Consider the following 115,343-nt stretch of genomic DNA (forward strand, 5'->3'; position numbering starts at 1 on the left):
CCGTCCTGGACCGCATGCGCCGCTTCGACGCCAAGGGCCGCACCAGCTAGAGCCACACCCAGCCAGGGCCCGACAGCCCGAGGTCCCGAAGCCCGCTCACCGACCCTTCCCAGGACACCCCATGTATCGCACCGCACTGCGCAACGTGCTGGCCCACAAGGGCCGACTGCTCATGACGGCGCTGGCCGTCATGCTCGGCACCGCCTTCGTGGCGGGCACCATGGTCTTCTCCGACACCTTCGGCAAGGCCATGCGGGACAGCAACTCCAAGAGCTACTCGGACGTCTCGGTCCAGGTGGTGGACCAGGCGGCCGGCTCCGGCGCGAGCGCCAAGCAGAAGAGCGAGAGCGGCTCCGCCGCGCTCACCGACGCCACCCTCCGGCAGCTGGCCGCCCTGCCGGGCACCGCCGGCGCGCGCGGCGTGGTGAGCGGCTTCACCGGCGTGGCCGACCGCAAGGGCAACCTGATCGGCCAGTTCTGGGCCGCCAAGGGCGCCAACTTCGCCCCCGGCCAGGACGGCAAGGACCCGCGCTACCCGATGGCCGAGGGCCAGGGCCCGAAGAACGCCAAGGAGATCGCGCTCGACCGCAGGACCGCCGACAAGGCGGGCTACAAGGTCGGCGACACCGTGCGGGTGGCCGCCAACGGCCCGGTGATCGAGGCGAAGCTCACCGGTGTCTTCACCACCGACGACCCGGTGGTGAACACCGGCGGCACGCTCACCCTGTTCGACAAGGCCACCGCCCAGCAGCTGCTCCTGGAGCCCGGCCGCTACAGCGGCGTCGTGCTCACCGCCAGGCCCGGCACCTCCGAGGACGCGTTGCTCGCCCAGGTCCGGCCCACGGTGCCGTCCGGCAGTCAGTTCGACGTCGAGACCGGTGCCAAGCTCAAGGCCGACGAGCAGAGCATGATCGCCAAGGGCACCGACAACATGCGCACGATGCTGCTGGTCTTCGCCGGCATCTCGCTCTTCGTCGGCATCTTCATCATCGCCAACACCTTCACCATGCTGGTCGCCCAGCGCACCAAGGAGCTCGCGCTGCTGCGGGCCGTCGGAGCCAGCCGCAAGCAGGTCACCCGCTCGGTGCTGGTCGAGGCCCTGGTGATCGGCACGGTCTCGGCGGTGGCCGGTCTGGCCGCGGGCGTCGGGATCGGCGCGGGGATGCAGTCCCTGATCGTCGGTCTGAACGAGAACATGCCGAGCGGCGCCCTGGTGATCAAGCCGCTGACCGTCGCGGTGACCCTCGTGGTCGGCGTCGTGGTGACGGTGCTGTCGGCGCTGCTGCCGGCCCTGCGTGCCGCCCGGATCGCCCCGGTGGCCGCGATGAGCAGCGGCGACCAGCCGGCCTCCCAGAAGAGCCTGATCGTCCGCAACACCATCGGCTCGCTGCTCGCCGCCGGCGGTCTGGCCCTGATCGGCTACGGCGCCTCCACCGGCAGCACCGACGGCCGGTTGCCGGTCGGCCTGGGCGCGTTCCTGGCCCTGATCGGCGTGTTCGTCCTGCTGCCGCTGCTCTCCCGCCCGGTGGTGGCCCTGATCGGCCCGCTGCTGCGCGGCCTCGGCGGGACACCCGGCAAGCTGGCCCAGCAGAACGCGGTGCGCAACCCGCGCCGGACGGCGGCCACCGCCGCGGCGCTCACCATCGGCCTGACCCTGGTCAGCGGCCTCACCGTGATCGGCGCCTCGGTGACCGACGTGGTGGACCGGGCCGTCACCAGCTCGATGAAGGCCGACTACATCGTCTCGACCGCCAACGGCATGACCCTCTCCGACCAGGTGCCCGCGCAGATCGCCAAGGCACCCGGGGTGGCGGCCTCCTCGCCGATGACCACCGCGTACTGGCAGCTCGACGGCACCGGCAGGTCGATCACCGGCCTGGACACGGCGACCTTCGACCAGCTGGTCGACATCGAGCTGACCAGCGGGTCCGCCGCCGCACTCGGCAAGGGCCAGCTGCTGGTGGACGAGGACGTCGCCAAGAAGTCCAACGTCACCACCGGCTCGACCATGGCCGTCTCCTACCCGGACGACTCCAAGGGGCAGCTCACCGTCGGCGGCGTGTACAAGACGGGCGGCATGCTCGGCCCGGCCCTGCTGGCCAACAGCGAGATCGCCAAGCACGACCCGAAGCCGTACGTCTCCGACGTCCTGGTCAAGGGCAAGGACGGCGCCACCGACACGCTCAAGCAGTCGCTCAAGGACGCCACCGGCGCCAACCCGGTGATCGAGGTGAAGTCCAGGCAGGACGTCCGCGACGGCTTCAGCCAGACCATCACCTTCGCGCTGAACCTGATGTACGGCCTGCTGGGCATGGCGGTCCTGATCGCGATCCTGGGCGTGATCAACACGCTGGCGATGTCGGTCTTCGAGCGCAAGCGCGAGATCGGGATGCTGCGGGCGATCGGCCTGGACCGCCGGGGCATCAAGCGGATGGTCCGTCTGGAGTCCGTGGTGATCTCGCTGTTCGGCGCCGGCATCGGCCTGGCCCTCGGGTGCTTCATCGCCTGGGCGATCAACGGCACCCTGAAGTCCAGCCTGGCCGGACTGACCACCGTCCTGCCATACGGCCAGCTGGCGCTGTTCCTGGCGCTCGCCGGATTGGTGGGCCTGGTGGCCGCGATCTGGCCGGCCCGCCGGGCGGCCGGGCTGGACATCCTGTCGAGCATCAAGACCGACTGACCCGGGACGCGCGGAGAGCCCCTGCCGGAGGATTCCGGCAGGGGCTCTCGTACTGCTGTACTCCGCCCGGTCACAGGGCCGGCTGAGCACCACGGAGGTCGTGGTCCGGCAACGCTGCCGGGCGGAGGGCCTCCGACTCATACCCCGGTGCTCCCACACCGGGGTCTCAGTCGCTTACTTGCTCGCGAGTTCCTTGTCGGCGGCCGGCTTGGCGGCCTCGACGGGCTTGGTGGGCGGGGTGACCTCCTGGATCGGAAGCTGCGGCTTCTCCATCTGGGAGAGGCCGACCATCTCGCGCTTCAGGAACATCGCGAGGGTCCAGTCGGTGAAGACGCGGACCTTGCGGTTGAAGGTCGGCACCATCGCGCCGTGGTACAGGCGGTGGAACCACCAGGCCGGACGGCCCTTCAGCTTGTACTTGCCGAAGAGGATCGCGACGCCCTTGTGCAGGCCGAGACCGGCGACCGCACCGAGGTTCTTGTGCTTGTACTCCTTCTGCGGGAAGCCGCGCATGCCGGAGATCACGTTGTCGCCGAGGACGACGGCCTGACGGCAGGCGTGCTGCGCGTTCGGCGGGCACCAGGCGCCCTCGCCGGAGGCGAGGTCCGGGACCTGGGCGTTGTCGCCGGCGGCCCAGACGTAGTCGAAGCCCTGGACCTGGAGGGTCGGCGCGGTGTCGACGTGGCCGCGCGGGCCCAGCGGCAGGCCGAACTCGGCCAGCACCGGGTTCGGCTTCACGCCGGCCGTCCACACGATGGTGGAGGCGTCCATCTCCATGCCGTTCTTCAGCACGACGTGGCCGTCGACGCAGGAGTCCATCGAGGTCTCGATGTAGACCTCGATGTTGCGCTCTTCGAGCTTCTCCTTGGTCCACAGACCGAGGTCCGGGCCCATCTCCGGGAGGATGCGGTTGGCGGCCTCGACCACGACGAAACGCATGTCGTCGCGGCTGACGGTCCGGTACAGCTTGGACGCGTCGCGCGCCATGTCCTCGATCTCGGCGATCGTCTCGATGCCGGCGAAGCCACCGCCGATGACGACGAAGGTCAGGGCCTTGCGGCGGACCTCCTCGTCCGTGGTGGACTCGGCCTTGTCGAGCTGGGCCATGACGTGGTTGCGGAGGCCGATGGCCTCCTCCACCGTCTTCATGCCGATGCCGTTCTCCGCCAGACCCGGGATCGGGAAGGTGCGGGAGACCGAGCCGGTCGCGACGACCAGGTACTCGAAGGGCAGCTCGTAGCTGTCGCCGGCCGCCGGCTGGATGGTGGCGACCTTGCGGGCGTGGTCGATGCCGGTGACGGACCCGGTCAGCACCTCCGCCTGCTTGAGGGCGCTGCGCAGCGGCGCGACGAGGTTGCGGGGCGCGACGTTGCCGCCGGCCGCCTCGGGGAGGAAGGGCAGGTACGTCATGTACGACCGCGGGTCCACGACCGTGACGGTCGCTTCGCCGTAGCGCATCTTCTTGAGGATGCGCATCGCGGCATACAGGCCGACGTAACCACCGCCGACAATGAGGATGCGAGGACGCTCCGTGGTGCTCATATCCGAAAGTATCCAGCACCGTCCGGAGCAGCCTTCGTGAGCCCGGTCACAAGCTCACGGACCCCCCGTGCTACACTGCGCGGCCACAAAACCGGCACCCACGCACACGCTCACAGCCCTTCGCGCCCCCTCGTGAACATACGCCGGAGTGCCACCCTGCTGAGCAGCAACGATCCGTACAGGGCCCGGGTTCCCGCGCGCGATTTTGATTTTCAAACCCCGAACGAGCCCTGACCTGCGATCCAGCGGGCCTCACCACCGAGAGGCCTTCGGTCCCACAATTCGGACGTAGCGGGCGAGCCGGTGCGACGAATGGCCGGGTCGTCATGTGAAGAAATTCACGAACCTTTTCGCACGGGCCCGGGCGCGCCCCGGCCCCGGCTCCCCGGAAGGGGCGCCGGGGCCGGTCGGGTAAGCCCTGCCGGGGGTCAGGAGGCGATACCCCAGGCGATGCCGTCCAGGATGTCGTGCTCGCTCACGACCACCTCGGCGGCACCGGTCCGCTCCATGATCTCCAGCAGCTCCAGCGCCCCGGCCGCGATCACGTCCACCCGGCCCGGGTGCATCGACGGGATGGCCGCGCGCTCGGCGTGGGTCGCGGCCAGCAGCTCGCGGGCGATCTCGGCGACCCGCTCCCGGCCGATGCGCGAGTGGTGGATCGCCGCCGAGTCGTAGTCCGGCAGGTCCTGGGCGATCGCGGACACCGTGGTGACCGTCCCGGCCAGGCCCACCAGGGTGGCCGCGCCGGTCAGCGGGACGACCTCCTCGGCCTTGTCCAACTCGGCCCGCACATGCGCCCGGGCCTCGGCGATCTGCTCCGCGGAGGGCAGCTCGGCGCCGCCGAAGTGCCGCTCGGTGAGCCGCACGCAACCGATGTCCACCGAGCGGGCCGCCTGCACCTCGTCCACGCCGAGCACGAACTCGGTCGAGCCGCCACCGAGGTCGAACACCAGGTAGGGGGCGGGGAACTGACCTCCGGTCAGCTCCTTGGTGGCGCCCAGGAAGGACAGTCGCGCCTCCTCCTCGCCGCTCACCACCTCGGGCTCGACGCCCAGGACGTCGCGCACGCCCTTGACGTACTCGTCGCTGTTCTCGGCGTCCCGGGAGGCGCTGGTGGCGACGAAGCGCACCCGCTCCGGGCCGACGCCGAAGCCGGAGATGATCTCCTGGTACTCCCGGCAGGCCGCGAAGGTGCGGGCCAGCGCGTCCGGGTGCAGCCGGCCGGTCTGGTCCACGCCCTGGCCCAGCCGGTTGACGATCATCCGGCGGTCGAGGTCGGTGATCTCCCCGGTCTCCGGGTCCAGGTCGGCGACCAGCAGCCGGATCGAGTTGGTGCCGCAGTCGATCGCGGCGACGCGGGTCATGGTCACTGCGACTCCTGCTGCCCGCCGGTGTCCTCGGCCGGCCCGTCCTCGGCCGGCTCCTGCGCAGCCCGCTTCTTGGCGGCGCGCTGGGCGGTCTTCTGCTGCTTGGCGGCGATCACGGCCTCGTGGTCCTGGTCCTTGGCGCGGTTGCGGGCGACCCGCTCACCGGCCGCCCGGACCTCCTCCGGGGAGACGCACGGGCCCTTGGCCCACCAGTCCTCCAGCATGCCGATCGCCTCGTCGCCGAGCGGGTTGACGCCCTCGCCGGCCGCCAGCGAGTGGCCGACCAGCACGTGCAGGCACTTCACCCGGTCCGGCATGCCGCCGGCGCTCGGGAAGCCCTCCAGCACCTCGATCGCGTCGCGCCGGGCGATGTAGTCCTCGTGCGCCTTCTGGTAGGCGGCGGCCAGCTCCGGGTCCTCGGCGAGCCGGGCGCTCTGGTCCTTCATGACGCCTTCCGCCTCCAGGGTGCCGATCAGCGAGGCGGCCTTGGGGCAGGTCAGGTAGTACAGCGTCGGGAACGGCGTGCCGTCCGGCAGGCGCGGAGCCGTCTCCACGACGTCCGGGTTGCCGCAGGGGCAGCGGTGCGCCACACCGCGCAGGCCGCGCGGCACCCGGCCGAGCTGGGCGGCGATGGCCGCGACGTCGGCGTCGGAGACGGCGGGGTGGTTCTCAGTGGTCATGGGGGGAGGTGTCTCCAACGGGGGACGGTGGGAGCGGAAGGGGGGTGCCGGGGGCCGGCGCGGCCGTGTCGGCGGCGTCGACCGAGTCCCAGATGCTGGTGTACCAGGGCTTGGCGGCCGTCGCCTGACCGGCGGCCACCCCGGTGGCGGGGGCGCCGGCGGCGGACGAGGAGGGCTTGGCGGAAGCCTGGCCGGCCGGGTCCACCGCGATGTACGGGGTCTCCCCCGGCACCGCGTAGTGCAGCCGGGCGCGCGCCTGCGCCTTGACGTACTCCGGGTCCTGCCAGCGGGCCCTGTCCCGGCGCAGCTGCTCGACCTGCTGGCGCACGCGGTCGGCCTTCGCCCGCTGGGCGGAGATCTCGGCGCGCTGGGAGATGATCTGCCGCGTCGGGTAGGCGAGGATCGCCACCAGCGAGCACAGCACCAGGACGAGGACGGTCGCCCGGCTCGTGAACCGAGGCCGGGCCGCCAAGCCCGGGATCCTCCAGCCTGCCATCTCCCGTATCCCCTCCTGGTCGCGACGGTGCCCCGCCGTCCACCCTACGGGGTGAACGGCGGGGCACCGGTCAGGCTGGCGCTGGCGCGGGTGCTCAGCCCTCGTGCTTGAAGCGCGGGAAGGCGCCGCGGCCGGCGTACTCGGCGGCGTCGTCGAGGATCTCCTCGATGCGCAGCAGCTGGTTGTACTTGGCGACGCGCTCGGAGCGGGCCGGGGCACCGGTCTTGATCTGGCCGCAGTTGGTGGCGACGGCCAGGTCGGCGATGGTGACGTCCTCGGTCTCGCCGGAGCGGTGCGACATCATGCAGCGGTAGCCGTTGCGCTGGGCGAGCTCGACGGCGTCCAGGGTCTCGGTCAGCGAGCCGATCTGGTTCACCTTCACCAGCAGCGCGTTGGCGGTGCCGGTCTCGATGCCCTTGGCCAGGCGGGCCGGGTTGGTGACGAACAGGTCGTCGCCGACCAGCTGGACCTTGTCGCCCAGCTTGACGGTCATGGCCTTCCAGCCCTCCCAGTCGGACTCGTCCAGCGGGTCCTCGATGGAGACCAGCGGGTAGGCGGCGACCAGCTCGGCGTAGTACTCGATGAGCTCGTTGGCCGTGAGGGCCTTGCCCTCGAACTGGTAGGCGCCGTCCTGGTAGAACTCGGAGGCGGCGACGTCCAGGGCCAGCGCGACGTCACGGCCGGGCACGTAGCCGGCCTTCTGGATGGCCTCGGTGATCAGGTCCAGGGCCTCGCGGTTGCTGTCCAGGTTCGGCGCGAAGCCGCCCTCGTCGCCCAGGCCGGTGGACAGGCCGCGCTCCTTCAGCACGCCCTTGAGGGTGTGGTAGACCTCGACGCCCCAGCGGACGGCCTCGGAGAAAGACTCCGCGCCGATCGGGGCGATCATGAACTCCTGGATGTCGACGTTGGAGTCCGCGTGCGAGCCGCCGTTGAGGATGTTCATCATCGGGACCGGCAGGACGTGCGCGTTCGGGCCGCCCAGGTAGCGGAACAGCGGCAGGTCGCTGGCCTCGGAGGCGGCGTGCGCGACGGCCAGCGAGACGCCGAGGATGGCGTTGGCGCCGAGCGAGGACTTGTCCGGGGTGGCGTCCAGGTCCAGCATGGCCTGGTCGATCAGGCGCTGCTCGGTGGCGTCGTAGCCGACCAGCTCCGGGCCGATCTGCTCGATGACGGCGAGGACGGCCTTCTCCACGCCCTTGCCGAAGTAGCGGTTCTTGTCGCCGTCGCGCAGCTCCAGGGCCTCGAAGGCACCGGTGGAGGCACCCGACGGGACAGCGGCACGACCCGTGCTGCCGTCGTCGAGGCCGACCTCGACCTCGACCGTGGGGTTGCCGCGGGAGTCGAGGATCTCACGGGCTACGACGACATCGATGGACGGCACGAGGCATCTCCTTGCGGAAGCAGGGTCCCGCTGACGGTGACGCTGTCGGCGGGACGATTGCGGAGTCGTTACGGACCAGAGCCTAACCGCCCGGGCTCTCCAGGCCACGTCGGCCTCGGTCCCGTCTCAGCGTGTGGCCCCACTACCCACCGGTAGTTCACCTGCTTGTCCCAGCTTGTCCCACCGGAGCGGGCGAATGCGGACGAAGGGGGCCGGTGGGACCGACCCCCCTCTGCGCACCCCGGGCACCGGACCGGTGCCGGTGCGGACGGGCTCAGCCGAGGTGCAGGACCTGGCCGGGCATGATCAGGTCCGGGTCACCGCCGACCGTGCCGCGGTTGCCGTCGTAGAGCGCGTGCCAGCCGCCGGACACGCCCTGGGCGGTGGCGATCGACGACAGGGTGTCGCCGGAGCGGACGGTGTAGTCGTGACCGGTCTGCGCGGCCGGGGCCGGCTGGGCGGCCTGCGGGGCCGCGTGCTTGGGGGCGTACTGCTGCGCCGACTGGTCGACGGGCTTCTCGGCCCGGTCGGGCGCGGCGTGCTTCGGGGCCTGCTTCTGGACGGGCTTCTCGACCGGCTTCTGCACCGGCTTCTCGGCCGGCTTCTGGGCCTGGCGCTTGGGCGTCTGCTGCTGCGGGGCGGACTGCGGCTTGGCGTCCGAGGAGGTGTCGACGGACGCCGGGGCGCCGCCCTTGGTCAGACCGGCCTTGACGGAGCAGACCGGCCAGGCGCCGGGGCCCTGCGCGGCGAGCACCTTCTCGGCGACCGAGATCTGCTGCGCCTTGCTGGCCTGGTTGGCCTGCGCCGCGTACGACGTGCCGCCGTACGCCTTCCACGTGCTGGAGGTGAACTGCAGGCCGCCGTAGTAGCCGTTGCCGGTGTTGATGCTCCAGTTGCCCCCGCTCTCGCACTGGGCGACGGAGTCCCAGGTGGAGACCGGGGCGGCGGAGGCGCCGGTGGCGGTGAGGAGCGGCATCGCGAGTCCGACGCCGGCCACACCGGCGACGGCGATGGCCTTCTCGGCCTGGGTGCGACGACGGTGACGGCCAGTTCCAACGAACAGCATGAAGAGGTCCCTCTCCGCACGCCTGCGAGGTGAGCTGTCGGGTTCGGACCGGGAGGTGGCCCGGCCGCCGTGCGCGGAAACGATTCCGCTCGGGCGGCTTCACCCCAAGCCGTCGAGGAACGGCAACAAACCTGGTTCCCCCGCCCCTGCCCAGGGTTCTGGTCGGTTTCCCGTGACGCGGCGGGCAGGATTCGGCGTTCCGCGCACGAGGTCCGCAGCTGCGAACTCCAGGGAGAGTAGACAGATCTTCAGACCGATCACAAGCTCATATCACAGATATCACACAGAAATTACGGCGCGTGTCCGATCGCCTACCAACGGCGCCACTATGTCCGCATTGATGGGCGTTCACGCCCCGTTGGAAGCCTGCCGGGCGACGTTCCGTCAGCACGTTTCCCGGCGTTTCGTCACCTCTTGTCAGTTCGCCGGGGGCGCGGAAGGAGCGTGCGGAGGCGTATGCGGGGAGCGGCTCTCCGGAGTGAATTCGACCGGGAGTTCCCGCAGGCCACGCATGATCAGACCGCCCCGCCAGCGCAGATTCTCCGGGCTTTCCGCGAGCTGCAGATCGGGCAGCCGGGAAAGCAGCGTGGCCAGGGCGGCGCGCCCCTCCAAACGGGCCAGCGGGGCACCGATGCAGTAGTGGATGCCGTGCCCGAACCCCAGGTGGGGATTGTCCGCCCGGGCCAGGTCCAGGGTGTTCTCGTCCGCGAACCGGTCCGGATCGCGGTCCGCGGCGGCCAGCACCACCAGCACCGGATCGCCGACCGGGATGTCCACCCCGCCGATGGTCACCGGCCGTGTCGCGAACCGCCAGGTCGCCAGCTCCACCGGCCCGTCGTAGCGCAGGAGTTCCTCGATGCCCGTCTCCAGCAGCGCGCTCTCCCCGCGCGCCACCGACTCCTGCAGCAGCCGGCGCTGGCCCGGGTTGCGCAGCAGCGCGTACGTCCCGTTGCCGATCAGGTTCACGGTCGTCTCGAAGCCCGCGAAGAGGAGGATGAAGGCCATCGCCGCGGCCTCGTTCTCGGTCAGGTGCTCACCGTGGTCGCTCGCGCGGATCAGGCCCGAGATCAGGTCGTCCCCGAGGTCCGCGCGCTTGCGGTGGATCAGCTCCAGCAGGTACGCCCGCATCCGCTTCACCGCCCGTCCCACGCCGCCGCGTTGGCTGCCGCCGTGTCCCGGTTTCGTGTGTCGCAGCATCATCCCGGCCCAGTCGCGGAAGTCGTCCTGGTCCTCGGCCGGCACGCCCAGCATGTCGCAGATCGCGTAGATGGGGAGCGGGAAGGCGAACTCGTGGATCAGGTCCGCCGAGCCGCGCTGCGCGAAGCCGTCGATCAGCCGGTCGGTGAGCTGCTGCACCCGCGGCTCGAACTCGGCCACCCGGCGTGGGGTGAACGCCTTCGACACCAGCCGGCGCAACCGGGTGTGGTCCGGCGGGTCGATGTTCAGCAGGTGCGTCATCAGGTCCGCCTGCCGCTCCCCCGGAATGCCCACCCGGCCGGTGCGGTGCGCCTGCTCGCTGTGGTGCGCCGGGTTCTTCGACAGCCGGGCGTCCGCGAGCGCCTGCCGGGCGTCCGCGTACCTGGTCACCAGCCAGGCCTCGACACCGCTCGGCAGCGTGGTGCGGTGCACCGGGGCGTGCTCGCGCAGCCAGGCGTAGGCGGGGTACGGATCGGCGGCGAACTCCCAGGTGAACAGCTGCGGAGCAGCGTCGGCGGGCTGGGCGGCGGCGGGCCGGGCGGGGTCGGCGGTCGGGGCGGCGGCGGGCCGGGCGGGGTCGGGCTGAGCTGGCATGGGTCGACCGTATCCGGTGGGTGCGCTCCCCCTCCGCCGGCGGCTCACGACCCCCGTGACAACGGCGCACGACGGGCGCGCCAACACTCCGTGGACGACCCGTGGACGGTCCGTGGACAGCTCTTGGACAGGTCTTGGCCGGACGGCGGGCGTGAGCCTGGTCACCTGAGGGGTAATCCCTGTTGCGGAGGGTCAGGTCGTGCCTACGATCCTCCGCAGTACGCGTGGGCGCCGGTGCGGTGTCGCCCACAGGGAGGAGCAGACCATGCGGGTCAGCGGGTCAGTCGTCGTCATCGCGGTACTGGACGGCGGGTCGGGCGCCGACCTCGCCCGCCGGTTCGCCGCGGCCGGCACCGTCGGAATGCTGATCGCCGACCAGCACGTCGGCATCGCCGAGGACCTCGCCGCCGAACTCGACCGGCCGGGCTGCCCCGTCGTCGGCGTCTCCGGCGACATCCGCCGCCCCAGCGACGTCGCCGCCCTCGTCGACACCGCGGAGAAGCACCTCGGGCCGATCGACCTGTTCGCCGTCGCCGGCCCGGACGGCGAGCGGATCGTCTCCCTCGCCGACCTGCCCGACCACCTCGACCTGGAACGACTCGCCGAACTCGTCTTCCTCGTCGGCGAGGCCATCGGCGAACTCGTCCCGCCGCAGCGGCGCCCCGTGGAGAGCACCGCCACGGCGGCCTGAGCGCCCTACTCCCCGTCCGGCTCCCCGCCGGGCTCCCCGTCCGGCTTGAGGCCCTCGGCCGCGCGCACCGCGTCCCGGTAACCGCGCGCGGCCGAGCGCAGCGCCGCGTCCACGTCCACCCCGGCGTCGTGCGCCCGCTGCGCCACCGCGAGCAGCAGTCGGCCCGCCGACTCCGCGGTCAGCTCGGCCGGCAGCTCGTACGGCTCGTCCGGCATCCCCGCGAAGCCGGACCGGCGCACCCGCGACACCAGCTTCGCCGCGTACGCCAGCGAGGGCAGCCCGGCCGGCACGCCGTCCAGCACCGACTCGCGGTCCGCCTTCTCCGCGGCCTTCAGCTGCTCCCAGTTCGCCTCCACCTCGGCGGCGCCGTCGGCCTCGACGTCCCCGAAGACGTGCGGGTGCCGGTACATCAGCTTCTCGACGATGTCCCCCGCCACGTCGTCGATCGAGAACGCCTCGGTCGGGTGCTCCTCGGCGATCCGGGAGTGGAAGAACACCTGGAGCAGCACGTCGCCCAGCTCCTCCCGGAGCGTCCCCCGGTCCCCCTCCTCGATCGCCTCGACCAGCTCGTACGCCTCCTCGACCAGGTACTTCACCAGGCTCTCGTGCGTCTGCTCGGCGTCCCACGGGCAACCGCCCGGCGAGCGGAGCCGGTCCATCACCGTCGCCAGGTCGAGCAGCCGCGCTCCCGGCAGGTCGTACGAACCCGGCAGCACCTCGATCTCCGGCACCTCACCGGCCCGCTCCACCGCGAGCCGCGCCAGCGCGTCCGTCAGCCCCGGATCCCCGTCCGGGCTGCCGAGCCACACCGTCGCCCCGGCCCCGGCGGGCTGCTCGGTCAGCAGCCGCGCCAACGCGGGCGCCGACCCGGCCGCCACCACCTCCACCACGACCCCGGCCTGCCGCACCGCCGCGACCTGCGGATGCCCCTCGTCCGCCACCAGCACCCGCCCGGCCGCCCGCAACGCCTCCCACGCCGGCCACGCCAGCAACCCGGGAGCCACCCGGTGGGTCGTGGTCAGCAGAATCAACTTGGCACCGGGAACATTCGTCGTCACACCCCCGAACCTACCCGCCCACCCCCACCCCCTGCGGCCCTCGTCCCACCCGCCCCACCACTCCCGGAGGCCCGGGGACGGCCGGGCCGACGCACCCCGCGCACCGGACCCGGGGCAGCCCTGCGGCCGGGCGACAGCGCCGAGCCCAGCGGCTCCCCGCTCCCAGGCGCACCGCCGGAAGCAGGGGCTCGGAACTGCGGCCGTCGGCTTTCCGGGGAGTGTCATGAATTCGGTGGACACCCTGATCAAGGGAGACACTGATGAGCTCGCTGGTGGATCACCAGATCGGGGCGGTTCCTGACGGATCGGTTTCGTCGGAGCCGGAAACGGCCGATGCCTTGGGCATGGGGCCGAGGAAGAATACTGGCGGATCGGATGTGGTTGCGTCGGTCGCCGAGCTGGCGGCTGAGCAGGCCAGGGCCGGCGGGATGCAGCTGCTCGGTGAGGGCGGGTTGCTCCAGCAGCTCACCCGGCACTTGCTCCAGGAAGCCCTGGAGGCCGAGATGGACGAGCACCTGGCCGGCACCGCGGAGCCCGGCCGTTCGTCCCGCAGGGGAGGCAACGCCCGCAACGGCTACCGGATGAAGACGGTGATGACCGAGGCCGGCCCGATCACCCTTGAGATCCCCCGGGATCGGGCCGGGACCTTCGAGCCGAAGGTCCTGCCCAGGCACGCACGCCGGACCGAGGGCCTGGACGCCCTCGTCGTGTCGCTGACCGCCAAGGGCCTGACCTCGGGCGAGATCGTCGCGCACCTGGCCGAGGTCTACGGCATGACCACCAGCAAGGAGACCGTCTCGACCATCACCGACCGGGTCCTGGACGGCATGGCCGACTGGCGCACGCGTCCCCTCGACCCGGTCTATCCGGTGCTGTTCGTGGACGCCGTGAACATCAAGGTCCGCGACGGACAGGTCGCCAACCGGCCCGTCTACGTGGTCCTGGGCGTGACCGCCGACGGCTACCGCGACATCCTGGGACTGTGGACCTCGGGCGGCGGCGAGGGCGCGAAGTACTGGCAGTCCGTCCTGACCGAGATCAAGAACCGCGGTGTGAAGGACTGCCTGATCCTGGTCTGCGACGGCCTGACCGGCCTGCCCGAGGCGGTCGCCCAGGTCTGGCCACAGACCGTGGTCCAGACCTGCATCGTCCACCTGCTGCGGAACTCGTTCCGTTACACGTCCAAGCGGGACTGGGCAGCCGTGGCCCGCGACCTCAAGCCCGTCTACACCGCACCGAACGAGGCCGCGGCGCTGGAGCGGTTCGCCGAGTTCACGGCCGCCTGGGAGGCGAACTACCCGGCGGTGGTGAAACTCTGGGAGAGAGCCTGGCCCGAGATGGTCCCCTTCCTCGCCTTCGACACCGAGATCCGGAAGATCATCTGCACCACCAACGCCATCGAGAGCCTCAACTCCCGCTACCGCAGGGCCGCCAGCGCCTGCGGCCACTTCCCCAACGAGCAGGCCGCACTCAAACGGCTCTACCTCGCAACCCTCGCCCTCGACCCCACCGGACGCGGCCGGCAACGCTGGAGCAACCGCTGGATGGGCGCTCTGAATGCCTTCGACATGGCCTTCGACGGCCGCCTGTCAGCCGGACGGGCGTAGGCCAACCGGCCCACACCCGAAAGGCAAGATCAACAGCTAGTCCAACCGGGTGTCGTACACCGGAATCCTGATAGTCCCGCTTTCCGATCCCGCCTTGCGGTGGGCTCCCGAAGACTGGCGCCGCACCGGCCCCGGGGGTGGGCGAGGCGAGGATTCCGCAGGACCTCGGCGGACACGATCGGCTTCGTGGGCGAGAGGTGCCCGACAGGGTGCGGGCCGCCGGCCGTCGTCACACGAGAAGTCGGACCCGCCGACTTCCTACGCGCGGCCGGCGGTGGGGGGCCAGGGGGTGGGGTGGGGGTTGAGGGTGGAGAGGGATTGGCGGAGGCGGCGGACGGCGGGGTGGTGGGGGCCGTCGCGGCGTTCGCGGTCGAGGAGGAGGGGGAGCAGCCATTGCCAGGCGTTCTGCGGGTCGCCGGTGGCCGCGAGGTGGAGGCCGATGCGTTCGCGCAGGTCGTAGGTCCGCTCGGGGTCGGTGTCGAGGCCGGATTCGAGGCGGGCGGTGTGGGCGGTGAGGAGGGCCTGGTACTCGGCGAGGGCCTCGGCGCCGTGGCCGAGGTGTTCGAGGCAGATGGCGGCGCGGTAGCGGTGGTCGAGGCCTTGGGGGCCGTGCGGGCCGCCGTCGGCGGTGGCGGCGAGACGGCGGTACTCGGGGAGGGCCTGCCGCGGGTGGCCCTCGTGGAGGAGGGTGCGGGCGTAGATGGTGCGGATGGTGCGCACCAGGGGTGCGGCGTCGCCGAGTTCGGCCTCGGCGCGGGGCAGCAGGCCGGCGGCGAGGCCGAGGACCTCGGTGTGACGGCCGACGTCCACGAGGTCGGAGAGACGGGCGCACTGGGCGCCCAGGTCGGGGAGCGACGGCGGCGGCGTGGCGGGAGCGGGCGGAACCACCGGAGCCGCCGGTGCGGAGTGTGCGGGGTGTGCGGGGTGTGCGGACGGGACGGGCGTGCGCAGGAAGGGGCGCGGCTCCGGTCGGACCGGCGGGGCCGGGGCGACGGCGGCGGGTTGCGGCTGGTGCGGGAACCGGTACGGCCGTACGGGGTCGGGCAGTGCCGGGTAGCGGGGCTGCGGGGTGCCCGCGGCCGGGGGCAGCAGCGGGAGCAGCCGCCCGTACACCGTCTGGGCGTCCGCGGGGCGGTCGGCGGGCTGCTTGGCGAGGAGGTCGAGGACGAGCCGCTCCAGTCCGTGCGGCACCTCGGGGCGCAACTCCCGTAGCGGGACGGGCGGTTCGTCGACGTGTCGGCGCAGGACGCCGAGCGCGGTGGGTGCCCGGAACGGCTCCTCGCCGGCGAGCATCTCGTGCAGCAGGCAACCCAGCGCGTAGAGGTCGCTGCGCGGGTCGGTGGTGGCGGCGAGGGCCTGTTCGGGGGCCATGTAGGAGGGGCTGCCGACGGGCACGCCGGTGAGGGTGAGGCGGGTGGCCTCGGTGTCGAGGGCGGTGGCGATACCGAGGTCGAGCAGGACGAGGCGACCGTCCTCGCGGACCATGACGTTGCTGGGCTTGAGGTCGCGGTGGACCACCGGAATGGCGTGGACGGCGGCCAGCGCGGTGCAGAGCTGGGCGGCGACGGCCACCGCGCGTTCGACGGGGAAGGGCGCGTCCTCGGCGATGAGGTCGGCCAGGCTGACGCCCGGGATGCGCTGCATGACGAGGTAGAGCTCGCCCTCGTCCTCGCCCGCGTCGAAGACGGTGACCAGTCCGGGGTGGTCGAGCGCGGCCGTGACCCGGCACTCGCGCAGGAACCGGCGGCGCAACTCGTCGCCGTGGCTGCCGCGTTCGCCGCCGGCGCCTCCGGTGCCTCCGGTGCGGCCGGTGCCGCCGGGGAGCAGGTGCTCGGGGCGGAGCAGCTTGACCGCGACCGGTCGGTGCAGGCGTTCGTCCTGGCCTGCCCAGACCTGGCCCATGCCGCCGTGGCCGATCTTCTCGGTGAGCCGGTAGCGACCGGCGATCAACCGGGTGGTGGTCACGGCTGGTCCTCGCGGGCCTGCCGACGCAGCAACTCGCCGAGTTCACGCAGGTCGTGGGCGGTCCCGGAGGCGGGGGTGGCGGGCGCGGAGGGAGCCGGGGACGCGGTCGGCGCGGTGGGCGCGGGACCGGCGGTCGGCGCGGGTACGCCGTACCCGGGCACGGTCGCCGCGTACGGCGGGGCCGGCGGGGAGCCGTACGGCGAGGGGTACTGCGAGGGGTACTGCGCAGCGGTCGGGGCCGCGTACGGTGCGGCCGCCTGCGGGGTGGGCCGACCGGACTCCCAGACCGCGCGGCGGTCCATCAGCAGGAAGTGCGCCGTGGGCACCAACCAGAGCACGATCAGGGTGGTCTGGCCGGTGGTGTCGGCGGTCGGGTCCTGGAGGCTGCCGGCGATCCCGGCGGAGACCATCATGGTCAGCAGCAGCGCGCAGAACACCACCGCGCCGACGATGTCGTACGCCCGCCTGCGCCGGACCGCCAGCACCAGCGAGGGGACGACCCCGAGCAGGCCGACCGTCAGCAGCGGGGCCAGCGCGCACGCGACCCGCACCGGCGTCCCGAACCGGCCGGGAATCGGTGGCCGGCCGGCGCCCGACCCCACCCCCGGCCCCACCCCCGCCGCAGGAACCGCGCCCGGCCCGTACGGCGTGCCGCCGGGCGGCGGTCCGAACTGCCCGGGGTACTGCCCTGACATGCGCGCTCCTGAGCTGGTGAGGACCGGTGGCGGTGCGAACGGTTCAGCACACCGTACCGCCCGGCCCGGTCCGCCCGGAGGCCTTCCGTCCGCTCGGTTCCGCATCGGTATCGCGCCGGTACCGCCCCGCTACCGGGCCGCCACCGGGCCGACGGCGGACTGCCGCTGAGCCCGCGTCACCTCACTCGGCCGGCGGCGCCAGGGTGCCCGTCGCCAGTGCGTCCGTCGCGCCCTGGACCAGGGTGCGCCCGAGGGCGGCGGCCTGGCCGAGGGCGGTGTCGAACGCGGCGAGGCGGGCGAAGGCGGCGCCGAGCCGCCGCTGGGCGGGGAGCGGGAGGCGGGGCAGCTCGACCCGGCGGATGTCGAGGCGGGCGGTGGTGGTGGCGTGGCTGGCGGCGCGCCGGGTGCCGGCGGTGGAGCGGAAGTGGCCGGCCAGGAACTCGGGGTCGAGGGCGCCCGGATCGGGCCGCAGCAGGTGGAGTTGGCGGCCGAGGGCGGCGCCGACCAGCGGGCCCTCGGTGGGGACGACGCGGGCGGTGCCGCCGCCGAGGGCGGGGACGAGGACGTCGCCGGGCCGGGTGCGGACGTCCCCGGCGGGGCCGGTTGCGGTGGCGAGGACGGCACTGGGCGCGGCGCCGGTGGCGAGGTCCTGGTCGGTGACGACGAGGGTGCCCCCCGCTGCCGTACCGGCCGCTCCCGTACCGGCCGTTCCCGACCCCACCGGGCGAGTGGCAGTGCCGCTGCCGGTGCCGGGTCCGGTGCCGGTGCCGGTGCCGGTGCCGGTGCCGGAGGAGTACACCTCCAGTGCGCCGCTGCGGACCAGTTCACCGATGGTGACCACACCGACGGACCCGGCACCGGACCCGGCACCGGGCTCGGCACCCGTCGCGGCACCCGCCTCCGCGCCCGGCTGCGGCAGCAGCGTGGCGGGGTCGGCCAAACCGGCCAGGAGTTCGGCCAACCGGCTGCCGACGTGGGAGAGTTCGGCCGCGCCGCCGAGCGGGGCGGCGGGCGGGACGTGCCGAGCCGGGGAGAGGTCGGTCTCGTCGTCGAGCAGGTCGATGGCGGCCACGGCCCGGTGGACTCCGGGGCGGTCGGCCGGAACCGGCAGGCCCTCGCGGGCGGCCAGGTCGAAGCCGCGCCAGGCGGCCAGGACGGTGCGGCGCAGCTCGGGCCAGTCGACCTTGTCCCGGCCGCCCTCGGCGGCGGGCGCCCCTGCGGCTCCGGTGGAGAGCGCCGCCCGGGCGGAGAGCGCCGCCCCGGCGTCGAGCAGCAGCACCTGGCGGAAGTCGTCCCCCGGCCGGGGCGCGCGCAGCACCCACAGGTGCAGCGGGACACCGTACGGCGGGGCGGCTCCGGCGGGCAGCGCGATGACGGCGCGCAGTGCGCCGGAGCGGAGCAGTTCGGCGCGGACGCGGCGGCCGGACCGGCGGGTGGCGACGGTCGGCGGCAGCAGGAGGGCGGCCAGGCCGCCGGGGCGGGTGTGGGCGAGGCAGTGCAGCACCCAGGCGAGTTCGGACTCGCCGCGCGGCGGCACGAGCCCGCCGGGCCAGCGGGTGTCGAACTGCAACTCGTCGTGGCCCCAGTCGCGTTCGTTGTACGGGGGCTGGCAGAGCACGGCCTCGAAGGTGTCGCCGGGGTAGCCGTCGGCCCGCAGGGCGTCGCCGGTGCGCAGTTCCAGCGGGAGCGGGCCGGGCTCGTCGGCGGGGGTGTGCAGGGCGAGCCGGAGCTGGGCAAGGACGGCGGCGACCGGGTCGGCGTCCTGGCCGTAGCGCCCGGTGGTCGGCGGGTGCGCGAGCAGGACGGCGCCGAGGCCGACGGCCGGGTCGAGCACGGTGGCGGGGACGCCGGCGACGGCGGCGAGCAGTTCGGCGGCCTCCGGCGGGGTGGGGCTGAGCTGCCGGGTGTTGGCCTCGGCGTGACGGGTGAGCAGTTGCTCGTACGCGCCGGCCGGGCCGGCGTCGGCGGCGAGCGCGGCGAGCCGTCGGGCGAGGTCCAGCTGGGTGCTGCCGAGCAGGGCGGGGAGGCCGAGGAGGCGGGCACCGTCCGGGCCGAAGGTGTGAACGGTGGTGTCGGCCACGGCCCGGGGCAGCGCGAGGGCGAGCCGGGTGTCGGGCTGGTCGGCGAGCTCGGCCCAGCGCCCGGGCGCCCGGTGCAGCAGCAGGAGCAGTGCGCCGGCCTCGACCAGCGGGGCGGCGGGGTGGCCGGCCGGGTCGCGGAGGGTGTCGACGAGCTGCCACACCTGCTCCAGCAGCGGGAGTTCGGCGATCTTGCCCTGGGCGCGCAGCCAGGAGTCCACGTCGGCGAGCGCGAAGGTCGGGCTGGCGTCGGTGCCGCCGACCGGGCGGGGGAAGTCGGGGTGACGGCGGCGCCAGTTGCTGACCGCGGCCCGGCCGACGCCGGCCAGTCGGGCGATCTCGACGGCGGTGACTTCGGGGCGGTCCGGCACGGGGGCCTCCTTCGGTGGGGCTGTGGCCACACGGCGCAGCACTGTGACCACACAGCATAGCGATGCGCCTCGTGATCCGAGTTCACATGTGAACAGAGCTCTTTTGTGAAATCTTGTTGACAGGGTTCACGGGCGAGTGGTGTGATTTCTCCGTCGCCACCGACCGGGGGCGATACAGGGAAGACCACCGATCACCGGGAGACACCCATGTCCGCGAACGCCCGCCGCACCGCTGTCCGCCGCTCCGCCACCCGCCGCACCGCCGCCCTGCTGCTGGGCGCCGCGCTGGTGACGCTCTCCGCGACGGCGTGCAACTCCACCGGCGGCTCCTCCGTCTCGACCGAGGCGAAGCAGACCGCGGCCGCCCCCGGCAACGGCACCGACGCCGCCAAGCCGGCCGAGAGCAAGCCGGCCGACACCGCCAAGGCCCCCGCCAAGGTCGGCGACACCATCGCGCTCAAGGGCAACGACCCGGCCGACACCGCCGACGTGACGCTGGTGAAGGTGGTCGACACCGCCGAGGGGGCGGACGAGTTCACCCACCCGGCCGACGGCAAGCGCTTCGTGGCGATCCAGTTCCGGATCAAGGCGAGCGGCAAGAAGGCCTACAGCGACGTCCCGGCCAACAGCGCCAAGGTGCTGGACGCCCAGGGCCAGGCCTTCGGCACGACGATCGCCGACACCAAGGCCGGCCCGAGCTTCCAGGTCCCCGCCAACATCGCCCCCGGTGAGAGCGCCCTCGGCTTCGTCACCTTCGAGGTGCCGAAGGACGCGAAGCTCGACAAGGCCCAGTTCGGCCTGGACAGCGGATTCGCCCCGCAGACCGGCCAGTGGAAGCTCGGCTGACGGCCCTGTTCACAACCGTCGGCCGCACAGTCGCAGCCCCACCACAGCCGCAGCCGCAGCCACACGGGTCGTCGCCCCGAGGGTTGCCGTCGCCGGGGTCACACGCAGAACGGCGGCCCCGGGCAGAGCCCGAGACCGCCGTGAGCCATCGCCCGACGGACGCTACTTCTTCGCCCCCGCCAGGTCGTCGAACATGGCCGACAGGAACTCCCGGCACCAACCCAGCAGTTCCCGGCCGACCAGCGGCTTGCCGCCGATCCGACCGGTGCTCGGTCGCGGCACCAGGAGCTGCTGGGCCGCCGCCTTGACCTGGCTGCGCGGGTAGAGCCGGTTCAGCCGCAGCTGCTGGGACTCCCGCAGCTCCACCGGCCCGAAGCGGACGTTGGAGCCCTGCAGGGTGATGTCCGAGATGCCGCACCGCCGGGCGTACAGCCGCAGCGCCGCGACCAGCAGCAGGTTCTCCACCGGCTCGGGCAGCTTGCCGTAGCGGTCCACGAGCTCGTCCCGGACCTGCTTGATGTCGTCCTCGGAGTTGACCGCCGCGATCGAGCGGTACGCCTGCAGCCGCAGCCGCTCGCCGGGCGCGTAGTCGTGCGGCACGTGTGCGTCGACCGGCAGCTCGATCTTCACCTCCAGCGGCTCCTCCTCCGGCTCGCCGCCGCCTGCCAGCGACTCGCGGAACTCGGCCACCGCCTCGCCGACCATCCGCATGTAGAGGTCGAAGCCGACGCCCGCGATGTGCCCGGACTGCTCGCCGCCGAGCAGGTTCCCGGCGCCGCGGATCTCCAGGTCCTTCATCGCGACGTACATGCCGGCGCCCATCTCGGTGTGCTGGGCGATGGTGGCCAGGCGCTCGTGTGCGGTCTCGGTGAGCGGCTTCTCCGGCGGGTACAGCATGTACGCGTAGCCGCGCTCGCGGCCACGCCCCACCCGGCCGCGCAGCTGGTGCAGCTGGGAGAGGCCGAAGGTGTCACCGCGCTCGACGATCAGGGTGTTGGCGTTGGAGATATCGATGCCGGACTCCACGATCGTGGTCGACACCAGGACGTCGAACTCCTTCTCCCAGAAGTCGACGACGACCTTCTCCAGCTGGGTCTCCCCCATCTGCCCGTGCGCGGTGGCGATCCGCGCCTCGGGCACCAGGTCCTTCAGGCGGGCGGCCGCCTTGTCGATCGACTCCACCCGGTTGTGGATGTAGAACACCTGGCCCTCGCGCAGGAGTTCACGCCGGATCGCGGCCGAGATCTGCTTCTCGTCGTACGGCCCGACGAAGGTCAGCACCGGGTGCCGCTCCTCCGGCGGGGTGGTGATGGTGGACATCTCGCGGATGCCGGTGACCGCCATCTCCAGGGTGCGCGGGATCGGGGTCGCGGACATGGTGAGCACGTCCACGTTGGCCCGCAGCTTCTTCAGCTGCTCCTTGTGCTCGACGCCGAAGCGCTGCTCCTCGTCGACGATGACCAGGCCGAGGTCCTTGAACCTGGTCTCGGAGGAGAACAGCCGGTGGGTACCGATGACGACGTCCACCGAGCCCTCGAACAGCCCCTCCAGGACGGCCTTGGCCTCGCTGTCGGTCTGGAAGCGGGACAGCGCCTTCACCGTCACCGGGAAGTTGGCGTACCGCTCGGCGAAGGTCGAGAAGTGCTGCTGCACCAGCAGCGTGGTCGGCACCAGCACCGCCACCTGCTTGCCGTCCTGCACCGCCTTGAACGCGGCCCGCACGGCGATCTCGGTCTTGCCGTAGCCGACGTCGCCGCAGATCAGCCGGTCCATCGGGACGGACTTCTCCATGTCGGACTTGACCTCGGCGATGGTGGTCAGCTGGTCCGGGGTCTCCGCGTACGGGAAGGCGTCCTCCAGCTCGCGCTGCCACGGGGTGTCCGGGCCGAAGGTGTGGCCGGGGGCGGCCATCCGCGCCGAGTACAGCTTGATCAGGTCGGCGGCGATCTCCTTGACCGCCTTCTTGGCCCGCTGCTTGGTCTTCGCCCAGTCCGCGCCGCCGAGCCGGTGCAGCGTCGGGGCCTCACCGCCGACGTACTTGGTGACCTGGTCGAGCTGGTCGGTCGGCACGAACAGCCGGTCGCCGGGGTGGCCGCGCTTGGCCGGGGCGTACTCCAGCACCAGGTACTCGCGGGTGGCGCCCTGGACGGTGCGCTGCACCATCTCGACGTACTTGCCGACACCGTGCGCCTCGTGGACGACGTAGTCGCCGGCGACGAGCGCCAGCGGGTCGATCGCGTTGCGGCGGCGCGAGGGCATCCGGCGCATGTCCTTGGTGGAGGACTTCTGGCCGGACAGGTCGGTCTCGGTGATGACCGTGAGCTTCAGCTGCTCGTCCACGAAGCCGTGTTCGATCGAGCCGCAGGACACGTGGACGACGTCCCGGGTGGGCGCCTCGGCGAGGTCGGCGACGAGGCGGGCCGGGATGCCCTCGTTGCCCAGCACCTCGGCGAGGCGGGAGGCGGGCCCGTGCCCCTCGGTCACCATGACGACCCGCCAGTCCGCGGCCAGCCGCTCCTTGGCGTCGGCGATCGCACGTGCGGTGTCGCCCCGGTAGGCCTCGACGGCGTGCATGCCGAGCGTCAGCGTGTTGGCGTCGAACTCCAGGATGCCGTCGACGGCCGACTCGCTGGTCGCGAACGGACTGACGGACCACCAGGGCAGCCCGATCTCGGCGGCGTGCTCGCGCACCTCGGCGAGCGAGCGCAGCGAGGCGGCGGAGACGTCGATCGTCTCCAGGTCGATCGGCCGGTCCCCGCCCGCCGCGGCCGCGACCCAGGAGGCGTGCAGGAACTCCTGACTGGTCGCCACCAGGTCGGCGGCCCGGGTGCGGACCCGCTCGGGGTCGCAGACCACCGCGACCGAGCCCAGCGGGAGCACGTCGACCAGCAGCTCCATGTCGTCCACCAGCACGGGTGCCAGCGACTCCATGCCCTCGACCGCGATGCCCTCGGCGATCTTGTCCAGGATCTCGGCCAGTCCGGGGTGCTCGGCGGACAGCTCGGCGGCCCGCGCCCGCACCTCGTCGGTGAGCAGCAGCTCACGGCAGGGCGGCGCCCACAGGCCGTGCTCGGCGATCTCCAGCGAGCGCTGGTCGGCGACCTTGAAGTACCGGATCTCCTCGACGTCGTCGCCCCAGAACTCCACCCGCAGGGGGTGTTCCTCGGTCGGCGGGAAGACGTCCAGGATGCCGCCACGGACGGCGAACTCGCCGCGCTTCTCGACCAGTTCGACGCGGGCGTAGGCGGCCGCGGCGAGCCGGCGGGCCACCTCCTCCAGGTCGTGCGACTCCCCCCGCCGGACGGCCACCGGCTCCAGCTCGGCCAGGCCCTTGACCTGCGGCTGCAGCACCGAGCGGACGGGGGCGACGATCACCTGCACCGGCCCGGCCGCCGGGTCCTCCGCATGCGGATGCACGATGCGGCGCAGCACGGCCAGCCGGCGGCCGACGGTGTCCGAGCGGGGCGACAGCCGCTCGTGCGGCAGCGTCTCCCAGGCGGGGAACTCGGCGACGGCGTCGGCGGGCAGCAGCGAGCGCAGCGAGGCGGCCAGGTCCTCGGCCTCCCGGCCGGTCGCGGTGACGGCGAGCACCGGACGGCCCCGCTCCCCGGCGGCCCGCCCAGCGAGCGCCCGGGCCAGTGCGGCGATGGCGAACGGCCGGGCGGCGGGCGGTCCGACCAGGTCCAGGTGGCGGCGTCCGCCGGCCGCGGCTCCGGTGGCGGTGGCCGCCTCGATCGCCTCGGCGAGCGCCGCGTCCCGCGCGACGACATCGAGCAGTCCGGTCAGGCTCATCTGGGGTCTCTTCTTCGTCCCGTGGCTGGAGCTGCCCCCGGGCGGCGAGGGCCCGCCAGGGCAACGCGAACGACCCGGCACGCCGAGCGGCCGGGGGTCTCCAGACTACGCCGCGGGAGGGACACGCACGCGGCGTACCGCCCCGGCGGGGACGAACCGCCGCCCGGCCCCCTCTCCTCCGGCCTGACCATGGCCCTCCTCCGGCCTGACCATGGCCCTCCTCCGGCCTGACCATGGCCCTCCTCCGGCCCGGCTGCGGCCCGCCTCTGGCAGGGACATGTCCGGGGACGAACCACCGGACGGAACACCGGACCGACCGGTGGACGAACCAGCCGGGCGCCGCGCCCCGGCGGTCACGGTCATCCGCCACGAACTGGACATACTCCGGTCACTGGCCGTCCATGGAGATCGCGCACCATGGTGAACGTGCCCGCCGCACCCAACCGTGGGGGATGGCTGTGGCGGCACTGTCGCACCCCCGATGGGGGTCGGAGGTGCGAGGCCGGGCGACCCTGGGTGGGGGCGCCCGCCCAAGCGCCGGGAACCGTGGCGCCCTTTCCTGGAGGGCGCCACGGGTCTCGGCCTACTTCGTTTCCCCGGCCGGCGTCCGGTCCGCCGCACCGGCCGGTCACCGACGCCGAACGACCGGCCGCAACGCGGAGGCCCTGACCGCCCGGGAGGCGGTCAGGGCCCGGGACGAGAAGCTCACCCGGCCGCTCGCGGGCGAGGCGACGCGAGGCAGGCGGCCGGGGTCGTGGCGCGCAGCCGCCGGAAGCCCGGCGAACCGTCAACGGCGCCGGTAGCTCACGGTGTTGGGGGTCGCGTAGCCGCTGCCGTCGTCCACGATGACGATCTTCGGGACGATCCGGGTCTCCTCCTCCGACTGCCGCGCGGCACCGGCACCGGCTCCGGCCTTCGCGGCCTTCCCCTCCGCACCGCCGTCCCCCTCGGCTCCCGCTTCGGCCGACGCGTCGACCGCCGCTCCAGCCGCCGCTTCGGACTGCGAGGCGGACTGTGAGTCCGGCGGTGAAGCGGGCTTCGGCGGGACCACGGCCGGCGTGACCGGACCGGTCACCACGGCCTCGGCGGACGCCTTGGCAGCACCTCCGCCGACCACCGGCGAGCGCAGCACCGCCGTCGCCGCCGCGCCCGTGGCCGCACCCGCGGCCCGCAGGGCGGTCGGCGCCTGCCCGGAGGCCGAGGCCTTCCGCAGGTTGGTCACCGGGATCTCCCCGGTGTCCGCCTCCGAGTCCACCGGCACGGCATCGGCGACCGCGTCCGTCGGAGCCGGAGCCGGAGCCGATGCCGGAGCCTTCGACGGCTCCGGAGCCACAGCCGCGACGGGGGCCGCCGGAGCCGCGGGACCCCCGGCCACGCCGGTCACCACCTCGGGCTCGATCTGGCCGACCGCCGCCCCGGTGAGCGAGGCCAACGTGGCCTTGATGTGGTCCAGGTGCTGCTGCACCGTGTCCAGCCGGGTGTCGAACTCGCGCTGCTCGCGCTCGCTCGCCGCGTTGACCTTCTCGGCCTCCCGGCGGGCCTGCTCGATCAGCTGGTCGGCCTTGGACTGGGCGTCCGTCTCCAGCTGCTTGATCCGGTTCAGCACGGTCTCCCGGTGCTGTTCCGCCTCCTTGACCCGGCGCTCGGCGGTCGCGGAGACCTCGGTCTCCTCGGCGTCGGCCTTGGCCTGGGCGGCGGCGAAGGTCTCGTCGGCCTTGCGGCGCCGGGCGGCCAGCTCGGCCTCGGCCTGCTCGCTGGCCTCGGCGGCGGCCACCCGCACCTTGGCGGCGTAGGCGGTGGCGGAGTCCCGGGCGGCGCGGCTCTCCCGGTCGGACTCCGAGCGGATGCCCTCGGCCTCGGCACGGGTGCGCTCGTCGGTGCGGCGGGCGGCCGCGTCGGCCTCGGTACGGGTGGTGGTGCCGTACTCCTTGGCCTCCCGGTCGAGCGTCTGCCCGGCCTCGTAGACCTCGTCGCGCAGGTCCTCGGCGAAGCGCTCCGCCTTCTCCCGGACGGCGCCCGCCTCGTTCCCGGCCATCACGGCCAGTCCGGCGGCCTGCTCGCTGAGCACCTGGTAGTCGGGCTCCGGAGCCTCCTCGGCGGCCCGGCGGATGTCTTCCAGCCGGGCCTCCATCTGCCGGATCCCGGCACCCAGGACGCTGAGCCGTTCCCACGACTCGTCGCGCTGTGCGGTGAGCGCGGCAAGTGCTCGCTCGACCTGCTCGGGCGCGTAGCCGCGCCGGGCCTGGGTGAAGCCGTACTGGGGGACGGCGTCGCTCATGGGCTCTTCCCCTCGTTCGCGGGCTGCGGAGCCCATGATCGGACGGAACGGCCGGATCCGGAACCGGTTCGGAGCCCGGGGCCGGATTCGGTCGTCGTGCGGACCGAAATACGTCGAGGACCGGACGAATAGACCCATCCTCTTGACCTATTTTGCGCAGATCGGGGCGAAACCCCAACGAGGCACAGCCACGGCGGCACGCCGGAGGGGCCGTCCCGGACACCGGAACGACCCCTCCCCACCTGCGAGGATCCGCGACGGTCCGCTACAGCAGACCGTCCCAGAACTGCTCCAGCAGCACGGCCCACCACGTGTCCGCGTTCTGCAGGGCCGCCGGGTCGATCGCGGCGAGCTGGGCCTGGAAGTCGGTCGTCCAGCGACCGGCCTGGTCCGGCGTCAGCCCGTACCGCAGCCGCCACATCCGGCCCAGCAGGGCCAGCGCGCGGACGAACTCCGGTACACCGCTGTTGACGAACCGGGGCGGCTGGCCGGTTCCATCGACGTCCACCGCGACCACGTTCGCGGTGCCGTACTGGACGCACAGCTGGCGGCCGTAGTCGTTGCCGAGCACCAGGTAGCCGCCGAAGTCCGGGCCGCCGGCCAGGCCGCGCTCGGCGGCCAGCTCGGCGAGCGTCGGGATCGGACGGCCCTCCTGCGCCTGCGCCCAGAAGAACGGCCCGAAGTCGCGCGGCAGCCCGGCCCACATCAGGGACTGGGACACCGGCTCGGGCACGCCCTGGCGGGAGACGGCACGCTGCTCGTAGCGGAACACGTTCTGCCCGAAGGCGGCGCCGACCTCCTGGGCCAGCTGCTGCGGCGGGAGCGGCGGCAGCGCCTGGACCGTCCCGGGCGTCGGCAGCGGGACCCGGAACGGGCGGACCCGCTGGGCACCGGAGGCCAGCTGGTGCAGCTCGTCCAGGTGGTCGAGCAGCTCGGCCATCCCCGCCTGCCGGGAGGCGTGGTCGCGGCCGTACGGGGCGGTGTGGGTGAGCCGGACGTTCGGCCAGGACGCGGCGATCATGCGGTTGCAGTAGCCGCCCGGCAGGTCACACGACTCCAGCTCGGTGTAGAGCTCCAGCACCTGCTCCGGCGGCACGTTGAGCCGGCGCAGGTCCTGGAGGATCTTCCACTCCGGGTGCGGGGTGCCGGGCTCGCTGCGGTGCAGCAGCTTCTGCTCCGAGCCGTCCGGGCCCCGGTAGCTGAGCGCGGCGAAGTAGCCCGGGCCGACCGCGGGCACCCCGGGGGGCACCGGCGCGGGCTGCGGCGAGCCGGTCACCGCCGCCGGGGGGACGACCCCGGCTGCGCCGCCCGCGTTCGGGTAGCCGTAGCCGGCCGCGGGCGCGACCGGGGCCGCCGGGCCGCCGGGCGGCGGCGGGACGGCGGGGCCGCCGGACGGCGGGGTGCCCGGGTCCGCCGGGCCGCCGCCCAGCAGTGCGGGGTCGATCGCGCTCGCCAGCTGGGTCGCCTCGTACGCCACCCCGGCCGAGGGCGTGCCACCGGCCGGGGTGCCCTGGGGCGCCGGGGCGCCGCCGCGCAGCCCCGCCGGGGGCGGGGGCGGCGGGGTCGAACCGGCCGTACGGCCACCGGGGGTGCCGGCGGGCGTGCCGGAACCGCCGGTGTGCTTCAGCTCGGCGGGCGGGGGCGGCGGCGGGGCAGAGTTGCCGCCGCGGCCCGGCGCGCCGGGAGCGACGCCCGCACCGGGCGCACCGGCGGGGCCGCCGCGCAGCGCGGCCGGCGGGGGCGGCGGCGGGGCCGAGCCCGGGGCGCGGCCGAGACCGCCCTGCGGCGCGCCGGCGGCGGGCGTCCCGGTGGCCGGGGCGCCGGGCAGGCCGGCGAGGCCGGGGGCTCCGCCGGGCGGAGCCAGCATGGTCGGCGCGTGCTCCACCGGCGCACCGGGCGGCACCGGCGCACCAGGCGGCACCGGCGCACCGGGCGGGGTGGCCGGGGCACCCGGCAGGCCGGCGAGACCGGGGGCTCCGCCGGGCGGAGCGAGCATGGTCGGCGCGTGCTCCACCGGCGCACCGGGCGGCACCGGCGCACCGGGCGGGGTGGCCGGGGCACCCGGCAGGCCCATCAGCCCGGGCATCGCGTCCGGCGGCGCGAGCAGCGTCGGCGCCGGCTCGGCGGCCGGGGCGGGTGCGGGTGCCGGCGGCTGGGCGGCGGACGGCGGGACCGGAGGCATGCCGTAGCCGCCGCTCGCCGGCGGCATCAGCATGGTCGCGGCCTCGGCGCCCGGTGCGGGCGCGTCGGGCAGGTCCGAGCCGGTGGTCCGCAGCCCGTCGGGCATCAGGACGGTCGCCGCCTCGGCGCCGACCGGCGGCGCCGGCGGTCCGGCGTGCGGTCCGGCGGGCGGTCCGGCGGGCGGTCCGACCGGGGCAGCGGGCGGCAGCAGCGGCGCGGCGGCCTGCGGCTGCGGCGCGACGACCGGCTCGTCGAAGCCCGGCGGCGGGGCGAGCATGGTCGGCGCGTCCCCGGCGGGCCGGTCGGAAACCGGCGGCTCGGTCAACACGGCGGGCGCGGGCGGCACCGCCGGAGCGAACGGATCCTCGACGGGCGCGGGCGCCGGAGCGGGCGCGGGAGCAGGCGCGGGCGCCGGAGCGGGCGCGGGAGCAGGCGCGGGCGCCGGAGCGGGCGCGGGCGCCGGAGCGCCGGCCTGCGGGGCGGCCGAACCGCCCGCCAGCCGCTCCGCCTCCGCGGCGATCGCCGCGGCCCCCGCCTCCTGCAGCCACTGCGGCGGGCTGAGCAGGAAGGACGTCGCCTCCACCGGCCCCGGCGCGGGCTTCGCCGCCCCCGCCGGGTTGGCCGCGACCGGCCGCCCGTAGATCTCCTCGTACTGCCGGACCACCTCGTTGACGGGCAGCGCCGGCCAGAGCGAACTGGCGCCCGTGTCCCGGGCGATCACCAGCCGTGCCTCACCCGAGCCGCCACCCGAACCGACCGAGCCGTCCGGCCCCACGGCCCCGGCCCCGTCCCCGGTCCCGTCCCCGGGCGGCATCGCCCAGCAGACGAAGCCCAGGTCGAACTCCCGGACCCGCACCTCACGCTGCCGCGAGCGCGGCACTCCGCCGTTGATCCACTCCTCGGCGAGCTCCTGCGCCTGCGCGTACGTCACCACGCCCGGTTCACCCCTGTCCGCATCCTCGTCGTCCCCCGTTCCACCGGCACCACCGCGACCACCGCGGCCACCGCGATCCCGCGCATCAGCCCACCGGGACGGCCCGGGCGAACCCGCCGTCCACCATCAGCTCCGCGACCGTCTCCAGCTCCGGCGGGCTGCCCGCCAACCGCAGCAGGAAGGCGTCGAAGTCCTCGCCACAGGGCAGCAGCAGTCGGGCGCAGCGGTCCTCCGGGGCCTCCGGGCCACCGGTGTCGCGGGCGTCGTCGTACAGGTGGAACCAGACCGAGCCGGTCCGCTCGCCGCGCACCTTGAGCGCGACGAGGCCGCCCTGCGCGTAGGCGATCGCCAGGTAGTCCTTGGTGAGGTGGTCGCGCAGGCACTTGTTGGCGTACACGACGTCCTGGGTGCCGTACTCCTCGGCCAGCGTCAGGAACGGCTGGTCGAGCAGCAGGCCGAGGTCGGTGTCCAGCGCCACGCCGACCGGGCCGCGGCCGCCGCCCAGCTTGAGGAAGGTGCGGTAGGCGCCGGGCAGCCGGTAGCCGAGGCGCTCCTCGGCGCGCTGCACCAGGTCCTCAGGGACGCCGATCGGGTCGCCGCCGTCCTTGGCCAGCGAGAAGTGGACTGCCCGGCGCTCCTGCAGCGGGCGGGTGCCGCGCCGGGTGTGGTCGGCGGCGGAGACGGCCAGGCCGCCGTGGTGCCGCAGCAGTGCCTTGACCTCGACCGGGACGAGCTCCATCCGCCGCCAGCCGGGGGCGGCGCGGCCGACCGCGTGGTGCCAGGTCCAGCCGGGCGGGGTGGCCACGGCCGTCTCCAGGTCGGCCCAGAGCGGGTGGCCCTGGGTGTAGAGCGCGGCGTTGGCCGAGACGTAGTCGGTCAGCCGCAGTTCGTCCACGCCGAAGCCCTCCGGCGGGTCCGCGACCTCGGCCGCGGCGGCGGCGTACGGGCCGAAGTCCGGGTAGCCGTACTCGTCCACGCTGACCCCGGCGGGGTGCCGCTCGGCACGGACCGGATCCGGGAACTGCACCACCTGACCTGCGTACGCCGCGTTCGGTGCGGCGGCGACGCCGGGCCGACCTGTCGTCATCTGGGAGCCCCCACTGGCTGCTGCAAATACTCGGTGCTTGCTGACACCAGCCTAGGGGGTCCCCTCAAGGCCCGGGCCCCCGCCTTTGGACAACCTCCGCCCCCGCGGCCCGGCCTGTCGCCGCCCGCCCGGCACCCGCGTCGGCCGCCCCTGCCGAGCCCCGGTGAGCCCTGGTGAGCGCCGGTGGGGTGCGGCCACGAGGCGGGCCGAGCAGTTCGTGGGCGTCCCGTCCGGCGACCGGGAACGGCCCGGAGCGGTGGCCGAGATGACGGAACGCGGGCTGCGGGGCGGGCGCCGCAGGCCGGGCCGACCCCGGCTCCCGACGTCCGGCCCCGGCACCCGGCCCCGACAGCCCGCCCCGACAGCCGTCCTCAACACCCGACACGGGCACCGGAGTCGGCCCCGCCGACAGCCGCCCGGACGAGCGGCCACGCCCACTCGGCTCGCCGCCGGACGGTACCGGCCGCCGCCCCGGCCGGTGACGGTTTCGGTAAATCGGCGGACAAGTCATGACGAGGGGGTGCGCCTTCGGCCAGCATCGGGTGACGCCCGCCCGGTCCGCCCGGTATCCGCCACCCCCGCACCCCGGTTGTACGGATGTCGGTGTCGTTTGACAGGCTTGCCCAGGACCGGCCGGGCCACTCCGGCCGACGGCCGGGCAACGAGGAGGAGGACGACGGATGACCACCGGTGAGCCGGCGGACCCGCCCGTGCTGCGCCACCACCGCGACAGCCTGCTGCCCGCCGTCGCCGCCGCGCTGTCGCTCAAGGGCGGCGAGGTGCACACCCTGGCGGGCGACAAGGACGACCGCCGCCCGGTCCTGCACCACCTGGTCACCGGCTTCCTGGACACCCTGCCGCTGGAGGCCCGCGAGCGGTTCACCGGCCGCTGCCCGGAGGCCGTCCTGCTCTCGCAGTACCTGACCGCGGTCGACGGCCGGCGCTCCAAGCGCGCGGCCCGCAAGCCGATGAGCCTGAACGAGGCCCGCAAGGCGCTCAAGGGCTCCCGGATGACGACCCTCCGGATCCGCGAGGAAGGCGATCCGCTGCACGGCACCCACGCCCCGCCGTGCCGCTCCTGCACGCCGATGCTGGAGCACTTCACCGTGCAGAGCGTCGCCGTCGGACCGCCCGTGCGCTGACCGGTCGAGCGCCGGTCCGGTCCGTCCCCCGTCCCCGAGCCCTGGAGGCCACCCTGAATCCGCCCAGCCCGCCCCCGCCGCCGCCGCCGGCCACCCTGTCCACCCCCGGCGGTGGAACCCCTGGCGGTGGAACCCCCGGCGACTCCGCCACCGGCACGCTCGGGCGGACCCGTCCGCGCTTCCCCGCCGACGTCGCCGCCGAGCTCAAGGCGGCCGGCTGGCACCCCGGCCGCTGGGAGATCCAGCAGGCCGAGGAGTGGGCCGACGCCCTGGTCGGGTACGGCGCGCCCAACGGCGTGGCGCACACGGTCTTCCCGGCGGCGGTGGAGGCCTGGGCCGAGTTCGGCGGCCTCGCCTTCGACCTGTCCGGCCCGGGCCGCCAGCTGGCCCGCACCCCGTTCCTGATCGACCCGCTGTGCGGCCTGCACCAGCCACGCACCCTGCTGGACCTCGGCCGGGCGCTGGGCACCCAGGTCGCGTCGCTCGGCGAGGAGGCGTACGGGCAGGCGCTGCTCGCCGTCGACGAGGAGGGCCGGGTCTACAGCCTGGACCACACCGGCGAGTGGTTCCTCGGCCACGGCATCGACCAGGCGATCACCGCGCTGGTGCTGGGCACCTCCCCGGAACGGCTGCGCACCGCCGACGACCGCTGAGCAGGGCCGGGAGCGGCGGCGGTCACCGCAGCCGCTCGGCCCGTACCGCCAGCCGGGAGGGCAGCACCGCCTCGACCCGGAACCCGCCGTCCGCCTCCGGCCCGGACGAGAAGGTGCCGCCGAGCGCGATCACCCGCTCCCGCATCCCGACCAGCCCGTTGCCCCCGCTGGGCAGTTGGGCCGCACCCCGCTCCCCGCCCGGGCAGGCGTTCACCACGCTCACCCGCACCCCGTTCGGTGCGTACGCCAGCAGGACGGACACCTGTGCGCCGCCCGCGTGCTTGTGCGCATTGGTCAGCCCCTCCTGGACGACCCGGTAGGCGGTCTGCTCGGCCTCGCCGGTGAACTCCTGCCGGCTGCCGCTGACCGTCAGCGTCACCGCCATCCCGGCCGCCCGGGACTGGTCCACCAGCCGCGGCAGCCCGGCCAGCGAGTCCGGCTCCGGCTGCCGCTCGTCGTCCATCCGCAGCACGCCGAGGATCTCGCGCAGCTCGTTCAGTGCCTGCCGGCCCACCTCGCCCATCAGCTTGGCGCTCTGCGCGGCCTTCTCCGGGTCCTTGACGGCGATCCGCTCCAGCGCCCCGGCGTGCACCACCATCAGCGACACCCGGTGCGCCACCACGTCGTGCATCTCCCGGGCGATCCGGGTGCGCTCCTCCAGCCGGGCCCGGCGGGCGCGCTCCTGCGCCTGCTCGGCCAGCAGGTCCAGCTCGGCCTCCAGGCCGTGCGCGCGGTCCTTGAGCGACTCGATCAGCCGCCGCCGCGCGCCCACGTACAGGCCGGTCACCACCGGGGGGACGGTCAGCCCGACCGCCACCAGCACCGCTATCAGGACCTGGCCCCACAGCGGCGGCGGCTCCGCGGCCGAGTCACCGGGGGTCAGCATCGACACCATCATCACGGCGACCGCCTCGGCGAAGGCCAGCCCGGACAGCGCCACCACCCGCCGGCGCCGCGAGGGCCACTCCCAGGTCTCCGCCAGCGTGTACAGCGCCACGACCAGCAGCAGGACGCCGAGCATCCCCGGCATCGCGAGCAGGGTGACCAGCACCGGGACGGCCGGCCAGCGCCGGCGCAGCACCAGCGAGCCGCCGGCCAGCGAGCCGAGCACCGCGACCCCGATCACGCCGGCGGTCGTCAGGTCCACCCGGGCGGACAGGAAGGCGATCGTGCTGACCGCGCACTCCAGGGCGGCGAGTACGGCCAGCCCGATGTCCAGGAAGGCGCTGCGCGGCCGCTTCCACCACCAGAACGACCGGTCCTGCGCGCGCTCCCCCGGCGACAAGCTCATGCCCGACAGACTATGCGGCAATCCCCACCCCTCCCCACCGGGATTGTCCGGCACACCTTCCGAGTCCGCCAAGTGGTCCAGACCACCGCTGCTTTTCGGCAGCTCTGTCCGCCATCCGGCCACCTCGCGGACAGCGAACGCCCCGACACCTATGCTGGTCGCGTCGGACAGCGCGGTCCGCACGCGTCACAACCGCCACACGCGTGTGGACCTGTGACGATGAGCCGTTGCCGAACCCCACCACCACAGGGAGCCAGCCGTGACCGCTCCGGTCCCCACCCCGGCGGACAGCCCCACCCCCGGCGTCGCAGCCGGCGCAGTCGCCGACAACTCAGCCCTGCGTGCGGACATCCGCCGCCTCGGCGACCTGCTCGGCGAGACGCTGGTCCGCCAGGAGGGCCCCCAGCTGCTGGGCCTGGTCGAACAGGTCCGTCTGCTCAGCCGCACCGACGGCGAGGCCACCGCCGAACTCCTCTCCGACATCGACCTGGACACCGCCGCCAAGCTGGTCCGGGCGTTCTCCACCTACTTCCACCTCGCCAACGTCACCGAGCAGGTGCACCGCGGCCGGGAGTTCGCCACCCGCCGCGCCCGGGAGGGCTCGCTGCTCGCGCAGACCGCCGACCAGCTCGCCGACGCCGACCCCAAGCACCTCGCGGACACCCTGGCCCACCTCGCGGTCCGCCCGGTCTTCACCGCGCACCCCACCGAGGCCGCCCGCCGCAGCGTCCTCAACAAGCTGCGCCGGGTCGGCGAACTCCTCGACCGCATCCACCGCGAGGAGCTCACCACCTCCGGCCTCGTCTCCACCGACCCGGCCACCACCCCTGACCGAGCCGCCGCACGGCGCACCTCCCGACAGCGCTCCGCCGACCGCCGCCTCGCCGAGGTCATCGACCTGCTCTGGCAGACCGACGAACTGCGCATCGCCCGGCCCGAGCCCACCGACGAGGCCCGCAACGCCGTCTACTACCTGGACGAGCTCTACCGCGAGGCCGTCCCCGAGGTCCTGGAGGAGCTGCAGGAGGAGCTCGCCCGGGTCGGCCTCAACCTGCCCGACGGCGTCCGCCCGCTCACCTTCGGCACCTGGATCGGCGGCGACCGCGACGGCAACCCCAACGTCACCCCGCAGGTCACCTGGGACGTCCTCAACCTCCAGCACGAGTACGGCATCAAGGACGCCCTGGCCGCCATCGACGACCTGCGCAACACCCTCTCCACCTCCGAGCGGCTGGCCGGCGCCTCCGTCGAACTGCTCGCCTCGCTCAACACCGACCTGCACCTGCTCCCCGAACTGAGCCCGCGCTACAAGCGGATGAACGCCGAGGAGCCCTACCGCCTCAAGGCCACCTGCATCCGGCTCAAGCTGGAGAACACCCGCGAGCGCCTGGCCGGCGGCACCCCGCACGTCGACGGCCGCGACTACCTCGGCACCCGCGAACTCGTCGCCGACCTGCGGCTGATCCAGGACTCGCTGCGCGCCCACCGCGGCGAGCTCATCGCCGACGGCCGCCTCGCCCGCGCCATCCGCACCATCGAGGCCTTCGGCCTCCAGCTCGCCACCATGGACGTGCGCGAGCACGCCGAGGCCCACCACCACGCCCTCGGCCAGCTCTTCGACCGCCTCGGCGAGGAGGCCTGGCGCTACGCCGACATGCCCCGCGAGTACCGGCAGAAGCTCCTCGCCAAGGAACTGCGCTCCCGCCGCCCGCTCGCCCCCACCCCGGCTCCCCTGGACGAGGCCGGCACCAAGACCCTCGGCGTCTTCAACACCATCCGCCAGGGCTTCGAGCGCTTCGGCGACGAGATCGTCGAGAGCTACATCATCTCGATGTGCCAGGGCGCCGACGACGTCTTCGCCGCCACCGTGCTGGCCCGCGAGGCCGGCCTGATCGACCTGCACGCCGGCATCGCCAAGATCGGCATCGTGCCGCTGCTGGAGACCACCGACGAGCTCCAGCAGGCCGACCGCATCCTCGACGAGATGCTCTCCGACCCCTCCTACCGCCTGCTCGTCTCGCTGCGCGGCGACGTCCAGGAGGTCATGCTCGGCTACTCGGACTCCTCCAAGTTCGGCGGCATCACCACCTCCCAGTGGGAGATCCACCGCGCCCAGCGCCGACTGCGCGACGTCGCCCACCGCTACGGCATCCGGCTGCGCCTCTTCCACGGCCGCGGCGGCACCGTCGGCCGCGGCGGCGGCCCCTCGCACGAGGCCATCCTGGCCCAGCCCTGGGGCACCCTGGAGGGCGAGATCAAGGTCACCGAGCAGGGCGAGGTCATCTCCGACAAGTACCTGCTCCCCTCGCTCGCCCGGGAGAACCTGGAGCTGACCCTCTCCGCCACCCTCGCCGCGTCCGCGCTGCACACCGCCCCGCGCCAGGCCCCCGAGGAGCTGGCCCGCTGGGACGCCGCGATGGACCGGGTCTCGGAGGCCGCCCACACCGCCTACCGCGGCCTGGTCGAGCAGGAGGACCTGCCGAAGTACTTCTTCGCCTCCACCCCGGTCGACCAGCTCGCCTCGCTGCACCTGGGCTCCCGCCCGTCCCGCCGCCCCGACTCCGGCGCGGGCCTGGACGGCCTGCGGGCCATCCCGTGGGTCTTCGGCTGGACCCAGTCCCGCCAGATCGTGCCCGGCTGGTACGGCGTCGGCTCCGGCCTCGCCGCCGCCCGCGCGGCCGGCCTGGGCGACGTGCTGGACGAGATGTACGGCGAGTGGCACTTCTTCCGCAACTTCCTGTCCAACGTCGCGATGACGCTGGCCAAGACCGACCTGCGGATCGCCCGCCACTACGTCGAGCAGCTGGTGCCCGGCGAACTGCGCCACGTCTTCGACCAGATCAAGGACGAGCACGCCCTCACCCTGCGCGAGGTCCTCCGGCTCACCGGCGAGAGCGAACTGCTGGAGCACAACCCGGTGCTGAAGCAGACCTTCGCCGTCCGCGACGCCTACCTCGACCCGATCTCCTACCTCCAGGTCGCGCTGCTGCGCCGCCAGCGCGAGGAGGTCTCGGCCGGCCGCAGCGACGACCCGCTGCGCGCCCGCGCGCTGCTGCTGACCGTCAACGGCATCGCCGCCGGCCTGCGCAACACCGGCTGACCCCGGGCACGGGGAAGGGGCCGACGGCACGTGTGCCGTCGGCCCCTTCGCGTCGCGCTAGCGCACCTCGACCACCAGGGCGCCGTACCTCGCCTTGATCCGTGCCGCGGCGGACTCCCACTGCGGGGTGTCGACCACCACGCCGGCACCGTCGCCGCCGGGCACCACGAACTGGATCTCCACCCCCTCGGACTGCCAGTACGCGCGGTCCGCCTCGATCCTGGCCACGAGGGCCTTCTGCTCGTCACGCGAAGCGACGGCATCGGCGAACCGCAGCCTCACCGACGGCCAGTCGGCCACCGCGGCCGTAGCGGCGGCGTCCAGGGCGCTGCCCGGAACGCGCATCACGTAGAGCGTGTTGGTCTGCGCGTCCTGGCAACTGCCGAAGTAGTGGTCCCGATAGCCCGCGTTCGCAAGCTTGTCGACGGCCACGCCGGCCCGCGCCAGGTCGAGGCGGCTCAGCTGCTCGGACGACAACGGGGACGGCGAACCCGAGGACGACGGCCGAGACGACGGGATCCCGGACGACGACACCCCGGACAACGGGATCCCCGACGACGACGTCCCCGACAACGGGATCCCGGACGACGACACCCCGGACAACGGGATCCCCGACGACGACGTCCCCGACAACGGGATCCCGGACGACGACGTCCCCGAGAACGGGATCCCGGACGACGACACCCCCGCCGGCGGCAGGGTGGGGTGTTCGTGCCAACCCGGGGTCCGCAGCGACGTCGGCCCGTTGCAGCCCAGGACCACGCCCACCTCGTTCCAGGCCGACAGCCCCGGTGTCGGGCTGGCCCCACCCGCGGGCAGCCGGTGCTCCACGTCTCCGCCGCCCCCGGCGCCGCCCAGCTGGGTCAGCGCCCCGACCCCGGCGGCCAGCACCACCACCGCGGCCGCCCCCCGCAGCGCGGTCTGCCGCCGCCTCCGCCGCCTCCCGGCCTCCCGCAGCCCGGCCGGCGGCGGGCTGCCGGACACCGACCCCGCCCGCGCGCCGAGCCGGACGACCAGTTCCTCCTCGAACCCGTCCGGGCGTTCAGCCGCCATGCCCCACCATCTCCCTCGCCGGTGCCAGCTCCTGCCGGAGCGTCTTCATCGCCCGCGCCAGATGCGTCTTCGCCGTGGCCTCCGAGCAACCGAGCTCCTGCGCGACCCGCGCCACCGGCAGGTCGACGTAGTAGCGCAGCACCACGACCGCCCGCTGCCGGGGCGGCAGTGCCCGCAGCGCCGCGGCCAGCTGTTCGTCGTGCTCGGCCACCGCGGCCCCCGGGGAGTCCGGCGGCACGGGTGTGAGCACCTCCCGCCGGGTCCGCCGCCAGCGCGAGACGTGGGCGCGGACCATCGTCGTCCGCACGTACCCCTCGGCCGCCGCCACGTCCCGGATCGCCGTCCGCTTCGGGTACACCCGGGCCAATGCGTCGTGCAGCAGGTCCCGGGCGTCGTGGACGTCCCCGGTGATCAGGTACGCCCCCCGCAGGAGGGCCTGGTACCGAGCCGCGACGAACTCGTCGAACGGATCGGCCCCCGAGCCCCCCGGGCGCATCGATTCGCGCTTCATACCCCCATGACGCCCCGCACGCCGGAAACGGATGACACCCCGGGGAGGGAAGGTACGACGAAGGGCCGGCACCCACCACCGTGGACACCGGCCCCTGAGGACTCGTGACTACTCCGCGGGCTCGCCCGCGCGCCTGCGCTTCAACCACAGCGCCGCTCCGCCGCCCGCGACCAGGAGGCCGCCGCCGACCGCCAACAGCCCCGCGTCGGGGCCCATCGACTCGCCGAGCACCGGCTGGGCCGCCGGCTCCGGGGCGATCAGCGGATCCGGCTCCGCCACCGGGTCGGCGTGCGCCAGCGCACCGCTCGACAGCAGCATTCCGGCCGCCCCCAGCGCACCGGCCGTTCCGACCCGCCGTCCGAACTGCTTCAGCCGGACCACCCGGATCCGCCGCAGTGGGCGGACCGGACCCAATCCCCGCATCGAGAACTCCCCAGGACTCGTTCGCGTACCCGGGCCGACGCTATCCGATCCCGCACAGGCTTCTCACACGGATTCAGGTTTGGCCGGTCAAGCGTTGTACGACTGTTGCGTACCCGGCGCGCCCTGTTGACGGACGTTCAGGAGTTGTACGTCCCCTGGGCACGCTCCAGTCCCTCGGACAGCAGCGCCTCCACCGCGTCGGCCGAGCGGTCCACGAACCACTCCAGCTCCTTGCGCTCGGTCGAGGAGAAGTCCTTCAGCACGAAGTCCGCGACCTCCATCCGGCCCGGCGGACGGCCGATCCCGCAGCGCACCCGGTGGTACTCGGGGCCCAGCGACTTGGTGATCGACTTCAGCCCGTTGTGGCCGTTGTCCCCGCCGCCCAGCTTCAGGCGCAGCGCCGCGTAGTCGACGTCCAGCTCGTCGTGGACCGCGATCAGCGCGGCGGCCGGCACCTTGTAGAAGTCGCGCAGCGCCGTCACCGGCCCGCCGGAGAGGTTCATGAAGGACATCGGCTTGGCCAGCACGACCCGCTTGCCCGCCAGCCGCCCCTCGGCCACCTGCGCCCGGCTCTTGTGCGCCTTGAACCTGGCACCCATCCGCTGCGCCAGCAGGTCCACCACCATGAACCCGATGTTGTGCCGGTTCCGGGCGTACTGCTCGCCCGGGTTGCCCAGCCCCACCACCAGCCAGGGGCCCTCGTACTCGTCCGCCATCGCGCTCTCACTCCTCGCCTTCACGCTCGACGCCATCATCCCCGGAGACACCGCGTCCCGGACACACCGCTGCCCCGGACGCTCCAGCGGGAGCGACCGGGGCAGCGGTCAAAGCTTCAGCGCGAGGCTCAGGCCTCGGCGCCCTCGGCCTCCTCGGCCTCCTCCTCGACCGGGGCGGCCTGGGCGGCGATGACCTGAAGCACGACGGCGTCGGCCTCGACGGCCAGGGTGACGCCGGCCGGCAGGACGATGTCCTTGGCGTGGATCGAGGCGCCGGCCTCCAGGCCCTCGACCGAGACGGTGACGGCCTCGGGCAGGTGGGTGGCCTCGGCCTCGATCGGCAGGGCCTGCAGGACGTGCTCCAGCAGGTTGCCGCCCGGGGCCAGCTCGCCCTCGGTGAGGACCGGGATCTCGACGGTGACCTTCTCGCCGCGCTTGACCAGCAGCAGGTCGACGTGCTCGATGGTGCGCTTGATGGCCTCGCGCTGGACGGCCTTCGGCAGGACGTACTCGTCCTTGCCCTCGATCGGGACGACCAGCAGGGCGTTCGGGGTCTTCAGGGCCATCATCAGGTCGTGGCCAGGCAGGTTCAGGTGAACCGGGGCGTGGCCGTGGCCGTAGACGACACCGGGGACGAAGCCGGCGCGGCGGGCGCGACGGGCGGCACCCTTGCCGAACTCGGTACGGGTCTCAGCGGCGATGCGGATCTCGGACACGACTGCACTCCTCGTGAAAAATGGCGCGGGGGTGCAGGCAACGCGAAAAACCGCCGGGACCACACCCTCAGTACGTTCGGGGGTCACTCGGCGGCAACGGCCTCTGCAGGTGACGGGATTCCGGCACCGGCAGCGCGTCGATCACGGAGCGGGCGCCCGTCGAGCAGGCACACGGCATCCCTCGCCGAGCAGTTTCACGAGTCTAACCGCACCCACCGCCTCCCGCGAAATCGGCGGCGGCCCCGGCCCACTGGGGACCGGGGCCGCCTGCGCGGGCTTCGTCAGTGCACGCCCTCGAAGAGGCTCGTGACCGAGCCCTCCTCGAACACCTCGCGGATCGCGGCGGCGATCGACGGGGCGATGGACAGCGTGGTGATCTTGTCCAGCTGGAGCTGCGCCGGGGTGGGCAGCGTGTTGGTGAACACGAACTCGCTGACCCGCGAGTTCTTCAGCCGGTCCGCGGCCGGGCCGGAGAGCACACCGTGGGTGGCCGCCACCAGGACGTCCGCGGCACCGTTCTCGAACAGCGCGTCGGCTGCGGCGCAGATGGTGCCGGCGGTGTCGATCATGTCGTCGACCAGCACGCAGACCCGGTCCTTGACGTCACCGACGACGTCGGCCGACAGGATGGTGTTGGCCTGGGTGATGTCGCGGCGCTTGTGGATGATCGCCAGCGGGGCGTCCAGGCGGTCGCACCACTGGTCGGCCACCTTCACACGGCCGGCGTCCGGGGAGACGACGGTCAGCTTGGAGCGGTCGACCTTCCCGCCGATGTAGTCCGCCAGCAGCGGCAGCGCGAACAGGTGGTCCACCGGGCCGTCGAAGAAGCCCTGGATCTGCGCGGTGTGCAGGTCCACGGCCATCAGCCGGTCGGCACCGGCCTGGCGCAGCAGGTCGGCGACCAGCCGGGCCGAGATGGGCTCGCGGCCCAGGTGCTTCTTGTCCTGGCGGGCGTAGCCGTAGAACGGCAGGATCGCGGTGATGCTCCTGGCGGAGGCCCGCTTCAGAGCGTCGATCATGATCAGCTGCTCCATGATCCACTGGTTGATGGGAGCCGTGTGGCTCTGCATCACGAAGCAGTCCGCACCACGGGCGGACTCCAGGAAGCGGACGTAGATCTCGCCGTTGGCGAAGTCCAGGGCCTTGGTGGGGACCAGCTCGGTCCCGAGCGCCGCGGCCACCTCCTTCGCCAGTTCCGGGTGGGCACGGCCGGAGAAGAGCTTGAGCTTCTTCTCACCCGACGTCGTGATCCCGCTCACTGCACCGTCTCCTCGCGTTTGCGGACGCTGAACCCTGACCGGTGCCGGGCAGGCGAGGCCCACGCGCGGTACGGGGTCGGGGAATTGTCGGTACGCCTGGACACGGGCGGTAAGCCCAGTGGCGCACGTATGTCCCCAAGGTTACGCGCCCGCGCAGAAACCGTCCGCCTCGGGACCGCCCCTCGGTCCCCGCCCGGCGCGTCAGGCCTCCGCGGCCCCGTCCGTCGCGGCCTTCGCGGCCTGCGCCGACACGGTCCCGGGGCGCTTGCGCTCGACCCAGCCCTCGATGTTGCGCTGGTGCGCGCGGTTCACGCCGAGCGCGCCCGGCGGGACGTCGCTGGTGATCACGGAACCCGCGCCGGTGTAGGCGCCGTCACCGATGGTCACCGGGGCGATGAACATGTTGTCCGAGCCGGTGCGGCAGTGCGCGCCGATGACGGTGCGGTGCTTGTTCACGCCGTCGTAGTTCACGGTGACCGAGGCCGCGCCGACGTTGGTGCCCTCGCCGATCGTGGCGTCGCCGATGTACGACAGGTGCGGCACCTTGGCGCCCTCGCCCAGCTCGGAGTTCTTGATCTCGACGTAGGTGCCGACCTTCGCCTTGCGGGCCAGCTTCGCCCCCGGCCGCAGGTAGGCGTACGGGCCGGCGACGGCCAGCTCGCCCACCTCGGCGCGGTCGGCCGTGGTGTTGCTCACACGGGCGCCGGCGCCGATCAGGGTGTCCTTCAGGGTGGAGTTCGGGCCGACCTCGCAGCCCTCGGCCAGGTGGGTGGCGCCCTGCAGCTGGGTGTTGGGCAGCACCACGGCGTCCGGCTCGTAGGTCACCTGGACGTCGAACCAGGTGGTCGCCGGGTCCACCACGGTGACGCCCGCGCGCATCGCCCGCTCCAGCAGGCGGTCGTTCAGCAGTCGGCGGGCCTGCGCCAGCTGGACCCGGTCGTTGATGCCCAGGATGTCCCGGTGGTCCTCGGCGACCACGGCGCCGACCCGGTGGCCCGCCTTGCGCAGGATCTCCAGGGTGTCGGTCAGGTACTCCTCGCCCTGCGAGTTGTCCGTGGTGAGCGCGGCCAGCGCCTCGGCCAGCAGCTTGGCGTCGAAGGCGAAGACGCCCGAGTTGATCTCGGCGATGGTGCGCTGGGTGTCGGTGGCGTCCCGCTCCTCGACGATCGAGGCGACCGTGCCGTCCTCGTCGCGCAGGATCCGGCCGTAGCCGAAGGGCTCGGGGACGACGGCGGTCAGCACGGTGACGCCGTTCTGCTGGGCGGTGTGCGCGTCCGCCAGGCGGCGCAGGGTCGCCCCGGTCAGCAGCGGCGAGTCGCCGGCGGTGACGATCACCGTGCCGTCCAGGACCACGCCGTCCGCGGCCAGCGCCTCCAGCGCCGTCCGCACCGCGTGCCCGGTGCCGTTCTGCTCCTCCTGCACCGCGGTCCGCACGGCCGGGTAGTGCTCCACCAGGTGCTCCTGGACCTGCTCGCGCTGGTGCCCCACGACCACCACGAGCTGCTCCGGCGCCAGTTCCCCGGCCGCCGCCACCGCGTGCCCCACCAGCGACCGTCCGCACACCGCGTGCAGCACCTTGGGCAGCTTGTTCGACTTCATCCGGGTCCCGCCACCGGCGGCGAGCACGACAACGGCGGCAAGCGAATTGGCACCCATGCGGGGAAGCTCCTCGGTAGGTTCACAGAGAGGGCAGAGCAGACCCGGCCGGGACCCAGGCCGGTCGCCATACGCAAAGTCCGCCGAGCAGCACCGACAATACCGGCGTGATGGGAGACGCCCGAACCAGAGGCGTGCAGAGGCTCCGCCGCTAGGATTCGAACCCAGACAAAGGCCTCCAAAGGGCCCTGTGCTGCCATTACACCACGGCGGACAGACGTGTCAGACCCTACCCGAGCGGACCCCACCCTGGGTATCGACTTGCACCGATCCGCGGCTCCGATTCGAGCTCCCCGACAGAACTCCCCGAGCCGCCGGTTCATCCATCCAGTCGGGTGAATTCACTCAAGCGCCGCGCGGCAGAGTGTTCCCCTGGACACGGAGCGCAACCTACGATGCCGTAAGTTACGCCGACGTAGGCTCCGCTTCTCTCCCGTTCCGGGACGCCGCAAAGGGACGCCCATGACCATCCAGGCAGGCGAGGCGCGCGCGGGGACCGCCGCGCGCAGCACTCCGACCCCCGATCCCGACACCGCAGCCACGCAGCTGTCCGCCACCCGTGGCGGGGAGAAGCAGGGCATGGCCGAGCGGGCCGCGCTCGGCCTGTTCATCCTCGTGCCGTTCGCCGCGCTGCTGGCCGCCGTACCGGTGGCCTGGGGCTGGGGGCTGGGGTGGACGGACGTCGCGGTCACCGTCTCCATGTACTTCCTCACCTGCCACGGCATCACCGTCGGCTACCACCGCTACTTCACCCACAGCGCGTTCAAGGCCGGCCGGCCGATGCGCCTCGCCCTGGCCATCGCCGGGAGCCTCGCGGTCGAGGGCCCGCTGGTGCGCTGGGTCGCCGACCATCGCAGGCACCACCGGTACAGCGACAAGGAAGGGGACCCGCATTCGCCCTGGCGCTACGGCGAGGGCGTCCCGGCGCTGCTGAAGGGCCTGTGGTGGGCGCACATGGGCTGGATGTTCGACGAGGAGCAGACCCCGCAGCTCAAGTACGCCCCGGACCTCGTCCGCGACCCGGCCATAAGGCGGATCTCCCGGCTGTTCTGGCTCTGGACCACGATCTCGCTGCTGCTGCCCCCGCTGGTCGGCGGTCTGGTGACGCTGACCTGGACGGGCGCACTGTCCGCCTTCTTCTGGGGTTCGCTGGTCCGGGTGGCGCTGCTGCACCACGTCACCTGGTCGATCAACTCGATCTGCCACGCCGTCGGCCGGCGCCCGTTCCGCTCCCGCGACCGCTCCGGCAACGTGTGGTGGCTCGCGGTCCTCTCCTGCGGCGAGTCCTGGCACAACCTGCACCACGCCGATCCGACCGCGGCCCGGCACGGGGTGCTCCGCGGGCAGATCGACTCCTCGGCCCGGCTGATCCGCTGGTTCGAGCTGGCCGGCTGGGTCCGGGACGTCCGCTGGCCGGACGCACAGCGGATCGCCGCCCGCCGCACCGCATGAGGCGGCGCTTCCAGCATGATGTAGGGGTGAACGGGAGCAGCGCAGACACCACAGGCGGTCACCACGGCTCGCGGACGGACGCGGCGCCCGCTTCGGCGCCCGCCCGTCCGCGGGCCGCTGCACCGGCGGGCGGGGCGGCCGGCGGGGCCGACGCCCCGGCCGCCCCGCGCCGCCGGGGCGGCCGGGTCCGGATGACCGGCAAGCAACGGCGCGAGCAGCTGCTGGAGATCGGCCGGACGGTCTTCGCCGAGCGCGGCTACGACGGCACCTCGGTGGAGGAGATCGCCGAGCGCGCCGGGGTGTCGAAGCCCGTCGTGTACGAGCACTTCGGCGGCAAGGAGGGCCTGTACGCGGTGGTGGTGGACCGCGAGATGCAGCTGCTGCTGGACATGGTGACCGGGGCACTGACCGGCGGGCACTCGCGCGAGCTGCTGGAACAGGCCGCCTTCGCCCTGATGGACTACATCGACACCTCGACGGACGGCTTCCGGATCCTGGTCCGGGACTCGCCGGTGGCCCAGTCGACCGGCACCTTCGCCTCGCTGATCAGCGACATCGCGACGCAGGTCGAGGACATCCTGGGCCTGGAGTTCAAGTCGCGCGGCTTCGACGCGCGGCTGGCCCCGATGTACTCGCAGATGCTGGTCGGCATGGTCGCGCTGACCGGCCAGTGGTGGCTGGAGGTCCGCAAGCCGGACAAGGCGACGGTGGCGGCGCACCTGGTGAACCTCGCCTGGCACGGCCTGGAGGGCCTGGAGCGGCACCCGAAGCTGGTCGGCGACCGCAGGGGCTGAGCCCCGGCTACCGCTTGACCCCCACCGCGAAGATCCGCCGGAACGGGAAGACCGTCCCGGACGGCCCGGCCGGGTAGGCCTCGCGCAGCAGCCGCCCGTACTCGGCGAGGAAGGCGGCCCGGTCGGCCGGATCGGCGAGCCGGGTCAGGACGGGGCGCAGCGCGGTGCCCTTGACCCACTCCAGGACCGGGTCCGGCCCGGGCAGCGCGGTGAGGTAGGTGGTCTCCCAGACGTCCGGGTGGCAGCCGGCCGCGGCGAGGGCGTCGAGGTAGCGCGCGGGCGGGTGGACGCCGGGTCGGACGGCGTCCTCGCCGAGCAGGGCGCGCCAGCGGGTGCTGCGGCGCAGGTCGGCGAGCAGGGTGTGGCTGGGGGCGTCGAAGTTGCCGGGGACCTGGAAGGCGACGACGCCGCCCGGGCGCAGGGCGGCGGCCCAGCGCGGGACGAGGTCGAGGTGGCCGTCCACCCAGTGCAGGGCGGCGTTGGAGACGACGAGGTCGGGCCGGGCCGGGGCCGGGTCGTAGTCGCGGGCGTCGGCGAGCAGGTAGTCGGCGTCGGGTTCGCCCTCGGTGCGGGCGGTGGCGAGCATCGGTGCGGAGTTGTCGACGCCGGTGATGCGGGCGTGCGGCCAGCGTTCGCGCAGGACGGCGGTGGAGTTGCCGGGGCCGCAGCCGATGTCGAGGATCGTCTCCTCGCCGGGGTGCGGAAGGACGGGGACGCGGGCGAGCAGGTCGCGCAGCGGGCGGGTGCGTTCGTCGGCGAAGCACAGGTACTGCGCCGGGTCCCAGACGGTGGTGCTCATGGTTCACCTCGCAGGTATCTCGACATCAAGATATCTCGACGAAGCCTCGCTGGCATATTTCTCGATGTCAAGAGACTTCACATCGACACATCCACCGATACACTGATCGTCATGGAGGACGAGGTCGACAGGCTGGTCGCAGCATGGCGCCGGGAGCGCCCCGACCTCGACGTGGAGCCGCTGGAGGTGCTCAGCCGGGTCAGCCGGCTCGCCCGGCACCTGGACCGCGCCCGCCGCACCGCCTTCGCCGAGCACGGCCTGGAGCCCTGGGAGTTCGACGTCCTGACCGCCCTGCGGCGGGCCGGCACCCCGTACCAGCTCTCCCCCGGCCAGCTGCTCACCCAGACCCTGGTCACCTCCGGCACCATGACCAACCGGATCGACCGGCTCACCGGCAAGGGCCTGGTCAAGCGGCTGCCCGACCCGGACGACCGGCGCGGCGTCCTGGTCCGGCTCACCGACGACGGCCGCGACCGCGCCGACCAGGCACTCGCCGGACTGCTCGCGCACGAACGCGAGCTCCTCGCCCAGCTCACCTCCGGCCAGCAGACCGAACTCGCCGCGCTGCTGCGGCTGCTGATCGCCCCGTTCGACAACATCCCGGGCTGAGCCGCGACCGGCCTACGCCCGCTCGACGGTCGCCGCCACGGACGGCGGCGGTACGGACGGCGGCGGTACGGACGGCGGCGGTACGGGCGGCGGCACGGCCGGCTCGGCGGGGCCGACCCCGGCCCGGCGGGCGACCGCGACGGCGGCCAGCGTGGAGTGCACCCCGAGCTTGCCGAGTACGTTCTGCATGTGCGTCCGGACGGTGTGCGGCGACAGGTAGAGCCGCTCCGCGACGGCCTGCCGGCCCAGACCCGCGACCATGCAGCGCAGGATCTGCTTCTCCCGCGGGGTGAGGGTGTCCACCAGCCGCTCGCTCTCGGTGCGGTCCCGCCGCGCGGTGGTGAGTTCGCGGATCACCCCGGTGAGCAGCGCGGGCGGCAGGTGCGTCTCGTCCCGCAGCACCCCCCGGACCACCGCGAGCAGCCGGGCCAGTGAACTCTCCTTGGCCACCCAGCCGGTGGCGCCCGCGTGCAGGGCGCGGGCGGCGCGGTGCGGGTCGTCGGCGGTGGCCAGCACGACGGCGCGCAGACCGGGGTGGGCGCGGCGGAGGCGGGCGAGCAGGGTGATGCCGTCGGGCGGCGAGGCGGTGGGTCTGAGCTGGTCCGCCCGGAGCGGGTCCGCCGCCGACCGGGCACCGCCGGGCGGTGCGCCCGGCACCGCGGACGACAGCGCGGGCGACAGCGGGGAGGGCGCCCCGGGTGGTACGGCCGACCGTCGTGGCGGCGGTACGGGCGGGGCCGCCCGGCGCCGCGCCTCCTCGGCGGGATCCGCACCGGGCCGTCGGCGGGCCGTCGGCGGAGCCGCCCCGGGCGGCCCGACCGCTCCGCCCCCGCCGGCCCCACCGCCTCCACCGGCCCCGAGATCGGCATCGATCAGCGCCACGTCGTAGGCCCGGCCCTCGGCGGCGGCGCGCTCCAGCGCCCGCTCGGCGGCGGCCGCACTGCCGGCCGCGCCCACCTCCACGTCGGGCTCGGCGGCGAGCGCCGCGGCCAGTGCTTCGGCGAAGATCCGGTGGTCGTCGACCACCAGGACGCGAATCCGCCCCATCGTCCCTCCCCCTGCTCAGACCGCCCGAGCCGGGGAGCGGGGACCGGCCCGGCGTCCGCGTTCCGGACCCGCCGTTCCGCCCGCCCACCGGTGGCCGGTGAGATCGAAAGGGCGCCGGCCCCCACCGGTACCGCACTCAGCGTACGGGGTCGGGAAACGCCCTCGTGGCGATTTGGTGAAGTTTCGTCAGAAGGTGCGTGAGCAGCCGGACTTGCGCCCCGGGCCGTGCCGCGCCACCGCCGCGGTCGCCGCTCCCGGACGTTCCGGGTGCGGAGACCGCGACAGCCGGCGGCCGTGCCCGGCCCGCCTACCGGCCGTTCTTCTCCAGGGTGAACTTCCAGGCGTCGGCGACGATGTCGTCCAGGTTCGGGCGGCGCGGGGTCCAGCCCAGCGCCTCGTGGGCGCGGGCGGCCGAGGCCACCAGCACCGCCGGGTCGCCGGCCCGGCGACCGGCGACCTGCACCGGGATCTCCCGGCCGGTGACGCGCTTGACCGACTCGATCACCTCGCGCACCGAGAAGCCGCTGCCGTTGCCCAGGTTGCAGATCAGGTGCTCGCCCGGCTTGGCGGCGGCCACCGCCAGCAGGTGGGCCTCGGCCAGGTCCGCGACGTGGATGTAGTCGCGGATGCAGGTGCCGTCCGGGGTCGGGTAGTCGTCGCCGTACACCGCGATGTGCGGGCGCTGCCCGAGCGCGGCCTGGAAGACCAGCGGAATCAGGTGCGACTCGGGGTCGTGCCGCTCGCCGTACGCACCGTACGCGCCGGCCACGTTGAAGTAGCGCAGCGAGACGGCGGCCAGGCCGTGCGCGACGGCCTCGCTGGTGATCAGGTGGTCCACGGCGAGCTTGGTGGCGCCGTAGGTGTTGGTCGGCGCGGTGCGGGCGGTCTCGGCGATCGGCACGGCCTCCGGCTCGCCGTAGGTGGCGGCGGTGGAGGAGAACACGAGCTTGCGCACGCCCGCCGCGCGCATCGCGCTGATCAGCTCCAGCGAGCCGGCCACGTTGTTGCGCCAGTACTTCTCCGGGTCCACGACCGACTCGCCGACCTGCGAGGAGGCAGCGAAGTGCAGCACGCCCTCGAAGGAGCCGTCCAGGACCTCGCCGGCCTCCTGGATCCGGCCCTCGACGAACTCGGCACCGGCCGGAACGCCCTCGCGGAAGCCCGTCGAGAGGTCGTCCAGGACGGTCACCTGGTGCCCCGCCTCCAGCAGGTGGGCGGCCACCACACTGCCGACGTAGCCGGCGCCACCCGTGACCAGGTACTTACTCATGTTGCGACCTCCAGCGGGCGATGGTCCGCGCGGTGGGCGTGGCCATCGACGGAATCCGTACGACTGGGGCCATTCTCCCAACCCACCGGGGTGCTCCGGACCACCCGGGCGCCTGCTCGCACGCTTTTCACCAAGTCCTCAGCCCCCGGACATCCGCTCCAGCAGACCGGTGCGCGCCGCCACCGCGGCCGCCTCCAGACGGGTCCGCGCGCCGAGCTTCATCAGCACCCGCTGGACGTGCGTCCGGGCGGTGCTGGCGGCGATCCGCATCCCGGCGGCGATCGCGGCGGTGTCCTCGCCGTCCGCGATCCGGGCCAGCACCTGCACCTCACGGCGGGTCAGCAGCCGCAGCAGCCGGACGGCCTCGTCGTCCGGCTCGGCCGCCGGGCGCAGCAGTTGGTCGAAGGCACCGCGCAGGATGTCCACCGCGACGGCGGCCTCGCCCGCCCGGGCCCGCCCGATGGCCCGCTCGACCACCTCGATCCGCTCGTCGCTGGGCACGTACCCCGCCGCGCCGGCCGCGAACGCCCCGGCCACGCCGCGCAGTTCGCCCACCGGCCCGAGCACGATCACGGCCACCTCGGGACGCTCCCGGCGGATCCTGCGCAGCCCGTCGAAGGCGCCGGGCTCCCCCGGCGCGGCCACCCCCAGCAGGCACACCTCGGGCCGTCGGCCGGCCACCAGGTCCGCGGCGACACCGGCCGGGGAGCCCACCGCGAGCACCCGGTGACCGCGCAGCTGGAGCGCGGTGGCCAGCGCCTCGGCCAGCAGCCGGTGGTCGTCCACCACCACGAGTCGAACGCCCATGACGCCTCCCGGTCAGGGTTCGGCTCGCGCCCGCACCCTTCGGGCGGGCGGCCGATGACGCACCATCACAGCGCATTCCGTACCCGACCCGCCAGCCGTCGTGCGTCGGCTGCCGCCGGAAACGCGAAAGACCCCCGCCAGAGGCGGGGGTCTTCCAGTTGAGCCCCCATGCGGAATCGAACCGCAGACCTTCTCCTTACCATGGAGACGCTCTACCGACTGAGCTATAGGGGCTTGCCGGGTTTTTGTTTTCCCGGGCCGGTCGAACAAGGAAGACATTACACGGCCGTCGGCCCGGAAGGGAAATCGGCTCCGGGCCTGCCTGCTCGCTCCGGGCCCGCCTGCTCGCTCCGCAGTCTCGGCTCTCGGCGCGCGCCGCGGCCTCGACCCTCGGCGTGCGCTGCGGCCTCAGCCCTCGGCGTGCGCCGCGTCGAACTCCTGGCGGGCCGCCATCATCTGCCCGGCGCGACGCTCCGTCCACTGCCCGAGCGGCGCGACCAGCTCGGCCAGCTCACGGCCGAGCGGCAGCAGGTCGTAGACCACCCGCGGCGGCGTCTCCGGGAACACCGTGCGGAGCACCAGGCCGCTGCGCTCCAGGTTGCGCAACGACTGGGTGAGCATCTTGCGGCTGACCCCGCCGACCCCGCGCTGCAGCTCGGAGAAGCGCTGCGGCCCGCAGGCGGCGAGGCTCATCAGGATCAGCAGCGACCACTTGTCGGCCAGCTCGGCGAAGACCTCGCGGCTGGGACAGAGCCGGGCGAAGACGTCGAACGCCTGCGCCGCCTGCCCCTCCGTCGGTCGCTGCTCCTCGCACTGCCCCGCCCGGGCCCGGGTCACTTCCTCCGTCGTCATGCCATCCAGGGTAGCCCTTCGGTCTCCAATCCACTCTTGGTAACCAATGGAGACCTGGTCTATATTGGAGACCGCCAAGGGATCGGGGTCGGACCGGGCCGCCTCAGCGCGTCCTGCTCCCGGCCCCGCGCCCTGTCCTCTGCCCTCGCACCTGCCTTCCCACCGGCTTCCGCCGGTCCCACGCCGTCCCCCTGGAGCGCCCACATGACCGCCATCCGCCCGACCGTCGCCCTCGCCTACCACTCCGGCTACGGCCACACCGCCGTGATCGCCGAGGCCGTCGCCCGCGGCGCCGCAGCCGCCGGTGCCGAGGTCGTCCGGATCGCCGTCGACACCATCACCGAGGAGCAGTGGGCCCAGCTGGACGCCGCCGACGCGATCGTCTTCGGCTCCCCCACCTACATGGGCACCGCCTCCGGCGCCTTCCACGTCTTCGCCGAGGCCACCAGCAAGCGCTGGTTCACCGACGCCTGGAAGGACAAGGTCGCGGCCGGCTTCACCAACTCCGCCTCCAAGAGCGGCGACAAGGCGGGCACCCTCGGCTTCTTCCAGACCCTCGCCGCCCAGCACGGCATGAACTGGGTCAACCTCGGCCTCAAGCCCGGCTGGAACGCCACCACCGCGTCCGAGAACGACCTCAACCGCCTCGGCTTCTTCAACGGCGCCGCCGCCTCCTCCCCCTCCGACGCCGGCCCGGAAGCCGTCCACAAGGCGGACATCGCGACCGCCGAGCACCTCGGTGCCCGCGTCGCCGAGCACACCGCCGTGGTGCTGGCCGGCCGCGCCGCCCTGGCCGGCTGACCGGGTCCGCCCGACCTGCCCGACCTGCCCGACCCCCTCGCGCGCCTACGCCGCCGGATCCGCCCCCAGCAGGGGCGCCCGGCGGCGTCCGCCGTCCACCGCCCCGAGCTCGGCGCCGGTGGTCTCCGGCAGCAACCGCAGGCAGCCCAGGGCCAGCACGCCCAACCCCGCCAGGTACCAGCCCACCGGCTGCGCCGTCCCGTACGCCTCGGTCAACCGCGTCGCCACCAGCGGGGTCGTCGCACCGCCGATCACGCCGCCCAGGTTGTACGTCAGCGCGGCACCCGTGTAGCGCACCCGCGTCGGGAACAGCTCCGGCAGGAACGCCGCCACCGGCCCGAACATGCAGCCCAGCACCACCATCGCGCCCGCCAGCGCAACGAACATCAGCGACCGGCTCACCGTCTCCAGCAACGGGAACAGCACCAACGACCAGCCCGCGGCGAGGACCGTCGCCCACCACAGCGTCCGCCGCCGCCCCCACCGGTCGCTGCGCGCGGCACTCAGCCACACCGTCGCGGCCATCCCCAGCGCGCCGATCAACAGCATCGTCAGCACCAGCGTGCTCGCCACCCCAAGCCCCGAAGTCGCGTACGCCAGCGCGTACGTCGTGGTCAGGTAGAACAGCGCGTACCCCACCGTGATCGCCCCGCCGCCCGCCAACACCGGGCGCCAGTGCTCACGCAGCACCTCCAGCGACGGCGCCCGCTCCCCGCGCCCGGCCGAGCGGAACAGCGGCGACTCCTCGATCCGCAGCCGCACGAACAACCCCACCGCGACCAGCGCGAACGAGGCCAGGAACGGCACCCGCCAGCCCCACCCGCGGAACGCCCGGTCGTCCAGACCGAGTTGGAGAGCCAGGAACACGCCGTTCGCCAGCACGAACCCGCACGTCGGCCCCAACTGCAGGAACCCGCCGTACCGCCCCCGCCGCTCGGCCGGCGCGTTCTCCGCGATCAGCAGCGCCGCGCCACCCCACTCCCCGCCCAACCCGACGCCCTGACACACCCGCAGCGCCACCAGCACCGCCGGCGCCCACCACCCCCACGCGGCGAACCCCGGCAACACCCCCACCGCCGCCGTCGCCAACCCCATCAACAGCAGCGACACCACCAGCGTCGCCTTCCGCCCCACCCGGTCCCCGAAGTGCCCGAACACCACCGCCCCCAACGGCCGGGCCAGGAACGCCACCGCGTACACCGAGAACGCCGCCAACAGCGCCCCCACCGTGCCCAGTCCGGGGAAGAACACCGGCCCGAACACCAGGGCGGCCGCCGTCCCGTAGATGAAGAAGTCGTAGAACTCGATCGCCGTCCCGATCAGCGCCGCGACCGCCGCCCGACGCAACTGGCCTGCCCGTTCCGGCTGTTCTGCCTGCCTCGCCCGTTCTGCCTGCCCTGACCGCCCCGCCCGCCCCGGCTGTTCTGCCTGCCCTGACTGCCCCGCCTGCCAAGCACCCTCCGCATCCATACCACCACCCTCACCACCCCGCCCCACCCCCACCAGCCCCCACCCGGGTGACCACGGCGCACCACCGCAGACCCACGCCCGGCCCGCACTCCACGCGCCCCCGAGCCTCGCCGAACCCGGCACCACCGCACGTATGCTGACCGTCCGGAGACCATCTCGACATACGGGGGGAAACCGTGCCGGGCCCCTATTCACGCACCGCCTTCGCGGTCAATCCGGCCGCACTGGAAAGCTGCGGGCAGACCGCCCGACACCTCGGCGGCCAGATCCCGCCCGAGACGACGAAGATCACCGCACCCAGTGACCAGGCCGCCGCCGCCCTCCGGGGCTGGCTCACCGGTCCCGCGGTCCACGACTGCGCCGCCGACTGGAAGACCCTGCTGGACAGGCTCGCCGCCGACATGGGCAACAGCGGCACCAAGCTCTCGACCGCCGCCGCCGACTACCGCCGGAACGAGCAGGACCTGTCCACGGCCCTGAACGGCGGCCCGGCAACCACCCCGTGCGGCTACCGGGCCCCGGCCGCCGACCCGTTCGGAACCGTCCTCACCAAGGACCTGTCCCCGGCCGCCGAAGCCGCCCGGACCAACGGCACCGGAAAGGCCCCGTGAAGCCGATGGACATCGCCACCCTCCGGAACGCCGACATCAACGGCATCACCGCGGCCGGAGCCGCCTACGACACCCTCGTCACGGCGTTGGGACGGCACGCCGAGTCCTGGCAGCACGAGGTCGCCGACCGGCTCGGCGCGGCGCAGTGGACCGGGACCGCCGCCGAGAGCGCCACCGCCGAGATCCAGGCGATCAGCACCCAGCTCCGACTCGCCGCCCAGGAACTCTCCTTCGTCAGCCGGGCCCTCGCCGAGGCCGCCGAAGGCTTCGCCGCCGCCCAGGCACACCTGATCAACGCCCTGGACGACGCCGAGAAGCAGAAGTTCACCGTCGCCCCCGACGGGCGCATCACCTGGGACGACGAGCCCACCTCCGCAAACTACCCGGGTGACACGGCCGAAGAGACCGCCAAGGAACTCGGCCGCCGGATCACCGCCGCCCTCGACGAGGCCGCCCACGCCGACTCGGAGATCGCGCAGCGGCTCGGCCACCTCGCCCACAACGCGAGCAGCGGCACCGGCCTGGACGCCGCCACCGTCCAGAAGGACCGGGAAGCGTTCGCCGCCCGCGAGGCCGTGCCTCCCGCCGGAACCGATCCGGAGACCGTGAAGCGCTGGTGGGACAGCCTCACCGAAGCCCAGCAGCAGCGCTTCGTCCTCAACCACCCCGACCGGGTCGGCAACCTCGACGGCATCCCCGCCGCCGCCCGCGACCAGGCCAACCGGATCAACCTCGCGCGGAGCAAGCAGGACCTGCAGACCCGGCTCGACCGGCTCGGCCCCGAACCCGAGCAGTTCCTCGGCTGGGCCAAGGGCGAGCCCATCCCGAACCCCGCCTACGCCGAATGGCACCGCCGGCAGCAGGACCTGCGGGAGAAGCTGACGGCGATCGCGGCCATCGAGGGCCGCCTGACCGGCGACAGGCCGGCGTCCCGCGACGGCACCCCGGCCTTCCTGCTCGGCTACGACACCGAGGGCAACGGACGCGCGATCGTCTCCGTCAACAACCCCGACACGGCGGACAACGTGGTCACCCTGGTCCCCGGCACCACCTCCCGGCTCGCCACCGCCATCGGCGACGTCGACAAGGCCGACGAGATGGTCAAGGCCGCCGACCGGACCGACCCCGGCAGCCCCAGGACGACCGCCGCCATCGCCTGGGTCGGCTACGACGCCCCTCAGAACATCTTCCCGGAGGCGGCCACCGACTCGTACGCCGAGAACGCCGAGCAGGACCTGGCCCGCTTCCAGAACGCCCTGCGCACGACCCACGAGGGCACCCCCTCGCACAACACCCTCATGGGCCACAGCTACGGCAGCGTCGTCGTCGGCTTCACCATGCGCGACCACACGCCGCCGGTGGACGACGTCGTCCTCGTCGGCAGCCCCGGCGTCGGCGTCGACCACGCCAAGGAACTGAACATCGACCCCTCCCACGTCCACGTCGCCCGGGGAAGCCAGGACACGATGATCAAGACCGCCGCCGGCACCGGCCTCCTGTTCGGACGTGACCCCATGGACACCGACTTCGGCGCCCGACACCTCCCCGCCGGCACCACCGACCACTCCCACTACTGGCTCCCCGGCACCGAATCCGTCAGGTCCTTCGGCGCCGTGATCACCGGCAACGGGAACGACCGGTGAGGCCACACCGCACGATCGCGGCAGCAGTGACCGCCGGCGTGCTGTGGACCGTCCCGGCGTGCACCGGGGACTTCGACGCCCCCACGATGACGCGGGCCCAGGCGAAGCAGCAGACCGCGGACTACGCGGGGCAGGCCATCGCCGACCTGCCCCAACCGGTCACCGCGGCCGGCGGGCGGGAGAACGGCACCAACTGCTTCAAGAACGACGCCCCTTCGGAGTACGACGGCCGAGTCGTGGAGGTGACCGAGAAACGGCTCTCCGGCATCCCGACGGACCACCAGGCCGAATACGTCGAACGGCTCCGGGCCCGGATCGAGTCCATGGGATTCCAGCGGGACGACTCCGGAGCCCTGCCAACGTCCATCCACTTCACGAACGCCGCCAACAGGTTCACCGGCTCCATCGACGGCATCGGCAGCTCGTACGGGATGCTCGTGATCGGCTTCACCTCCCCCTGCGTGTGGCCCAACGGCACCGAACCACCCCGCTGACCACCCGCCACCCGACCCGGCTACCGCCCGTACGAATCGCCCACCGCCCCGGCACCCGACCTCCGCCGCCGCACCACGCCGAACACCACCCCGGCCACCAGCACCAGCCCGGCCACCACCCCACCCACAATCGGCAACGCCCCGCCCGTCCCCGACGACGCACCTGCCGCCACGCCTGTCGGACTCGGCACCGACGACGCGGGCGCCGACGCACTCGCCGAAGCAGAAACCGACGGAGTCGCCGACGGCGAAGCCACGTCCGCCGGAAGCGGCGACACATCCGCCGGCCCGGGATCACCCGGATCCGTCAACGCGATACGCGGCCGAACCGCACCCCACCCCGCACCATCCGTACGGACGTCCCCGCCATTGGGCCGACCTGCAGTGTTGATGAGCACCCGCAGAATCTGATTCGCAGTCCACTCCTTGTGAACCGCCCAGATCAGCGCTGCCGAAGCAGAAACCAAAGCAGTCGCGTCAGACGTCCCATGACCCTTGCAGTAGCCGGTGGAAGCCGTGCAAGCAGCGATCACATCCATGCCAGGGGCCATGAGAGCAACCTGCGGACCGCGCTCGGACTCGTCCGTCACCGTGCCATTCCGGTCGATAGCCCCAACGCCAACCACATTCGGCAACCCGGCCGGATATTCGACAACATTTCCCTGCTGCCCTGAATTTCCAACACTGGCGACCACAAGGGTGCCCTTCGCCCGCGCATTCGCAAGGATGCGATTGATCTTCACAAGATCATCCGACGTGGCGGCAACCGCATTCGTTCCTAGCGAGATACTGATGACCTTCGCACCTTGATCGACCGCGTAGTTCACGGCCTGGCCGATCTGATCAAGGAAGTCGGTCGTAGTGACAGTCCCCTCCGACCCGCTATTGATCTTCAGAGGAAGGATCTTCGCGCCAGGCGCGAGGCCGTAGGCACCGTTCCCAGCGCGGTTCCTACCCGTACCTGCGATGAGGCTGGCCATTCCGGTGCCATGCCCGCTGGGGTCGACGCCGACGCCATTAGAACCGTCGCTGAAGTCCTTCCCCGGGAGGAACTGCCCGACCAAGTCCGGATGATCCAGCTTGAATCCTCCATCGATCACCGCGACGGTGACACCCTCCCCCTTGGAGACCTTCCACATCTCCGGGGCGTGCATGGCGTCCAGGTGCCACTAATCAGCGCGGATCGAATCGTCGGCAACCGCCGACGCCACCGAAGCCCCCAACACGTACACACCCGCGACCCCCATAGCCGCAAAGCGCCGAGCCCACACCCAGCGACCCATCTCCTGCCCCCCAATGGCTTGAACTATGTCCTGTACGGGTTGTCCTCCGGCGCCACCACATCCATCGGCTGCTGCTGCGGCACCGGTGGCACCTGGCCCCCGGAAGGCTCAGCCGCCGACTTCCGCCGCCGCACCACGACGAACACCACCCCAGCCACCAGCACCAGCCCGGCCACCAGGCCACCCACGATCGGCACCGTGCTGCCCGACCCCGACGACGAATCAACCTTTGGTTGCGCCGGCGCCGCCACGCCCGTCGGACTCGGCACCGACGACGCGGGCGCCGACGCCGACGGAACCGCCGCCGGCGAAGCCGTGTCAGCCGCGAGCGGCGACACATCCGCCGGCCCAGGATCACCCGGATCCGTCAACGCAATACGCGGCCGAACCGCACCCCACCCCGCATCATTCGTGCGAATATCCCCGCCGTTCGGCCTTCCCGCCGTGTTGATGAGTACCCGCAGAACCTGATTCGCAGTCCACTCCTTGTGAACCGACCAAATCAGCGCGGCTGACGCAGAAGCCAAAGCGGTTGCATCGGATGTCCCATGGCCCGTGCAGTAACCAGAAGGAGCCGTGCAAGCCGCAATCGTGTCCTGGCCGGGGGCAACGAGCGCAACCTGCGGACCCGTCTCAGACTCCTCCGTCACCGTTCCGTTTCGGTCGACCGCTCCGACACCTACAACATTGGGAAGCGCGCCCGGGTATTCGGCCAGGTTCCCCGACTTTGCCGAATTCCCGACACTGGATAGCACGAGCGCGCCCTTTGCCCGGGCATTCGAGAGAATCCGGCTAAGTTTGGCCGAATCAGCCGGAATCGCCGTCACCGCCGAGACACCCTGGGAAATGCTGATGACCCTGGCGCCCTGATCGACAGCATATGTGACCGCCTGGCCGATCTGATCAAGGAAATCTGCCGTGACCGCGGTCCCCACGGATCCGTTATCGATCTTGAGTGGCAGGATCTTGGCGCCCGGGGCCAGTCCGTACGCCCCGTTTCCCCCGCGGTTCTTTCCCGTTCCCGCGATGAGGCTGGCCATCATCGTTCCGTGTCCGTCACCGTAGGAAGCCACACCGCCCGGGCTTCCGCTGAAGTCCTTACCTGGAAGGAACTGCCCCACCAAATCCGGATGATCCAGCTTGAAACCCCCGTCGATCACCGCAACGGTGATCCCGTCGCCCTTGGTGACCTTCCACATTTCCGAAGCGTGCATGGCATCGAGGTGCCATTGAGCCGCACGAATGGAATCGTCGGCAACCGCCGGCGCTGCAATCGGGCCGACCACGATTCCCGCCGCCAGAAGCGCCACAGCGGCAGCCCGCCAACGTGCTCGTGTGTCCGTCCGCCCCATCACAACTCCTCGTCACTCTCTTCACCGACCGGGAAGCGTGCCCCGAACAAGCCTGCCCGGCCACTGGGCGGGCCCAGTGGCCGGGCAGTCGTTGCCGATCTACTCAATCACGTCCGGATTGCTGTTCGGCGTACCGCTGGTCCAGGTCTCCTCGTCCTCGTGCAGGTAGTCGGCGCGGCTGCGGCGGTCGCGTTCCTTCCGGTTGCCGTGACCCGCCATACCCGGGGCCATCATGCCGTTCTGCCCGGACCGGGCCCCGCCCTCGGCGGCTCCCGCTGCGGCCGCGCGGTTGCGCAGGCCCGAACCGCCCGGCGTGAACTCCCCGCCGGCAGTCGGGCCCTTGCGGCCGCCGACCGTGCCACCCGTGGTCGAGGACAGGCCCCGGCCGCGCGAGCCGCCGCTCCCGCCGACGACACCGTGGCCGCCACCCATGCCCGGGTGCATGCCCATGCCGTTCATGCCGTTCTGCCCGCCGACGCGGCCGCCACCCGGCCCCGCTTCACGAGAGCCGAAGACCGTCCCGGAGGGAATGCCCGGGGTGCCGTTCTTCCCGGCGGTCTGGCCGCCAAACGGCGCTCGGGGGTTGACGCTGCCGCCCTTGCTGGGAACGTAGTCGGTGCCACCACCCTTGGTCTGGACCGAACCGCCCCCGGGCCCGACCGGGAAGCCGGGCATCGGGCCCCCAACCGGAGTGTTGGGCCCGCCGCCCGGTCCGGTGGGGCCAGTCGGGTAGGTCGGAGTGGTGGTCGGTCCGCCCGTCGACACGGGGCCACCGCCCGGACCGGTCTGGGTCGGCGGCGCGGTCGGCAGGCTGTCCAGCCCGGTACCCGGACGGTTGACCGGGTCCGACGGATGGGTCGGCGGGATCGAGGTACCCGGATCCTGCGGGTTGGGAGGCAACTGGCCGCCGCTGTACGGAGGAGTCGGGGTGGTGTGGCCCCCACCGGGCGACCCGGTGGAACCCGACCCCGGGTTGTACGACGTCACCGAACCGCCGCCGTAGTTGCCGCCACCGGACGGGCTGTAGCCGCCGCCGACGCTTCCTCCGCTCACACGGGGACTTCGGAGGGAACCACCGTGGCCACCCCCGGAGCTTCCACCGCCCGTGTACTCCGACTCCCCGCCTCGGTTACGCTCCGTCTCAGGCGTCCCCGGAAGCGTCACATCGTCAGGGATCCCATTCAGGGTTGCCGTTGCCGCGGTGTACGCCTGCGCCAGGTTCTCCACCTGATGGACTGCTTCCTGCCGCTCCTTCTCGACCGTCGCCTTGGCCTGCTTGTAGTCCGCCTCGGTCACCCAGGCGTTGCCCTCCGGGGTCCCGCTCGCCTTCATGTACTGGTCGATTGTCTGACCAACCGCCGAGAGCTTGGTCTCCACGCCGGCGGGAGCCGTCTGCCTCTCGTACCTGGCGACTACATCCACAGCATTCTGCGGAACCGGAGGCATCGCGACCTTGGCGGTGCTGAGCGCCTCACCGGCCTGGGTCATCGCACCGCCGGCGGTCGTCGAGTGCTGCCCGATGATGTCAGCGGACTTGTAGAGGTTGCCGACCCAGGATTTGAAGTTCTCGGCCGCCGGTCCCTCCCAGTGGACCTGGCCGAGGTGTGCCTGGAGGGCAGTGCTGAGCTCCCCCAGTACGCGACCGGCGTCCTGGAGCTGAGCAGCCCGCTTCAACACCACATCGGGCATCGTCTTGTCGACCACCGCCCTGAGGGCGGGATGCTTCATGTCGTTGTACTTGGATTCGCCTGCCATGGTCTCTTCCCCGTCTCCCCGTGTGTGGCCCCGCGTCCGCTATCAGAGGCCCGCGTTGGACCGCGACCCGTTCGACCCCGCCGACGGTGAGGTGTAGCCCGCATTCGTCGCGACCGCCTTCTGGTCGGCGGTCGTGTTGTCCTCGTTGGTCGTGTAGCTGCCATGCGTCGTCGCGATGGCTTCCTGCATCGTCTGGATCTGCTTCACGAAGTCCTTGTGGAACTTGACCAGCTGAGTGTGGACCTTGCCATAGGCGGTCGTGAGGGCCGTCGCCTCATCGAACTTCGCGCTGGCGAAGTGCGCGGTCTCCACCTTCTGCTCTTCGAGCTTGTACGGCGCGGCCGCCGAGCCCTCCATCGCGGCGAGCAGGGCCTCGACCTTGGCGGCGAAGTTGGAGAGCGTCTGCAGCTCCACCTTGACGTCCTGCTTGCCGAACGCCGACACCAGGTCGTTGGCGCTGAAGTTCGTCTGCACGGTGCTGACGACGCGGTTGATGCCGAAGCCGAAGGGGCCGAACGGGTCGCTCAGCATGAACGGCGTGTCGTCCGGGCCCGCCGGGGTGTTCGGGTCGGTACCCGGGGTGCTCGGGTCGGGAGTCGGCGCAGGACTGGGCGAAGGATTCGGCGACGGACTCGCCGAGGAGGTCGGAGTCGGGCTCGGAGCCGGGCTCGGCGAGGGGCTCGGCGTGGAACTCGGCGCAGGGGTCCCCGACGGGCTCGGGGACGGACTCGCCGAAGGGCTCGCCGACGGAGTCGGCGTTCCCGAACTTGATGCACCATTGCCTGCCACAGCAGTTCACCTCTCCCCCGTACGGCCGGTCGCTCCCCGGCACCCGGGGGCTTCCGTGCCGCAACGCAACACACCGTCAACTTCTGGGTCGTGCAGTCGTCGTACCGTCCTGGTCGGCGAACCGCCCGCCCTGTGGGCGGTTTTCGCCTCCGTCATCGTAGCCACCACCTCTGTCGGACGGGCAGGGCCCTTGGCCCGCGCGTACGCGATCGGTACGAACTTGACACGTACAACCCGCTTCCGGGCTGCTCGGTAGACTGCTCCGGTACGCCCCATCTGCCGCGCAATGTCGCACAGCAGCGACTCCTGGCCGCAGAACGGACGTGTCCGCATGAGTTCCCCGATGGCCCGTTCCTGGTGGGCCCGCGCCGTGCGGCCCGCGCGGCCGCCGTTGCCGCTGGCGCTGATGGTTCGGGCGGCGGTGGGCATGGCGGTGCCGTTGGCGGTGGGTCTGCTGGTGCACCGGCTGGATCTGGGGGTGTTCGCCGGGCTCGGGGCGATGCACGCCACGATGAACGACCGTGCCGAGCCGTCGCGGCTGCGGGCGGCCCGGATCGGGACGGCCGTCCTCGCCTCCGCGCTGGGCATGCTGGTCGGTACCGCCCTTCAGCGCGCCGATGCCGACGGTCCCACCCTGGGTGCCGCGCTGACGTTGACCGCTTTCGCTTCCGGCGCCCTGAGCGCGACGGGTCCGCGGGGGTCGGCGGCGGGGATGCTGCTGTTGGTGTCGGCCGCGCTGGGGAGCGGCATGCCGCTGCCGGGGCCGTGGTGGGCGGCGGCGCCGATGATGCTGGCCGGGGCCGGGCTCGTGGTGCTACTCGGGTTGCCGGCGGGGACACCGGGTCGGCCTGCGGCGGATCCGCGCAACCGGGCGCTCGCGGCCGCGTACGACGCGCTCGGTCGGACGCTGGCCGACCTGGGGACGTCGCGGGCGGCGGCCTCGCGCCGGGTGCTGACGGCCCGGCTGAACCAGTTCCAGGACCTCTTGCCAGGGAAGCCCAGGAACCCCGGGAAGGCCGACAAGAACCTGAGCCGCCCGAACGCCCCGACGAGTCGCATGTACGAGGCCGCCCTCGCCGCCACCGAGGCGGCGACGGGCCTGTTGTGGGCCCGGCGCCCGGTGCCGCCGGAGGTCGCGGAGGTGCCGAACCGGCTGGCGGCGGCGGTGCGGCAGGGCGGCGGCGAGGTCGTGGTCCCCGGGTGGCGGCCGGACACGCCGGCCCGGCAGGCCCTGGACGTGGCCCTGCGGGCCGCCGCCGACACCGTGGCGGGCCGCGACGTGCGGCTCGGCACCGCGCCCGCCCCCGCGCCCGATCCGTGGCGGCTGCGGGTGCGGCTGCTGTCCGGGCCGTCGGTGCGGTACGGGCTGCGGGTCGCGCTGTGCATCGCGGCCGGTTCGGCGGTCACCGCCAACTACCCGCTCAGCAGGAGCTACTGGGTGCCGATGACGATCGCCTTCGTCCTGAAGCCGGACTTGGGGTCGGTGTTCCTGCGTGCGGTGAGCCGGTCGGTCGGCACGGTGCTCGGGGTGGCTGTGACCGCGGCGCTGCTCGTGCTGACCACCGAGGAGTGGGCGCTGGCGGTGGTCGCCGCGCTCTGTGTGGCCCTGCTGCCGTACGCCACGGCGGCGCACTACGGGCTGAGCACCGTCGTGATGACACCGATGGCGCTGGTCCTGATCCAACTCGGCGGCCAGAGCGGCGCGGCGGAGTTCTGGCCCCGGGTCCTGGACTCGGTCCTGGCCAGTGCGGTCGTCCTGCTCTTCGGGTACCTGCTGTGGCCGGAGCGGCCGCGCCACCGGATCGAGCCCCGGCTGGTGGCGGCGACGACGGCGCTGCGGGCCTACCTCGACGCGGTCGCCACCGGGCGCGCCGAGCGGGCCGAGGTGTGGCTGCGCCGTACGGCCTACCGGTCGCTGGCGGATGCCCGCCAGGAAGTGCGGCAGGGGCTGGTCGAACCGCCGCCGACCGGCCGGCTGGCGGAGCGGTGGCTGCCGGCGACGGCGGCGCTGGAGCGGCTGGGTGGCGCGGTGGCGGCGTTCGCGGCGCAGGTCCGGTACGGCGGCCGGGTGCCGGACCCGGCCGAGGTCGACCGGGTGCGCCGGGCGTTGGACGAGCTGACCGCCGCCGCCCGCGCGCACCGTCCGCCGACCACGCCGACGGACGCGGCGGCCACCCCGAGAGACGTGACCGGTCCGACCACGCCGAGAGACGAGCTGCACGACACACCGCACGACACACCGCACGACCCCACGCTCAGCGCGCTGGGCCGTGCGGCGGACGAACTCGAAACGCTGCTGGCCGGGAGCTAGCCGGACCGCCGGGCTCAGACCGGCTCAGACCTGCTCGGCCAGCTCCAGCCAGCTCATCTCCAGCTCCTCCTTCTCGTCCCGGACCGCGCGCAGCTGCCCGTCCAGCTCCGCGACCTTGGAGAAGTCGGCGGCGTGCTCGGCGAGTTGGGCGTGCAGCTTGGCCTCCTTCTCGTCCAGCTTGGCGATCTGCCGCTCCAGCTTCTGCATCTCCTTCTTGGCCGCCCGCAGGTCCCCGCCGGACAGCCCGGGAGCAGCGGCGTCGGCCACCGGGGCAGTGGCGGCGACGGGGGCGGGGGCAGCCTGGGCGGCCATCCGGGCCCGCCGCTCCAGGTACTCGTCCACGCCGTTGGGCAGCATCCGCATCTTCTTGTCGCCGAGCAGGGCCTGGACGACGTCCGTCGTCCGCTCGATGAAGAAGCGGTCGTGGCTGATGACGACCATCGAGCCGGGCCAGCCGTCGAGGAGGTCCTCCAGCTGGTTGAGCGTCTCGATGTCCAGGTCGTTGGTCGGCTCGTCGAGGAACAGCACGTTGGGCTCGTCCATCAGCAGCCGCAGCAGCTGGAGGCGGCGGCGCTCGCCGCCGGACAGGTCGCCGACGGGCGTCCACTGCTTGTCCTTGCCGAAGCCGAACTGCTCGCACAGCTGGCCGGCGCTCATCTCCCGGCCCTTGCCGAGGTCGACCCGGGAGCGGACCTGCTCGACGGCCTGCAGCACCCGGATCGCCGGGTCCAGCTCGGCGACCTCCTGCGACAGGTAGGCCAGCCGCACGGTCTTGCCGACCTTGATGACGCCGGACGCGGGCTGCACGTCGCCCTCGCTCGCGTACGCGTCGCGCATGGCGCGCAGCAGCGAGGTCTTGCCGGCGCCGTTGACGCCGAGCAGGCCGATCCGGTCGCCGGGGCCGAGCTGCCAGGTGAGGTTCTCCAGCAGCAGCTTCGGGCCGGCCTTGACGGTCACGCCCTCCAGGTCGAAGACCGTCTTGCCGAGCCGCGCGTTGGCGAACTTCATCAGCTCGGACTTGTCACGCGGATCCGGCACGTCGGCGATCAGCGCGTTGGCCGCCTCGATGCGGTAGCGCGGCTTGGAGGTACGGGCGGGGGCGCCGCGGCGCAGCCAGGCGAGCTCCTTGCGGGCCAGGTTCTGGCGCTTCTGCTCCTCGACGGCCTCGATCCGGGAGCGCTCCGCGCGCGCGAACACGTAGTCGGAGTAGCCGCCCTCGTACTCGTGCACCTCGCCGTGCTGGACGTCCCACATCCGGGTGCAGACCTGGTCGAGGAACCAGCGGTCGTGGGTGACGCAGACCAGCGCGGAGCGGCGCTTCTGCAGGTGCTCGGCGAGCCAGTTGATGCCCTCGACGTCGAGGTGGTTGGTGGGCTCGTCCAGGACGATCAGGTCGGGCGAGCCGAGCAGCAGCTTGGCGAGGGCGATCCGGCGGCGCTCGCCGCCGGAGAGCGGGCCGATGACGGTGTCCAGGCCGTCGGCGAAGCCGGGCAGGTCGAGGCCGCCGAAGAGGCCTTCGATGATGTCGCGGATCCGGGCGTCGCCGAGCCACTCGTGGTCGGCCCGGTCGGCGATCACCTCGTGCCGGATGGTGGCCTCGGGGTCGAGCGAATCGTGCTGGGTGAGGACGGCCATCTGCAGCCCGCCGGAGTGGGTGATCCGACCGCTGTCGGGTTCCTCCAGCTTGGCGAGCATCCGGATCAGGGTGGTCTTGCCGTCGCCGTTGCGGCCGACGACGCCGATCCGGTCGCCGTCGCTGACGCCCAGGCTGACCGCGTCCAGCAGGGTGCGGGTGCCGTAGACCTTCGTGACGGACTCGATGGTGGCGAGGTTGACGGCCACGTGTGCTGCGCTCCTGGGTTCGGCGGTCGCGGGGCGGCCCGCCGCCCCTGAATCGGGGACACCCCGATCTCCCCAGCCTAATGGGCTCGCAGCGGCACCCTCACCGCGCTGCTCCGCCCACGGCACGGGCCCCGCGCCGCCCGCACGCTACTCCAGGAGCAGCACGGCCCCGTGCCGCCCACACGCTACTCCGGGAGCAGCGCGGCCCCCGGCACCGGCCCGTACGTCGCGTGCGCCGTCCGGCAGGTGCCGGAGGCCCGAAGTGCCGCGGCGACGGCGGCGGCCGCGTCGGCGTCCTTGGCGAGGAAGGCGCAGGTCGGCCCGGAGCCGGAGACCAGCGCCCCGAGGGCGCCCGCTTCGGTGCCGGCCCGCAGGGTGTCCGCGAGCGAGGGGCGCAGCGAGAGCGCGGCGCTCTGGAGGTCGTTGGCGAGCACGTCGGCCAGGGCGACGGCGTCGCCTTCGGCGAGTGCGGCGAGCAGGGCCGGGTCGGCGTCGGGGGTGCGGACGTCGGTGTCGCTGGAGCCGGTGCCGGCTTCTTCCCGGAGCCGGTCGCACTCACGGAAGACGGCGGGGGTGGACAGGCCGCCGTCGGCGACGGCGAAGACCCAGTGGTAGGTGCCCTCGACGGCCAGCGGCTCCAGGATCTCGCCCCGGCCGCGGCCCAGCGCGACCCCTCCGAGCAGGGCGAACGGCACGTCCGATCCCAGCTCCGCGGCCAGCTCCAGCAGGGTCTCGAACGGGGTGTCCAGTTGCCACAGCGCGTCGCAGGCGACCAGCGCCGCCGCACCGTCGGCGCTGCCGCCGGCCATGCCGCCGGCCACCGGGATGGCCTTGGCGATGTGCAGGTGCACGCCCGGATCGGCGATGCCGTGGTGGGCGGCGAGCAGCCGGGCGGCGCGGGCGGCGAGGTTGCTGTCGTCGAGCGGGACGACGGCGGCGTCAGGCCCGGAGCAGGTCAGGGTGACGCCCTCCCCCGGGGTGGCGGTGACCTCGTCGCCGAGGGCGACGGCGAAGAAGACGTTGGTCAGGTCGTGGAAGCCGTCGGCGCGCAGCCCGCCGACCCCCAGCTGGACGTTGACCTTGGCCGGCACCCGTACGGTGATCACTCGCTGTCCTCGTCCTTCCGGGGCTTGTGCTCGGCGATCGCGGCGAACTGCTCCACGGTCAGCATCTCGCCGCGCAGCTTGTGGTCGATTCCGGCGGCGGCGAGCGCCTGCTCGGCCCCGGCGGCGGAGCCGGCCCAGCCGGCCAGGGCGGCGCGCAGGGTCTTGCGGCGCTGGGCGAACGCGGCGTCGACCACCGCGAACACCTCCTGGCGGCTGGCGCTGGTCTCGGGCGGCTCGCGGCGGATCAGCGAGACCAGCCCGGAGTCGACGTTGGGGGCGGGCCAGAAGACGTTGCGCCCGATGGCGCCGGCCCGCTTCACGTCGGCGTACCAGTTGGCCTTGACCGACGGGACGCCGTACACCTTGTTGCCCGGCTTGGCGGCGAGCCGGTCGGCGACCTCGCTCTGCACCATCACCAGGGTCCGCTCGATGCTGGGGAAGGTCGCCAGCATGTGCAGCAGGACGGGCACGGCCACGTTGTACGGGAGGTTGGCGACGAGCGCGGTGGGCGCCGGCCCGGGCAGCTCGGTGACCTCCATGGCGTCGCTGAACACCAGGTCGAAGGCGTCCGCCTTGCCGGGCATCCGGGCGGCGACGGTGTTCGGCAGGTGCTGGGCGAGCACCGGGTCGATCTCGACCGCGGTCACGTGCCGCGCGACCTCCAGCAGCGCGAGGGTCAGCGAGCCGAGCCCCGGCCCGACCTCCACCACCGCGTCCTGCTCGGTCACCTCGGCGGCCCGGACGATGCGCCGCACGGTGTTGCCGTCGATGACGAAGTTCTGCCCGCGCTGCTTGGTCGGCTTGACGCCGAACGCGGCTGCCAGCTCCCGGATGTCGGCGGCGCCCAGCAGGTGGCTGTCAGGGGTGGGGTCGGTGGTGCTCACGCGCCAAGGATACGGGCGCGGGCGGGGCGCGGGGTTCGACCGGGGCGCGGGGTTCGGCCGGGGCTCGTAGTTCGACCGGGGCTCAGAGTTCGACCAGGGCCGCGAGGTCGATTTCCACGGGGTACGGCACCGAGGTCCGGAGCACGCCCTCGTGCTGCGCGACGGGCAGGTAGACGCCCTTCTCCTCGTCCCGGTGGAACTCGTGGACGATCGGGAGGTCGTCGAGGCCGCGCTCGACCCGCCAGTAGGAAGCGATCTTCTTCTCGGCGTACTGGCCGGGTTTGCGGAACCGGTCGTTCGCCCGGGTGCCGTGCGAGACGACCTCGACCGCGAGCACCACGGCCTCCGGCGGGAGGCACTCCAGCTCGAAGACGTCCAGGCCGGTCTTGTCGAACACCACGACGTCCGGCTTGGCCGTGTTGGCCTCGTCCAGCAGGACGCAACGCTCGACGTTCGCTGCGCAGGGCGAGACCCTCGCACCGAGAAGTGCGACGAACAACCGGTCGCGCACCTGGTCGTGCCACTGATTCGTCTGCCCCCGGACCACGATGACTCCGTCCACCAGATCCCAATCGAACGGCAGGTCGAGGTTCTTGACCTGCTCGTACGTCCAGTCCCGGGACAGCGCGTGCATCCAGTCGAGGTGATCGTCGACGGGTTCGTTGATCGGCTCGGCGGTCATTGCCACCTCCCTCACTGCACTCATGCTAACCAGCGTAGGGAGTGGCCGGGTGTGCCGAATCGTTCCTGCGGAACCAGGAATCCGTTCGATCGCGGGCCTCGGCCGAGCGCCCGGAGCCCGCGCCCCGAGCACTCGACCGCAACCGCGCGCGACCACAACCGCGCGCGACCGCACGCGCACCACGACCGGGCTCAGTACCCGAAGGCTCTCGCCGTGTTCTCCGCGATGGCCGCCGACAGCTCGTCCTCGTGCAGCCCCAGGGTGGCGGCCATCGACCGCACCGTGACCGGTATCAGGTACGGGGCGTTGGGCCGGCCCCGGTAGGGGTGCGGGGTGAGGAAGGGGGCGTCGGTCTCGACCAGGATCCGGTCGAGCGGGGTGGCGAGCAGCGCGTCCCGCAGCGGCTGGTTGGCCTTGAAGGTGACCGGCCCCGCGAAGGACAGGTACCAGCCGTGCTCGGCGCAGGTCTTGGCCATCTCGGCGTCGCCGGAGTAGCAGTGGAAGACGGTCCGCTCCGGGGCGCCTTCCTCCAGCAGGACGGCGATGACGTCCTCGTGGGCGTCCCGGTCGTGGATGACCAGGGCCTTGCCGTGCCGCTTGGCCATCTCGATGTGGCGGCGGAACGACTCCTTCTGGATCTCCACGCCCTCCGGCCCGGTGCGGAAGTAGTCCAGCCCGGTCTCGCCGACCGCCAGCACCTGCGGCAGGGCGGCGAGCCGGTCGATCTCGGCGAGCGCCTCGTCCAGGGCGGCGGCGCCGCCGGCCTTGCGCTGCTGGCCGGACCAGCCGTCCGCATCGCCGAGGAAGATCCGCGGCGCCTCGTTCGGGTGCAGGGCGACGGCCGCGTGCACCTGCTCGTACTGACCCGCCAGCTCGGCGGCCCAGCGCGAACCGGGTACGTCGCAGCCCACCTGGACCACCGTGGTGACCCCGACGGAGGCGGCGCGGGCCAGGCCTTCGGCCGGGGTGCCGGACTGCATGTCGAGGTGGGTGTGCGAGTCGGCCACCGCCACCGCCAGGGGTTCCGGCAGCGGCGGCGGAGTCGACCGGTCGTCGTCCTTGGCGGCCATGTCAGGCGGCCGGCTTCTCTTCGAGGCGCGGGAAGAGGATCTCGCCCTTGGTGACGGTGGCACCGGCGGGCAGCCGGCCCCAGTCGGCCACGGTGGCGATGGTCTGCGCGGACAGCGCGCCCAGCCCGGCGGCGTCGGCGCCCAGCGAGGCCCACAGCTTCTCGGCGGTGGACGGCATCACCGGGTTGAGCAGGACGGCGGTGGCGCGCAGCGACTCGGCGGCGGTGTAGAGGATGGTCGCGAGGCGCGCCCGGCCCTCCTCCGAGTCGTCCTTGGCGACCTTCCAGGGCTCCTGCTCGGTGATGTAGCCGTTGACCTGCTTGACGAACTCGAAGATCGCCGCCAGACCGCCGGCGAAGTCCAGCTCCTCGCCGATCTTCCGGTCGGCCGTCCCGACGGCCTTGGCCAGCCCGTCGGCGACGGCCTGCTCGGCGTCGCCGGGCGCGGTGGCGGCGGGCAGCACCCCGTCGAAGTACTTGCCGACCATCGCGGCGACCCGGGAGGCCAGGTTGCCGAAGTCGTTGGCGAGCTCGGAGGTGTAGCGGGCGGTGAAGTCCTCCCAGGAGAACGAGCCGTCCGTGCCGAACGGGATCGCCCGCAGGAAGTAGTAGCGGTACGCGTCGACGCCGAAGTGCGAGGTCAGGTCGGTGGGCGCGATGCCGGTCAGGTTGGACTTGGACATCTTCTCGCCGCCGACCATCAGCCAGCCGTTGGCCACGACCCGCTTGGGCAGCGGCAGGCCGGCCGCCATCAGCATGGCGGGCCAGATGACGGCGTGGAAGCGGAGGATGTCCTTGCCGACCAGGTGGACGGAGGCCGGCCACAGCTCGGCGAAGCGCTCCGGGTCGCTGCCGTAGCCGGCTGCGGTGATGTAGTTCTGCAGCGCGTCGACCCACACGTAGAGGACGTGCTTCTCGTCCCAGGGCAGCGGCACGCCCCAGTTGAACGTGGAGCGGGAGATCGAGAGGTCCTGGAGGCCCTGCTCGACGAACCGCAGCACCTCGTTGCGGGCGGACTCGGGGGCGATGAAGCCGGGGTTCGCGGCGTAGAACTCCAGCAGCTTCTCGCCGTAGGCCGACAGCCGGAAGAAGTAGTTCTCCTCCTCCAGCCACTCCACCGGCTTCTTGTGGATCGGGCAGAGCTTCTCGCCCTCGGTGGCGCCGTCGAGCAGCTCGTTGGGGAGCTTGTACTCCTCGCAGCCGACGCAGTACGGGCCGGAGTAACCGCCCTTGTAGATCTCGCCCTTGTCGTACAGGTCCTGGACGAACTCCTGCACGCGGTCGGTGTGGCGCTGCTGGGTGGTGCGGATGAAGTCGTCGTTGGCGATCTCCAGGTGCTCCCAGAGCGGCTTCCAGGCCTCCTCGACCAGCTTGTCGCACCACTCCTGCGGGCTGACGCCGTTCGCCTCGGCGGTCCGCATGATCTTCTGACCGTGCTCGTCGGTGCCGGTCAGGTACCACACCTTCTCGCCGCGCTGGCGGTGCCAGCGGGTGAGGACGTCGCCCGCCACGGTGGTGTACGCGTGGCCCAGGTGCGGGCGATCGTTGACGTAGTAGATCGGGGTGGAAACGTAGTACGCCGGGGCGCTCGCCCCGGTGGTGCTGTGGTCTGCAGTGGCCGCCATGGTCGGAAAGCTTAGTCGGGCGGGCGGACCGCCCTCGACCGAGTTCCGTCCCGGTCGGGGGCGGTCCGTCCCCGCCCTGCGTCGTCAGCCCAGCAGCCGCGACCAGAACCGGGCCCAGCGTCCGCGCGGCTTGGCGGGCCCGGGCGCCGGGGGCGGCCCGGCCGGCTCGGCGTGCGCCGAGAAACCGGGGGCGTGGTGCCAGGACTGGTCGGCGGAGGTCACCCGGCCCTCGCGCATGATCCGGACGGTGTGGCCACCGCACCCGGGGCAGGTCGGCTTGAGCAGCGGAGACGGCACCCGGACACCGTTGGCGTGGTACTCGAACACGACGTGCCCCTCCTTGGACACGTGGTGCTCGATGTCGTACGCCTGCTCCCAGCCGTACCCGCAGCGCAGGCACGCGAAGGAGTAGGCCTCCCGTACGGTCTCGACGGGAGTGTGCCCGCGGCCGGCCAGGCCCGCGGTGCTCAATGCGCTGCCACTGTGGGGGCTACCGATCGTCTCGCTCATAGCCGTCTCCCAGCGCCCGCCGGGCGCTCGCCCGGCTGGGTCTTTCCATTCCAGGAAATGCCCGGACCACCTCGGCCGACGCCCCACTTGTGAAGACTTGGATGCGGATTGGGGAGCCCTATACGAAGGGCCTCCCCAGGACCGAAAACCGCGACCGAAGCTTCAGCTCAACGGGTGTTTACCGGGGCCTTCCCTCCAAGGTACGACTACCCGTGCGCAACGCAACCCCCGGATTTCACCCCTATTTCAGGCCCGGGTCCAGGCCCTCCTTCTTGGCCGCCACGACGGCGTCGAACACCTCCCGCTTGGGCAGCGAGAGCTCGACCGCGACCGCCGCGATGGCCTCCTTGCGCCGCTCCCCCGCCTCCTCGCGCACGGCCACCAGCCGGGCCAGCTCGGCCGGGGTCAGCTCCTGCGGCGCGGCCGGCGGGGCGCCCGCCACGACGACGGTGATCTCGCCCTTGACGCCGTCGGCCGCCCAGGTCGCCAGCTCGCCGATCGGCCCGCGCTTGACCTCCTCGTAGGTCTTGGTGAGCTCGCGGCAGACGGCGGCCGGGCGCTGCGGCCCGAACGCCTCGGCCATCGCGGCCAGCGCCTCGGCGATCCGGTGCGGCGCCTCGAAGAAGACCATGGTGCGCGGCTCGGCGGCGATCGAGGCGAGCTGCCGGGCCCGGTCGCCGGTCTTGCGCGGCAGGAAGCCCTCGAAGGTGAAGCGGTCGACCGGCAGGCCGGACAGCGCGAGCGCGGTGAGCACCGCGGACGGTCCGGGCACCGCGGTGACCTTGACGTCCGCCTCGACGGCCGCGGCGACCAGCCGGTAGCCGGGGTCGGAGACCGAGGGCATGCCGGCATCGGTGACCAGCAGCACCCGGGCGCCGCCCAGCAGCGCCTCGACGAGTTCGGGGGTGCGGCCGACCTCGTTGCCCTCGAAGTACGAGACGACCCGGCCGGCCGGGGTCACCCCGAGCGCCTGGGTGAGCCGGCGCAGCCGACGGGTGTCCTCGGCCGCGATGACGTCCGCCGTGGCCAGTTCCTCGACCAGTCGGGGCGGGGCGTCCGAGACGTCGCCGATGGGGGTGCCTGCGAGAACCAAAACTCCTGTCACGCCCCCCATCCTTCCAGCTGCCGCCGCGCGGGGCGTTTGGTGATGATTCGGGCAGCTTCCGAGGGAGCGGACACCCGTACGAGGAGCGCCCCTACGATGTGGCGGATGAACGGCGACACGGCGGCCCAGACGCCCACCGGTACGGACCACTCCGCGTGGGGCGGCGTCGGCCTGCCGTCCCCGCGCGCGGCGGAGTCCACCGCCGCCGCCCCCGCGGCGCCCACCTGGCGCGAGCGGCTGGCCGGCCACGGCTACCGCGCCCGTCCGACGGCGCCGCTGGCCGAGCGCCTGGTGCCGCCGATGCCGGACGGTCCCGGGGTGACCCCGCGCGACGTGCCGCAGTCGCCGCTGCTGCTGCGGCTGGGCGTCTCGCTGCCGCAGGGCCTCTGGTACTTCCTGTGCCGCTGGTCCGGCTGGCTGGGCCCGGTCGCGGTGGCGGTGTTCGCCGGGATCCTGCGGTTCACCGACCTCGGCCGGCCGCACGCGATCATCTTCGACGAGACGTACTACGCCAAGGACGCGTACGCGCTCTGGCACGGCGGCTACGAGATCAGCTGGCCCGAGGACGCCAACACGACGATCATGACGCCGGGCGCGGCCGTCCCGTACCGGGAGACGGCCTCGTACGTGGTCCACCCACCGGTGGGCAAGTGGATCATCGGCTTCGGCGAGCAGCTGTTCGGCATGAACCCCTTCGGCTGGCGCTTCGCGGTGGCCCTGCTCGGCACCCTGTCGGTGCTGATGCTGGCCCGGATCGCCCGCCGGATGTTCCGCTCGACCCTGCTGGGCTGCGTGGCCGGCCTGCTGCTCTCGGTGGACGGCCTGCACCTGGTCCTCAGCCGGGCCGCGCTGCTCGACCTGGTGGTGATGTTCTGGATCGTCGCCGCCTTCGGCTTCCTGCTACTGGACCGCGACCGGACCCGGGCCCTGCTGGCCTCGAAGCTGGGCGGGATCGAGAACGCCGAACTCGCCCAGCGGGTGGGCCTGGGCTGGCGCCCGTACCGGATCGCGGCCGGCGTCTGCATCGGCCTGACCTGCGCCACCAAGTGGAGCGGCCTGTACGTGATGGCGGCCTTCGGCCTGATGACCGTGCTCTGGGACGTCGGCGCCCGCCGCCTGGCCGGCGCCCCGCGCCCCTTCCGGGCGGTGCTGGCCCGGGACGTGGTGCCGGCCTTCTTCTCGGTCGTCGTGGTCTCGCTGTCGGTCTACGTCGCGTCCTGGTGGGGCTGGTTCGCCAGCAGCAACGCCCCCGGGAAGGGCGGCTGGGGCCGGGACTGGGCGGTCGGGCGCTCCACCGACTACCCGTGGATACCCGAGGGCCTGCGCGCCCTGTGGCACTACCACTCGACGGTCTACGAGTTCCACACCCATCTGAGCGACCCGCACACCTACCAGTCCAACCCCTGGTCCTGGCTGGTGCTGGGCCGGCCGGTCTCCTTCTACTACGAGTCCGCCAAGCAGGGCCAGGCCGGCTGCACCGTCGCCGACTGCGCCCGCGAGGTGCTGGGCATCGGCACCCCGCTGCTGTGGTGGACGGCCCTGGTGGCCCTGGTCTACTGCCTGTGGCGCTGGGCGTTCCGGCGGGACTGGCGGGCCGGCGCGCTGCTGTGCGGCCTGGCCGCGGGCTACCTGCCGTGGTTCGCCTACCAGCAGCGGACGATCTTCCTCTTCTACGCGGTGGTGTTCGTCCCGTTCCTGGTGCTCGCGGTGACGATGCTGATCGGCGCCCTGATCGGCCCGCCCGGCGCCTCCCGGGACCGCCGGATCATCGGCTCCGCGACGGCCGGCCTGCTGGTGCTGCTGATCGTCTGGAACTTCCTGTTCTTCTTCCCGCTGTTCACCGGCCAGACCATCCCGCTGGACGACTGGCGCCGCCGGATCTGGTTCAACAGCTGGATCTGAGGACCGGGCTCCGGCCCCGGACGGCCCGCCCCGCGTTCCGGCGCACACCGTGTCCCCCCGAATCGTCCGTATGCGGTGCACGACACGTACCAGATCCGTCACAAGTCCCGGGCGTTTCGTCGGCGCACCGAATCCGCCTGCCTAGGGTGGGGGCGTAACGCGTTTCCGGCCCCGGCCGGTTGCGCCCGGCCGCGAGACCCCTGGGGGAACTGCACCATGCGCAGTGGCGCGAAGATCGGCATCATCACCGGCGTGTCCATCGTCGTCCTCGCGGGCGGCGGTTACGCCGCGTACAGCCTGATGGGCGGCTCGGACTCCGGCGGCGCCAAGGCCCGCACGGTGGTCGCCGAACCGCCCTCTGCCGATCAGGCGACGGCCGGCGCGAAGGACTTCCTGGCGGCCTGGGCGGCCGGAGACATCGCCAAGGCGGCCTCGCTGACCGACGACCCGGCCACGGCCACCACCGCGCTGACCGCCTTCCGGGACCAGGTGAAGCCGAGCGCACTGACCCTCACCCCGACCGGTCCGACCACCCAGCAGGTCTTCACCGCCGCCACCGGCACCCCGGCCCCGGCCAAGCCCGCCGCCGGGGCCTCCGCGACGCCGTCGGCCGGCAGCACCCCGGGCGCCACCGACTCGCCGTCCGCCACCGCCGCTCCCGGGCCCACCGGCACGCTGATGAGCTTCAAGGCCCGCGCCGAGTTCGAGGGCACCAACCGGGCCTGGGACTACCAGGGCTTCCTGGGCGTCGTGAAGATGAGCGACAACACCCCGGCCGTGCACTGGGCGCCGTCGGTGATCCACCCGCACCTGTCCGGCAACGAGACCATCGCCGTCCAGCAGGTCTTCGCCCCGCCGTCCACCGTGGTGGACCGCACCGGCAAGCCGCTGCAGGGGGCCTCGCTCACCCCGGCGCTGATGAACACCGTGCAGGAGAACGCCCAGAAGCTGCTCCCGCCGGACCCGACCAGGGACCAGGACTCCGGCAAGGCCGTGGTGATCAACGATCCGGCCGGCAAGGCCGCCGCGGACAAGCTGTTCACCATCGTCGAGCCGAAGCCCGGCAAGCCGTTCAAGGTGACCATCGACAACACCGTCCAGGCCGCCGCCGAGAAGGCGATGACCGACCTGGGCGGCAAGCCCGGCTCCATCGTGGCCATCGAGCCGAGCACCGGTCAGGTGCTGGCCTTCGCCAACTCGCCCGCCAACGGCCAGAACCGGGCCTTCACCGGGCTGCTCGCGCCGGGCTCGACGATGAAGATCGTCACCTCGGCCGCGCTGCTGGAGGCCGGGATCAACCCGGACACCGTGGTGGCCTGCCCGGAGAAGAGCAGCAACTCGGTCCCGATCCCCAACGACTTCCCGGGCGCCTTCCCGAACAACACGCTCCAGCAGGACTTCATGGTGTCCTGCAACACCGCCTTCATCAACCAGGGTCTGACCAGCCTCAAGCCGGAGACGCTGTCCGCCACGGCCAAGGACGTGTTCGGCATCGGCCTGGAGTGGAAGACCGGTCTGCCGAACGCCGACGGCAAGGTCCCGCCGACGCCGGGCAGCAAGGACGAGCAGGCCATGAACTACATCGGCCAGGGCAAGGTCCAGATGAACCCGCTGGCCATCGCCTCGATCACCGCCACCGTTCAGAGCGGGGCGTTCAAGCAGCCGATCCTGGTGGCCGGTATGCCGCAGCAGGCGGCGGCCCGCCAGATCTCGCCGGACGTCGCCGGCAAGCTGCGCGCGATGATGAACGCCACCGCCGTCGGCGGCACGGCCAGCCAGGTGATGGCCGGGATCACCGACAACGCGGGTGCCAAGACCGGCTCCGCCGAGGTCCAGGGCGCGTCCACCACCAACAGCTGGTTCACCGCCTTCCGCGGCAACATCGCGGTGGCCGCCGAGGTCCAGGGCGGCGGCCACGGCGTCGACGCGGCCGGCCCGGCGGTGGCCTCCCTCCTGAAGGCCGCCGCCGGCCGCTGACGGCCTCCGCCCCGAGCCCGCCCCGCCCCGCTCAGCTCCGCGGCAGGGCGGGCTCCGGCGTCTCCGGCACCCGGCCGGGCGGAGCGGGGCGCCGGCTGCTCCAGCGCCGGGCCGCCAGCCGGGGCCAGATCATCAGCACCACCGGCAGCGCCAGGTACCCGAACCGCCCGGCCGGGGCGAGCATGAAGGCGATGGCCAGCCCGGCGGCCAGCAGGTCGGCCGCGGCGATCGCGGAGACCGGGGGCCGGGCCAGCAGCCAGATCGCCACCCCGATCAGGGCCACGGTCATCAGGGCCAGCGAGATGGTGTGCCCGGTCGGCCCGAAGCCGGCCAGCACCTTGCCGGGCAGCGGGCTGCCCGCCGGGGTGCGGATCGCGGTCATCCCGAGCGGGAAGCGCACCACCTGCTCGCGCAGCGCGTCCGCCTGGGCCAGGACGGACGGCAGGATCACCGCCGTGCTCACCCCGACCCCGATCAGCGCGGTCCGGGCGGCGGGGCGGCGGCCGTACAGCCGCCAGAGCAGCAGGACGGCGACCGGCAGCGCGGGCCAGGCCGTCCACTTCAGGGTGCAGGCGAGGGCGAGTACCAGCCCGGCGCCGACGGTGCGGTCGCGCTCGGCGAGCGCCATGGCCAGGCAGCAGACGCCGATCAGCGGGAGGTCCACCCCGCCGACCACCAGGGCGAGCGCTATCAGCGGCGAGGCGGTGAGGACGGCCAGCGGCAGCAGCGGCGCGCGGTCCCTGGAGGGCCGCAGCAGCCGCCAGGCGGCCAGCAGGCAGGCGAAGAAGGTCAGTGCGAACCAGATCCGGGCGTCCCCGGCGACCCTGGCGAAGGCGGTGGAGTCGCCGAGCACTTGGCGCGGCAGCCCGAACAGGGCCATCGCCGGCAGGTACGGGTTGTAGTCGGTGACCACCACCGGGTGGGGCAGGTAGGCGTCGCCGGTGGTGAGCAGCAGGTGGGCCGAGCGTTCGACCACCATGACCTCGGACTGGTGGCGGCCGTGCAGGGCGAGCAGTCCGAGCGGTACGAGGACGGCGCCGACGAGGGCGACCGCGGCGGCCGCATGAGCCGCGAAGCGCCGCGGCAGGGTCAGGCAGAGCAGCCCGGCCAGGGCGTAGGCGGGGGCCGCGATCAGGCCCCACAGCCGCTGGTTGGCCAGGTCGGAGACCAGCGGGAAGGCGGCGGCCCAGCCGGCGGCGATCAGGCAGCCGAGGAGTTGGACGGACCTCAGCGAGGCGAGTCTGGCGGGATTCAGCCGATCGGGCGTGGGCGGAAAGGTGCTTTCGCCACGCTGGCGGGGGAACGGCCGGACCGAGAAGCCTCTCGGCGGTCGTCCGGGTCTGGACGACGTCTCGGTCAGGAAGGTCTGCGCCGGCGTTCTGCGGCGGCCGGTGAAGCGGCCGCGCGGGCGGGAGTAGCCGGGCGTGCGGGTGCTCACCATGGTGGAAGGTTATGGGTGTGGGCCCGGCCCTGTCGCCATGGCGTTGGGCACTGAGCGGGTGATGGCACGAAAAGGGCCGCCGGGTGTCCTGTCGGTCGGCGGCCCTTCACGTCGGATTCGCCTGCGGGTCAGCGGGCGGTCTGGTCGGCCGGAACGGCGTGTTCCTCGGCCTGCCCCTCGGCCTGCTCCAGGCGCGAGTGCTTGATGCTGTAGCCGAAGTACACGACCACGGCGACGGCGAGGGCGATCGCGCCGGCCCGGAAGGTGTCGGCGTGCAGGCCGGTGATCAGGTAGATGCAGAAGCCGACGCTGACCAGCGGGACGACCGGGTAGCCGGGCACCTTGAAACCGCGCGGCAGGTCGGGCTGGGTGCGGCGCAGCACGATCACGCCGATCGAGACCACCGAGAAGGCGATGAGCGTCCCGAGGCTGGTGATGTCGGCCAGGACGTTCAGCGGGATGAACGCGGCCAGCGCGCCCACGCCGAGGCCCACCACGATGGTGTTCCAGACCGGGGTGCCGGTGCGCGGGGAGAGCTGGGCGAAGCGCTTGGGCAGCATGCCGTCGCGGCCCATCGAGTACAGGATGCGGGTCTGGCCGTAGATCACCACGAGGGTGATGCTGAAGATCGAGAGGATCGCGCCGATCGCGAAGACCATCGCGGGCCAGCTCTGACCGGTGATGTCCTGGAGGATCTGGGCGAGACCGGCCTCCTGGCCGTCGAACTTGGCCCAGGGCTGGGCGCCGATGCCGGCCAGCGCGACCAGAATGTAGAGCAGGGTCACCACGACCAGCGAGATGATGATCGCCAGCGGCAGGGTGCGGCGCGGGTTCTTGACCTCCTCACCGGCGGTGGACACGGCGTCCAGGCCGATGAAGGAGAAGAAGATGCTGGACGCGGCGACCTGCACGCCGCCGATGCCGAGAGGCATGAACGGGGTCAGGTTGCCGGACTTGAAGCCGGTGAAGGCGACGCCGATGAACAGCAGCAGGATGAGGATCTTGATCGCGACCATGGCCGCGTTGACCTTGACCGACTCGCTGACGCCGCGGATCAGCAGGACGCAGACCATGGCGACCAGCAGCAGCGCCGGCAGGTTGAACCAGTGGGTGCTGTCCGGCGCGCCGGCGAGCTGCTCGGGGATCTTGAACCCGAAGGCCAGGTCGAGGAACTTGTTCAGGTACTCGGCCCAGCTGACGGCGATCGCGGAGGCGGAGACGCCGTACTCCATCAGCAGGCAGATGCCGACGCCGAAGGCCACGCCCTCGCCGAGGGTGGCGTAGGCGTAGGAGTACGAGGAGCCGGAGACCGGGATCGCGGAGGCCATCTCGGCGTAGCAGAGCGCGGTGAGTCCGGCGGTGACCGCGGCGATCACGAAGGACAGGATGACGGCCGGACCGGCGGAGGGCACCGCGGTGTTCAGCACGAAGAAGATGCCGGTGCCGATGGTGGCACCGATGCCGATCGAGGACAGCTGCCAGAGGCCGATCGAGCGGCGCAGGTGGATGCCGGAGCGACCGCCCTCCTCGGGCGCGCCGGCCGGAAGGGCGTCGCGCCCCTCGCTCTCCGCGATCAGTGTCGAGACGGGCTTGCGTCGCAGCAGACGCGCACCAAGGGTGTTGCTGGCCAAAACTGCGGTCCTTCTAGGCGGGGGAGGGTGTCCTAGCAGCCGGCCACCCGACACCACCGATGGGTGTCATTGGGGACCAACCGAACAAAGATGGGACAGTACCTGGCGAAAGCACCAGTGTCGCAAACGAACAGTCCGGGTACGCGCATTGTCCAAATCGGCACATATCGATGTACAAACCGGACACTTCGCAAACGGCGCATCTGCCGGCGAGCAGCTAAGCAGCAGCTCAGGGCCGTGACGGGGGTCATCCGACGAGCACCGCCCGCAGCACCGAGCGGGCGATCGGCGCGGCCAGGGCACCGGCGCGCCGCCCCGCGCGCCGGTTCATCCCCCTGACGAGCACCCCGCACGTGCACGGACTCCTCGTCCTCCTCGTCGCGGTGCGTCCGCCGCTGCCGGAAGCTCCCGGCCCCCCGGCGGCCTGATCGACCGCGCGCGGACGAAGCCCCTGCGCGCACCGATTCGCCGCCCACGCGCCGGAGTTCACCCGGGGGTGGGCCGACGCACGGTCCGGACTCGTTTCGCCACGGCGAACTGATGATCCCTAGGATCGGCCGGGTGACTACCGGACGACGACCACAGACCAGGCTCGGCAGCCTGCTGGCCGCCCTGGCGATAACGGGCGCCTCGCTGCTCCTCGGCCTGCCCGCCCACGCCGACGAACCATCAGCCGGCGCCGCCCCCGCCCCCAAGGAGGCCCCCCGGGTCGACCTCGTCCTGGACGTCAGCGGCTCCATGACCGCCACCGACATCCAGGGCAAGAGCCGCATCTCGGTGGCCCAGCAGTCGCTGAACGAGGTGATCGACGCGCTGCCCGCGGAGACCGAGTTCGGCATCCGCACCCTGGGCGCGACCTACCCCGGCAACGACAAGAACCTCGGCTGCCAGGACACCAAGCAGCTCTTCCCGGTCGGGAAGACCGACAAGGTCGAGGCCAAGACCGCCGTCGCCACCCTGCGGCCCACCGGGTTCACCCCGATCGGCCTGGCCCTGCGCGGCGCCGCCCAGGACCTCGGCAAGGGCGAGACCACCCGCCGGGTGGTGCTGATCACCGACGGCGAGGACACCTGCACCCCGCCCGACCCCTGTGACGTCGCCCGCGAACTCGCCTCCCAGGGCATCCACCTGGTGGTCGACACCCTCGGCCTGGCCCACGACGACAAGACCCGCCAGCAGCTGCTCTGCATCGCCAACGCGACCGGCGGCACCTACACCGACGTCCGCACCCCGCAGCAGCTCACCGACAAGGTGAAGCAGCTGGTCGACCGCTCCAACGACACCTACACGGTGACCCCGGTCAAGACCGCCGGCACCGACAAGTGCGAGAGCGCCCCGGTGCTCGCCCCGGGCGTCTACACCGACCGGGAGAAGTTCTCCGAGCACCGCGTCTACAAGGTCCCGGTCAAGGCCGGCCAGGAGCTGCGCGCCTCCGTCAGCGTCGCACTCGACCGCCCGGTGGCCCGGGACTACGGCGTCCTGCTGCAGGCCACCAGCGCGACCGGTCAGGAACTGGTCCGCGGCACCGACGCCGGCAGCAGCCGCACCGACGTGATCTCCACCGGTCTGCGCTGGTCCACGGACGACTCCAAGGGCTATGTCACGGCGAGCCCGACCGCCTCGTCGGACTCCTCGAAGGAGAAGCCGACCACCACCGTCTGCCTGGTCGTCAGCAACTCGCTGGCCCCGCAGGCCGGCGTGCAGGCCGACCCCGGCCTGCCGCTGGAGCTGACCGTGGACCTGGCCTCCTCCTCGCCCGCCCCCGAGGGCGCCGCGATGGGCCTCGGCCGCGGCTGGATCCTGCTGCTCACCCTCACCCTGGCCGGCCTGGTCTTCGGCCTGCTGTTCGGCTGGATCGCACGTTGGCGGATCGCCGTCTGGCGGGAGAACTGACCATGCGTACGACGATTCGCGGCGGCCTCGCCGCCCTCGCCCTGCTGCCCGTCCTCGCCCTGGGCGCCCCCGCGGCCTCGGCCGCGCCGTCCCCCTCGGCCAGCGCGAGCGGCGCCCCGGCCCCGGCCACCAAGGCCGGTACGTCCTTCCTGACCGCGGTCAACCTCTCCCCCGGCCAGGACGCCAACGTCGCCGCCTCCACCGGCGACTACCTGTACTGGGCGTTCGGCGCCTCCGAGGGCCAGACCCCGACGGTCAACCTGACCGTCAACCTGGCCCCCGCGACCGACCGCCACGGCCCGCAGACCTGGTCCGTCGAGGTCTTCGACGGGCTGCGCCGCCGCCAGGCCTGCACCGCCGGCACCCAGAACGCCACCGCCGACCAGAGCGCCACCGCCGTGGCGCTGAACTGCACCCTGCGCGAGGTCCGCACCTGGGCCGAGCCGTGGTCCGGCGACCCGCTGCCCGGCACCTACTACGTGCGGCTGTCGGTCAGCGACGTCCCGCAGCCGGACCTCGGCCTGGCGTCCTCCGTGCAGCTGCACGTCGCCGCCAAGGGCGACTCCGACAACGCCCAGCCGGAGGGCGGGGAGCTGAAGGCCCCGCTGGTCCCGCCGGCCGGCGGCGGTGCGAGCACCGCCAAGGCGGCCGCCCCGGTCGCGGAGGAGGAGCACTGGTACACCGGCTGGTTCTCCGGCTGGAACAGCCGCTGGTACTGGACGATCGGCGGCGGCTTCCTGGCCGCGCTGGCGGGCGTCCTCGGCTACAACCTGACCCGGCACCCGCACGGCCGGCGGCCGGGCCACCACGGCGCCGTGCCGCCCCAGGGCTCGCACCAGAGCGGTTCCTACGCCGACCGCCCCTGACCCGCGCCCCGACAGCCCGAGGGCCGGCCGGAGAACTCCTCCGACCGGCCCTCGGCCGTGTCCGGCCCCGGAACGGGTGTCAGCCACGGTGTCAGCCCCGGAAGAGGTCGTGCCCCACGTCGGACGGGACGACGTCCTGGACCGGCTTGCTGTCCGGCCCCGGCACGTGCTCGCCGGGCACCGGCTCGCCGCTCTCCCGGTGCAGCAGCACCACCCCGTCCTCGGCCCAGAGCTGCCTGTACCCGTGGTCCAGCAGCAGCCGGATCCGCGCGGCCTGCTCGGTGTCCGTCGCGAACGGGAAGGAGCGCTTGTTCGACCGGGTGAGCACGTACTCGCGCCCGCGCGGCGTCCCGTCCACCAGCACCACGTCCGTACGGGCGGTCAGCCGCGGCGCGATCTGGTTGTCCGCCTCCACCGAGGCCCCGTCCGGGATCAGCGCCGCCGCCCGCACCAGCGCGGCCTCGCTCGGCTTGGCCTCCCAGGAGGACGGCACCGCCAGTTGGACCAGCCCGATCGGCACGGCGGCCACCAGCGCGATGCCGGCCGCGCCGAGCCCCAGCAGTCGCGCCCGCCGGACGGTCCGCTCGGGCCGCTCGGTGCTGCTCAGCCGGCCCAGCACCTCGACGGCGGCGGTGAGCAGGATCGGCCAGAGCATCGAGTCGTAGTGCCGGGCGATCGACCAGTGGTTGGGGTTGCTGGACAGGATCCGCTCGGCCAGCAGCGGCACCGCGCACAGCACGGTGGCCGAGCGCAGCGGCAGCAGGAGCGTCGTACCGAACAGCCAGAGCAGCAGCAGCGGCTTGAGCGGCTGGTCGAAGGCGGTCTGCACCAGCAGGAACGGGTTGTGCAGCAGGTGGCGCAGCGCGTCCCCGCCGTCCGTGCCGAGCGCCGCGTAGTTCCAGTAGTAGCCCGGCTCCCCGCCCATCGCCGGGATCAGCCACGTGATCGCGACCGCCGAGGCGACCGGGCCGCCCAACAGCAGCCCGAGGCCGGTGAAGCGGCCCGCCCGGTCCCCGGTGCGGCGGGTGCGCAGCAGCAGCACCAGCCCGTACGCCCCGACCATCAGGCCGAGGTCCTCCTTGGTGCAGCACAGCAGGACGGCGGCGAGCACCACCGTGCCGTACCGGCGGGCCAGGCCGCGCTCCAGCATCAGCAGGGTCAGCGGCACCGCGAAGGCGACCTCGTGGAACCCGACCCGGGCGGCGACCAGCAGCGGCCAGCCGAGCGCGTAGGCCGACCCGGCCAGGTCGGCGGCCCGCCGGGCGGTGCGCGGCCGGGCGGCGGCGAAGGCGTGCACGGCGATCCGCCGGATCAGCGGCACGCCGGCCGCGAACAGCAGCGACTGCCCGATGATGAGCGAGCGCGGGTCGTCCCAGATCCAGTACAGCGGCGCGAGCAGCGCCAGGACCGGCGAGAAGTGGTCGCCCAGCAGCGAGAAGCCGGGCGGGAACTCGTGGTGGTAGCTCTTCAGCGTGGAGACGGGCAGCCCGAAGTGGGCGTAGCCGCGTACGCCCTGGTCGAAGATGCCGAGGTCGAAGCCGCCGAGCGACACCGACGTCCAGCCCTGCAGGCCGACGGCGCACATCACCGCGAAGCAGAGCGCGGTGAGCAGCGCGGTACGCCGGGCCGGGCCGTGCAGGAGGGCCGCGGCCGCGTTCCGGGCGGCCGGCGCGGCGGCGGGCGGCGACGGGGGTGCGGTCTGGGTGGTCACGTCAGGTCTGATCCGTCCGGTCTGGGTCCGTCGGGTCCGGTTGGTCGGGTCCGGTCCGTCAGGTCCGGTTCGTCAGCGCGGGATCGCGGTCCGGCTCGGTGGCCGGCAGCGCCCGGGCTCCGCCGCCGGTGGCGTCCACGGCCTGCCACCGGGCGCGGTACAGCCGCACTCCGAGGACGACCAGGACGGTGATCCCGATCGGCGCGTAGAGCGCGCCGGGCAGTTGCCAGTACCAGGCGACCCCGCGGCCCCACCGGTGCGGCACCGTCCACATGACGTGGGAGAGGAAGACGAGGAGGGTCACGCCGAGCAGGACCTGTCGCGCCCTCGTCCGGGCCTCGACCACCAGCAGGGCGATCAGCGGGATGCACCAGACCCAGTGGTGGGTCCAGCTGATCGGCGAGACCAGCAGGGCGGTGAACGCGGTGCAGACCCCGCCCCAGGCGTCGGCCCGGCGCAGCACCCGCGCCGAGCGCCCGGCCAGCACGGCCACCCCGAGTCCGAAGGCGCCGACCAGCGCGGAGGCGGCCAGGCCGACCAGGCCCGGGTCGTTGACGTCGAGCAGCCGGCAGACGGCGCCGCGCAGGGACTGGTTGTCCACCAGGACGGTCACGCCGACCCGGCTCGGGTCCCAGAGGTACCTGGTCCAGAACCCGTACGAGGCGTCGGGCAGCAGGGCCCAGCCGATCAGGCCCGCCGCCAGGAACGTGCCGGCCGAGACCAGGGCGGCCCGGACCCGGCCGGTCAGGAAGAGGTAGACCGCGAACAGGCCCGGGGTGATCTTGATGGCGGTGGCCAGACCGATGCCCACGCCCTTGAACCGGTTGCGGTCCGAGCGGGTCAGGTCCCACAGCACCAGGCAGAGGATGCCCAGGTTGACCTGGCCGTACTGGAAGGTGGTGAACACCGGCTCCAGCCAGATGCCCAGGCCGGTCGCCAGGATCACCACGGCGGGGCGGTTGTGCTTCGCCCACCCGGCCAGCTTCAGCGACAGGTGCACCGCCAGGGCGAGCAGCCCGTAGTTGAGGAGCATCACCAGCACGCGCAGGGTGCTCACGTCGAACCAGGTGCTCGGCACGAAGAGCATCGCGGCGAACGGCGGGTAGGTGGCCGGCAGGTCCCAGCCGGGCAGCCGCATCGCGTACAGGTCCTCGCCGCGGACGACGGCCTGGCCCTCGGCCCGGTAGACCAGCATGTCGACCATGGTGGCCCCGTGGGCGTGCCGGAAGCAGGCGAACACCGCCAGTGACACCGCGGCCACGCAGGTCGCCGCGAGGGTCCAGGAATTCGATCTTCCGGTTTCCGGGGTGCCGCCGGATTCGTCCGGGCCGGACTGCCGCGCCCACCGTGTCAGACCGAACTCGCGCACCGCGATGGCACCCCGTTGAGATAGACCAGATCGTTCCGTCGTCAGCGTCTGGGCCAACCCACCATAACCGACCCCCCTGAGACCCAAACCGCGTCAGAAACCGCCCCCGGAAGGCGTTGTGATCCCGACCACAGCGGGCCGTCGGGCCGGTGTGGGACCACCCCTGCGCCACAAAACGCGAAATCCCGCCGGGAGTTGCCTCCCGGCGGGATTCGGTCGACCGGCCGGAGCCGATCAGTTGGGTGGAGCTGAGGGGATTCGAACCCCTGACCCCCTCGATGCGAACGAGGTGCGCTACCGGACTGCGCCACAGCCCCAACGAGAAGAAACTCTAGCACCTTTCGGAGGGGGTCCGTGACCACCCCCCGGACGCGGCGCCGGTCAGGGGGTGGCCCGGGTCATTCGTTGGCCGCGCGGGGGCGGGACTCGGGGGCCTGCGGCTCGGCGTACTGGTCGAAGAGCGGGGTGCTGCGGGACTCGGCGGGGCGGCCCGCCGTCCAGGTGCCGGGGGCCGACAGGTCGAGGCCCCGGGAGACCCGGGGGGCGACCGGCGCGGTGACGTAGGTCGGCAGCGGGACGGGCACCGGCTCCCAGGAGTCCGGGCCGGCCGCACCGCGCTCGCGCATGCCGTCGACCCACTCCTCGTGCTCGGTCGCCTCGGCCACCGCGGAGGCGGACGGCACCAGGACGGTGACCTCCTCCGGGTCGACGGCCAGCCGCAGGTGCGGTCGGCGCGCGGCGCGCTCCTCGGCGGGCGCGGCCTGGGCCGGCTCCGCCCCCTCGGGCACCCCGGCCGGGGCCGCGGCGGCCGACGGGGCCGGGACGCGCTGCTGCTCGCGCTTGCGCAGCCGCTCGGCCGCCTGGGCCGCCCGGACGCGGTCGAGCTTCACCTCGTACCGCTGGCGCTCCAGCTTGCGCAGGTGGCCGATGTACAGGGTGAGGAGGACCGCGGGAACGGCCGGGACCCAGAGGAAGGCCAGTCCGGCCACCGCCGCGACCACCGCGCCGAGCGCGAAGCAGAGGAAGAGGCCGGTGACCATCCGGCGCCGGCGGGCCAGCAGCCGCGCCCGGCGTTCGACCCCGACCTGCAGCGCCGGGGCGGGCCGTTCGGCCGGCCGCTCCACCGGGGGTTCGGGCTCCCGCGCCGCGGGGTCGCCGGTGGCGGCCCCGTCCCGTCCGGGAGGGCCGTCGTTGCTGTGCTCGTCGTCACGCGGTTCGTCGCCCAGGGCCCGGGCTGCCCGCCGCTCCAGCGCCGAACGCCCGGCCAGCAGGCGGATGGCGGTGCTGAAGCGTTCCGTCGGGCGCGCCTCGTTGAGTTCGTCCTGCCTGCGGAGCCACATCGGCACCAGATAGGCGGCCCAGGCCCCTACGATGACGGCGTAGATAAGGCCGCTACTGCTCACGATTCACACCGTACGGGCGCCGGGAAGGCCTGGCAGCAATTTGGCCCGGCGTGTCGTGTGATCAAGCTGATTCTCCGACTATTTTGCCGGCATTTGTGACGGTCCGCCACCGGGCCGATGCCATATCGATATTTCTTTCGAACATATATTCAATTACTTGGCCGGTGTCCGGAGCTGAGTGTGCGCCAGCGCTCCAGCATCCCCTCCGGAACCTCCTCGTCGGTGAGCGCGTAGACCAGGTGGTCGCGCCAGTCGCCGTCGATGTGGAGATAGCGCGGGCGGATTCCCTCCGAGCGGAAGCCGAGCTTTTCCACCACGCGCCGACTCGGGCCGTTCTCCGGACGGATGCAGACCTCGATCCGGTGCAGCCCGAGCGTGTGGAAGCAGTAGTTCACCGAAAGCGCCACGGCGGCCGGGATGATGCCGCGGCCGGCCACCGCCTCGTCGACCCAGTACCCGATGTTCGCCGAGCACATCGAGCCCCAGGTGATCCCGCCGACGGTCAACTGGCCCACCAGCTCGCCCTTGTAGAGCACGACGAAGGGCAGCATCCGGCCGGCCGAGGCCTCGCCGCGCAGGAAGCGGACCATCTGCCGGTAGGTCGGGCGGGGCCCGGCGGCCTGGCCGGCCGGGCCGGGCGGCACGGTGGCCTCCCACCGCCGCAGCCAGTCCCGGTTGCGGCGGCTCACCTCCTGCCAGTCGCGCTGGTCGCGGGCCCGGATCGGGCGCAGCGCGACCTCCCCCTCGTGGAGTTCTACCGGCCAGCCGGCGTTCAGTGCCCTCTCCTGGATGCTGGAGCCCCGGGTGCCGGGGCGTCGGGCCGGGGGTGGTCCCCGCCGCGGAGCTGGTCGACGGCGTGGGCGAGCAGCGGCTCCAGGACGGCCAGGCCGTCCCTGACACCGCCGGTCGAGCCCGGCAGGTTGACGATCAGGGTACGTCCGGCGAGCCCGGCGAGCCCCCGGGAGAGCGCCGAGGTGGGCACCTTCTCGCGGCCGTACGCACGGATGGCCTCGGCGATGCCGGGGATCTGCCGGTCGATCACCCGGGCGGTCATCTCGGGGGTGAGGTCCATCGGCGAGATGCCAGTGCCGCCGGTGGTCAGCACGACGTCGTAGCCGGCCGCGACGGCCTCGCGCAGCACGGCCTCCACCGGCTCCCCGTCCGGGACGACCCGGGGGCCGTCGGCGGTGAAGCCCATCGCGGTCAGGCCGGCCACCAGCAGCGGGCCGCCCTTGTCCTCGTAGACCCCGGCCGAGGCCCGGTTGGAGACGGTCACGGCCAGCGCCCTCCCGGCCGGCGCCGTCATGCGTCCACCTCCGGCGCGAACCAGTCGCCGCTCTTGCCGCCGGTCTTGCTGAGCACCCGGACGGACTCGATGGTGGCGCCCTTGTCCACGGCCTTGACCATGTCGATCACGGTCAGCCCGGCCACCGCGACGGCGGTCAGCGCCTCCATCTCGACGCCGGTGCGGTCGGCGGTCCTCACGGTGGCGGTGATCTCCACCGCGTCGTCCGCGACGGCGAGGTCGACCTTGACGCCGGAGACGGCGATCGGGTGGCAGAGCGGAACGAGGTCCGGGGTCTTCTTGGCGCCCATGATCCCGGCGATCCGGGCCACCGCGAGGGCGTCGCCCTTGGGCACGCCCTCGCCGCGCAGCAGCTCGACCACCTTCGGGGAGACCCGCACCCGTCCGGCCGCGACGGCGGTGCGCGCGGTGGTGGCCTTCTCGGAGACGTCGACCATGCGGGCCGCGCCCTGGTCGTCGACGTGGGTGAGGCGGTCGCCGGGGGGAGGTGTCGTCACGGGTGGCTCCAGGGGCGCGCAGGTCGAAGTACCGCGCTACCGTACAACTCCGTGACTCCCCGGGCGCTCAGGAGTCCAGCAGCACCACGTCGACCGCGCTGCCGGCGGGCAGGTCGGTGACGTCCTCGGGGACGGTGATCAGGCAGTCGGCCCGGGCCAGCGCGCCGACCAGGTGCGACTCGGCGCCGCCGACCGGCTCGACCGTGCCGTCCGCCGCCGAGTAGCGGCCGCGCAGGAACTGCCGTCGGCCGGCCGGGGAGCGCAGCGCGGTCGGGCAGAGCGCGCGGACCACCGGGCGGTGCACGTCGGCGGCACCGAGCATGGTGCGGATGACCGGGCGGACGAACAGCTCGAAGGAGATGTAGGCGCTCACCGGGTTGCCGGGCAGGGCGAGCAGCGGCACCCCGGCCGCGTCGCCGATCCGGCCGAAGCCCTGCGGCTTGCCGGGCTGCATCCGCAGCTTCCGGAACTCGACACCGCCGTAGGACTCGAAGACCTCCTTGACCACGTCGTACGCGCCGACGCTGACCCCGCCGCTGGTGACGATCAGGTCGGCCCGGCCGAGCTGGTCCTCCAGGACGGTGCGCAGCCGGTCGGCGTCGTCCGGGACGGCGCCGACCCGGTAGGCGATGGCGCCGGCCTCCTGGGCGGCGGCGGTGAGGGTGAAGCTGTTGGAGTCGGCGATCTGCCCGGGGCCGACCGGCTCGCCGGGCTGGACCAGCTCGCTGCCGGTGGACAGCACCACGACCCGCGGGCGCGGGCGGACCTTCACGGTGGCCCGGCCGATCGCGGCGAGCAGGCCGAGCTGGGTGGGGCCGAGCCGGGTGCCGGCCTCCAGGACCTTCGAGCCCGCGGCGACGTCGCTGCCGCGGCGGCGGATGTGCGCGCCCTCGGCGACCGCGCGCAGGACGCGGACCTCCTCGTCCGGGACCGGTGCGGTCATCGCGGCGGCGGCCACTCCGGTGCCGGTACCGCCGTCGGTCCACTCGACCGGGGCGACGGCGCGGGCGCCGGGCGGCACGGGGGCGCCGGTCATGATCCGGGCGGCCTGGCCGGGGCCGACCCTGGGCAGCTCGTCCGCGCCGGCGGCGATGTCGCCGACCACCGAGAGCACCGAGGGGTAGGTGTCGGTCGCGCCCTCGGTGTCGGCGGTGCGGACCGCGTAGCCGTCCATCGAGCTGTTGTCGAAGGGCGGGAGGTCGCCGTCGGCGACCACGTCCTCGTCGAGCCGGCAGCCCCGGGCGTCGAGCAGCCGGAGCTCGATCGCGGGCAGCGGGCCGACGGCGGAGAGCACGTCGGCGAGGTGCTCGTCCACCGTCCAGAGGCGGGGGGCCGCCGGTGCCGGGTCCGCTCCGGCGTCGCAGCAGGCTGCGGGCGTGGTGCTGTGCTCGGTGGACCCGGTCATCGGCGGCTCGCTCTCTGTCGTGTCAGTCCTGCATCTCGGAGCCGACGAACTCCCGCAGCCAGGAGCGGAACTCCGGGCCCAGGTCCTCGCGCTCGGCGGCCAGACGGACGATAGCGCGCAGGTAGTCGGCGCGGTCGCCGGTGTCGTAGCGGCGGCCCTTGAAGAGCACGCCGTGCACCTGGCCGCCGTCCGCCGGCTCACGGGTGGTGAGCTCGCGCAGGGCGTCGGTGAGCTGGATCTCGCCGCCGCGGCCGGGCGGGGTCTCGCGCAGCACGTCGAAGACCAGCGGGTCGAGGACGTAGCGGCCGATGACGGCGTAGTTCGAGGGGGCCTCGCCCGGCTCGGGCTTCTCGACCAGGTCGGTCACCTGGAAGACGTCCTCGCCGAAGCCGTTGGCCTTGACGGCGGCGCAGCCGTAGAGGTGGATCTGGGAGGGCTCGACCTCCATGAGGGCGACGACCGAGCCGCCGAGCTCCTGCTGCACCTCGATCATCCGGGAGAGCAGCGGGTCACGCGGGTCGATCAGGTCGTCGCCGAGCAGGACGGCGAAGGGCTGGCCGGCGACGTGCTGCTCGGCGACCGAGACGGCGTGGCCGAGGCCCTTCGGGTCCCCCTGGCGGACGTAGTGCATGTTGGCCAGCTCGACGGACTCCCGGACCCGGGCCAGGCGCTGCTGGTCGCCCTTGCGCGCCAGGAGCTCCTCCAGCTCGTAGGCACGGTCGAAGTGGTCCTCCAGCGCGCGCTTGTTGCGGCCGGTGACCATCAGTATGTCGGACAGGCCTGCGGCGGAGGCCTCCTCGACGACGTACTGGATGGCCGGCTTGTCGACGACCGGAAGCATCTCCTTCGGGGTGGCCTTGGTCGCCGGGAGGAAGCGGGTGCCCAGTCCGGCCGCGGGTACCACGGCCTTGGTTACCGGAACTCGGGAGTTGGTCGTCGTCATGCGTTTACCTTACTCAGGCACGTTTTCGCCCGGCCGAGCGCGGTCGGACGGCTAGGACAGCACGTCGCGGGGCACGGCCACAGTGGCTGGCGTATGGGATGGGACCGGCTGGGCGAGGGGGTCCCCTCCGGCACAGGCCGACAGACTACCCGGCTTTCCCGAACGGTCACGTTCGGCAGTCGGACCGGGCTCCGTGCCGGAATCGACCGGCCGGGGAAGCCCGGCGGCGGGCCCGTCGCCGTGGCGCGGCGAGATCCGCCAGCAGTCGCCGCCGGCCGCCCGGGCCTCGGCCAGCGCCGTGTCGGCCGCGCGCAGCAGGACGGCGGCGTGGGCCCCGTCCTCGGGCATCACGGCGATGCCCGCGGCGGCCGTGAGCCCGTTGCCGTGCACCGGGCGGGACTCGCGCGTCCCGGAGGACCAGTCGAGCAGCAGGTGGCGGCGGACCGACCAGACCAGCCGCTCGGCGACCTGCACGGCGCCCTCGGCCCCGGTGTCGGGCAGCACCACCAGGAACTCCTCGCCGCTGTACCGGCCGAGGGTGTCGGCCCGGCGGATCTCCATCGCGAGGCGCTGGGCGAGGTCGCGCAGTATCGTGCCGGCCCGGCCGCGTCCGTGCTCGGCGACGACCGCGTCGAAGCCGGTGATCGCCAGCATCAGCACGGCGAGCGGGCGGGGGCCGTCGCCCGGGTCGGTGTGCTCGGCGCGCCGGGCCCGTTCGATCTCCCGGTCCAGGGTGAGCTGCAGGTGGCGGTAGTTCCACACGCCGGTGAGCGGGTCGCAGGAGGCGGTGCGCTCCAGTTCGGCGCAGCGGGCCTCCAGCTCGGCGATCCGCTCCCTCAGCCGCTCCGTCCCGGCCGCGGCCCCGGCCCGGACCCGCCGCACCCGCAGTCCGAGGGCGGTGGCGCCGGCCAGCGCGGGGGCGCTGAGCGCGGCCAGGGCCTGGACCAGCAGCGGGGTGGACAATCGGGGCGCCCTTTCGCGTGGCAGGCTCTGCGCGTCGACGGTCTGGAGACGTGGAGGATCCGGTGCACAACGAGAAGAGCGACCTGAGGACACGGCTGTTGACGCGGCGGCGCGGGCTGTCCGACGAGGAGCGGACCGCGACGGCGGCCGCGCTGGCCGGGCACGCCGGGGAGCTGGCCGGGCCGGGTGCCACGGTGGCCGCGTACGTCTCGGTGGGCGCCGAGCCCGGCACCAGGCCGCTGCTGGACGAGCTGCGGGCGCGCGGGGTGCGGGTGCTGCTTCCCGTGCTGCTGGCGGACAACGACCTGGACTGGGCCGAGTACGCGGGGCCCGGGGAGCTGGCCCCGGCCGGGCGCGGGCTGCTGGAGCCGGTCGGTCCGCGGCTCGGGCCGGAGGCGGTCACGGAGGCCTCGGTGGTGCTGCTGCCGGGCCTGGCGGTGGACCTCGACGGGCTGCGGCTGGGCCGGGGCGGCGGCAGCTACGACCGGGTGCTGGCCCGGCTGGGCCGGGCGGGCGTGCGGCCGGTGCTGGCGGTGCTGCTGTACGAGCACGAGCTGCTGGAGCGGGTGCCCGCCGAGCCGCACGACCGGCCGGTGGACCTGGCGGTCACGCCGTCGGGGGTGCGGCGGCTGGGCTGACGGCGGGCCCGGCGGCACGGCTTGCGCTCGCAGGAACGGCTGCGGGCCCGGGAGCGGCTGTGGGCCCGGGAAAGGGCTGTGGCCCCGGGAAACGGCGGCGGCCCCGCTCCGTGGTGGGAGCGGGGCCGCCGGGTGTCCGTCCGGGCGTCAGCCGGTGGTGAGCACCAGCTTGTGCTTGGTGGCCTTCTCGACCGCGTCCGGGCTGGAGGCCCAGGTGAGCAGCTTGCCCTTGAGCCAGAGATCGGTCTGGTCGTTGTAGTTCTCGTGGAAGGCGTGACCGGAGGCGCCGCCGACGTTGATCCAGCGTGAGGCGTCGAGGTCGTTCAGGTCGATCACCATCCGCATCGACGGGATCCAGTCCACCTGGTAGCCGGCCGCCGCGTTCCAGCCGGCCGCGTCGACCGCCGCCGAGCCGCCGGAGAGCCGGTAGGGGCCGCGGTTGAGCAGCTTGTGGAGCACGCCGGAGGCGATCGAGGAGTCGTCGGTGCCGAGGGTCTGCTCCTTCAGCTCCAGCTTGTGCAGCCGGCCCCAGCTCCAGGTGGAGACGTCCTTGCTGAGCAGCGAGGTCAGCTCCTGGCGGGCGTTCTTCATCGCTTCCTTGAGCAGGTTGTCCAGGCCCTTCTGGACGTCGTGCTGGGAGTCGATGTACGTCCACCACGAGCTGTCGGGCTTCTCCAGCTGCTGGCGCACCACCTCGGTCCAGCGGTCGCCGCCGTCCGGCTGGGCCTTGGCCGGGTCACGGGTGCCGCACTCGGTGACGATCCTGGTGGTGCTGTCCGGCTTGGTGGGGTCGTCCTGCTGGCGGACCAGCAGGCAGTTGTCCTTGGCCCGGAGGTCGGCCGGGAACTTCTGGCCGAAGGCGAGGGTGAGCAGCTGGCGCCAGACGCCGTTGTAGTAGGCGGCGGCGGCCGAGTCGGCGTCCTGGTGGTAGTTCCAGTCCTTCAGCAGGTCCTGGGCCTCGCGCACGTACGGGTCGTCGATCTGCTGCTTGAGCAGCAGCGGGACCAGCGTCTTGGCCATCACGTTGGTGTTGTCCAGCTGCAGGGTCTGCATGTCGTCCGGCGAGATCTTGCCGTTGTTCTTGAGCAGGCCCTCGATGTTGTCGGTGATCTCCTTGGCGCGGGTGCCGTACTCCCAGTCCTTGGTGAGGCTGTACTTGTAGCTCGGGTCCACCACGGCCTGGTTGGCGGTGACGATGTAGCCGGAGGAGGGGTTGAGGCTCCACGGCATCGCGTTGAACGGGATCGGGTCCTTCCACTGGTACGCGGAGTCCCAGCCCAGCGCGGGGTAGGTGCCGTCGCCCTTGCCGCGGACCGGGATGGTGCCCGGGGCCTGGTAGCCGATGTTCTTGGCGTCGGCGTAGATCAGGTTCTGCGCGGGGACGGTGAAGTCCTTGGCGGCGGCGCGGAAGTCGTCCCAGTTCTTCGCCTTGTCCAGCTCGAAGACGGCGTCCATGGTCTTGCCGGGGGCGAGCGCGGTCCACTGCAGGGCGACGCCGTAGCCGCCGGTGCCGCGGTCGGGCGCGGAGGTGCCGTTGGGGGCGTACTTGCCGACGTTCTGCTGCTCGTTGCTCTGGTCGGAGATCAGCGGGGCGCCGGTCTGGGTGGTGCGGACGGTGATGGTGCGGTCCTCGCCGCCGGCGACCTTGATGGTCTCCTTGCGGAGGTCGAACTTCACGTCCTTGCCGTCGACCTGGTAGGTGTCCGGGCCGGTGACCTTCTCCAGGAAGAGGTCGGTCACGTCGGCGCCGAGGTTGGTGAAGCCCCAGGCGATGTCCTTGTTGTGGCCGATTATCACGCCGGGCATGCCCGCGAAGGTGAAGCCGGAGACGTCGAACTGGCAGGCCGGGGAGGCCGTCCGGCAGTGCAGGCCCATCTGGTACCAGACCGAGGGCAGGCCGGGGCCGAGGTGCGGGTCGTTGGCCAGCAGCGGCTTGCCGGTGGTGGTGTGGGAGCCGGCGACCACCCAGGAGTTGGAGCCGATGCCCTGGCCGGGGCGGCCGAGCAGCTGCGGCATCCCGTCGATCCGGTCGGTGAGGCTCTGCAGCATCGCCTTGGTGGTGGCCTCGCCCTGGGCGGTGGCGGTGCCGTTGCCGGTGCCCGGCTGGGCGGAACCGTCGGCGGGGCGGTAGTTGTCGCCGGCCACGGTGCCGGTCTTCACGATGGTGCCGTTGCGGGCGTACGGGTAGTCCGGGTACAGCTCGGCGATCTTGTCCGGAGCGAAGTCCTGGGCCAGCAGCGAGCGGTCGACCTCCTCCTGGAGGTTCCCGGAGAGGTTCCAGGCCATCGCCTTGAGCCAGGCCACCGAGTCGACCGGGGTCCACTGCTCGGGCTCGTAGCCGCTGTTGACGACGCCGAGCAGGGTGTACTCCAGCGAGGCCTTCGCACCGCCGGGGTGCTCGGAGAGCCAGGCGTTCACGCCGTCCGCGTAGGCCTGCAGGTACTTCTTGGTCTCCGGCGACAGCTTGGTGTCGAACTCCTTCTGCGCCACCTGGCGCCAGCCCATGGTGCGGATGAAGGAGTCGGTGTCGACCTGGCCGTCACCGAACATCTCGGAGAGCCGGCCTGCGGTGATGTGACGTCGGACGTCCATCTCCCAGAAGCGGTCCTGCGCCTGGACGTAGCCCTGGGCGCGGAACAGGTCCTCGGGGGTGTCGGCGTACAGCTGCGGGATGCCGTTGGCATCCCGCTTCACGTCGACCGGCGCGGTCAGGCCCGCGACCTTGACGCTGCCGTCCACCTCGGGGAAGGACGCGCGGACCGCGGAGACCCCGCGGTAGCCGCCGTAGCCGACGCCGGCCACCAGCAGCACGACCAGCACGATCACGAACAGACGGGCGCGCCGGAACTTCTTCGAGCGGGGCATCTGGGTCCTTGCGGTCCTGACTTCGGGGCGGGCGGGCGTGTCCAGGGCCAGCGGCCGTGACAGGGCACCACATTAGGCCGAGTCGGCCGGGCACCGTGAACGGGGGACCAAGCTAAAGGTATGGCAAAATGTTAGACTGAGTAACGATCCGCAAGGGGAGCATTGACGCCTTCTTAACGGGTCGACCTCACCGCACTGCCAGACACCCCGCCCGCCCATGCCTGCCCGAGGTGCCCCTGCGTGAACGTCTCCCATCTGAACCAGCTCCTTCTCGAAGCCTCCGTGATCCTGCTCTTCGCGGTGGTCGCCGTCCGGATCTCCACCCGATCAGGGCTGCCCAGCCTGCTGATCTATCTGGGGATCGGCGTGGCACTGGGCCAGAACGGGATCGGCTTCACCTTCAACAACGCCGAACTCACCCAGGTGATCGGCTACGCCGCACTCGTGGTGATCCTCGCCGAGGGCGGCCTCAAGACCAGCTGGCGCGAGATCAAGCCGGTGATGCCGGCGGCCACCGTGCTCGCCACCGTCGGCGTCGGGATCAGCGTGTTCGCCACCGCGGCCGGCGCGCACTGGCTGGTCGGCCTGGACTGGCGGACCTCGCTGCTGCTCGGCGCCATAGTCTCCTCGACCGACGCGGCGGCCGTCTTCTCGGTGCTGCGCATGGTCCCGCTGCCGCACCGGCTCACCGGCCTGCTGGAGGCCGAGTCCGGCTTCAACGACGCGCCCGTGGTCATCCTGGTCGTGGCCTTCGCCACCACCGGGGAGCTCGACCCCTGGTACGTGCTGATCGGCACGATCATCGCCGAGCTCGCGATCGGCGCGGCGATCGGCTTCGCCGTCGGCAGACTCGGCGCCTTCGGCATCAAGCACGTCGCACTGCCCTCCTCGGGCCTCTACCCGATCGCCGTGATGGCGCTCACCGTGCTCGCCTACGCGGGCGGCGCGCTGCTGCACGGCTCCGGCTTCCTCGCGGTCTACATCTGCGCGGTGATCCTCGGGAACTCCAAGCTCCCGCACGGGCCGGCCGTCCGCGGCTTCGCCGACGGACTGGCATGGATCGGGCAGATCGGCATGTTCGTGCTGCTCGGCCTGCTCTGCACGCCCGCGACCATGGGCTCCGCGGTGGTACCCGCGCTGGTCATCGGTGGCGTGCTGGTCTTCCTGGCCCGACCGCTGTCCGTGGTGGTCTCGCTGACCCCCTTCAAGGTGCCGGCCCGCGAGCAGGCACTGCTGAGCTGGGCCGGGCTGCGCGGGGCGGTGCCCATCGTGCTGGCCACCATCCCGGTGGTGTCGGGCGCGCACAAGGCCGAGGACGTGTTCAACATCGTCTTCATCCTGGTCGTCGTCTTCACCCTGCTCCAGGGGCCGACCCTGCCGTGGGTGGCCAAGCAGCTGAAGATCGGCGAGGGCGCGATGGGCCAGGACCTCGACATCGAGTCCGCCCCGCTGGAGAAGCTGCACGGGCACCTGCTGTCGGTCACCCTCTCCCCCGCCTCCCGGATGTCCGGCGTGGAGGTCAGCGAACTGAGACTGCCCAAGGGCGCGGCGGTCACCCTGGTCGTGCGCGAGGGCAACTCCTTCGTGCCGGACAAGGCGACGGTGCTGCGCGGCGGGGACGAACTGCTGGTGGTCACCACGGACGAGGTCGGCGAGGCCGCGGAGCGGCGGCTGCGGGCCGTCGACAAGGGCGGCAAGCTCGCGGGGTGGCTCCACGGGCGGTGAGCCGGGGGCCCTCCGGGGCGTCCCGGGGGCTCGGGAGGCTCGGGGCGTCCGGGGCGTCCGGGGCGCTCGGGACGGGGTGGGCTGGCGGGATCTACGCGCGTAACTGTATGCTGGTTCGACCACGCCGTATAACCACCGCTAGACCACCCCCAGCATCTGCCTGACGCAGAGTTGGCGCGACCGCTCGGCGGCCGCGGTCCGCCCCCCGGCAACCCCACCGGGCCGACCCGGTATCTACCCCGGTCGACGCGCGAGAGGACGACTCTCGGCGCCGTCGGGGCCACACCATGCCCTGCCGCGCTACCAGGCAGCAGGAAGGACGACCGTGACGGCCCGCCGAACGGTCGACACCGCCGCGGACAGCACCGCGGACACCACCGCAGCCCAGGCCCCCGCCCGCGTCGGGTACGGAGAGCTGCTGCGCACCCCCGGAGCCTGGACCTTCCTGGCCCCGGCCCTCGTCGCGCGACTGCCGTACGCGATGCTCAGCATGGGCATCCTGCTGCTCGTCACCAAGACCCACGGCTCGTACGGCACCGCCGGTACGGTCACCGCCGTCGCCGCCGTCGCCCAGGCCCTGATCGGGCCGCAGACCGGGCGGCTGGCCGACCGGTACGGCCAGGCCGCGGTGCTCGTCCCGACCGTCCTGGTGCACGGGGCCTCGGTCGGCGTGCTGATCGCGCTGGCGCTCGGCCACGCGCCGGCCTGGAGCCTTTTCCTGGCCGCCGTGCCGGCCGGTGCGAGCGTCCCGCAGATCGGTGCGATGATCCGGGCCCGCTGGGTCGCCCGCTTCACCGCCGACGGCCCGTCCGACACCTCGGCGGCCAAGGTGAGCACCGCGTTCGCCTTCGAGTCGGTGACCGACGAGTTCACCTTCGTGATCGGCCCGATCCTGGCCTCCGGCATCGCCGCCATGGCGAGCCCGGCGACCGCCCTGGTCGCCGAGGCCGCGCTGACCGTCGTCGGCGGCCTGGCCTTCGCCGCCCAGCGGCGCACCGCCCCCGCCCGGATCGTGCCGCAGCCCGGCGCCGAGCGTGTCTCGGCGATCGCCTCCCCCGGCGTCCGGCTGCTCGCCGGGTCCATCCTCGGCGTCGGCGCGGTGTTCGGCGGCATGCAGGTCTCGGTGAACGCCTTCGCCGACTCGGTCGGGCAGCACGACGCGGGCGGCACCGTGTACGGGATCTTCGCGGGCGGCTCGATGCTGGCCGGCGTGCTCTACGGCGTGATCGCCTGGCGACGGCCCGTCCACAAGCGGATGCTGATCAGCTACGCGCTGCTGGTCCTGGGCTGCTCCACGCTGTGGGCGATGCCGAACCTGGTCGCGCTCACCGTCGCCGGGCTGGTCTGCGGCCTGGCCATCGCGCCGACCCTGATCAGCGGCTACACCCTGGTCGAGACGCTGGTCGCGGACGGCGCCAAGACGGAGGCCTTCACCTGGCTGACCGGTGCCATCGGGCTGGGGCTCGCGGTCGGCTCGATGGTGGCGGGCAGCCTGATCGACGGGCACGGGCCGTCCACCGGGTTCCTGGTGCCGCTGATCGGCGCCGGCCTGGGGCTGCTCGCGCTGTTCTCGCAGCGGCACCTGCTGGTGGCACCGCGGACTTCGAACCGGATCGTCGCCGGCTCCGCGCCGGGCTCCGTGGAGCCCGCCGGCGCTGCACAGCTGGTGGGCGCGGCCAAGGGCTGAGCGAGGCGGTGGTTCGCGGCCGATCCCGGGCCGGGGCGGGGCCGATCTCACACCGGAGTCGCTGGACTGATCCCGCGGAATGCCGCATCATTGACCATCGTTAGCACTCATCAGGCGAGAGTGCCAGGAGGAAGACAAGTGCCCACGTACCAGTACCAGTGCACCGAGTGCGGCAACGGCCTGGAGGCGGTGCAGAAGTTCACCGACGAGGCACTGACCACGTGCCCCGACTGCCAGGGACGGCTTCGCAAGGTCTTCTCGGCCGTGGGTGTCGTGTTCAAGGGGTCCGGCTTCTACCGGACCGACAGCCGCTCCTCCTCCAGCAGCTCGGTCGGTTCCGGGTCGTCGTCGACGTCGTCGACCACGACCTCCGCGGCCCCCGCGTCGGGCACGGGCTCCTCGGCCCCGTCCAGCCCGGCTCCGGCCGCGAGCTGACCAGGGCGCCCGGAAAGCAGTCGGGCGCACAGCAGTCCTCGGAAAGGCCCGTCGATCCCGCTTCCACGCGGGGGCGGCGGGCCTTTCCGCATTCCTCCGGACCGGTTCTTCAGGCCCCGGTTCTTCAGGCCCGGTTTCGCCGGGCCGGTTCCTCCGGGCCGCTTCCTCCGGGCCGGTTTCGTCAACTCCGGCAGGGCGGATCAACCTGTGCGGGTGTACGAAGTCGTCCACAGGGGCGGGTTTGTCCACAGGCTGGGGAAACGGCTTTCCGGGTCCGGCCCGAGCGCGCATCGTGTGGGTCGTCAGCCGGTCCACCCGGGGTCGGCTGCCAGGCCTTCCGGAGGTGCGTCGATGACGACCATGAGCTTCTCCGTCCCGCTGCCCGCCCCCGCCGTTCCGCCCCGGCAGGAGGTGCCGAGCTTCCCGCCGATCCGGCGCGGGTGCGGTGGGTGGCACCGCCTGCGCAGCGCGGTCCGGCGGCGGGCCGGGGTGCCCGCGCTGGTGCTGCTCGCGGTGGCCGCCGCGCTCGCGCTCGGGCCCGCGCGGGCCGGTCTGCCGCCACCCGGCGGGGGCGCGATGGGCCGGACGGGTTGTCAATCCGGGGCTGCGGAAGATCACCCGTAACCCGGCAACGACTTCGTCGTTCGAGGCGGCATGAAGGGCTTCAAGGAATTCCTGCTGCGCGGAAATGTCGTCGAACTCGCCGTCGCCGTGGTCATCGGCGCGGCTTTCACCAACATCATCAACGCCTTCGTCAAGGGCGTGATCAACCCGATCATCGGCGTGTTCGGAACGAAGGACCTGGGTTCCTACAGTTCCTGCCTCAAGGGACCCTGCGTGGTGGGCCCGACCGGCGAGGTCACGTCCGGGGTCCAGATCCTGTGGGGATCGGTGCTCAGCGCCGCCCTGCAGTTCCTGATCACCGCGGCCGTCGTCTACTTCGTCCTGATCGTGCCCATGAACAGGATGGCGGCCCGCCGCCAGACCCCCGCCGAGGCCGCGGCGGAGGCCGAAGCCAAGGAGGTCCAGCTACTGACCGAGATCCGCGACGCGCTGGTCGCACCCATGCGCTGACGCGCAGACCGTACCCGTCCGTCCCTCAGCCCCCGTGGTGCGGCGGGCGCTGGCTCAGGTACCAGTCCAGCCCCCGCCCACCGCTCTCCCCCGCCCCGGAACGCTCGCCCCAACCGGTGTCGGTGTCGTCCCGGGACTGCTGGTCCAGCGGGTCCCGGAAGACCAGCCGGGCCTTGGCCGCGGGCTTCTCTTGCGGCTCGCGGTCCCCGGTCGGGTCCTGGCCCCGGTCCTGGCTCTGGTCCTGGTCCTGGTCCTGGTCCTCGCCCGCGCCCTGCTCCGCCGGTCGTTCCTGTCCCTGCTCGCTCACCCTGTCCACTCCGTCGTTCGCCTCGTCCTGCCCGCCCTGTCCTGTCCCTCCAGCCTAAGAGCCCCGAGGCACGACTCGGGCCCCGGTACGGAGCGCTCCGTACCGGGGCCCGAGCGGGCGGGCAGATCCGTCAGGCGGGCCGTCGGAAGGGCTGGTCACGCGGGCACGGAAGGGCTGGTCATCCGGGCTGGGCACCAGGGCTGGTCAGGCGGCTTCGAAGCCTGCGTGGTCCGCGATCTTCTTCAGCTCGGCCAGCGCGTGCTTCTCGATCTGCCGGATCCGCTCACGGGTGAGGCCGTGCTGCTTGCCCACCTCGGTGAGGGTGCGCTCGCGGCCGTCCTCCATCCCGTAGCGGGAGCGGATGATCGAGGCCGTGCGATCGTCCAACCGCCCGATCAGATCGTCCAGTTCCTCACGGCGGAGCATCACCATCACGGCGTCCTCGGGGGACGTCGCCCCGGTGTCCTCGACGAGGTCGCCGAACTGGGTCTCGCCCTCGTCGTCCACCGACATGTTCAGGCTGACCGGGTCACGCGCCCAGTCCAGCACGTCCTTGATCCGGGCCTCGGTGGTGTCCAACTCGGCCGCGATCTCGGCCGGCTCGGCCTCGCGCCCCAGCTCCTTGGACTTCTCGCGCTGCACCCGCCGGATCCGCCCCAGCTCCTCCACCAGGTGCACGGGCAGCCGGATGGTGCGGGACTGGTCGGCGATGGACCGGGTGATCGCCTGCCGGATCCACCACGTCGCGTACGTGGAGAACTTGAAGCCCTTGGCGTAGTCGAACTTCTCGACGGCGCGCACCAGGCCCGCGTTGCCCTCCTGGATGAGGTCCAGCAGGGGGAGGCCGCTGCGCGGGTACCTGCGGGCGACCGCGACCACGAGCCGGAGGTTGGAGCGGATGAAGACGTCCTTGGCGCGCTCGGCGTCGGCGGCTATCGTCTCCAGCTCCTCGCGCGTGACGCCGTCGGGGAGTTCGTCCTCGTCGAGCAGATGCTGGGCGTACACCCCGGCCTCGATCCGCAGCGAGAGCTCGACCTCCTCGGCGGCATCGAGCAGGGGCGTCCTGGCGATCTCGTCGAGGTACATGCCGACCAGGTCACGGTCGGCCTCAAGGTTGGTCGGGCGGGCCGCGCGAGTCCGGTCGGCCCTGTCGCGAACGACGGCACGGGTGGCCATGCTTGCTCCCTTTGCTGGTGTTGCCGAGGTCTGCCTGCCTGCCCGGAGGGCAAGAAGTGCGGGCCCCACGGGGCTCACACGTAACGATCCAACGAACAGATTCCGGACAACATTCCCAAGTCACTCCGATTCTTCCCGCTGATGCAGTATCCTGCCGGTTTTCACCCCGACTTTGGACGCTCGGTGACCACTCGGGCACGTCCCGTGCATTCGCGCGACCGTTCACGGAGCGATTTCTTCACTCGACTCTCACGCGCCGGTCGCCTATTGGTTGAACCCGCGAACGGCCGCGGGCGTTCCCGCGCACCCCCGCTACACGCCCGCGCCCGCGCCCCGGCGCACGCAGGACCTCCGCACAAACGATGCCGAATCGCTATCGCTCCAGCTCCCGATCGGCACAGGACACTGGGAAGGTGTCAGCCATGCACCTGACCAACAGCACGACCTCCGCCACTGCGCGTAACCGCAGTCTCCTGCGGGACGCCGCGGTCATGTTGGTTTGTGCCGCACTGTTCAGCCTCCTGGCGGCTCTGGTGACGGGCCACTGGCGCCCGCTCGAACGCTTCGACCAGGAGTGGACCGACGAACTGCACATCTACGCCCGGGAACACCGGATCTGGACCGCCTCGGTGCAGACGCTCTCGGACATCGGCGGCACCGTCACGATGCGTACACTCCTCGGAATCGCCGCCGCCTGGCTGTGGTTGATCGGCGCGCGGGTGCTGGCCGGCTGGGTGGCCGCCCAGACACTGGTCGGCTGGGGCGCCCAGTGGGCACTCAAGCTGGCCTTCGACCGCGCGCGGCCCGGCTTCTCCGACCCGGTCTCGCACGCCGGCGGCCCGGCCTTCCCCTCCGGCCACGCCATGGCCTCGACGATCACCTGCGCCGTCCTGGTCAGCCTGCTCTGGTACCGGGTCCGCCGCCGGGGCCGGACCGCCGCCTCCGCGGTCGCGGCGGCGACGGTGCTGACCATCGGCTGGACCCGGATCGCGCTCGGCGTGCACTGGCCCAGCGACGTGCTGGGCGGTTGGCTGGCCGCCGGGATCGTGTTGGGTGCCGTGACCACCGTGATCGAGCTCTGGCGGCCCGGCGCGCTGGCCCGCGACGTACGGCGGGTCAACTGGCGTACCAGGCCGAGGGTTCAGCGGGTCATCGTGCCGTCCGTCCGGCCGGTCCGGACCGCCGACCCGATGGACGAGGGCCACCCGGACGACGCCCCGCCGGCCGAGGGCTCGCCGGACCGGGGCCCGCTGGGTGACGGCCTGCTGGGTGACGGCGCGCTGCGCGAAGGTCCGCCGGCCGACGGCGCGCCGGGCGAGCACGGTCCGGACGGTGCCACCCCGAGGGACGCGGCCGACCGCCCGGACGAGACCGTCAGTTGAGGCCGCGTCATCTGCGGGCACCCGTCGGCTAGCGTGACCGCCATGTCCACCACCCCTGCTCCCGCCCCCGCGTTCCCCGCCGGACACCCCGAGCGGCCACTGCGGATCGCCACCGTCCAGACCCAGGCCGTGGCCGGCGACATATCCGCCAACGCCGAGCAAGCCGCCGCACTGATCCGCGAGGCCGCCGACGCCGGGGCCCGCCTGGTGCTGTTCACCGAGAAGTTCCTCTCCGGGTACGAGCCCGACCTGATCCGCACCGACCCGCTCAAGTACACCGTCCAGAACGGCGATCCGCGCCTCGCGCCGATCGCCGACGCGTGCCGCGAGACGGGGACCGTCGCCGTCGTCGGCGCCGCCGTGCAGGACGGTGCCGACCTGCGGATCTCCGCGCTCGTCCTCGGCGCGGACGGCGGCTTCGTCACCCGCTACGACAAGCAGTACCTGTTCAAGGCCGAACGCGACCTGTACCGCCCCGGGACGGCCGGCTGCACCCTGGAGCTGGACGGCTGGCGGCTCGGCCTCGGCATCTGCTACGACTCCGGCTTCCCCGAGCACGCCCGTGCCGCCGCACTCGACGGCTGCCACGCCTACCTGGTCGGCGCGCTGTTCAGCATGGGCCACGGCCACCACGAGTCCCGCGTCTGGTTCCCCGCCCGCGCGCTCGACAACACGCTCTACACGGTGCTGGCCAATCACATCGGCCGCACCGGCCCCTGGCACACCTGCGGCGGCAGCGCGGTCTGGGGCCCCGACGGCCGCCTGATCGCCGAGGCGAGCGAGGACCGGCGCGAGGTCGTCGTCGTCGACCTCGACCCCACCGTCCTGCGCACCACCCGCGAGAACGAGACCCTGCTCGCCGACCTCGCCCTCTCCGCCGCACATCCGGCCGCACCGCGGACCCGCATCACCCTGGCCTGACCCGGCGAGCGGCCCGGCTGACGCCCGGCTCGGCGCACACCGGGGTCGGTCGGTCCGACGGCACCCGCACCCGCCCCCGGCCCGGCGCCGCCCGTGCCACCCGTCCCGGTCGGTCGGGTGGCAGGGGCGGACGGCGTCCGGGGACGGACCTCGTCCTGGCCCGCGCCGATCAGGCCTCCCGCATCGCGGCCACCGCCGTCATCCGGCCGACGCGGCGGGCGGGGAGGACCGAGGCGGCGAGGCCGGTCAGCACGGTCAGCGCCAGCGCGGCCAGCACCAGCAGGACGGGCGGGCCGCCCACCGTACCGATGGTCGAGGTGACGGAGCGGGCGGCGGCCCAGCCGTAGGTGATGCCGAGGGCGGTGCCGACCAGGGCCCCGGCCAGGGAGAGCAGGACCGCCTCCAGGGTGAGCATCCGGCGCAGTCGGCGGCGGGACATCCCGATGGCGCGCAGCATGCCGATCTCGCGGGAGCGCTCGTTGACGCTGAGCATCAGGGTGGCCGCGACGCCGAGGCCGGCGATGGCGACGGAGAAGGACAGCAGGGCCATGCTGACGGTCGTCAGCCGGTCCAGCATCGACCGCAGGGTGTCGGCCTGCGCGGCGGTGTCGGTGACGATCACCTGCGGGTGGTCGGCGAGGGCGCGGTCCAGGGTGCGACGGGTGCTCTGGCGGTCCTCGCCAGCGGCCGGGGTGAGCCAGACCGTGGTGACGGGTGCGCCGGGGGCGAGGCGGTCCAGGGTCGCGGGTGTGACCAGCAGGGTGGCACCCGTCTGCAGGGTGAACGGCAGGCTGCTGCGGCCGGGTTGGAGCCGCAGTTCGACACCGGCGGCCCGGCGCGGGCCGCTCTCGCCGAGTGCGCTCAGTGCGGCGCCGTCGGCGAGGGTCCGGGCCTGCCCCACGCCGTCCGCCGAGGGGTTGAGCAGGGCGGGGTCGACGGCCGCGACCAGCGTGGGCCGGCCGTCGAGGTCGACGGTGGCGGAGCGGACCGGGGCGGCGGCCAGTCCGCGTTCGGCAGCGAGCGCGGTGAGCGCCCCGGGGGGCAGGGCGCCGCCGGTGGCGGCCGCCGAGAAGACCCCGGGCTGACGTGCGGACACCACCGGGACCAGGGAGTTCGAGGTGATCTCCAGCGCGGTGACCGCGGCGACCAGCACGGTCACGCCGAGCAGCAGCGCCGAGCCGGTCGCGCCGGTGCGACCCGGGTTGAGCCGCAGCTGCTGGGTGGCGAGCCGCCCGGCCGTGCCGCCGAGCCGCCGGGCGGGCGGGCCGAGCAGGCCGACGACCGCGGGCAGCACCCGGTCGGCGAGCCGGAGCACGCCGAAGAACGAGGCGATCGCGCCGACGGTGACCGCGAGCAGCGACAGCGGCGGCGGGGCCACCGCCCCGGCCACCAGGAGGGCCGTCCCGGCGACCAGGAGCACGGCGGTCCACGCCACGGCCCGCACCCTGGCCGCCCCGCCGACCGGCGCGGGTGCGCCGCCGAGCGCGGCGACCGGCGGTACGGCCGCCGCGGCCTTCGCCGGGCCGCGGACGGCCGACAGGGTGAGCAGGACGCCGAACAGCCCGGCCGACAGGCAGGTCAGCGGGGACGGCATCAGTGAGAGGTGCACCGGTCCGAGGTCGAGCCGACCGGCCACGGCCGTCCCGGCCGCGCCGAGGCCGACCCCCAGCAGGACGCCCGCCGCCGAGGCGCCCGCCCCGAGCAGCAGCCCCTGGCGGCGGATCAGCCGTCGCAGCTGCTGCCGGTCGGCTCCGATGCAGCGCAGCAGGGCGAGTTGACGGGTCCGCTGGGCCAGCACCACGGAGAAGGTGTTGCCGACCACCATCCGCGCCACCGCGAGCGCGATCAGCACGAAGGAGAGGGCGGCGATCAGCACCATCCCGTAGACCGTGCTGCTCTGTCGGGTCGCCTCGGTGACGGAGGCCTCGCGGGTGTGGACCTCGCTGCCGATGCCGAGCGTGGTCCGCAGGGCTTCGACGGCCCGGGTCGGGGAGACGTCAGGGGCGACCCTGACGTCGAGTCCGGTGACGGTGACGCCGGTCGCGTACCGGTCGACCGCGGCGGCCGGGACGCCGACGACCGGACGCCCGGCGTAGCTCGGTGCGCCCCGCCCGTCCAGGGTGCCCACCAGCCGGGCGGTGGCGGCGGAGCCGTCGGCCCGGGCGAGGCGCACGTCGGCGCCGGGGGCGGCGTCGAGCCGGTGCGCGGTGTCGGTGTCCAGCAGCACCTCGCCGGGGCCGGCCGGCCAGCGGCCGTCCTTGAGCAACTGCCAGCGCAGCGCCGGGTCCTCGGCGACGGCGCTGATCACGGCGGTGCGGTCGAGCGGCCGCCCGTCGGCGGCGAGCACCGCGCCCCTGCCGGTCAGCCGGGGCGCCACCGCGGCCACCCCGGCGGACTGCCGGGCACGCTCGACGGCCGCCGCGTCCAGCCCGCCGGCCGTGACCGTCCTGGTCACCTGGATGTCGCCGGGGCCGACCTCGGCGGCCGCACTCTGCCGGTAGGAGTCGACCAGCGCTCCGCTGCCGCTGACGGAGGCGATCAGGAAAGCCACCCCCAGCGCGATCGCGGCGCCGCTCAGGAGCAGTTGCCGCAGTTGGCCGCGCAGCTCGGCCACGGTGTATCGGTACGTCGTCATCGTTCCCCGGCTCGTCCGCCCTGACCAGGCAGGACGCACCGGCAGGGGCTGCACCGAGCGTAGGGTCGGGGGTCGCCGCGGACCGTCAGCACGAGGTCTGTTCCATGATCACTCCGTGGACGGACCACCGGCCCCGCCGGCTCCTCCCCGAGAGGTACGGCGCCCCCGAGACGGTCCGCCCGGGGAAGCACCGGCACTCCGGAACTCCGAGGCTTCGGGACCCCGGGAACACCGCCGGGCCCCGGACACGCCGACAGCCCGCGGAACACCGGCGGCCCGGCGCGGCGCCGACCGGGCCGGAAACGGCGCGGGCCCCCGCCCTGGAGTGGGCGGGGGCCTGCGATCCGCGTTCTGTGCTGTGCCCCAGACAGGAATCGAACCTGCGACACCGGCTTTAGGAGAGCCGTGCTCTATCCCCTGAGCTACTGAGGCGTGGCCCGGTTGTGGCGAGGCCGTTCACAGCGTACCGGATCGGGGGTGGGGAGCGGGGTGGCGGACGGGTTACGGGCGGGGGCGCGGGTGCCGACGAGGCGTCAGGGCGGGTCAAGTAGCCTGCCGGGAAGTGCCTGATCCGGCGGGGCACCCCGCGCGAAGGAGACGAAGGACCCGATGAGACCTGCTGTGCGCCCGGTCGGCCGACTGCTGGGGCAGGTGTGGTTGTGGCCTGCGGTGGTGATGCTGGCCGTGGGAGCGTACCGGCTGGGTACACCGGACCTGTGGCGGGACGAGATCGCGACCTCGACGGTGGCCACCCGCTCGCCGGGCGACCTGCTGCGGCTGCTGCAGCACATCGACGCCAGCAACGGCGCCTACTACCTGCTGATGCACGGCTGGACCGCGGTCTTCGGCGACTCGACGGTGGCACTGCGCATACCGTCCGTGCTGGCCATGGCGGGAGCCGCGGCGTTCGTGGCGCTCACCGCCCGGCGGCTGTTCGGCGGGCGGGTCGCGGCGATCGGGGCCGGCCTGCTGTTCGCGGTGCCGCCGCTGGTCTCCCGGTACGCCCAGGAGGCGCGCTCGTACGCGCTGGTGACCTGTGCGATCGCGGCCGCGACCTACTTCCTGCTGCGGGCGCTGGATCGGCCGTCCTGGCGGCGCTGGGCGCCGTACTGCGCGGCCATGGCGCTGGCGGGCACGGGGCACCTGGTCTCGTTCAGCACCGTGGCCGGGCAGGCCGCCCTGGTCGGGCTGCACCTGTGGCGCACCCGGGAGGCGACGGACCGGCGGCTGCTGTGGCAGCACCCGCTGGCGGTCGCGGTGGCCGCGGTGCCCGTGCTGCCGGTGGTGCTGCTGGGCAGCAGCCAGTCGGACCGGCAGCTGGGCTGGATCGCCACGCCGTCGCTCCGCGGCCTGGCCCGCTTCGGCGAGCACCTGTTCGGCTCGGACCTGGTGTTCTACGCCTTCGTGCTGCTGGCCGTCCCGGCGCTGGCCCTGCCCGGTCGGCGGCTGCAGGCCTGGCAGGTGCTGCTGCTCGCCGAGCTGCCGGTGGTGAGCGTCTGGTTGGTGTCACGCCTCGGCGACACGTCGTACTTCCTCGACCGGTACCTGCTGTTCACGGTGCCCGCCTGGGCGGTGCTGGCCGGTGGCGGGATCGGTGCGGCGTACGGTGCGGTGGCGGCCGTCGTCCGACGCGGCCCGGCGCCCGGCAGGGCCGTGGCGGTGGCCGGGGTGCTGGCGGTGGGGCTGCTCGCCGTACCGGCCGTGGCGGCGCTGCCCGAGCAGCCCGCGATCCGGTACGTGGGCTCGCACACCGGCTCGGAGGAGCCGTTCAAGGCGGCCGCCCGGACGATCGCCGCGGGCTACCGCTCCGGGGACGGGATGGCGGCCCCGCTGGGCAACCAGTCCTGGGCGATGGTCTGGCCGGGCGTCAGCCACTACCTTCCGTCGGACGTCCACCCGTACCCGGTGTTCGTCGCGCAGAGCGCCGACGACGCGGAGGACCTGTCTCCGACCGTCTGCGCGAAGCCGGAGACCTGCCTGGGCTCGGTGTCCCGGATCTGGCTGCTGGTCCTCGGCGACACGGTCGACCCGCTGGGCGCCATGCCGACGGACCAGGCGGAGCTGCTCCGCACGCAGTACGGCGACCCGGACCAGGTCACGCCGCTCGGCGGGTTCACGCTCGCGCTGCTCGACCGCGACACGTAGCCGCAGGCCGTCGGGTTGCGGCTGAGGTCGCGGCCGCGGGGAGCGAACGCCGAAGGGGAGCCGGTGCGGACCGGCTCCCCTTCGGCGTTCCTTCGGCGACTCGGCGTCGCGGCGGCTCAGCCGCCCCGGCCGCTCAGCCGCTCGGCGGCGTCAGCGCCTCACAGCGTGCGCAGCAGGCGGGACTGGATGGACGGCGGGTTGAGGTCCGACTGGAGGGCCACCGGGACCTCCACCTTGTTGTCGCCGGCACCCACCCGCAGCGTGCCGACCTCCTTGCCGGCCTGCTCGGTGTGGCCGATCTTCGCCGCGTCCAGGGTGACCGTGCCGGAGATGCCCGGGAAGCCGGCCACCACCAGGTCCTTGGTCGCGACGAGCGGGACCGTGCCGCCGAGCCCGTCGTCCACCGAACCGACGACGTCGCCCTTCTTCACCACGGTCTGGCCGGTCACGCCGTTCTGCGCGGCCTGGATCTGCTTGCCGCTGACCTTCAGCACGGTCGGCAGGATGCCGTCGCCCGGAGCGGACGAGGTGGCCTGCTGGCCCAGGGTGACACCGAGGATCAGCCGCTTCACGCCGCCGACCTCCTTGTACGCGGCCCACATCAGGCAGCCGCCGGCCGGGGTGCTGGAGCCGGTCTTGACGCCGATCACCCCGGTCTTCGGGTTGATCAGGTTGTTGGTGTTGGGGATCTTCACGTTGTTGAAGTTGGTCTCCTGGGTGGAGACGATCTGCCGGAAGATCTCGTCCTGCATGACCTGCTCGGCCAGCTTCAGCTGGTCCTTGGCGGTGGACTTGGTGTCCGCGTTGTAGCCCGCCGGGTCCGCGTAGATGGTGTTGGTCATGCCGAACTTGGAGGCGGTGTCGTTCATCGCCTTGACGAACGCGTCCTCGGAACCGGAGTGGAAGCGGGCGAGCAGCCGGGCCACGTTGTTGGCCGAGGGCAGCATCAGTAGCTCCAGTGCCTGGTACTCGGTGAGCACCTGGTTCTCGACGAGCGTCACCTTGGACTCGTCGACGTTCCCGGACTCCTGCGCGGCCTGCTTGTCGACGGTGATCTTCGGGCCGCTCTCCCCCTTCTTCAGCGGGAACTTCTGCAGGATCAGGTAGGCGTTCATCACCTTGGTGACGCTGGCGATCGAGGCCGGCGTCTCCTGGCCCGAGCTGCCGAGGCTGCCGACGCCGACCACCTCGGCGGCGGACTGGCCCTTGGCCGGCCAGGCGAGGTCCAGCTGGTCACCGGAGAAGCTGAAGCTGCCCGCGGCGGTCATCTTCGTCCTGGCGTCCGGCAGCGGGCGCAGCAGCTGGGCCACCACGACCGCGCCGAGCACCACGGCGAGGAAGGCGGTCCAGATCGTCACCCGCTTGAGGGCGCGGCGCAGCGGCGAGACCGGGCGGGCGTTGAGGGAGGCCAGGACCTCCATCGCCTCCGCGGTGTTCTCGGGCGAGGGCAGCGGCTCCGGGGAGGGCAGCGGCTCGGGCCGGGGCATCGGCGGGACCGGCGGCACCGGCCGCGGGTCGGGCTCGGGCAACGGCTTCGGGGCCGGCGTCGGTCCGGGCGCGGGCTTGGGGGCCGGCTTCGGCCGCGGCTCCGGACCGGGGACCGGCTCGGGCTCCGGTACGGGGGCCGGCGCCGGCGGCTCGGGCACGGTGCCGACCCCGGCGGGGGCGCGCAGCGGCTTGGGCTTCTCCAGCTTCTCGGCCTGACCCGACTTCTGACCGGGCTGCCCGGTCTCGGTCAGCGTGACGGGGGCGGCGTCGGCGGGAGAGTCCTCGGCGGAGGTGCCTCCGGGCTCCTCTGCCTCCTCGGCTTCGTCGGTGTCGTCGGTGTCGGAGTTCTCGGCTCCGTCGGTGTTCTCGGCGCGGGCTCCGGTGCCTTCGGCCTTCGTGGAGTTCCGGGCCTCCTCGGGCTTCGCCTCCGTGCCGGTCTCCTCGGCCTTCCCGTCCGCGGCGGCCTTCCCGTCCGCGGCGGTCTCGGCGGCCTCGGCGGCCTTCGCGGCAGCCTCGGCGGCCTTCCCGGCCGGCGCGGCCCCGGACCCGACGGCCTTCGGCTCGGCTGCGGCTCCGGCGGGCTCGGCCGCCTTGTCCTCGGCCTTGTCCTCGGCCGTGTCCGCAGCCTTCTCCGCCACCGCCGTCTTCGTCCGCATGGCGAGACGCGGGTCGGCGCCGGACGCACGCTCGGCGGGCTTCTTCGGCCCGGCCTCCGCCGACGGGGTCTCCTTCTTCTCCCCCTCACCACCGGAACTCCCGTTTCCGGCGGCCTTCACCAGCTCCTCGGGCAGCCGCAGCGCGGTGGTCTTGTTGTCCACCGGCAGCCGCAGCATCGTCGTCTTGCTGTCCACATCCCGGACGCGGAGCTGTACGGTCGAGCCGCCCTTGGCCCCGGCCGCCGGAGCGTCGCCGGACTCCTTCGCCGACTCCTTCGCCGACTCCTTCGCCGACTCCTTCGCGGGCTCCTTCGCAGCGGCCTTCGCGGGCACCGCCGCGGACGGCTCCGCAGGTGCCTTCACCGGTGCCTTCGCGGGCGCCTCGCCGGAGGTCGACGCAGAGCTGCCCGACGAACCGTCCGAGGAGGTCGCGGCTGACGCCCCGGCAGCCGCCGGCCCGGAACCGCCCTCGGCGGCACCGGCCGTCGCACCGGTCCGTTCGCGTTCGCGGCCCCGCTCCCGCTCGCCGTCCCTCAGCACCCTGTCGGGGGACTCGCCCACGTATCCCAGCCTCCTCAACGCCCGTCGGGGCACCGGCGAACCCGATTTCGGGAAGCCGACGCCCCGCCCCGTGTATCCGTACAGTCTCCGCCACCGACGGCCGTTCCCACCGCGCACACCCCGCCCGACCGGCGCTTATTGCCATCGCTCGGCCGCACCGCGGTCTGTTCACCGGTCAGACGCCGGGCCTGCGGTCGCCGGTTCCGCGCCTTCACCGCAAGGTCACGATTCGGAGGCGTACTCGACAAGCCCGTGTGAGAGGCGTCACCCTGTCTCTCATCCACGCGGGGAGGCTTGGATGGGCAAGAGCCGCAGAACTGTTCCCGAGGAACTCTTGCTGCTCGCTTTGGACCCGACCACGGGTACCACGGCGCAGCCGCAGACCCTCGACCTCGGACTCGCCGGGGCGCAGCTCGTCGAGCTGTCCCTGGCCGGACGGATCGTACCGGAGGGAGACCGGATCGCTGTCGTACTCGCGCGGCCGACCGGCGACCCGACCCTTGACCACGCACTGGAGTTGCTGCGCCGACGCGGCAGTCCGGTCCGCGCGGCGCACTGGATCGGCGGGCCCCGGCTGGGGCTGCGGCAGACCTATCTGGCGCACCTGGAGCGCTGCGGCATGGTCACGGCCGTGCCGGGTCAGGTGTGCGGGGTGCTGCCGACGATCCGGTACCAGGCGTCCGACGACTGCACCAACGCCGCGATCAAGCAGCGGCTGGACACCGCGATCCGCACCGGTGTGCCGCCGGACCCGCGGACCGCGGCGCTCGCCGCGCTCGCCCACTCGGTGGGGCTCGGCAAGCACCTGTACCCGGGCAACGAGGGCCGGTCCTCGCGGTCACGGCTGCGCGACCTGATCCGGTACGACCCGCTCGGCGGGATGGTCGCGCACGCCGTGATGGACGTGCAGAACGGCCTGCCGGCGCAGCAGAACCGTTCTTCCCAGGCCGTCGGGGCCGCCGCCCCCGCGACCGGTCGCTCCGGGTCCCGTACGGCGGGCCGGGGGTCGGGCGGGCGGGTCCCCGCCTCCCGGGTCGGCGTCCGCTGACCGGGGCCCGCTGACGGACGGGCGGGCGCACGATACACCGTCCGACGCACCCGAGGGCACGCCCGACGGCGCGTGCCGCGTCGCCCACGCCCCCGGAGGCGCCGAGCGACCCGACGCACGACCGGTACCAGTGGCACCTTGAGCACGAGGAGCGCCACCCGCGCCACCCGCACGACGAGCACCACCAGAAGCACCGAGGGGCGGTCGCCCCGCGACGCAAGTCGCCCGGCGACCGCCCCTCTTGCCGTCCCCGGAGGCCTGCGGCGGCGGCCCCCACACCTGCCGGAGGCACGTGCGGAGGCGCCCCGGGGACATCCGTCGCACTACCTGTCCGACTACCTGTCCGAGTCGTCGAGCCGCATTACCACCTGGGGGCTTTCACTGTCCCGCGGAAGCGCTTTTCCGATGATCTGTTCTACCGCGCTGCCGTGATTCCCCGGCGCCGACCTGGCCCCAGGTGACATGCTGCTCCAAGTCAGGGGGGTTGCTCCCAATGTCCGAAGTGTTCCGAGGGCTGCCGTTCCAACGATCACCAGAGGTCCGGCCGGAGGTCGAAGTGTCCGCCAACGTCAATCCCACCGTCCGCCGCCGACGCCTCGGCTCCGAGCTGCGCAAGCTCCGCGAGGGCCTCGGCATGACGGCCGAGGAGGTCGCCGGCCGGCTGATGGTCTCCCAGTCCAAGATCAGCCGGCTGGAGAACGGTCGCCGCAGCATCAGCCAGCGGGACGTGCGGGACCTCTGCGACGTGTACAAGGTGACCGACGAACAGATGCGCGCCAGCCTCATGGAGATGGCCAAGGAGTCCCGCCAGCGCGGCTGGTGGCACGACTTCAACGACATGCCCACCCCGTACAGCGTCTACATCGGGCTGGAGGCCGAGGCCTCCTCGATCCGCGCGTACGAGTCCTCCTTCGTCCCGGGCCTGCTGCAGACCGAGCAGTACGCCCAGGCCGTGGTCGAGGGCACCCAGCCGGACACCGACGCGAACGCCGTGCAGCGGCGGGTGCAGGTCCGGATGAAGCGCCAGGAGCGCGTCCACGGCGAGAACCAGCTGGGCAGCCTGTGGACCGTCATAGACGAGGCGGTGCTGCGCCGCGAGGTCGGCAGCAAGGCGGTGATGGCCCGCCAGCTGCAGCAGATGCTGGAGCTCAGCGTGCGCCCGAACATCACCATCCAGGTGATCCCGTTCTCGCACGGCGCGCACCCCGGCATGACCGGGACATTCTCCCTGCTGGAGTTCCCGGAGTCAGCCGATTCCACGGTTGTCTACTTCGAAGGTGTGACGAGCGATCTCTACCTGGAGAAGGAGGCTGATGTGCGCCGCTATACCGGTCTGTACGACTACCTGAGGGCGGCCGCACTCGGTGTCGCGGAGAGCCGGTCGCTGATAGCCGACATCGAAAAGGAATTCCACGAATGATCACCCCGTCCGAGTACGGAAACCGATGGCGCAAGAGCAGTCACAGCGGCGGCCAGGGCGCCTGTGTGGAGATCGCCGTCCCGGGTGCGGGGGCGGTGGCCGTCCGGGACTCGAAGGACCCCCGCGGGCCCCAGCTGCGCTTCTCGACCGAGGCCTGGAACGCCTTCGCCACGGCAGCCGCGGCGGGCGCCTTCGGCGGACTCCCGGGCTGACGGTTCCGTACCCGGCGCGTCACGCGGCGCTCGGCCGCTCGCGGGGTGTTCAGCCCGTCGCGGGGTGTTCAGCCCGTCGCGGGGTGTTCAGCCCGTCACGGGGTAGCGGACGGCCCAGTTGACGCCCTCCGCCGTCCGCTGGTCGTGCAGTTCGGCGCCGTGCACCAGCTCCAGCACGAAGTCGTCGGCGAGTTCGAGGACCGCCGCGCGCCCCTCGACGCCCGCCACCAGGCCCGGCGGCAGCGCGGTGTCCCCGTGCAGCACCCCGAGCAGGTTGCCGCAGATCGCGCCGGTGGAGTCGCTGTCCCCGGAGTGGTTGACGGCGAGCAGCAGGCCCGAGCGGACGTCGTGGGCGACCAGCGCGCAGTAGACCGCGATCGACAACGCCTCCTCGGCGACCCAGCCCTCCCCCAGCGCCTCGACCCGGTCGGCGGAGGGCTCGCCGGCCCGGACGGCGTCCAGCGCGGCCCGCAGCGCGGCCGTGGTCTCCTCGTGCGCCTGCCGCTCGGAGAGCAGGGCGAGCGCGAGGTGGACGCCCTCCTCCAGGGTGCCGCCGCGCGCCACCGACTGGACGATCACCGCGAACGCACCGGCCGCGAGGTAGCCGGTCGGGTGGCCGTGGGTGAGCACCGAGCACTCCACGGCGAGCTGGAACACCAGGCCCGGCTCCCAGGTGGTGAGCAGCCCGAAGGGCGCCGCCCGCACCACCGTGCCGCAGGCCTTGGAGTGCGGGTTCTTGGGCCGCTCCAGGGTGCCGAGCCGCTCGGCGTCGGGCCCGGTGAGGCCGGACAGGCAGCCCTGACCGGGCGCGCGCTGGGCGTACAGCCACTCCTCGCGGCCCAGCCAGCCGAGGTCGGGGCGGCGCTCGTCCGGGCCCCAGTCGCGCTGGGTGGCGGCCCAGCGCAGGTAGGCCAGGTGCAGGTCGGTGGGCGGGTGCCAGCTGCCGGTGTCGCGCCGGATGTGGGCGCGGATGAGGCCGTCGACGGTGAACAGGGTGAGCTGGGTGTCGTCAGTGACGGCGCCGGTGCGCCCGTACGCGGGGACGTAGCCGGTGACGCCCTGCGGCCCGTGCTGGGCCCGGATCTTCTCCAGGGCCTCGAACTCGACGCCGGCGCCGAGCGCGTCGCCGATGGCCCCGCCGAGCAGGCAGCCCCGCACCCGGCTGCGGTAGTCCTGCTGCTGGGCGCGTGACCACAATGGCATCACGACGGGGCGCCTTTCCTCGGGATGGGGCCGCACGACGCTCGGCCGGTCGCGCGCCCTGGCACTGTATTCGAAGAAGCGAACCGATCGACCGGATCCATCGAACACCAGCGCTTCAACAATTTGTTGCCACCCTGCCATCGCGCGGCCATGACCGACCACCCGGGACTGCCTACCGTGCCGGGCCGTGACCATCTCCCGCACCCGTACCACCGCCGCGGTCGCGCTGGTCGGGGCCCGCCATGTCCGGGCACTCCCCCGGTCGGGACCCGTCGTGTCCGGGCACTCCCCCGGTCGGGACCCGTCGTGTCCGGGCCCCGCGGTGCCCGCGCCCCGGCGGAGGGCCCTCCGCCGGGGCCGGGCCGGTCAGTCCAGTACGGGCAGCAGCTC

Annotated in this window: 89 protein-coding genes, 4 tRNA genes, 1 pseudogene and 1 riboswitch (1 of these 95 running past the window's edge); of the genes and pseudogenes, 31 read left to right on the forward strand and 63 right to left on the reverse strand. The window is 73.0% G+C overall.

Annotated elements, in window-relative coordinates; all coding sequences use genetic code 11:
* Positions 1-121 precede the first annotated feature (121 nt).
* Positions 122-2,680: an ABC transporter permease gene (locus ABTY56_RS16475; protein ID WP_350629465.1), complete on the forward strand. Its 2,559-nt coding sequence runs from the start codon at positions 122-124 to the stop codon at positions 2,678-2,680.
* A gap of 174 nt (positions 2,681-2,854) precedes the next feature.
* On the opposite strand, the gene ABTY56_RS16480 is transcribed toward ABTY56_RS16475, so the two are convergent.
* From ABTY56_RS16480 to ABTY56_RS16510, 7 genes and pseudogenes are all read right to left on the reverse strand, one after another.
* A complete protein-coding gene (locus ABTY56_RS16480; RefSeq protein ID WP_350629466.1) occupies positions 2,855-4,222 on the reverse strand; it encodes an NAD(P)/FAD-dependent oxidoreductase in 1,368 nt (455 codons plus the stop codon).
* 428 nt (positions 4,223-4,650) lie between these two features.
* Complete coding sequence (locus ABTY56_RS16485; protein WP_350629597.1) at positions 4,651-5,586, reverse strand: Ppx/GppA phosphatase family protein; 936 nt, start codon at positions 5,584-5,586, stop codon at positions 4,651-4,653.
* Between the two features lie 185 nt (positions 5,587-5,771).
* Positions 5,772-6,287: pseudogene (locus tag ABTY56_RS16490) on the reverse strand (DUF501 domain-containing protein); the annotation flags it as partial.
* Complete coding sequence (locus tag ABTY56_RS16495) at positions 6,259-6,741, reverse strand: FtsB family cell division protein (RefSeq protein ID WP_350629470.1); 483 nt, start codon at positions 6,739-6,741, stop codon at positions 6,259-6,261. The pseudogene ABTY56_RS16490 and the gene ABTY56_RS16495, both read right to left, overlap by 29 nt.
* A gap of 118 nt (positions 6,742-6,859) precedes the next feature.
* Positions 6,860-8,146, reverse strand: coding sequence for a phosphopyruvate hydratase (eno, locus tag ABTY56_RS16500; protein ID WP_350629472.1), 1,287 nt, complete (start codon positions 8,144-8,146; stop codon positions 6,860-6,862).
* A gap of 274 nt (positions 8,147-8,420) precedes the next feature.
* Complete coding sequence (locus ABTY56_RS16505) at positions 8,421-9,212, reverse strand: transglycosylase family protein (protein WP_350629474.1); 792 nt, start codon at positions 9,210-9,212, stop codon at positions 8,421-8,423.
* A 5-nt stretch (positions 9,213-9,217) separates the two neighbouring features.
* Positions 9,218-9,386: riboswitch (cyclic di-AMP (ydaO/yuaA leader) on the reverse strand.
* Between the two features lie 243 nt (positions 9,387-9,629).
* On the reverse strand, positions 9,630-11,003 hold the full coding sequence (locus ABTY56_RS16510) for a cytochrome P450 family protein (RefSeq protein ID WP_350629476.1): 1,374 nt from the start codon (positions 11,001-11,003) through the stop codon (positions 9,630-9,632).
* 265 nt (positions 11,004-11,268) lie between these two features.
* On the opposite strand from ABTY56_RS16510, the gene ABTY56_RS16515 reads away from it, so the two are divergent.
* A complete protein-coding gene (locus ABTY56_RS16515) occupies positions 11,269-11,694 on the forward strand; it encodes an SDR family NAD(P)-dependent oxidoreductase (protein ID WP_350629478.1) in 426 nt (141 codons plus the stop codon).
* Between the two features lie 5 nt (positions 11,695-11,699).
* Here the strand turns inward: ABTY56_RS16515 and ABTY56_RS16520 are convergent, their stop codons facing one another.
* A complete protein-coding gene (locus tag ABTY56_RS16520; protein ID WP_350629480.1) occupies positions 11,700-12,752 on the reverse strand; it encodes a nucleoside triphosphate pyrophosphohydrolase in 1,053 nt (350 codons plus the stop codon).
* 344 nt (positions 12,753-13,096) lie between these two features.
* Between ABTY56_RS16520 and ABTY56_RS16525 the strand changes: the two genes are divergently transcribed.
* Entirely contained in the window at positions 13,097-14,359 is a 1,263-nt protein-coding gene (locus ABTY56_RS16525) for an IS256 family transposase (RefSeq protein ID WP_502893136.1), read from the forward strand.
* 258 nt (positions 14,360-14,617) lie between these two features.
* Here the strand turns inward: ABTY56_RS16525 and ABTY56_RS16530 are convergent, their stop codons facing one another.
* The 3 genes from ABTY56_RS16530 to ABTY56_RS16540 form a co-directional block, all read right to left on the reverse strand.
* On the reverse strand, positions 14,618-16,261 hold the full coding sequence (locus ABTY56_RS16530; RefSeq protein WP_502893138.1) for a protein kinase domain-containing protein: 1,644 nt from the start codon (positions 16,259-16,261) through the stop codon (positions 14,618-14,620).
* A 59-nt stretch (positions 16,262-16,320) separates the two neighbouring features.
* Positions 16,321-17,019: a hypothetical protein gene (locus ABTY56_RS16535; RefSeq protein WP_350629484.1), complete on the reverse strand. Its 699-nt coding sequence runs from the start codon at positions 17,017-17,019 to the stop codon at positions 16,321-16,323.
* A 181-nt stretch (positions 17,020-17,200) separates the two neighbouring features.
* Positions 17,201-19,468 carry an N-6 DNA methylase gene (locus tag ABTY56_RS16540; RefSeq protein ID WP_350629486.1) on the reverse strand — a complete coding sequence of 756 codons (2,268 nt, stop codon included), beginning with the start codon at positions 19,466-19,468 and terminating at the stop codon, positions 17,201-17,203.
* 207 nt (positions 19,469-19,675) lie between these two features.
* On the opposite strand from ABTY56_RS16540, the gene ABTY56_RS16545 reads away from it, so the two are divergent.
* Positions 19,676-20,314 (forward strand): DUF4352 domain-containing protein, encoded by a 639-nt coding sequence (locus ABTY56_RS16545; RefSeq protein ID WP_350629488.1) that lies wholly within the window; start codon positions 19,676-19,678, stop codon positions 20,312-20,314.
* Positions 20,315-20,476: 162 nt separating this feature from the next.
* Here the strand turns inward: ABTY56_RS16545 and mfd are convergent, their stop codons facing one another.
* The 4 genes from mfd to ABTY56_RS16565 form a co-directional block, all read right to left on the reverse strand.
* The gene (gene mfd, locus ABTY56_RS16550; RefSeq protein WP_350629490.1) at positions 20,477-24,106 is read right to left on the reverse strand and encodes a transcription-repair coupling factor; all 3,630 of its coding nucleotides are present in this window, start codon (positions 24,104-24,106) and stop codon (positions 20,477-20,479) included.
* Positions 24,107-24,893: 787 nt separating this feature from the next.
* Positions 24,894-26,384 (reverse strand): hypothetical protein, encoded by a 1,491-nt coding sequence (locus ABTY56_RS16555; protein WP_350629492.1) that lies wholly within the window; start codon positions 26,382-26,384, stop codon positions 24,894-24,896.
* A 265-nt stretch (positions 26,385-26,649) separates the two neighbouring features.
* Positions 26,650-29,499 (reverse strand): SUKH-4 family immunity protein, encoded by a 2,850-nt coding sequence (locus tag ABTY56_RS16560; protein WP_350629494.1) that lies wholly within the window; start codon positions 29,497-29,499, stop codon positions 26,650-26,652.
* 85 nt (positions 29,500-29,584) lie between these two features.
* Positions 29,585-30,586: an SMI1/KNR4 family protein gene (locus tag ABTY56_RS16565; RefSeq protein ID WP_350629496.1), complete on the reverse strand. Its 1,002-nt coding sequence runs from the start codon at positions 30,584-30,586 to the stop codon at positions 29,585-29,587.
* A gap of 680 nt (positions 30,587-31,266) precedes the next feature.
* On the opposite strand from ABTY56_RS16565, the gene ABTY56_RS16570 reads away from it, so the two are divergent.
* Together ABTY56_RS16570 and ABTY56_RS16575 are read left to right on the forward strand one after the other, a co-directional pair.
* The gene (locus ABTY56_RS16570) at positions 31,267-31,728 is read left to right on the forward strand and encodes a YwqJ-related putative deaminase (RefSeq protein ID WP_350629498.1); all 462 of its coding nucleotides are present in this window, start codon (positions 31,267-31,269) and stop codon (positions 31,726-31,728) included.
* A 95-nt stretch (positions 31,729-31,823) separates the two neighbouring features.
* Positions 31,824-32,381, forward strand: coding sequence for an SUKH-3 domain-containing protein (locus ABTY56_RS16575; RefSeq protein WP_502893139.1), 558 nt, complete (start codon positions 31,824-31,826; stop codon positions 32,379-32,381).
* A gap of 22 nt (positions 32,382-32,403) precedes the next feature.
* On the opposite strand, the gene ABTY56_RS16580 is transcribed toward ABTY56_RS16575, so the two are convergent.
* Complete coding sequence (locus ABTY56_RS16580) at positions 32,404-33,672, reverse strand: sensor histidine kinase (RefSeq protein ID WP_350629500.1); 1,269 nt, start codon at positions 33,670-33,672, stop codon at positions 32,404-32,406.
* 259 nt (positions 33,673-33,931) lie between these two features.
* Between ABTY56_RS16580 and ppc the strand changes: the two genes are divergently transcribed.
* Positions 33,932-36,772, forward strand: a complete 2,841-nt coding sequence (ppc, locus tag ABTY56_RS16585; RefSeq protein ID WP_350629502.1) for a phosphoenolpyruvate carboxylase — start codon at positions 33,932-33,934, stop codon at positions 36,770-36,772.
* A gap of 57 nt (positions 36,773-36,829) precedes the next feature.
* On the opposite strand, the gene ABTY56_RS16590 is transcribed toward ppc, so the two are convergent.
* From ABTY56_RS16590 to ABTY56_RS16625, 8 genes are all read right to left on the reverse strand, one after another.
* Positions 36,830-37,825, reverse strand: coding sequence for a hypothetical protein (locus tag ABTY56_RS16590; RefSeq protein WP_350629504.1), 996 nt, complete (start codon positions 37,823-37,825; stop codon positions 36,830-36,832).
* The gene (locus tag ABTY56_RS16595; protein WP_350629506.1) at positions 37,815-38,336 is read right to left on the reverse strand and encodes a SigE family RNA polymerase sigma factor; all 522 of its coding nucleotides are present in this window, start codon (positions 38,334-38,336) and stop codon (positions 37,815-37,817) included. Before ABTY56_RS16595 ends, ABTY56_RS16590 begins: the two co-directional genes overlap by 11 nt.
* Before the next feature lie 108 nt (positions 38,337-38,444).
* The gene (locus ABTY56_RS16600; protein ID WP_350629508.1) at positions 38,445-38,759 is read right to left on the reverse strand and encodes a hypothetical protein; all 315 of its coding nucleotides are present in this window, start codon (positions 38,757-38,759) and stop codon (positions 38,445-38,447) included.
* Positions 38,760-38,896: 137 nt separating this feature from the next.
* Positions 38,897-39,475: an aminoacyl-tRNA hydrolase gene (pth, locus tag ABTY56_RS16605; RefSeq protein ID WP_350629599.1), complete on the reverse strand. Its 579-nt coding sequence runs from the start codon at positions 39,473-39,475 to the stop codon at positions 38,897-38,899.
* A gap of 128 nt (positions 39,476-39,603) precedes the next feature.
* A complete protein-coding gene (locus ABTY56_RS16610) occupies positions 39,604-40,191 on the reverse strand; it encodes a 50S ribosomal protein L25/general stress protein Ctc (protein ID WP_350629510.1) in 588 nt (195 codons plus the stop codon).
* A gap of 281 nt (positions 40,192-40,472) precedes the next feature.
* On the reverse strand, positions 40,473-41,450 hold the full coding sequence (locus tag ABTY56_RS16615; RefSeq protein WP_350629512.1) for a ribose-phosphate diphosphokinase: 978 nt from the start codon (positions 41,448-41,450) through the stop codon (positions 40,473-40,475).
* 201 nt (positions 41,451-41,651) lie between these two features.
* Positions 41,652-43,106 (reverse strand): bifunctional UDP-N-acetylglucosamine diphosphorylase/glucosamine-1-phosphate N-acetyltransferase GlmU, encoded by a 1,455-nt coding sequence (gene glmU, locus ABTY56_RS16620; RefSeq protein ID WP_350629514.1) that lies wholly within the window; start codon positions 43,104-43,106, stop codon positions 41,652-41,654.
* 143 nt (positions 43,107-43,249) lie between these two features.
* Positions 43,250-43,320: transfer RNA gene (locus tag ABTY56_RS16625), tRNA-Gln, on the reverse strand.
* A 248-nt stretch (positions 43,321-43,568) separates the two neighbouring features.
* Here ABTY56_RS16625 and ABTY56_RS16630 point away from each other — a divergent pair.
* Together ABTY56_RS16630 and ABTY56_RS16635 are read left to right on the forward strand one after the other, a co-directional pair.
* Positions 43,569-44,558, forward strand: coding sequence for an acyl-CoA desaturase (locus ABTY56_RS16630; RefSeq protein ID WP_350629516.1), 990 nt, complete (start codon positions 43,569-43,571; stop codon positions 44,556-44,558).
* A 191-nt stretch (positions 44,559-44,749) separates the two neighbouring features.
* Positions 44,750-45,352: a TetR/AcrR family transcriptional regulator gene (locus ABTY56_RS16635; protein WP_350629600.1), complete on the forward strand. Its 603-nt coding sequence runs from the start codon at positions 44,750-44,752 to the stop codon at positions 45,350-45,352.
* 7 nt (positions 45,353-45,359) lie between these two features.
* On the opposite strand, the gene ABTY56_RS16640 is transcribed toward ABTY56_RS16635, so the two are convergent.
* Positions 45,360-46,151: a methyltransferase domain-containing protein gene (locus ABTY56_RS16640; RefSeq protein WP_350629518.1), complete on the reverse strand. Its 792-nt coding sequence runs from the start codon at positions 46,149-46,151 to the stop codon at positions 45,360-45,362.
* Positions 46,152-46,262: 111 nt separating this feature from the next.
* Here ABTY56_RS16640 and ABTY56_RS16645 point away from each other — a divergent pair, with 111 nt between their 5' ends.
* Positions 46,263-46,760, forward strand: a complete 498-nt coding sequence (locus tag ABTY56_RS16645; protein WP_350526134.1) for a MarR family winged helix-turn-helix transcriptional regulator — start codon at positions 46,263-46,265, stop codon at positions 46,758-46,760.
* Positions 46,761-46,772: 12 nt separating this feature from the next.
* Here the strand turns inward: ABTY56_RS16645 and ABTY56_RS16650 are convergent, their stop codons facing one another.
* The 5 genes from ABTY56_RS16650 to ABTY56_RS16670 form a co-directional block, all read right to left on the reverse strand.
* Positions 46,773-47,807, reverse strand: coding sequence for a LuxR C-terminal-related transcriptional regulator (locus tag ABTY56_RS16650; protein WP_350629520.1), 1,035 nt, complete (start codon positions 47,805-47,807; stop codon positions 46,773-46,775).
* 307 nt (positions 47,808-48,114) lie between these two features.
* A complete protein-coding gene (gene galE, locus ABTY56_RS16655) occupies positions 48,115-49,077 on the reverse strand; it encodes a UDP-glucose 4-epimerase GalE (RefSeq protein ID WP_350629522.1) in 963 nt (320 codons plus the stop codon).
* A 138-nt stretch (positions 49,078-49,215) separates the two neighbouring features.
* Positions 49,216-49,884 carry a LuxR C-terminal-related transcriptional regulator gene (locus tag ABTY56_RS16660; protein WP_350629524.1) on the reverse strand — a complete coding sequence of 223 codons (669 nt, stop codon included), beginning with the start codon at positions 49,882-49,884 and terminating at the stop codon, positions 49,216-49,218.
* Positions 49,885-50,045: 161 nt separating this feature from the next.
* Positions 50,046-50,118 (reverse strand) — tRNA-Thr (locus ABTY56_RS16665).
* A gap of 174 nt (positions 50,119-50,292) precedes the next feature.
* Positions 50,293-50,736 carry a winged helix-turn-helix transcriptional regulator gene (locus ABTY56_RS16670; RefSeq protein WP_350629526.1) on the reverse strand — a complete coding sequence of 148 codons (444 nt, stop codon included), beginning with the start codon at positions 50,734-50,736 and terminating at the stop codon, positions 50,293-50,295.
* Positions 50,737-50,940: 204 nt separating this feature from the next.
* On the opposite strand from ABTY56_RS16670, the gene ABTY56_RS16675 reads away from it, so the two are divergent.
* Complete coding sequence (locus ABTY56_RS16675) at positions 50,941-51,537, forward strand: flavodoxin family protein (protein ID WP_350629527.1); 597 nt, start codon at positions 50,941-50,943, stop codon at positions 51,535-51,537.
* Between the two features lie 45 nt (positions 51,538-51,582).
* Here ABTY56_RS16675 and ABTY56_RS16680 read toward each other — a convergent pair whose 3' ends face one another.
* Positions 51,583-52,884, reverse strand: a complete 1,302-nt coding sequence (locus ABTY56_RS16680) for an MFS transporter (RefSeq protein WP_350629528.1) — start codon at positions 52,882-52,884, stop codon at positions 51,583-51,585.
* A 299-nt stretch (positions 52,885-53,183) separates the two neighbouring features.
* Here ABTY56_RS16680 and ABTY56_RS16685 point away from each other — a divergent pair, with 299 nt between their 5' ends.
* Genes ABTY56_RS16685 through ABTY56_RS16695 form a run of 3 tightly spaced genes read left to right on the forward strand, consistent with a single transcriptional unit; the run spans position 53,184 to position 55,755 of the window.
* Complete coding sequence (locus ABTY56_RS16685) at positions 53,184-53,618, forward strand: WXG100 family type VII secretion target (protein WP_350629529.1); 435 nt, start codon at positions 53,184-53,186, stop codon at positions 53,616-53,618.
* A 5-nt stretch (positions 53,619-53,623) separates the two neighbouring features.
* Positions 53,624-55,261, forward strand: a complete 1,638-nt coding sequence (locus ABTY56_RS16690) for an alpha/beta hydrolase (RefSeq protein WP_350629601.1) — start codon at positions 53,624-53,626, stop codon at positions 55,259-55,261.
* Positions 55,258-55,755 (forward strand): hypothetical protein, encoded by a 498-nt coding sequence (locus ABTY56_RS16695; RefSeq protein WP_350629530.1) that lies wholly within the window; start codon positions 55,258-55,260, stop codon positions 55,753-55,755. Before ABTY56_RS16690 ends, ABTY56_RS16695 begins: the two co-directional genes overlap by 4 nt.
* Positions 55,756-55,775: 20 nt before the next feature.
* Here ABTY56_RS16695 and mycP read toward each other — a convergent pair whose 3' ends face one another.
* The 4 genes from mycP to ABTY56_RS16715 all read right to left on the reverse strand — a co-directional run bounded on the left by mycP (position 55,776) and on the right by ABTY56_RS16715 (position 60,676).
* Positions 55,776-56,909: a type VII secretion-associated serine protease mycosin gene (mycP, locus tag ABTY56_RS16700; protein ID WP_350629531.1), complete on the reverse strand. Its 1,134-nt coding sequence runs from the start codon at positions 56,907-56,909 to the stop codon at positions 55,776-55,778.
* Between the two features lie 152 nt (positions 56,910-57,061).
* A complete protein-coding gene (locus tag ABTY56_RS16705; protein WP_350629532.1) occupies positions 57,062-58,348 on the reverse strand; it encodes a S8 family serine peptidase in 1,287 nt (428 codons plus the stop codon).
* A 141-nt stretch (positions 58,349-58,489) separates the two neighbouring features.
* Positions 58,490-60,145: a WXG100 family type VII secretion target gene (locus ABTY56_RS16710; RefSeq protein WP_350629533.1), complete on the reverse strand. Its 1,656-nt coding sequence runs from the start codon at positions 60,143-60,145 to the stop codon at positions 58,490-58,492.
* Between the two features lie 42 nt (positions 60,146-60,187).
* Positions 60,188-60,676, reverse strand: coding sequence for a DUF2563 family protein (locus ABTY56_RS16715; protein WP_350629534.1), 489 nt, complete (start codon positions 60,674-60,676; stop codon positions 60,188-60,190).
* Between the two features lie 589 nt (positions 60,677-61,265).
* On the opposite strand from ABTY56_RS16715, the gene ABTY56_RS16720 reads away from it, so the two are divergent.
* Positions 61,266-63,245 carry an FUSC family protein gene (locus ABTY56_RS16720; RefSeq protein WP_350629535.1) on the forward strand — a complete coding sequence of 660 codons (1,980 nt, stop codon included), beginning with the start codon at positions 61,266-61,268 and terminating at the stop codon, positions 63,243-63,245.
* Between the two features lie 24 nt (positions 63,246-63,269).
* On the opposite strand, the gene ABTY56_RS16725 is transcribed toward ABTY56_RS16720, so the two are convergent.
* The 8 genes from ABTY56_RS16725 to rsmI all read right to left on the reverse strand — a co-directional run bounded on the left by ABTY56_RS16725 (position 63,270) and on the right by rsmI (position 72,068).
* Positions 63,270-65,087 carry an ABC-F family ATP-binding cassette domain-containing protein gene (locus tag ABTY56_RS16725; RefSeq protein ID WP_350629536.1) on the reverse strand — a complete coding sequence of 606 codons (1,818 nt, stop codon included), beginning with the start codon at positions 65,085-65,087 and terminating at the stop codon, positions 63,270-63,272.
* A gap of 185 nt (positions 65,088-65,272) precedes the next feature.
* The gene (locus ABTY56_RS16730) at positions 65,273-66,193 is read right to left on the reverse strand and encodes a 4-(cytidine 5'-diphospho)-2-C-methyl-D-erythritol kinase (protein ID WP_350629537.1); all 921 of its coding nucleotides are present in this window, start codon (positions 66,191-66,193) and stop codon (positions 65,273-65,275) included.
* Entirely contained in the window at positions 66,190-67,077 is an 888-nt protein-coding gene (gene rsmA / locus ABTY56_RS16735) for a 16S rRNA (adenine(1518)-N(6)/adenine(1519)-N(6))-dimethyltransferase RsmA (RefSeq protein ID WP_350629538.1), read from the reverse strand. The genes ABTY56_RS16730 and rsmA overlap by 4 nt, the downstream gene beginning before the upstream one ends.
* Positions 67,078-67,159: 82 nt before the next feature.
* Positions 67,160-67,783, reverse strand: coding sequence for a Uma2 family endonuclease (locus ABTY56_RS16740; protein WP_350629539.1), 624 nt, complete (start codon positions 67,781-67,783; stop codon positions 67,160-67,162).
* A 167-nt stretch (positions 67,784-67,950) separates the two neighbouring features.
* The gene (locus ABTY56_RS16745; protein WP_350629540.1) at positions 67,951-68,829 is read right to left on the reverse strand and encodes a TatD family hydrolase; all 879 of its coding nucleotides are present in this window, start codon (positions 68,827-68,829) and stop codon (positions 67,951-67,953) included.
* Position 68,830: 1 nt separating this feature from the next.
* A complete protein-coding gene (gene metG / locus ABTY56_RS16750; RefSeq protein WP_350629541.1) occupies positions 68,831-70,453 on the reverse strand; it encodes a methionine--tRNA ligase in 1,623 nt (540 codons plus the stop codon).
* Positions 70,454-70,537: 84 nt separating this feature from the next.
* Entirely contained in the window at positions 70,538-70,963 is a 426-nt protein-coding gene (locus tag ABTY56_RS16755) for a hypothetical protein (protein ID WP_350629542.1), read from the reverse strand.
* Positions 70,964-71,204: 241 nt separating this feature from the next.
* Positions 71,205-72,068 (reverse strand): 16S rRNA (cytidine(1402)-2'-O)-methyltransferase, encoded by an 864-nt coding sequence (gene rsmI / locus ABTY56_RS16760; protein WP_350629543.1) that lies wholly within the window; start codon positions 72,066-72,068, stop codon positions 71,205-71,207.
* Positions 72,069-72,173: 105 nt separating this feature from the next.
* Here rsmI and ABTY56_RS16765 point away from each other — a divergent pair, with 105 nt between their 5' ends.
* Both ABTY56_RS16765 and ABTY56_RS16770 read left to right on the forward strand, forming a co-directional pair.
* Positions 72,174-73,970, forward strand: a complete 1,797-nt coding sequence (locus ABTY56_RS16765) for a dolichyl-phosphate-mannose--protein mannosyltransferase (protein ID WP_350629544.1) — start codon at positions 72,174-72,176, stop codon at positions 73,968-73,970.
* Positions 73,971-74,186: 216 nt separating this feature from the next.
* Entirely contained in the window at positions 74,187-75,947 is a 1,761-nt protein-coding gene (locus ABTY56_RS16770; protein ID WP_350629545.1) for a penicillin-binding transpeptidase domain-containing protein, read from the forward strand.
* Between the two features lie 31 nt (positions 75,948-75,978).
* Here ABTY56_RS16770 and ABTY56_RS16775 read toward each other — a convergent pair whose 3' ends face one another.
* A complete protein-coding gene (locus tag ABTY56_RS16775; protein WP_350629546.1) occupies positions 75,979-77,388 on the reverse strand; it encodes a glycosyltransferase 87 family protein in 1,410 nt (469 codons plus the stop codon).
* Between the two features lie 128 nt (positions 77,389-77,516).
* On the reverse strand, positions 77,517-79,019 hold the full coding sequence (locus tag ABTY56_RS16780; RefSeq protein ID WP_350629547.1) for an amino acid permease: 1,503 nt from the start codon (positions 79,017-79,019) through the stop codon (positions 77,517-77,519).
* 561 nt (positions 79,020-79,580) lie between these two features.
* Between ABTY56_RS16780 and ABTY56_RS16785 the strand changes: the two genes are divergently transcribed.
* Together ABTY56_RS16785 and ABTY56_RS16790 are read left to right on the forward strand one after the other, a co-directional pair.
* Positions 79,581-80,912 carry a VWA domain-containing protein gene (locus ABTY56_RS16785; protein ID WP_502893137.1) on the forward strand — a complete coding sequence of 444 codons (1,332 nt, stop codon included), beginning with the start codon at positions 79,581-79,583 and terminating at the stop codon, positions 80,910-80,912.
* A gap of 2 nt (positions 80,913-80,914) precedes the next feature.
* A complete protein-coding gene (locus ABTY56_RS16790; protein WP_350629549.1) occupies positions 80,915-81,778 on the forward strand; it encodes a peptidase in 864 nt (287 codons plus the stop codon).
* A 91-nt stretch (positions 81,779-81,869) separates the two neighbouring features.
* Here the strand turns inward: ABTY56_RS16790 and ABTY56_RS16795 are convergent, their stop codons facing one another.
* From ABTY56_RS16795 to ABTY56_RS16840, 10 genes are all read right to left on the reverse strand, one after another.
* Positions 81,870-83,489, reverse strand: a complete 1,620-nt coding sequence (locus tag ABTY56_RS16795) for a DUF2079 domain-containing protein (protein ID WP_350629550.1) — start codon at positions 83,487-83,489, stop codon at positions 81,870-81,872.
* A 58-nt stretch (positions 83,490-83,547) separates the two neighbouring features.
* Positions 83,548-84,750 carry a glycosyltransferase 87 family protein gene (locus ABTY56_RS16800; RefSeq protein WP_350629551.1) on the reverse strand — a complete coding sequence of 401 codons (1,203 nt, stop codon included), beginning with the start codon at positions 84,748-84,750 and terminating at the stop codon, positions 83,548-83,550.
* A gap of 351 nt (positions 84,751-85,101) precedes the next feature.
* A tRNA-Ala gene (locus tag ABTY56_RS16805) sits at positions 85,102-85,175 on the reverse strand.
* Positions 85,176-85,256: 81 nt separating this feature from the next.
* A complete protein-coding gene (gene sepX, locus ABTY56_RS16810) occupies positions 85,257-86,261 on the reverse strand; it encodes a divisome protein SepX/GlpR (RefSeq protein WP_350629552.1) in 1,005 nt (334 codons plus the stop codon).
* A 149-nt stretch (positions 86,262-86,410) separates the two neighbouring features.
* Positions 86,411-87,037 (reverse strand): GNAT family N-acetyltransferase, encoded by a 627-nt coding sequence (locus tag ABTY56_RS16815; RefSeq protein ID WP_350629602.1) that lies wholly within the window; start codon positions 87,035-87,037, stop codon positions 86,411-86,413.
* A complete protein-coding gene (locus tag ABTY56_RS16820) occupies positions 87,034-87,567 on the reverse strand; it encodes a MogA/MoaB family molybdenum cofactor biosynthesis protein (protein WP_350629553.1) in 534 nt (177 codons plus the stop codon). Before ABTY56_RS16820 ends, ABTY56_RS16815 begins: the two co-directional genes overlap by 4 nt.
* On the reverse strand, positions 87,564-88,004 hold the full coding sequence (gene moaC / locus ABTY56_RS16825) for a cyclic pyranopterin monophosphate synthase MoaC (protein ID WP_350629603.1): 441 nt from the start codon (positions 88,002-88,004) through the stop codon (positions 87,564-87,566). The genes ABTY56_RS16820 and moaC overlap by 4 nt, the downstream gene beginning before the upstream one ends.
* A gap of 127 nt (positions 88,005-88,131) precedes the next feature.
* Positions 88,132-89,469: a molybdotransferase-like divisome protein Glp gene (gene glp / locus ABTY56_RS16830; protein WP_350629554.1), complete on the reverse strand. Its 1,338-nt coding sequence runs from the start codon at positions 89,467-89,469 to the stop codon at positions 88,132-88,134.
* 22 nt (positions 89,470-89,491) lie between these two features.
* Entirely contained in the window at positions 89,492-90,412 is a 921-nt protein-coding gene (galU, locus tag ABTY56_RS16835; RefSeq protein WP_350629555.1) for a UTP--glucose-1-phosphate uridylyltransferase GalU, read from the reverse strand.
* A 51-nt stretch (positions 90,413-90,463) separates the two neighbouring features.
* Positions 90,464-91,375: a GGDEF domain-containing protein gene (locus tag ABTY56_RS16840; RefSeq protein WP_350629556.1), complete on the reverse strand. Its 912-nt coding sequence runs from the start codon at positions 91,373-91,375 to the stop codon at positions 90,464-90,466.
* A 62-nt stretch (positions 91,376-91,437) separates the two neighbouring features.
* On the opposite strand from ABTY56_RS16840, the gene ABTY56_RS16845 reads away from it, so the two are divergent.
* Positions 91,438-92,013, forward strand: coding sequence for a 5-formyltetrahydrofolate cyclo-ligase (locus tag ABTY56_RS16845; RefSeq protein ID WP_350629557.1), 576 nt, complete (start codon positions 91,438-91,440; stop codon positions 92,011-92,013).
* Between the two features lie 147 nt (positions 92,014-92,160).
* Here the strand turns inward: ABTY56_RS16845 and ABTY56_RS16850 are convergent, their stop codons facing one another.
* Complete coding sequence (locus ABTY56_RS16850; RefSeq protein ID WP_350629558.1) at positions 92,161-94,878, reverse strand: penicillin acylase family protein; 2,718 nt, start codon at positions 94,876-94,878, stop codon at positions 92,161-92,163.
* Between the two features lie 240 nt (positions 94,879-95,118).
* Here ABTY56_RS16850 and ABTY56_RS16855 point away from each other — a divergent pair, with 240 nt between their 5' ends.
* The 5 genes from ABTY56_RS16855 to mscL all read left to right on the forward strand — a co-directional run bounded on the left by ABTY56_RS16855 (position 95,119) and on the right by mscL (position 99,799).
* Positions 95,119-96,603, forward strand: coding sequence for a potassium/proton antiporter (locus tag ABTY56_RS16855; protein ID WP_350629559.1), 1,485 nt, complete (start codon positions 95,119-95,121; stop codon positions 96,601-96,603).
* Positions 96,604-96,928: 325 nt separating this feature from the next.
* Complete coding sequence (locus tag ABTY56_RS16860; protein ID WP_350629560.1) at positions 96,929-98,290, forward strand: MFS transporter; 1,362 nt, start codon at positions 96,929-96,931, stop codon at positions 98,288-98,290.
* Positions 98,291-98,428: 138 nt separating this feature from the next.
* Positions 98,429-98,725 (forward strand): FmdB family zinc ribbon protein, encoded by a 297-nt coding sequence (locus ABTY56_RS16865; RefSeq protein ID WP_350629561.1) that lies wholly within the window; start codon positions 98,429-98,431, stop codon positions 98,723-98,725.
* A gap of 351 nt (positions 98,726-99,076) precedes the next feature.
* Complete coding sequence (locus ABTY56_RS16870; RefSeq protein ID WP_350629562.1) at positions 99,077-99,349, forward strand: hypothetical protein; 273 nt, start codon at positions 99,077-99,079, stop codon at positions 99,347-99,349.
* 30 nt (positions 99,350-99,379) lie between these two features.
* Positions 99,380-99,799, forward strand: a complete 420-nt coding sequence (gene mscL / locus ABTY56_RS16875) for a large conductance mechanosensitive channel protein MscL (protein WP_350629563.1) — start codon at positions 99,380-99,382, stop codon at positions 99,797-99,799.
* Positions 99,800-99,824: 25 nt separating this feature from the next.
* On the opposite strand, the gene ABTY56_RS16880 is transcribed toward mscL, so the two are convergent.
* Positions 99,825-100,106, reverse strand: a complete 282-nt coding sequence (locus tag ABTY56_RS16880; protein ID WP_350629564.1) for a hypothetical protein — start codon at positions 100,104-100,106, stop codon at positions 99,825-99,827.
* A gap of 204 nt (positions 100,107-100,310) precedes the next feature.
* Entirely contained in the window at positions 100,311-101,282 is a 972-nt protein-coding gene (locus tag ABTY56_RS16885) for a sigma-70 family RNA polymerase sigma factor (protein WP_350629565.1), read from the reverse strand.
* Between the two features lie 422 nt (positions 101,283-101,704).
* Here ABTY56_RS16885 and ABTY56_RS16890 point away from each other — a divergent pair, with 422 nt between their 5' ends.
* Positions 101,705-102,664 (forward strand): phosphatase PAP2 family protein, encoded by a 960-nt coding sequence (locus tag ABTY56_RS16890; RefSeq protein ID WP_350629566.1) that lies wholly within the window; start codon positions 101,705-101,707, stop codon positions 102,662-102,664.
* Between the two features lie 42 nt (positions 102,665-102,706).
* Positions 102,707-103,585 (forward strand): carbon-nitrogen hydrolase family protein, encoded by an 879-nt coding sequence (locus ABTY56_RS16895; RefSeq protein ID WP_350629567.1) that lies wholly within the window; start codon positions 102,707-102,709, stop codon positions 103,583-103,585.
* Positions 103,586-103,754: 169 nt separating this feature from the next.
* Here the strand turns inward: ABTY56_RS16895 and ABTY56_RS16900 are convergent, their stop codons facing one another.
* Both ABTY56_RS16900 and ABTY56_RS16905 read right to left on the reverse strand, forming a co-directional pair.
* Entirely contained in the window at positions 103,755-106,220 is a 2,466-nt protein-coding gene (locus ABTY56_RS16900) for an FtsX-like permease family protein (protein WP_350629568.1), read from the reverse strand.
* A gap of 359 nt (positions 106,221-106,579) precedes the next feature.
* Positions 106,580-106,652, reverse strand: a tRNA-Arg gene (locus ABTY56_RS16905).
* A gap of 177 nt (positions 106,653-106,829) precedes the next feature.
* Between ABTY56_RS16905 and ABTY56_RS16910 the strand changes: the two genes are divergently transcribed.
* The gene (locus ABTY56_RS16910; RefSeq protein ID WP_350629569.1) at positions 106,830-108,365 is read left to right on the forward strand and encodes a glycosyltransferase family 39 protein; all 1,536 of its coding nucleotides are present in this window, start codon (positions 106,830-106,832) and stop codon (positions 108,363-108,365) included.
* A 158-nt stretch (positions 108,366-108,523) separates the two neighbouring features.
* Here the strand turns inward: ABTY56_RS16910 and ABTY56_RS16915 are convergent, their stop codons facing one another.
* Positions 108,524-111,070, reverse strand: coding sequence for a serine hydrolase (locus ABTY56_RS16915; RefSeq protein ID WP_350629570.1), 2,547 nt, complete (start codon positions 111,068-111,070; stop codon positions 108,524-108,526).
* Positions 111,071-111,368: 298 nt separating this feature from the next.
* On the opposite strand from ABTY56_RS16915, the gene ABTY56_RS16920 reads away from it, so the two are divergent.
* From ABTY56_RS16920 to ABTY56_RS16930, 3 genes are all read left to right on the forward strand, one after another.
* Complete coding sequence (locus ABTY56_RS16920) at positions 111,369-112,118, forward strand: GOLPH3/VPS74 family protein (protein WP_350629571.1); 750 nt, start codon at positions 111,369-111,371, stop codon at positions 112,116-112,118.
* A gap of 556 nt (positions 112,119-112,674) precedes the next feature.
* Positions 112,675-113,538: a helix-turn-helix domain-containing protein gene (locus ABTY56_RS16925; RefSeq protein ID WP_350629572.1), complete on the forward strand. Its 864-nt coding sequence runs from the start codon at positions 112,675-112,677 to the stop codon at positions 113,536-113,538.
* Positions 113,535-113,750 (forward strand): DUF397 domain-containing protein, encoded by a 216-nt coding sequence (locus ABTY56_RS16930; RefSeq protein WP_350629573.1) that lies wholly within the window; start codon positions 113,535-113,537, stop codon positions 113,748-113,750. Before ABTY56_RS16925 ends, ABTY56_RS16930 begins: the two co-directional genes overlap by 4 nt.
* 87 nt (positions 113,751-113,837) lie before the next feature.
* On the opposite strand, the gene ABTY56_RS16935 is transcribed toward ABTY56_RS16930, so the two are convergent.
* Together ABTY56_RS16935 and ABTY56_RS16940 are read right to left on the reverse strand one after the other, a co-directional pair.
* Positions 113,838-114,953 (reverse strand): ADP-ribosylglycohydrolase family protein, encoded by a 1,116-nt coding sequence (locus ABTY56_RS16935; RefSeq protein WP_350629574.1) that lies wholly within the window; start codon positions 114,951-114,953, stop codon positions 113,838-113,840.
* A gap of 366 nt (positions 114,954-115,319) precedes the next feature.
* Positions 115,320-115,343, reverse strand: the 3' end of a protein-coding gene (locus tag ABTY56_RS16940) for a bifunctional FO biosynthesis protein CofGH (protein WP_350629575.1). Its footprint extends 2,565 nt past the window's final position; the window shows 24 of its 2,589 coding nt (coding positions 2,566-2,589); the start codon falls outside the window, past its right edge; it ends in the stop codon at positions 115,320-115,322.

The organism is Kitasatospora sp. NPDC097691, from assembly GCF_040302665.1.
Taxonomy (GTDB): domain Bacteria; phylum Actinomycetota; class Actinomycetes; order Streptomycetales; family Streptomycetaceae; genus Kitasatospora.

Excerpts from the sequence above, each read along its gene's own strand:
- ABTY56_RS16475 (WP_350629465.1), top strand. The coding sequence starts at position 122 with ATGTATCGCACCGCACTGCGCAACGTGCTGGCCCACAAGGGCCGACTG.
- ABTY56_RS16480 (WP_350629466.1), bottom strand. The coding sequence starts at position 4,222 with ATGAGCACCACGGAGCGTCCTCGCATCCTCATTGTCGGCGGTGGTTAC.
- ABTY56_RS16485 (WP_350629597.1), bottom strand. The coding sequence starts at position 5,586 with ATGACCCGCGTCGCCGCGATCGACTGCGGCACCAACTCGATCCGGCTG.
- ABTY56_RS16505 (WP_350629474.1), bottom strand. The coding sequence starts at position 9,212 with ATGCTGTTCGTTGGAACTGGCCGTCACCGTCGTCGCACCCAGGCCGAG.
- ABTY56_RS16510 (WP_350629476.1), bottom strand. The coding sequence starts at position 11,003 with ATGCCAGCTCAGCCCGACCCCGCCCGGCCCGCCGCCGCCCCGACCGCC.
- ABTY56_RS16515 (WP_350629478.1), top strand. The coding sequence starts at position 11,269 with ATGCGGGTCAGCGGGTCAGTCGTCGTCATCGCGGTACTGGACGGCGGG.
- ABTY56_RS16525 (WP_502893136.1), top strand. The coding sequence starts at position 13,097 with ATGGGGCCGAGGAAGAATACTGGCGGATCGGATGTGGTTGCGTCGGTC.
- ABTY56_RS16530 (WP_502893138.1), bottom strand. The coding sequence starts at position 16,261 with ATGGGCCAGGTCTGGGCAGGCCAGGACGAACGCCTGCACCGACCGGTC.
- ABTY56_RS16535 (WP_350629484.1), bottom strand. The coding sequence starts at position 17,019 with ATGTCAGGGCAGTACCCCGGGCAGTTCGGACCGCCGCCCGGCGGCACG.
- ABTY56_RS16545 (WP_350629488.1), top strand. The coding sequence starts at position 19,676 with ATGTCCGCGAACGCCCGCCGCACCGCTGTCCGCCGCTCCGCCACCCGC.
- mfd (WP_350629490.1), bottom strand. The coding sequence starts at position 24,106 with ATGAGCCTGACCGGACTGCTCGATGTCGTCGCGCGGGACGCGGCGCTC.
- ABTY56_RS16555 (WP_350629492.1), bottom strand. The coding sequence starts at position 26,384 with ATGAGCGACGCCGTCCCCCAGTACGGCTTCACCCAGGCCCGGCGCGGC.
- ABTY56_RS16565 (WP_350629496.1), bottom strand. The coding sequence starts at position 30,586 with ATGACGACAGGTCGGCCCGGCGTCGCCGCCGCACCGAACGCGGCGTAC.
- ABTY56_RS16570 (WP_350629498.1), top strand. The coding sequence starts at position 31,267 with ATGACCACCGGTGAGCCGGCGGACCCGCCCGTGCTGCGCCACCACCGC.
- ABTY56_RS16580 (WP_350629500.1), bottom strand. The coding sequence starts at position 33,672 with ATGAGCTTGTCGCCGGGGGAGCGCGCGCAGGACCGGTCGTTCTGGTGG.
- ABTY56_RS16590 (WP_350629504.1), bottom strand. The coding sequence starts at position 37,825 with ATGGCGGCTGAACGCCCGGACGGGTTCGAGGAGGAACTGGTCGTCCGG.
- ABTY56_RS16595 (WP_350629506.1), bottom strand. The coding sequence starts at position 38,336 with ATGAAGCGCGAATCGATGCGCCCGGGGGGCTCGGGGGCCGATCCGTTC.
- ABTY56_RS16600 (WP_350629508.1), bottom strand. The coding sequence starts at position 38,759 with ATGCGGGGATTGGGTCCGGTCCGCCCACTGCGGCGGATCCGGGTGGTC.
- pth (WP_350629599.1), bottom strand. The coding sequence starts at position 39,475 with ATGGCGGACGAGTACGAGGGCCCCTGGCTGGTGGTGGGGCTGGGCAAC.
- glmU (WP_350629514.1), bottom strand. The coding sequence starts at position 43,106 with ATGGGTGCCAATTCGCTTGCCGCCGTTGTCGTGCTCGCCGCCGGTGGC.
- ABTY56_RS16630 (WP_350629516.1), top strand. The coding sequence starts at position 43,569 with ATGACCATCCAGGCAGGCGAGGCGCGCGCGGGGACCGCCGCGCGCAGC.
- ABTY56_RS16635 (WP_350629600.1), top strand. The coding sequence starts at position 44,750 with ATGACCGGCAAGCAACGGCGCGAGCAGCTGCTGGAGATCGGCCGGACG.
- ABTY56_RS16640 (WP_350629518.1), bottom strand. The coding sequence starts at position 46,151 with ATGAGCACCACCGTCTGGGACCCGGCGCAGTACCTGTGCTTCGCCGAC.
- ABTY56_RS16645 (WP_350526134.1), top strand. The coding sequence starts at position 46,263 with ATGGAGGACGAGGTCGACAGGCTGGTCGCAGCATGGCGCCGGGAGCGC.
- ABTY56_RS16650 (WP_350629520.1), bottom strand. The coding sequence starts at position 47,807 with ATGGGGCGGATTCGCGTCCTGGTGGTCGACGACCACCGGATCTTCGCC.
- galE (WP_350629522.1), bottom strand. The coding sequence starts at position 49,077 with ATGAGTAAGTACCTGGTCACGGGTGGCGCCGGCTACGTCGGCAGTGTG.
- ABTY56_RS16660 (WP_350629524.1), bottom strand. The coding sequence starts at position 49,884 with ATGGGCGTTCGACTCGTGGTGGTGGACGACCACCGGCTGCTGGCCGAG.
- ABTY56_RS16670 (WP_350629526.1), bottom strand. The coding sequence starts at position 50,736 with ATGACGACGGAGGAAGTGACCCGGGCCCGGGCGGGGCAGTGCGAGGAG.
- ABTY56_RS16675 (WP_350629527.1), top strand. The coding sequence starts at position 50,941 with ATGACCGCCATCCGCCCGACCGTCGCCCTCGCCTACCACTCCGGCTAC.
- ABTY56_RS16690 (WP_350629601.1), top strand. The coding sequence starts at position 53,624 with ATGGACATCGCCACCCTCCGGAACGCCGACATCAACGGCATCACCGCG.
- mycP (WP_350629531.1), bottom strand. The coding sequence starts at position 56,909 with ATGCACGCCCCGGAGATGTGGAAGGTCTCCAAGGGGGAGGGTGTCACC.
- ABTY56_RS16710 (WP_350629533.1), bottom strand. The coding sequence starts at position 60,145 with ATGGCAGGCGAATCCAAGTACAACGACATGAAGCATCCCGCCCTCAGG.
- ABTY56_RS16715 (WP_350629534.1), bottom strand. The coding sequence starts at position 60,676 with ATGCTGAGCGACCCGTTCGGCCCCTTCGGCTTCGGCATCAACCGCGTC.
- ABTY56_RS16720 (WP_350629535.1), top strand. The coding sequence starts at position 61,266 with ATGAGTTCCCCGATGGCCCGTTCCTGGTGGGCCCGCGCCGTGCGGCCC.
- ABTY56_RS16740 (WP_350629539.1), bottom strand. The coding sequence starts at position 67,783 with ATGAGTGCAGTGAGGGAGGTGGCAATGACCGCCGAGCCGATCAACGAA.
- ABTY56_RS16745 (WP_350629540.1), bottom strand. The coding sequence starts at position 68,829 with ATGGCCGCCAAGGACGACGACCGGTCGACTCCGCCGCCGCTGCCGGAA.
- metG (WP_350629541.1), bottom strand. The coding sequence starts at position 70,453 with ATGGCGGCCACTGCAGACCACAGCACCACCGGGGCGAGCGCCCCGGCG.
- ABTY56_RS16755 (WP_350629542.1), bottom strand. The coding sequence starts at position 70,963 with ATGAGCGAGACGATCGGTAGCCCCCACAGTGGCAGCGCATTGAGCACC.
- ABTY56_RS16765 (WP_350629544.1), top strand. The coding sequence starts at position 72,174 with ATGAACGGCGACACGGCGGCCCAGACGCCCACCGGTACGGACCACTCC.
- ABTY56_RS16770 (WP_350629545.1), top strand. The coding sequence starts at position 74,187 with ATGCGCAGTGGCGCGAAGATCGGCATCATCACCGGCGTGTCCATCGTC.
- ABTY56_RS16775 (WP_350629546.1), bottom strand. The coding sequence starts at position 77,388 with ATGGTGAGCACCCGCACGCCCGGCTACTCCCGCCCGCGCGGCCGCTTC.
- ABTY56_RS16790 (WP_350629549.1), top strand. The coding sequence starts at position 80,915 with ATGCGTACGACGATTCGCGGCGGCCTCGCCGCCCTCGCCCTGCTGCCC.
- ABTY56_RS16820 (WP_350629553.1), bottom strand. The coding sequence starts at position 87,567 with ATGACGGCGCCGGCCGGGAGGGCGCTGGCCGTGACCGTCTCCAACCGG.
- moaC (WP_350629603.1), bottom strand. The coding sequence starts at position 88,004 with ATGGTCGACGTCTCCGAGAAGGCCACCACCGCGCGCACCGCCGTCGCG.
- glp (WP_350629554.1), bottom strand. The coding sequence starts at position 89,469 with ATGACCGGGTCCACCGAGCACAGCACCACGCCCGCAGCCTGCTGCGAC.
- galU (WP_350629555.1), bottom strand. The coding sequence starts at position 90,412 with ATGACGACGACCAACTCCCGAGTTCCGGTAACCAAGGCCGTGGTACCC.
- ABTY56_RS16850 (WP_350629558.1), bottom strand. The coding sequence starts at position 94,878 with ATGCCCCGCTCGAAGAAGTTCCGGCGCGCCCGTCTGTTCGTGATCGTG.
- ABTY56_RS16870 (WP_350629562.1), top strand. The coding sequence starts at position 99,077 with ATGACGACCATGAGCTTCTCCGTCCCGCTGCCCGCCCCCGCCGTTCCG.
- mscL (WP_350629563.1), top strand. The coding sequence starts at position 99,380 with ATGAAGGGCTTCAAGGAATTCCTGCTGCGCGGAAATGTCGTCGAACTC.
- ABTY56_RS16885 (WP_350629565.1), bottom strand. The coding sequence starts at position 101,282 with ATGGCCACCCGTGCCGTCGTTCGCGACAGGGCCGACCGGACTCGCGCG.
- ABTY56_RS16890 (WP_350629566.1), top strand. The coding sequence starts at position 101,705 with ATGCACCTGACCAACAGCACGACCTCCGCCACTGCGCGTAACCGCAGT.
- ABTY56_RS16895 (WP_350629567.1), top strand. The coding sequence starts at position 102,707 with ATGTCCACCACCCCTGCTCCCGCCCCCGCGTTCCCCGCCGGACACCCC.
- ABTY56_RS16900 (WP_350629568.1), bottom strand. The coding sequence starts at position 106,220 with ATGACGACGTACCGATACACCGTGGCCGAGCTGCGCGGCCAACTGCGG.
- ABTY56_RS16910 (WP_350629569.1), top strand. The coding sequence starts at position 106,830 with ATGAGACCTGCTGTGCGCCCGGTCGGCCGACTGCTGGGGCAGGTGTGG.
- ABTY56_RS16920 (WP_350629571.1), top strand. The coding sequence starts at position 111,369 with ATGGGCAAGAGCCGCAGAACTGTTCCCGAGGAACTCTTGCTGCTCGCT.
- ABTY56_RS16930 (WP_350629573.1), top strand. The coding sequence starts at position 113,535 with ATGATCACCCCGTCCGAGTACGGAAACCGATGGCGCAAGAGCAGTCAC.
- ABTY56_RS16935 (WP_350629574.1), bottom strand. The coding sequence starts at position 114,953 with ATGCCATTGTGGTCACGCGCCCAGCAGCAGGACTACCGCAGCCGGGTG.